The sequence below is a fragment of the Arthrobacter sp. sptzw32 genome, assembly GCF_059089735.1.
In genome coordinates this window covers 167696-282151 of the sequence record NZ_JBNHEZ010000002.1, presented here as the reverse complement: position 1 = coordinate 282151, position 114456 = coordinate 167696, and the positions used below count along the sequence as shown (strand labels likewise).

Below are 114456 nucleotides of genomic sequence, written 5' to 3'. Positions count from 1 at the left end.
GAGGAGCACCTTCTCATCCACGGGTGCCTGGCCGCTGGCCCGCTGGTTGCGGAAGTAGGCGCGCGCCTCGTCCTGCCGCTCTTTCTCGGCGCCGGTGGCGATCCTTGCCCTGACGTGCTGTTCGCCGTAGCCGAAGGCGTCCACGAGGTCCACGGCATGGGGACGGAGCCTTACCAGCAACCGGTTGATGTACCCGCCCACGGTGCGGCCCCGCTGCATGGAAAGGCGGCCGTTCATGAGGTACCAGGACAAGTTCTTTTCGATTAGCGAAAGCCCGAACAGGTCCCGCAGCCAGGTCAGCACGGTCTTCGTGCCGGGATCAGCAACATCGCGCAGCGCATCCGTGAACGCCTCCCACTGAAGCAATTCTGCATGCGCCTGGGCTGCGTCGATGAGTTCATTCTGGTGCCTGTTGAACAGGGCTGCCCCCTTCTCCTGCGACAGCCGTCCCGCCCCCTTGAGAGCCGCAGCCGCCTCGGCCACCATGGTCTGCACGCGGTCGGTGAGGAGCGCGCGCTGGCCCTCCTCGTCGCGGAGGGCAATGGCCGCTTTTTGCACGGAGCCGGTGTCGGCCACGAACTGGGCCACCTGGCGCAGGCCGGTGCGGTGGATGGCCGCTCCGGTCGCCTGGCCGACAACGTAGCGTGCCAGCACCCCGAAGTCCACGCTCCGGAATTCCTTGGCGTAATCACCCAGGAGCCGCTTGGCGACCAGCTGAAGCAACACCGTGTTGTCGCCTTCGAAGGTGGCGTAGACGTCCAGGTCGGCCCGCAGTGATGCAAACCGGTTCTCGATCAGGAACCCGGCGCCGCCGGATGCTTCGCGGCACTCCTGCAGGGTGTCCAGCGCATGCCAGGTGCTGAGCGGCTTCAGTGCGGCAGCCAGGGTCTCCAGGTCCTGGCGGTCTTCGTCCGTATCGTGGGCCCCGGAGAACACGTCGTCGAACTTTTCCAGCAGCTGCTCGTGGGCGAAGCTGGCCGCGTACGTGGTGGCCAGCCTTGTCAGCAGGCGTTTCTGGTGCCGCTGGTAATCCAGGAGCACTTCCTCTTCGGTGTGCGAGGAGGCGTTGAACTGCCGGCGTTCGGTGGCGTATTGGATGGCCGCCTTCAGAGCGACCTTGGATGCGGCAACAGCAGCGCCGTCCAGCGACACCCGGCCCTGCACCAGGGTGCCCAGCATGGTGAAGAAGCGGCGTCCCGGGCTGGCGATGGGGGAGCTGTACCGTCCATCGGCGTCCACGTCGCCGTAGCGGTTGAGCAGGTTGGTCCGCGGGATCCGGAGGTGTCTGAAGTGAAGCCGGCCGTTGTCGATGCCGTTGAGTCCGCCCTTGATGCCGTCATCCTCGCCGCCGATGCCGGGCAGGAAGTCCTTGGTGACCGGGTCACGGAGATCCACGTAGAAGGCGTGCACCCCGTGGTTGACGCCCCGGGTGACCAACTGGGCGAACACCACCGCGGCTAGGCCGTCCGTGGCCGCGTTGCCGATGTAGTCCTTCCAGGCTGCCCGGAAGGGCGTGTGCACGACGAATTCATCAGTGGAAGGGTCGTAGGTCGCGGTGGTGGCGATGCTGGCCACATCAGAGCCATGACCGGTTTCCGTCATGGCAAAGCAGCCAGGAATCTGAAGGTTCATGATGCCCGGAAGCCACTTTGCGTGGTGTTCGGCGGTGCCGAGGTGCATCACCGCGGAACCGAAAAGCCCCCACTGGACGCCGGCCTTGATCTGCAGCGAGGGGTCCGCCACCACCAGTTCCTCAAAGCCTGCGATGTTCCCGCCGTGGTCATCGGAGCCGCCCAGCGACTCGGGAAACGCCCGGTGCACTGCCCTGTTGTCCACGAGGTACTTCAGCTGCCCGAACACGCGGGCACGGTGTTCCGTGTGGGTCAGGCCTTCAATCTTGTGCAGTTCCGGTTGCGCGGCCAGGTTCCTGGCCTGGCGGCGGGTGGCGGCCCACTTGCCCAACAGTTGCTCACCCAGCGCGTCGACGTCGACGGCGGGCTGGGCGGAGGCTGTGCCCGGGGCGGCCGTTGCGGCGGGGCTTTGCCGGTTTCGGGCGGGACGGTCCACTAGTTCAGTCATGTCGATGTCCTTTATTGGTGCTGACAGGTGGGGTGGCGCTGCGGGGGATCATGGGGATCATGGGGATCATGGGGATCAGGCGTCGGGGCCGGACAACTTGGGCAGTTCAGGAGCAATCCCAACGCACAGCCAGGCCGTTATCTGCCGTGCCATCGCTTCCTGCCCGGGTTTCGTTGCGGAGTCCGGGGTACTGAGCCATTGTTCTCCCGCGTTCCGCACCAGCCCGATGGCCGCTTTGGGCCAGTAGCCGATGACGGCCTCCTTGCCATCGCCCAGGTGTGAGCGCATGGGAGTGGCAATCATGTCTGCCACGGCGTCAAAGAAGTGCCCCAAGGCAGCGGACCCGGCGGCCGAGTCCCTGGAACGGTCCTGTTCAGCAGCCGCATGCTGTGTGACGAAGGTGTAGACGTTCGGGCTCGTACTGGCCATCTGCAGGTAGGCAGTCACCATGGCAAGCAGACCTTCGCGTGGTGTGACGGCGCTCTGCGCGGCTTCCTGGATCCGACGCTGCATCTGGCTGAGGACAACTTCGCCTACAGCCTGCTGAAGTCCGGCTTTGTCCCCGAAATAGCGGTAAAAGACGGATTTCGAGGTTCCTGCTGCGGCGGCAATGTCCTCCATGGAAGCGTCGCTGCCAAGGGCGTGCACTGCCCGTCGGGCTGACTTGATCAGCTCCCTGCGCCGCTCCTCCCGGTGGCTCTGCCAGCGGGACGAGCGCCCGTCTTCGGGCGCGATCACAGCGACTGGTGCGGGGCGTTGCCGGGTGTTCACGATACCCAGCGTATCAGGTACGCTGGGTATCGGTAACCGAACGTGACCCGAGGAGATACCCATGTCCATTGTCGGACAGTCCACCACCGGACAAGACGCTGCCGGAACTCCCGCCGCAAGCTCCGCCCCTGCACATCGCCGCGCAGTCATTGTTGGAGGCAACCGCATCCCGTTCGCGCGGTCGGGCGGCGCCTACGCCAAGTCCTCCAACCAGGACATGCTTACAGCCGCCCTGGACGGGCTCATCGCACGGTTTGGTCTGCAGGACGAACGCATCGGGGAAGTGGCTGCCGGGGCGGTCCTGAAGCACTCACGGGATTTCAACCTCACCCGTGAGGCGGTGCTCGGTTCCGCCCTCTCCCCGGACACACCGGCCTACGACCTCCAGCAAGCCTGCGCCACAGGCCTTGAAACGGTGGTAGGCCTGGCCAATAAGATCAAACTGGGCCAGATTGACTCAGCGATCGCAGGCGGGGTGGACTCAGCGTCCGACGCCCCTGTGGTGGTCAGCGAGGGACTGCGCGAAGTGATCCTCGACCTCAACCGGGCCAAGAGCCTTCCGCAGCGGCTGCAGATCCTGAGCCGCCTGCGGCCCAAGGACCTGGCGCCGCTTGCCCCGGGAACCTCCGAGCCCAGGACCGGACTGTCCATGGGGGAGCACCAGGCGCTGACCACAGCCCAATGGAAGATCTCGCGTGAGGCGCAGGATGAAATTGCCCTGAACAGCCACCGGAACCTCGCGGCGGCCTACGAGACAGGCTTCTTTGATGACCTGCTCACCCCTTACCGCGGCCTGACCCGGGACGGAAACCTGCGTCCTGACACCTCCCTGGAAAAGCTCGCAGCCCTCAAACCCGTCTTCGGCAAGAACCTCGGCGCGGACGCCACCATGACGGCTGGAAACTCCACCCCGCTGACCGACGGCGCCTCCACCGTGCTGCTGGCTTCCGAAGAATGGGCCGATGCCCGCGACCTGCCTAAGCTCGCAGCCGTGGTGGATGGGGAAGCAGCTGCGGTGGATTTCGTGCACGGCAAGGACGGACTCCTGATGGCACCGGTGTTCGCCGTGCCCAGGCTGCTCTCCCGCCAGGGCCTCACCCTGGACGACATCGACTTCATCGAAATCCACGAGGCCTTCGCGGCCACAGTCCTCAGCATGCTGGCCGCCTGGGAGGACGAGGAATTCGGCCGGACCCGGCTCGGATTGCCAGGTGCCTTCGGCAAGGTGGACCGGTCAAAGCTGAACATCAATGGGTCCTCACTTGCTGCAGGCCACCCCTTCGCCGCGACCGGCGGCCGAATTGTTGCTTCGCTCGCCAAAACACTGCATGAAAAGGCGCTTACTGACGGGCGCCCCGCCCGCGGCCTCGTCTCGATCTGCGCAGCCGGCGGCCTGGGCGTTGTTGCAATCCTGGAATCACTGTAGGGGGCACGGATGACGGATACATACGCACAACTGGTAAACCAGGGCCTGGGCAGGAACGTAGCCAAAAAGCTCGGGCTTCCCCAGCCGGCAGTCCTGCGCCGGTACGAGCCCGGGGAACCGCTGATCACGGGACCCGTCCTGGTCCAGGGAAGCACGGCAGGCGCTGACACCCTGGCCGCCGAACTGCTCTCCTGGGACCTGGATGTCCGGCGCCACGCCGTTCCGCGGGAAAAACTTGGAGCCATCATCCTGGTACTGGATGACGTGGCCCAGCCGGAAAACCTGGGAAAGCCCGTCCTCTCCGCTGCAGCTTCCCTCCGGGACCTGGCTGCGGGAGGCCGTGTCATTACCGTGTCCCGGCGGGCGTCGGACGCAACCACCCCGGCGGCGGCAGCAGCGCGGCAGGGCGTGGACGGCTTCCTGCGTTCCCTGGCGAAGGAACTGCGGGCCGGCGCCACCGGCAACGGTATTCTGCTGGCACCGGACGTGCAGACCACCAGCCCGGGCGCACTGGCGGCAGTCCGCTTCTTCCTTTCGGGCCGTTCCGCCTTTGTGGACGGCCAGTTCATCACGGTCTCGACAGCCGCGGGAGAACCTCCGCAGGACGTGGGAAAGCCACTGAAGGGCAGGGTCGCCGTCGTCACCGGAGCAGCCCGGGGCATCGGCGCGGCAATCGCCAGGACGCTGCACCGGGACGGCGCCACCCTGGTCCTGGTGGACATCCCGGCAGCCGGCGACCAGTTGGCAGCGGTAGCCAACGAAGTGCGGGGGACTGCGCTCCAGCTGGACATCAGCAGGAACGACGCCGGGCAGAGGATCCTTGGGCACGCAGTCCAGCGGCACGGGCGGCTGGACATCATGGTCCACAACGCCGGCATCACCCGGGACAAGCTCCTGGCCAACATGGATGAAGCCCGCTGGAACTCGGTAATCGACATCAACATTGCGGCCCAGCTCCGGATTAACGAGGCACTCCTTGGGTCCGAACACTTCCGCGCTTCTCCGCGGATCGTCTCCGTCGCCTCCACCAGCGGCATTGCGGGAAACCGGGGACAAACAAACTACGCAGCATCCAAGGGCGGTGTCATGGGCATGGTCCGTGCCACCGCGCCGCTGATCAGTGCCCACGGGGGAAGCATCAATGCCGTGGCGCCCGGCTTTATCGAAACCGAGATGACGGCCCGGGTGCCGCTGGTTCTGCGGGAGATGGGGCGCCGCCTCAACTCGCTGCAGCAGGGCGGACAACCAACCCACGTGGCCGAAACCATCGCCTTCCTTGCCAGCGACGCCGCCGGCGGTATCAACGGTGAAGTACTGCGGGTCTGCGGGCAGTACGTGATGGGAGCATGATGCACGCACAACCGGTGACCCTGGGCGAAATGCCGTCGCTGTCGAAGCTGTACGTAAATGCCGCAGCCCAGGCGGCCCGGCGCAGGTTGCTTGGAACGCATGACGGCTCCGTTCTCCCGGGGGAAGGCCACGAGGTCCGCGGGGTCACGGTAAACGTTGAAAACCTCACTGCCTACCAGCACCTCATCGGCGAAACTGCCAGTGATGTCCTGCCCGCAGGCTTCATCCATGCCCTGGCGTTCCCCCTCGCCATGAGCGTCATGAACCGGGACGACTTTCCGCTCCCGCTGCTGGGCATGATCCACCTTCGAAACAGCGTGGAACACAGAGCGCCGGTGCTGTTCACGGACGCCCTGGACATTACTGCGCACGTCGAAAACTTGCGCGGCCACCGTGCGGGGACTCAAGTCGACGTGGTAACTGAGGTGCGTCTGGCCGGCAAGGAAGACACTTCCTGGCAGGGTACGTCAACCTACCTCGCCAAGGGGGTTTTCCTCCCCGGCATCGACAAACCATCAGCGGCTCCGGCACACACCGGGTTCACGGCCCCGGACCCCACGGGGCTCTGGCAGTTGGGGGTAGACACCGGAAGGGCCTACGCGGCCGTATCCGGGGACTTCAACCCCATCCACCTCAGCGTGCTGTCAGCCAAGGCGCTTGGGATGCGGCGCTCCATCGCCCACGGCATGTACCTTGCGGCCAGGGCGCTCGCCGACGTCGGTGCTGTCCGTGGTGATTCTTTCTCCTGGGACGTGGACTTCGAGGCTCCGGTCTTCCTTCCCTGCCGGGTGGCGCTGGATATCAGTACGGTGCAGGGCGCCGCGGGAAACTGGGAGCGCTCCGACTTTTCAGCGTGGAACCCGCGGTCCGGCCGCAGGCATTTCAGCGGCTCGGTCAAGGCCCTTTAGTCTTCCTTTCCTACGACGGCGTTGCCTCGCCGCCGGGACGGACGGCACGCAGGATCCGGTGAAGGCTGAGGAGGATCGACTCGGACGCGGGGAGGGCGCCCTCTTGCAGCTCCCGGGCGGCGGTGGCTGCCGCGGCGGCGTTTACAGCCGTCGTGGCGGCGGCGAAAAGCACCTCCTGCTCCGCTGTGTCCGCACCGGTGATTGAGGAAAGCAAATTGCCGGCTGCGGTGATCGCGTCGGCAAGCGGTCCGCTGTCCTGCAGCGGAACGGTGTAGGGCACGTCGCTTTCCCAGATGACGTCCGAGAGCACGTCCGTCATGTCCTGGACGTGGAACGTCACCCGCTCCAGTTGTCGAAGGTTGCGGTAGTCGTCGTCGATATCACGGGGGTGGAGCCTGCGCCGGGGGTTGGCGCGCCGGCTGGCGTCAGCTTCTTGAACGAGGTGCCGGACGGAGCGCGCGGCCGATGCGAGCTCCTCGGAGCGGCGCGACCATTCCTCGTGTTCAGGCGGCCACTCTTCCTTCAGCGCTGCACCCATGTCTGTCAACTGCTTGCCCAGGGCAAGGCGTAAGTCATCCAGGCTGGCCGCGGCCGCCTTCAGGTGCAGCGGGGGAAAAACCAGGAAGTTCACGGCGATGCCCACACCCACGCCCACGCCCATCTGCATTAGGTATCCGAAAGAAAATTCGTCTGCATTGTTGCCTCCCACAAGGAGGACCAGCAGGGCCGCCGTCGGAATCCAGTCGCTGCCGGAACCTATGCCCCGAACCCCGCCCAGCAGCACACCTATCCCCATGAACAAGGCCACCGTCAGGGGTGAGGGATCCGCAATGGTCACGAGGATGACAGCGAGGCCTATGCCGACGGCGAGCCCGGCAAGGGCCTGGAAGCCCTGGCGCACTGAGCCTGCGACGTTGTGGTACATCGCCACCAGTGCTCCCAGCGGCGCGTAGTAGGGGTAGTTGGCTGCTGCCCCCGGCATCAGCGGGGCGATCAGGAAGGCCAGGCCCGCGGCCAGGGCGGCCTTCGCCGCCAACTGCAGGCGCTGTGCAGCGAACGCAGCGGACAGTCCTTCCACTGCCTGCTTCAGGTACTGGGTGCCCCAGGCCCACCGGACTGCCGGACGTGCTTGAGATTTGGCCATTCAATTAACCCTAGGGCGCCCGCCAGGGCGGGGACAAAGCCGCTGGTCAGGCCGGGGACCGGGGCATCCGGTGTGGCCGTTTTCAGGACAAGGCTGCCACTGAACGGCGCACGGCGGCGCCAAGTTGGTGGGCTTTGCCCGGCGTTCGTCCGTCCTCAGCCCGCCGGGGAATGTAGCCAAACCCGAGCCCGTAAGCGGGGTCAGCGAACCCCAGGGCCGCATTGGCGCCCTCGTGGCCGAAGGCACGGTGGCTGCCGAAGTTCCGGGAGGGGTGGGGCTTCATGAACACCACGGCAAAGGCGTTGTCCAGCCCGGAGGACCGGTCAAGGCCCCACACCTGCTCCTGGGACATCAGCTCCACTGTTGCGGGGCGCAGGAAGGCCTCTCCGCCGTCGATTCCGGTGGTGGCCGCGGCGTAAAGCCTGGCCAGGCCATCGGCGGATCCCACTCCGCCCGCCGCCGACATGCCGGCGGCCCGCACTGCGCGGATGTTCGGGAGCTCCATGATGGTGCTGACAGCCGCGTTGCTGTTCAGGCCGTCAAGGCTAAGGGGGTCCAGCCAAGGCTCCTGCGGGTCGCCGGTGTAGAGCACGTCCCTGTACCGGGTCTCCAACTCCTGGGGCAGGCCAAGGAAGAAGTCGATGTCCCGGGCGGTCCGGATCCTCCGGTCATAAATTCCCTGAAGCGGTTCTCCGGCGGTCCGGCGGCACAGCTCCTCCATCAGGATCCCGATGGTCAGGGCGTGGTAGCCGAACTGCCGCCCCGGCTGCCAGGACGGCCGTGCGGCGGCCAGGCGGGCGGCAGCACCGGGGGTGGTGAACTCATCCAGCGCGAACCCGCCCTCCACACCTGGAAGCCCGGCCTGGTGTGACAAGGCTTCCCGCACCAGCAACCTGTCCTTGCCATGGACCGCAAACTCGGGCCAGTAGTGGGCCACCGTAGCGTCGAGGTCAAGCAGTCCGTCCTGGACGAGTAGTGCCATCACCATCGCTGCCACTCCCTTGGAGCAGGAGTAGGCGCCGGTTATCGTGTCCGCGTCCATGTCCGGTCCACCCGTGAGTGCCACCACCTGCTTCCCCTGGTGGTAGGCGGCGAGTTGGGCACTGTACTCAGGATCCGCGTCCAGGAATGATTCGAAGAGCTCCAGTACGTTTTCGTAGCCGGGCGTTATGTGGCATTGGGATATCTGCATCCGGCAAGTTTAGCCAGAAAGCGATTTCCGTCAGGAGTGCGCTCCGTGTCCGGGGGCAACTTCTTCCCCTTGCTTTACCGGCCCCGGTGGAGTCCCGTCCCCGAAGGGACGGCCGCCCAAGGCTTCCCGCCCGTGGTCCTCCAGCCATCCGTTCAGGGCAGGGCCGGCCGGGACAATACCGGTGGGATTGATGTCCTCGTGCACGATGTAGTAGTGCTGCTTGATCTGCACGAAGTCTGTGGTGTCGCCGAAGCCGGGAGTCTGGAACAGGTCGCGTGCGTAGCCCCATAGTGCCGGCATCTCGCTCAGTTTTTGCCTGTTGCACTTGAAGTGGCCGTGGTAGACGGCGTCGAAGCGGGCCAGGGTGGTGAACAGCCGGACGTCGGCTTCTGTAATGGTGTCGCCTACCAGGTACCGCTGCCGGGAGAGCCGTTCTTCCAGCCAGTCCATGGCAGACCAGAGCCGGGCGTAGGCGGAGTCGTAGGCTTCCTGCGAGCCGGCGAAGCCGCAACGGTAAACCCCGTTGTTGACTTCAGTGAAAACCCGCTTGTTGACCGCGTCGATTTCCTCGCGAAGATGCTCGGGGTACAGCTGGGGCGCGCCGGGGCGGTGGTATCTCGCCCACTCGGTCGAGAAGTCCAGGGTAATCTGCGGAAAGTTGTTGGTGACAACGGCGCCTGTAGCGACCTCGACAATCGCCGGGACGGTGATGCCGCGCGGGTAGCCGGGGAAGCGCCTGAAGTACGCCTCCTGAAGGCGCTCGATCCGCAGGACCGGGTCAACGCCGTCGGGGTCCAGGTCAAACGTCCAAGACCGTGCGTCGTGTGTGGGGCCGGGCTGGCCGAGGGAAATGGCGTCTTCGAGCCCCAGGAGGCGGCGGACGATAACTGTCCGGTTGGCCCAGGGGCAGGCCCTGGCAGCAATGAGGCGGTAGCGCCCCGGCTCCGCGGGCCAGCCAGGTTCGCCGTTAAGGCCCGGCCTGCCGTCTGAGGTAATCCGATCCTCGATGTAGTTGGTGTCGCGGTTGAACTCCGCTCCGCCGGTGACGTAGGCGCCACGGGTGCTGTGCTCAGAGGTACTGCCGTTTATTGCCTGCTGGGTGCTTTCCGTTTCCTGGCTCATGGATCCACCCTATGCGCCCGCCGGCAGGACTGCGGAGATCGGCTGCCACGCGGCAAGCCAGGACCCCACAATGAAGACCATGAACAGGACGATCCAGACACCAGAGGGGATGGCGGTAGCGCGGTACAGCAGGTAAGCGTCCGAGCTGGCGAGCCGGTCCCTCCGCCGCAGGTGCACGTGGGTGAGCTTGATAAGGTCGCGGACGGCACCCACCAGCAGCACCAGGCCTAGAATGACGGTCACGTGACCCACGAACCGGTCCGGCACCAGGAAAATGAGGGCCGTGTTGGCGGCAATGGCGGCGGCAGTAATCAGGAAACCCGCGGGGTTGCGGAGGAAGAGCAACGTGGCAGCCAGGGCAACGGTGCTGGCCGCTAAAGCTGCCGGACCCCACCCGTTGAAGCCGCACCAAACGAGCGCAGCGCCAACAACGGCAGGCACGGGGTAGCCCCAGAAGCAGGACCACACGGTGGCAAGCCTGCTCCGGCTGTACGTAGTGGTGGCGCCTGAATGGTCGAAACGCAGCCTTATGCCGGATAACCGCTGCCCGCTCGTGACGGCAGCGAAGGCATGGCCCAATTCATGGGTGGCAGTCGACAGCAGGCCAACGTATTTCCATGACCGGCGGGGCACTGACAAGGCGGTAACAATGGCGAGGGCCACCAGCAGCTCAACAAAGGAGATGGCCGGGACATCCGTGTGGCTGAAGGCGGCAAGGATCGTGTTCCAGGGGTTGTCCGGAAGGTTCATTGATTGGTGTCGAGAATCGGGTGGTCATGTGCGGCCATAAGCCCCTACGGTACTAGGGATGGGAAGACGCTGCCGCGGCGCCCTGCGCCGCCCCCGCCCCGTCCAAAGGCAACAGTAAACATAGGAACAGAGGAAACGTGTCATTTCTAAAGGAACGGCTGCAGGCCGACGTCGTCATCCATATGAAGGAGCGCAACAAGACCGCACTGACCACCGTCAGGAACGTCCTGGGCGAGATTGAGACCCGTGAAAAATCGGGAAAGACACCCGTCCAGCTCGATGACGCGCAAGTAACAACCCTGCTCCAGAAGGAAGCCGCGAAGCGGCGGGACACCGCCGGGATTTATGCAGAAGCCGGACAGCCGGACCGTGCGGCGGCGGAAATTGCCGAAGCGGAAGTGATTGAGTCTTACCTGCCCAAGCCGCTGACTTTGGCGGAGGTGGAGGCAATTGTCGATGAGGTCATCGAGGGGCTCCGCGCCGGGGGCCGCGAGCTGACGGCCCGCCAGATGGGCGAAGTCATGAAGCCTGTGACAGCTGAGGTTGCAGGCCGCTTCGACGGCAAGGAAGTCAGCCAGCTGGTGCGGCAGAAGCTCGCTTAAAAGCGAAAGGCACGTCCACCAATTGGCGGGCGTGCCTTTCGCTCAGTTGTGGGAGCGGCTGCAGCAGCCGTACCGTCTGGTTGCCTGATCAGCCTTCGCACTCTGTGCAGTAGGTGTGGCCGTCCTTCTGGCGCGCAATCTGCGAGCGGTGGCGGACCAGGAAGCAGGAGTAGCAGGTGAATTCGTCCTCTGCCTGCGGGATGACCTGCACCACGAGCTCCTCAGCGACAAACTCGCCGCCGGGTACGCCCGCGCCGTCGAGGCCGTCAGCTTCGTCCAGCTCCAGGACAACGCTGCGCGCGTCGGGAGCGTTGGCTGACTGGAGCTGCTCGAGAGAGTTGTCCTGCGATTCCTTGACGTCGGAACGCAGTTCATCGTAATCGGTTGCCAATTTAGGTGCTTCTCTTTTCTTTGGTTCGTCTGTCGCGTATGAAACGTACAGCATCATCCGGGTATTCCCCAATAGCGGGAGTATATTGACTGCCGTTTGGGTAGAGGTTTAAAGGAAGCGGCCTCAAGGTTCATCACCCTACTGTGGCTGCAAGGCAGGGGAGGCCGCGGTGGACGCTGCGGTCTCCGCACTATTCAAAGGGGTACATATGGAGCAGTTGACTGCAGAGTTCGGAGGCGCCGGGCGGGCCGGCACAGGCGTTGGTCCGGTCCTCGATAAGTTTAACTCAGTATCAAGGATAGCCGTCCTGCGCGGTGGTGGTCTCGGTGACCTGATTTTTGCCATTCCCGCCATTGCGGCCTTGAAAGCCGCCTATCCTGAGGCTTCCATCACACTTCTCGGCACCCCGGCGCACAAAGCCCTGATCAGTGCCACCAAGAGCCCAATAGACGAAGTTCAGGTGCTGCCCTTTTCCGAAGGCGTCCGGCCAGGGGATGAGGACGAGGAGGAACTGGACCGGTTCTTCGGGGAGATGCGTGCCCGGCAGTTTGACCTCGCAGTGCAGGTCCATGGCGGCGGACGGTATTCCAACCCATTCCTGCTTCGGTTGGGTGCCAGGCATACAGTGGGTACGCGCACCCCTGACGCGGTAAGCCTGGAACGCACAGTACCGTACCTCTACTACCAGCACGAGCCCCTGCGGGCGCTTGAGGTGGCCGGGTTCGCCGGTGCCTATCCTGTTGATCTTGAGGCGCGCCTGGCGCCCGCCGAAGGGCTGCAGGCTCCTTTCCAAGCGGCCGACGGCGACAGCCAGCCTTTGGTGGTCATGCATCCCGGGGCCACGGATCCGCGCCGCCGCTGGCCAGCTGAGCGGTTCGCTGAGCTCGCCGTAGCCTGTGCCGGTGACGGCTTCCAGGTGGTGGTAGTGGGGGACGGCAGCGAGAAGGACATCGCCGACCGCATCGTCGAACTGGCGGCGTCGGGCGACGTCCGCTCGCTGGCCGGCGAGCTGGACATGGCGGGTTTGGTGGCGGTGCTGGCCGGCGCAGCGGTGGTAGTGGGAAATGACAGCGGCCCGCGGCATCTCGCCCAGGCGCTGGGGGTACCCACAGTTGGAATCTTCTGGGCCGGCAACGTTATTAATGCCGGCGCGTTGGGGCGGAGCCTGCACCGGATCCACGCTTCCTGGGTGACGGCCTGTCCCACCTGCGGCATAGACGTTACCCAGGTTGGCTGGACGGCTCCGCGCTGCCCCCACGACGACTCGGTGGTGGCCGGCATTGAAGTGCGGGATGTGCACGAGGACGTCCGCAGTCTGGCGGCAACCGAGCTGGCCGGGCACCGGGCATGAGCGCTCCTAATGCTGCGGCACGGAACGCCGTGGACGCCTACGACGGAAAACCCGAGCTCCTGGTACTTAGGGCCCTCAAGTTGGGGGACCTGCTCGTCGCAGTACCGGCCTTGAAGGCTCTCCGGCGCACCTTCCCGGAACACCGGCTGCGGTACGCGGCCCAGGGCTGGCTGTCGGAGGCGCTTGGGCTCGTTGGTGGTTATGAACTTTTTCCCACACACGGCCTGGACGAACCACTGGCCATGGAGCCCGGCATCGTGGATGTTGCCGTTAACCTCCATGGCAGCGGACCGGAAAGCCAGGGCCGGATCGAGGCTTTGCAGGCACGGCAAACCATAGGCCACCGGAGCCAGTACCGGGACGGGCCGCCGTGGCACGGCGAGCTGCATGAGAGGGAGCGCTGGACGAAGCTCCTGGAATGGCACGGGATCGAGGCTGATCCTTTGGACATCCAGCTGAACACGCCGCACGTGCCCAGCCCCGTTCCTGGTGCAACCGTGTTGCACGTCGGGGCCGCCTACGGCAGCCGCCTTTGGCCGGCAGAGCGGTTTGCAGCAGTTGCCTCGGCCCTTGACCAGGCCGGGCACAACGTCGTCTTCACCGGTGGCAGCAGCGAAAGGGACCGGGCCCTGGATGTGTGCCGCCGGTCGGGGCTTGCAGAGGACACAGTTCTGGCAGGCAGGCTCGGCCTCGCGGAGTTCGCTGCGACCATCGCCGCGGCCCGTCTGCTGGTTTCGGCGGACACAGGGGCCGCGCATCTGGCTTCTGCATACGGCACCCCGTCGGTGGTGTTGTTCGGGCCTGCACCCCCCGAGATCTGGGGTCCGCCCCCAGGTCCCCACGTTGTCCTGACCCGCGCTGAACTGCGGCGGGGCGATACCTTCGCGGAGCAGCCGGATCCGGCGCTACTGGCAGTCACGGTGCAGGACGTCCTGGCTGCGGTGCGGGGGCTGGGGGTGTTGTAGGCCGGAGATCAGAAGGAGGCCGCGGGAAATGGGGGCTCTTCCCGGGGTTCGAAAGTTCTAAGATTAGCCATGGGCGCTGAGATGGAAATTACCTTGGTGTTGACGATGGCGTTCCTCTGGATCGCAGGATCCCTTGCTGTTTTGTCCGGCATTGACCGGCCGGAAAGAAAGGCCCGGCGGCAGGAGCGGAAAGCCACCCGTGCGGGCAGGCGGCGGGTCCAGTACCGGCCAGCCACAGCTGACTCCCGGCCTCCAAAGCGGATCAAGCATCCGCGGATCCGCAGCCTACGCCCGCACTGACGGGGGCGCAGGCTCAGCCTTTTGGCTGGATTGGCGGGGCGGCAAAATCTTTCGGCGCCGCCCCGCCAACGACAACCGAGTGCGGGTAAGGCTGCCCGCCCCGGACGAGGGCAGTAATGGCCCGCGCAATTTTTCGTCCGCCCTGGGTTGAGGGCTCGATGGGGTTCGCGTAGTCCCCGTCTTCGCTGCAGATGAGCCGAAGGTCGATCAGTGCTGTTCCGCTGGCAAAGGCGGCCCTGGTGATGGAGTCGTTGAAGAGGGCGAGCGCTGCTTTGATGATTTTTTGGTTCGGCTCCGATGGGAGAGTGTCGTAAATGGTGCACACGGCAGTGGGCAGTCCCTGCGCCAGGACGGCAGGCAGCATGGTCCGGTAGTCGGCGTCGAACCTGTCCCTTCCCGCCCCAAGCAAAAGCAGGGCCTCGGCAACTGAGCCCGGCCGCTCCTGCAACAACGGTGCGTAACCCAGGGCGTCGTTTCCGCCAACGCTCACCACCAGATGGGTGGCATCCGTAGGGAGGCCGCGGAGCTGGCGGGCGACGCCGGTGATCACGTCCCCGTCGATGGCCAGGAGTGAACACTTCCAGCCCGGGAGTTCCTGCCGCAGTTGGCTGACGACGTCGGGGCCGCCGTCCACATAGGCGGCGTTGTCGAATATGGAATCGCCCAGAAGGACCACGTGGCCAGTACTCTGTACCTCATCTGCCGCAACGTCCATACGGGTCATGTTCCACCCATGCGTGCCCGTCCGCTACCCATGGGCGGGTCCGTTTCCTTGCGGTATAGTCGCCCCATGCTTTGTACGCGTCAATTTTTATGCCCCCGGCCGTTCACCGGTCGCGAGGGCTTACAGGCGCGCGCCTAGGTCCTGGCGCTGGCACGGTCGGGGGAGAAGAAACCCTTTCCAGCCAAAACCCAAGGACCAACAGTGCCCACTTATCTCACTCCCGCTGAACTTCATCAAGCCCTGACTATCCGGGATCTCACTAACTCCGCTCATCAACCTCACGCGATGCAGGACCTCCTTCAAGGAGTGACCGCAGCGCTCTCCTCTCGCTGGAAAGTGCCCGAGCGTGTGGTTCGCCACAGCCCTCTGGTGAGCGTGGCACACAACTACGATCTGTTGGGGTTCAGCCCCTTGGATGTCACCCGGGACCAGCGGTACTCCCGTTACGTCAGCCCCACCGTTATGCTCCGAAGCCACACTTCCGCTTCCATACCGTCACTCCTGCGGTCGCTGGATCCCGACGCGCAATCGGACGAACTCTGGGTCATACCGGGCCTGGTTTACCGTCGCGATGCCATTGACCACACCCACGTGGGAACGCCTCATCAGGTTGACCTGTGGCGCGTGAAATCGGGCAAACGACTAACCTCGCGCGACCTGCAGGACATGATCGCGTCCTTGGTCCAGGCGGTACTTCCGGGAGCACACTGGCGCGCCTCGCCGGCAGCCCACCCGTACACCACGCGTGGGCTGCAGGTAGACGTCCTGTTGGACGGCCATTGGCTCGAGCTCGCCGAGTGCGGGCTGATGGCACCGCACCTCCTTTCGGAAGCCGGTTTGGATCCTGAGCGGTGGGCGGGGCTGGCCCTGGGCATGGGCCTGGACCGGGCCCTGATGCTTCGCAAAGGCATCCCGGACATCAGGCTGCTGAGGGCGGAGGACGAGCGGATTCAACAGCAGATGTTGGACCTGTCCCGATGGAGGCCGGTGTCGCGGATGCCCGCTATCCGCAGGGATATTTCCGTTGTTGTTCCGGCGGACACCGACGCCGAGTTGCTCGGTGATCAGGTGCGGACAGCACTTGGTGATCAGGCCGAAAACCTGGAATCGGTAGACCTGTTGGCCCTGACCCAGTGCCAGGAGCTCCCCAAGCGAGTCCAGGACCGGCTGCAGATCGGCGATGGGCAGGCCAACGCATTGGTAAGGCTTGTCCTGCGCAGCCTCAGCGGGACGATGACAGACGTCCAGGCTAACCAGATTCGGGACGCGGTCTATCTTGCGGTGCACGAAGGGCCGGTCAAGGAGCTCATCAGCGGCTGAGTCGTCTGGGGCCCCGGCACCCAGTTACGGAGACACAAAGAAGCCCCGGAGAACCAGTGATGTTCCGGGGCTTCTTTCTGTGCGCGGAGGGGGACTTGAACCCCGGTCCCAGCGCGTCGTCCTAAGGGAAAACCGCTAAATTTTCGCACTTCTTCTTACCGTTTTGTCTCACCCAAGATGCCAAAATTCCACTGGCTCAACCACGCCAAATCGTGCTCGTGCATAGAAGGGGCGCGGCCGCATTTGCGGTTAAACAAGCGCACTGTCCGTTTTACTGAAAACTTACGAGCAAATAGGCCTCGCGCCTCGCGCCTAGCGGCCGCGGCACTCGCGAAACTCATGCCTTCACGCTAAAGTCTGCGCGTCGCTCCATGGGACTGTCCGTGCCCGGGGACGGACCTCTTCAGCTCGGCAATCCGCAGCCGCAGGAACACAATGGCCAGGACGAGGGCGTACACCGCCAGGACGGCCATGATGATCGTGAAGACCGCTTATAGAGCACCGAGAACACCAAAGGCCGGACTTAAATTCACTGCTACCGCCAATAGTCGTTGGACCTAGGCTACGCGAGCTGGCAAGTGTGTCCGCGGCGGCGGGCTACACAGTACCAGTGGCCCTTGGCTGACCTGCGTCAGGTGGCACCAACCAGTGTCTAGGCGGCACTTTTATTTTTGAAGCTTTGGATCTCCACGTTCCGGATTACAGCCGGCGGTCGCCGTCGGGCTTTCGAAAGGAACACGAGCATGGTGAGTATTGTGCCCATCCAGGCAAGTGCGGTAAAAAACACCAAGCCGACCGCCACTAAGGGGTGCATGGCGACAGCTTAGGACCGTGCCGCTAAAAGGCCCGGCTGAAACTCCGCATCCTCCGGGCGAAGTTTTGGGTGAGCCACTACGAGCAGCCACTTCATCCGGCGACCGGCGACCGGGCATCGGAATGGCGCGCCCCGTTCGCTGAGCGCGGCCTTACATCCCGTTCATAGCCATTCGCATGGGCTGGACCAATACGAAGCCGGCTTAGGATCGGGTGCGCAAGTCCGTGGGGTATTCGTAGCGGACTCGCCGCCAATGTGTGGGTGTTTAACTGCATCGCTGAACCTAGACGACTGCACCATTATTGAGTTGCATATGCCGGGGTCCCCGGGGGAGGCGCCAGGCCCAGTAGGCGATCATGAGTCCTGCCGTCGCAGCCCCTCCGGCGTATACCCACGGCGAGGACCACGAACCCTCCGGGGCGGGAATAGCGAATGCGACTGCAGCGGTAGCCAGGAGAATTTCAACGCCGACCTGCAGCGGCCTGGCCCGGTACTCCGCGGTGGCCAGTCTGATGAGGGGAATGAGGGGTAGCAGGAACAGGCCAAAGCTGGGGAAGGGGTACATGATGTTCAGCGTGTAGATCGTCATACCCAGCAACAGCAGCCCCAGGAACTTCAGCACCTGAACTGCCGAGAGCGGGCTCTCCCGAGTCCACCGGGTCAACAGCAGCCCCCAAGCCGGGAGTCCGAGCAGCCAGCCCCCAAGCCGGGAGTCCGAGCAGCCAGCCCCAGCCCAGAATCCGACGTTCGTCAGCGCCAGCGGCACGAGCAGGGTGCCGGGAAGCAGGAACGCCACGGCCTGCCGAAGCGAGGGAGCCTTTCTCGTGGGCCCGAAAATGCATGCCCCGATCAACAGGTAAACAGCCGCGTACCAAGGCAGCAGGTGGACTATAGGGTCGGCCAGGTTGAACACCAGCAGTGTCAGTCCGGGGACCATGACGCAAACCGCGGCCAACGTCCACGGAGGGTAGCTAAGACTCATGTGGCAACCGCCATGTCATGAACCGACTCTACTGGCCTCCGACTTCTAAGACCGTTCTGGTCCAGGGCGACGCTCTGCCGGTACTTGAAGATGTAGGTCAAGAAACCCCAGAGCCGGGAGAGACCCAGCTTCAGGTGGGAAAGGGCACGTTCCGGTAAAACGAGAAAATGACGTTGCCCACTAAGAGGGACTGAACTACCTCGCAGGCTCTCTCATAACAATGACAGGTAGGCTGGGCCCCACTCTTCGTTGGGGGAAGAATGGTACGTGTCGTGAAGCTCGCCGCAGCGGGCACTCTGTTGCTGTCCGTGTCCGCATGTGCCGCGCCGAGCATCGAGGAAATGGGCCGTAGCGCCATCCGGGAACAGGCCGTTGAGGGCAAGGGCTGGTTCACCAAGTTCACAGCGGCTACGGATACGGCCGACACGGGCTTGGTCGCTTCGCTACTTGAAGGACCGATCTTCGGTCACTACGCCCACGGCTGGGACTCCGACGGCGACTTCTACACGGAGCACTACTACCGGAAGCATTTGACGACCAGCGGCGGTTGGTGGGGCAAGCAACGCACCGTTAGTGCCTGCGTCCGGTACGAGACAGAGACAGGCACGATAACTGCCACGTCCATTAACTGCCCCGCTGAACCGCCCTTCTCCGATTTCACGGATGAGTGGGTAACTGTGCCGTGAACCTAGGCCTCAATCACCAGCCCAAAGCCTTGGAGACGTCAATCTTAGTGGGGACACAAAGAAGCCCCGGAAAATCAGTGATTTTCCGGGGCTTCCGTTTGTGCGCGGAGGGGGACTTGAACCCCCACCCCCTTTCGAGGACTAGCACCTCAAGCTAGCGCGTCTGCCATTCCGCCACCCGCGCAGGTGGTATTTCGGGAACCGTTCCGCCTTCAGCGTTTCGCGTTTCTCCGAAGCAGCGAGAAAAACTCTAACACGAACTTTCCGGGAACAACGAATCGGGCCAAGTGGGTAGGCTGAGGGCAGCTATTCAGCCCTGCAAACTGCTTGTTCCAGTGAGGAGCCCTCAATGCCTGATGTCCTGCCCGAGGATGAAGTCGTCCGTATCTGCCAGGAACTCATCCGCATTGATACTTCCAACTTCGGTGACGGTTCCGGGCCGGGGGAGCGGGCCGCGGCAGAATACGCTGCCGGACTCATCGAGGAAGTAGGCATGGAGGCCGAGATCTTCGAGTCCGCTCCGGGCCGGGCAAATGTGGTCACCCGGCTGGCCGGCGAAGACCCTTCCGCCAGCGCACTCGTGGTGCACGGCCACCTTGACGTGGTTCCCGCCCTCCGCGACCAGTGGTCGGTGGACCCGTTCGGAGCAGAACTGAAGGATGGCCTCATCTGGGGCCGCGGCGCCGTCGACATGAAAGACATGGACGCCATGATCCTCGCCGTCCTGCGGGGCTTTGCCCGCACGGGCAGGAAGCCCAAGCGGGATATTGTCTTTGCCTTTTTCGCTGACGAGGAAGCCGGGGGCGTATACGGTGCCCGTTACGCCGTGGACAAGCGGCCGGAGCTCTTCGACGGGGCAACCGAGGCCATCTCGGAGGTGGGCGGATTTTCGGCAACCATCGGCGGGCAGCGCACCTATCTGCTCCAGACCGCGGAGAAGGGCATCTCCTGGCTGCGCCTGGTAGCCCACGGCAGGGCCGGCCACGGCTCCCAGATTAACACCGACAACGCGGTTACCCGCCTCGCCGCTGCTGTGACCCGCATCGGCGAATACAACTGGCCGATTGAGCTGACACCCACCACCCGGCAGTTCCTGGACGGCGTGACCGAACTCACGGGGGTGGAGTTCGACGCCGATAATCCCGACCTCCTGCTGAACCAGCTCGGAACCGTGGCCCGGTTTGTCGGTGCAACCCTGCAGAACACCACCAATCCCACGCTCGTCAAGGGCGGCTACAAGCACAACGTCATCCCCGAATCCGCAGAGGCCCTCATTGACTGCCGTACGCTGCCCGGGCAGGAGGAACACGTCCTGGAAAAGGTCAAGGAGCTGGCCGGAACCGGGGTGGACGTCAGTTATGTCCACAACGACGTGTCCCTCGAGGTGCCCTTTGCCGGAAACCTGGTGGACTCCATGATCGACGCCCTGCACTCTGAGGACCCAGGCGCGAAGGTGCTGCCCTACACACTCTCCGGCGGCACGGACAACAAGTCCCTCAGCAGGCTCGGCATTACCGGTTACGGTTTCGCGCCGCTGATGCTGCCGGACGATCTGGACTTCACCGGCATGTTCCACGGCGTGGACGAGCGCGTTCCAGCCGATTCCCTCAAATTCGGCGCCAGGGTGCTCAATACCCTGCTCACGAACTACTGAGAGGCCGGACCATGACCCCGGAAGACGTATTGCCGGACGCCCTTCTGGAACGGATCCGTGCCCGCGCCGCAGGATACGACAGGGACAATGCGTTCTTCCACGAGGACCTGCAGGAACTCACCGAGGCAGGGTACCTGAAGCTTTTCGTCCCCGCGGCCGACGGCGGCAAGGGACTTGGGCTCGAAGCGGCGGCGCAGTGCCAGCGGAGGCTGGCAACGGCTGCGCCTGCCACCGCGTTGGCGGTCAACATGCACCTGGTGTGGACCGGCGTCGCGCATGTCCTTCAGGCACGTGGCGATGATTTCCTCGACTTTGTCCTCAAGGAAGCCGCCCAGGGCGAAGTCTTCGCGTTCGGTAACTCCGAAGCAGGGAACGATTCGGTCCTGTTTGATTCCCGCACGGTGGCAGAGCCGCAGCAAGGCGGCGGCTACACCTTCACGGGAACGAAGATCTTCACCAGCCTGTCGCCCGCGTGGACCAGGCTGGGAATCTTCGGCAAAGACCCGTTGGCCAGAGGCGGTGACGGGGAACTTGTGCATGGCTTCATTTCCAGGGAAACAGCCGGCTACCGCGTCCTGGACGACTGGGACACCCTGGGTATGCGGGCCAGCCAGTCCAGTACGACAGTGCTGGAGGGCGTCCACGTGCCCGGCGACCGCATCTTCCGCAAGCTTCCTGTGGGGCCAAACCGCGATCCTCTGATCTTCGCTATCTTCGCGTGCTTCGAGACGTTGCTGGCCGCCGTCTACACCGGGCTGGGGGAGCGGGCGCTGGCGGTAGGGGTCGAAACTGTGAAGCGCCGGACGTCCTTCAAAAACGGCGGGCGGAGCTACGCCCAGGACCCGGACATCCGCTGGAAGGTGGCGGAAGCCGCAATGGCCATGGACAACTTATATCCGCAGCTGTCCTCGGTAACTTCGGACATCGATGCCCTCGCCGACCATGGCCCGCAGTGGTTTCCGAAGCTCGTGGGCCTGAAGGTCAATGCAACAGAAACGGCCCGCCGCGTTGTTGACCTCGCAATCCGCGTTAGCGGCGGATCAAGCTATTTCAGTGGCTCTGAACTGGAACGGCTTTACCGGGACGTCCTCGCCGGCATGTTCCATCCCTCGGACGACGAATCGGCCCACAACACGGTGGCCACAGCCTGGCTTGGGCCGCTGGAGGAGTAGAGGTTTCAGGCCGGATCTCGTTGGCGACGGTCCGCGGGAGCCTTGACTTCCTAGACGGTCCGCTGGACCTGGATGACGCGCCGGCGGAGCCAGAACCGCCGGCCGCCGCCGACGTACAGCTTGCTGCGCTGCAGCTCCCACTTTCCGTATTCGGAGTGTTCCACCAGCCGCCGCCTGGCCTCGTGCAGTGAATCGACAGGGCTGACCGTCAGTACAAGGTACTCGTACTGCCTGGCATAATCCCGTTCCCGCTGGACCGAGCTGGTGAGAAATTGTTCCTTCATTTGCTCTCCATTTTCGTCCTTTTCCGGCTAACGTGAAGGCATGAGCATCGATCCGCGTGTCGCGCTTCAGTCCTTGACAACCGCTTTGGAAGAACACCTTATAGCAGCTTCGAACCGCCGCGGAGATGGGGACCCCACCGTGGAGGCGGCGTTTTTCGCAGTCGCCGATGCTTTCGAAGTCTACGAGGACGCACTTTACGAGGCCTACAACGAGGTCACGCCGCTCCAAGTCTTTGATGACGAGGACGACGAAGAAGAGGAAGCCGACGTTGATGACGAGGATCTCGAAATTGTCGAGGACCGCAACGTCTGACTAAACGCGCGGACCCGGCGGGCCACAGGCGCGGAGCCGCGGGCCAACCCTAGTAAGGGGCTGAGGCGTCCTCAAGGGCACAAGCGATCTCCGGGGGCAGCGGCGTCAGCTGGGCATCCAGAATCTCCTTCAGCTGCGCCGGCGTGCGCGGGCCTACAATCGCCGTGGCCACACCATGCTGGGACAGCAGCCAGCTCAGCGATACATCCTGCGGGGTCCGGCCCAGTCCTTTTGCCGCCATGCACACAGCCTCAACCGTCCTGGAAGCTCTTCCGTCAAGGTAAGGCTCGACGTAACCCGCTTCGCCGGCAGATGCTCCACGGGAACCGGCAGGAATACTCCCGCGGTACTTACCGGTCAGAACGCCACGGCCCAACGGTGCCCACGCCATCAAACCCAGCCCTGCGTCCTCGATGGCCGGGATCAGCTCTGCTTCGGGCCAGCGCTGCAGGAACGAGTACTCGGCCTGGGCAGCCACAAGGGGAAACCCTGCGACGGCCGCAGCTTTGGCCGCCTGCCAGCCGTTGAAATTCGACACGCCGGCGTACCTGGCCCTGCCGGTCCTGACGGCGTACTCCAACGCAGACAAAGTTTCCTCCAGTGGAACGTTGCCGTCCCAGGCCTGGGCGAACCAAATGTCAACGTAGTCCGTTCCTAGCCTTGCCAGGCTGGCCTCCAGACCGGTGAGCATTGCGTTCCGTGACGTGTCCACACCGCGCCGGCCATCGGGCGTGGTCAATCCGGCTTTGGTGGAAATGGAAATCTCCGTGCGGGCAACCACATCGCCCAGCATGGACCCGATCATTGCCTCCGACCGTCCGCCGGCATAGGACGCAGCGGTATCGACGTGCCGGCCGCCTGCATTCAGGAAGGTTCGCAGCAGCTCCGAGGCGTCCTGTTCGTCGGTATCGCCGGCCCAGGACATGGTGCCAAGGGACAGGGCGGAAACTCGCAATCCACTGTTGCCGACGTAACGCTGCTGCATAGCAGCAAGCTTACGGGCAGAACCGGCACTGCCCATGCCGTAGGGTCTTAGCGTGAACTGGTTTGAGGCGGCCCTGCTGGGCCTTGTGCAGGGACTGACCGAATTTCTACCGATTTCTTCAAGCGCCCATCTGCGGATCGTGGGGCAGTTTCTGCCCAACGCCGCTGACCCTGGTGCAGCCTTCACCGCCATCACCCAGCTGGGCACTGAAACAGCAGTAGTCATTTACTTCTGGCGGGATATTGTCCGGATTGTCAAGGCTTGGGCCGGTTCCCTGGCCGGAAAAGTTTCAAGGCAGGACCCAGACGCTAGGATGGGCTGGCTCGTGATCCTGGGCAGCCTGCCCATCGTGGTCCTGGGTTTGCTGTTCCAGGACCAGATCGAATCAGTGCTCCGCAGCATGTGGATCGTCGCCACCATGCTGATCGTGTTCGGCCTGTTCCTTGCCGTCGCGGACGCAGTAGGCAAGCAGGAACGGGACCTCAGCAAGCTGACGTACAAACACGGCATCCTCTACGGATTCGCCCAGGCCATGGCGCTCATCCCGGGCGTTTCCAGGTCCGGCGGCACCATCACTGCAGGCCTCCTGATGGGCTACACCCGCGAAGCCGCCGCACGGTACTCCTTCCTGCTTGCCATACCCGCGGTGTTCGGCAGCGGGCTCTTCCAGCTCTACAAAACTGTGTCCAGGGAAGGCATCAGCGGCCCCTATGGCTTGCCGGAAACAGCACTGGCCACCGGGATCGCCCTGGTGGTGGGGTACATCATCATCGGCTGGTTCCTGAAGTTTGTCTCCACCCGCAGCTACCGCCTGTTTGTCTGGTACCGGATCTTGCTGGGCCTGGCCCTGTACCTTCTTCTCGGTTTCAATGTCATCAGTGCCTAGCACTAGGCTTGACCTGTGAAATCCTGGATCTCCCGCCCTGTTCCCGACGTGCCCGGCAGCATGCCGGCCGTCCGGTTGTTCGATACCGCAGTGGGCCGGGAGGTTGCCCTGGAAACAGACGGCCAGCCTTCCATGTACGTCTGCGGCATCACACCGTACGACGCCACGCATATGGGCCATGCCGCCAGCTACGTGGCGTTCGACCTCCTCAACCGGGTTTGGCGGGACGGCGGCCATGACGTGTCCTATGTGCAGAACGTCACCGATGTTGATGATCCTCTGCTGGAACGCGCCACGGCCACCGGGGTTGACTGGCGGGACCTGGCGGCGAGCCAGATCGAGCTTTTCCGAACGGACATGGAAGCGCTGAACGTCCTCGCCCCTGACCACTACATCGGCGCCGTCGAATCCATCTCCCTGATCGTGCCTGAGGTGGAACGGCTCGTCAGCCTGGGGCTGGCGTACAAGGTGCAGGGCATCAACGGCGAGCCGGACGGCGACGTTTATTACGACGTCGAAGCGGCGGGCAAGCAATCCTCCTCGCCGGATGCGTGGTCCCTGGGATCGATTTCCGGCCTTTCGGAGAGCGAGATGCTGGAGCTCTTCGCTGAACGCGGTGGTGATCCGGGGAGGTCCGGAAAGCGCCAGGCGCTGGACCCCCTGCTGTGGCGGGTGGAGCGCGAAGGCGAACCGAGCTGGCCCGGCGGAAGCCTGGGGCCCGGCAGGCCGGGCTGGCACATTGAATGTACCGTCATCGCCCAGAAGTACCTGCCAGCGCCCTTCACCGTGCAGGGTGGCGGTTCGGACCTGATCTTCCCGCACCACGAGATGGGTGCCGGCCACGCCTTCTCACTGGCCGGGGTTCCGCTGGCCAGGCACTACGCCCACGCCGGAATGGTGGGACTGGACGGCGAAAAGATGAGCAAATCCAAGGGCAACCTGGTGCTGGTTTCGAAGCTGCGCGCAGCAGGGGAGGACCCGGCAGCCATCCGCCTCGCCATCCTCGCCCACCACTACCGTTCGGACTGGTCCTGGACCGACGAGGGTTTTGAGGCCGCCAAAGCGGCCCTGGCCGAATGGCGCAAGGCACTCAGCCAGGCTCCCGCCGGTTCGGCCCCTGCCCTCATCGCGGAGATGCGCGCCGCGCTGGCTGGAGATCTTGACGCTCCCGCGGCTGTCGCGGCCGTTTCGCGCTGGGCAGGCAAGGCCAACTCCACAGCTGGCCCCGTGAGCGGCGAGGACCAGGTATTGGTGCGTGACGCCGTCGATGCCCTTCTTGGCATCCGCATCTAACGAAGCCGGCCGCCGGGGCCGCTCCAGCGGCCGGCCTTACCGGGCAGCCACAGCGGCGGGGCCCTACGGCCTGTCCTGCCCGCGACGCTTGAGGTAACGCTCAAACTCGCGGGCAATGGACTCCCCTGTCGCTTCCGGAAGATCTGCCGTGTCCTTTGCCTCTTCAAGCTGGCGGACGTAGGCGGCGATCTCGGGATCTTCAGTGGCCAATTCGTCCACGCCCCGCTCCCACGCGTCGGCTTCCTCAGCCAGCTCGTGGGTGTCCAGCGGAACCTGGAGCAGCTCCTCTATCCGGTGCAGGAGGGCAAGTTGCGCTTTGGGCGACGGCGCCTGGGCCACATAGTGCGGAACCGCGGCCCAGAGCGAGACCGTGGGGATGCCTGCCAAGAGCGAGACCTCAGAAAGTACTCCAACAATTCCCACCGGGCCTTCGTACTGAGAAGCTTCCAGGTTCATGCGTTCCCGCAGCGGCGCATCGTCGGAGGACGTGCTCACCGGAATGGGCCTGCTGTGCGGAACATCTGCCAGCAGGGCCCCCACCAGCACCACGTAGTCCACGTTGAGTGCTTCTGCATGCACCAGGAGTTCCGCAGTGTACGCGCGCCATTTATAGGACGGCTCGGTTCCCTGGACAAAAATGACGTCCACGTTTGAACCCGGGGCGCTGGCCTTGTAGATCCTGGTGGAGGGCCACTTGATCTTGCGCTCACCTGCCGCGTTCCTCCGCACTGTGGGGCGGGTGAACTGGAAATCGTAGTACTCGTCGGCGTCTATGGAGGCAACCTTCTTGCCGCCCCACAGCTTGTTAAGGTATCGAAGTGAGTCGCTTGCTGCCTCCCCGGCGTCGTTCCAGCCTTCAAAGGCGGCCAGCATCACTGTGACTCGCTGCCCCTCAGCCACCGGCTGCAGGAACCGCTCACGGGCAGGTCCGGCACCCGGTTCGGTGGTGTCTCCCTCGAAGCTATTCATTTCTTCACCCTACGTCCAAGGAGCGGGGTGTTGCATTGAATGAAGCGCCGAAAAGTGCGGCTTAATCCCGCCGGACGGCAGCAAACCCGCCGTATTCGCCGACGGCGTAGCCACAACCCCCGTCCAGACTGTCCCCGTAGACTGGGGGCATGCGACTGCCAGCCTCCAGTACCCCGCTCAAAGCCGTCCTCTGGGACATGGATGGCACTATCGTGGATACGGAGCCCTACTGGATAGCGGCTGAGCACGCCCTGGTGGAGGCCCATGGGGGCACCTGGTCCCATGAACAGGCCATGCAGCTGGTAGGACAATCCCTGACATTCTCTGCCGGCCTCCTCCAGCAGGCCGGCGTCGATCTGGAGATCCGCCAGATCATCGACACCCTCACCGCTGAAGTGGTGGCCAGCGTCAGGAAGAGTGTGCCGTGGCGTCCGGGTGCCCGGGAGCTCCTGGAAGACCTTCACCTGGCTGGTGTCAGGTGCGCCCTTGTCACCATGTCTGAAGGGCCGCTCGCCCGGGAGGTGGTGGCCAGCCTGCCGCGGCCGTACTTCGAGGTGGTGGTCACGGGGGATACCGTGTCGCAGGGAAAGCCGCACCCCGAGGCCTACCTGAAAGCGGTGGACCTCCTTCAGGAAGAGGACCCGGACCTTGCCATCCACCACTGTGTGGCGCTGGAAGATTCGGAACCGGGCGTGGCGGCGGCAGTGGCGTCCGGGGTGGCAACCATTGCCATTCCCCACATTGTTCCGCTGCCTGAGGACAGCCGGTACACGCTGTGGGAATCCCTGGCGGGACGCTCCCTGGCTGATTTGGAGGACCTGGTGACGGCCCGCGCGGCAGTAGCGTCTGCTGCAGTACCGGCGGGAATTCCGGTGGCTGCCCATGACTGAGGCAGCACCTCCGGCCCGCCGTGAAGGAATTCCCTTGGGCAGGATTGCCGGTGTCCCTGTAGTCCTCGCTTATTCGTGGTTCCTCATCGCCGCCTTCACGGTGATCGTTTACGGACCAGTCCTTGACCGGAGCAACCCGGCCCTGGGTGCCAGCGCCTACGTCGTCGCTTTCGCTTATGCGGTCCTGCTGCTCATCTCGGTCCTGGTGCACGAACTCGCCCACGCCCTGACCGCCAAAATTTACGGGTGGCCAACCCAAAAAATTGTGCTCAACCTTTGGGGCGGGCACACCCAGTTCGAAAGCTTCACCGCCACCCCCGGACGGTCCGTCCTGGTGGCCCTTGCCGGCCCGGCCGCGAATTTCATCCTCGCCGCAGGTGCCTGGCTGCTGCTGAGTGGCGCCGCACTGGGCAGCGTCGCCGAAATCCTCACAAACATCTTCATGTGGGCAAACTTCCTCATCGCCATCTTCAACGTACTGCCGGGTCTTCCGCTGGACGGGGGCAGGCTGGTGGAATCCGCCGTGTGGAAAGCCACCGGCAGCCAGGCCAAGGGAACCGTGGCAGCAGGATGGGGCGGACGCCTGATCGTCGTTGCCATCGGCTACTGGTTTATCCTGCGGCCGCTGCTGGCCGGTGACGCGCCCGACTTCAGCCTGCTCATGATCACTGTCCTGGTGGCCGGATTCCTATGGATGGGCGCCTCGGCTTCCATCCAGCAGGGCACGCTGCGCGGGCGGCTTCACCTGGTAAGCGCCGCAGGGTTGTCAACGCCGGCCACCGGGCTGCCTGCCACCTCCTCAGTCCAGGACGCCCTTCGCCTCGGCGCTCCGGGCACAACAGCGGTGGTGGTCTGCGGCCTTGACGGACGCCCGGAGGCCGTGGTTGATCCTTCCGCCCTGGCATCGGTTCCAGCTGCGGCGGCCGCGGCAACTCCCATTACCGCTGTTTCCTATGCCCTTGCCGCGGGCGCTTACGTGCCGGAGTGGTCCAAAGGACAGGAACTCCTCCACTTCCTCTCCCAGCTCGAAGGGCGGGACTACGCCGTGGTGGACCACAACGGCAGGGTAACCGGGCTGCTCTCCCAGGACGCAGTGCTGTCAGCCATAACCGGCAAGAGCCGGCAACCCGGTAGGGAACCGCAGGGCCGGAACCGGTAGAGTTACCTGCCGGTCGTGCATTGCCGCCGCAGAAGCCACACTGTCCTAAGGGACGTTTCCGCGGGGCACAACAGTTTTACAGGAGCGAGGAAAATCATGAGCAGCGAAACTGCCGTCAACGAAGCCACAGCAGCAGCCCAGTCCGGTGTTGCCGCCAGCGGCTCGCAGCCGGTGGGCGCTGCCCGTCGCCGTGGACCCTTCCGTGAGGGCGAACGTGTCCAATTGACCGATGAGCGGGGACGCATGAACACGGTCACCCTCGAAAGCGGCGGCGCCTTCCATACCCACCGTGGCTTCCTGAACCACGATGAGATCATCGGCAAGCCCGACGGTTCGGTAGTGGTGAACAACGTCGGCCAGCAGTACCAGACCCTGCGCCCCCTGCTCTCGGATTTCGTCCTGTCCATGCCCCGCGGCGCTGCTGTGGTGTACCCAAAGGACGCCGGGCAGATCGTCACCATGGCGGACATCTTTCCCGGCGCCCGGGTAGTGGAAGCGGGCGTCGGCTCCGGCGCACTGTCCATCTCGCTGCTGCGGGCCGTGGGCGACAACGGCTACCTGCACTCCTTCGAACGGCGTGAAGAGTTCGCCGACATCGCCCGCGGAAACGTCGAGACGATCTTTGGCGGCCCGCACCCTGCATGGCAGATTTCCCTGGGGGACTTCCAGGAGGAAGTTGTACGCACTGAGGCCCCCGGTTCGGTAGACCGCGTGGTCCTTGACATGCTCGCACCCTGGGAGTGCCTCGATGCTGTGGCCACGGTCCTTGCGCCGGGCGGCGTGTGGATCAACTACGTGGCAACTGTCACCCAGCTCTCCCGGACGGCGGAGGCCATCCGCGCCGACGGCCGGTTCACGGAGCCCGACGCCTGGGAATCCATGGTGCGCGGCTGGCACCTGGAGGGCCTCGCCGTCCGCCCTGACCACCGCATGGTGGCCCACACCGGCTTCCTGCTGGTCACACGCCGGCTGGCCGACGGCGTCACCGGCATCTCCACCAAGCGGCGCCCATCAAAGACAGACTTCAACGACGAGGACGTCAACGCCTGGACGCCGGGTGCCGTGGGGGAGCGGCTGGTTTCGGACAAGAAGCTTCGGCGCGCCGCCCGCGATGCCATCGCGGGCACGAACGTCAAGGACACACCGGAGGTCACGAACTAGTCCATATTTCGGGAGTCTCCCTCCTTACCTGCCATCTTGGGACTAAGGTCTTAATAGAAGCGCAGGAAGGGGCTGATACATCATGGAGACGCCAAACCAGGACTCCGGACGTACACCGGCAGAGCAGTCTGCCGCCAACGACCTCTCGGTTGCGGACCGCCAGGTCAACATCCTCCGGGACAAGCTCAGGCACATTGACCGCCAATTGGCTGCGGCGACGCAGAACAATTCCAAGCTGGTCACGATGCTCGAAGCCGCGAAGGCCGAGATTCTCCGGCTCAAGAACGCCTTGGACCAGGAAGGACAACCTCCTTACAGCTTCGGCACCATCCTTCAGCTGAACCCGCGCAGGCAGCCCTCCCCGGGCAGCAGCGGTCAGGCGGCCACGGAAGAATCAGCGGACATCTTCAACGCCGGCAGGAAAATGCGTGTTGGCATCAGCCCGCTGGTGAACATCAACCAGCTGGCCGTGGGCCAGGAGGTCCTTCTTAACGAGGCGCTCCTCATCGTGGCCGGACTCGGCTACGAGCGGGCAGGCGAGCTGGCCACCCTGAAGGAGATGCTCGGCTCCGACCGTGTCCTCGTGGTGGGACGTGCCGATGAGGAGCGTGTGGTCCGGCTGTCCGGTGCGCTCCTGGCCGAAAAGCTGCGCGTAGGCGACGCCCTCTCCATCGACTCAAGAACCGGGTACGCACTCGAAAAGGTGCCCCGGTCCGAGGTTGAAAACCTGGTTCTGGAGGAAGTCCCGGATATCACCTATGAGGACATCGGCGGGCTGGGACCTCAGATCGAGCAAATCCGCGACGCCGTCGAACTGCCGTTCCTGCACCCGGACCTCTACCGGGAACATGGCCTGAAGGCGCCCAAGGGCATCCTGCTGTACGGCCCGCCCGGCTGCGGTAAGACCCTCATTGCCAAGGCTGTCGCCAACTCCCTCGCTGCCCGCGCCGCCGAACGTTCCGGAAACGTGGACCTGAAAAGCTACTTCCTGAACATCAAAGGCCCGGAACTGCTGGATAAGTACGTCGGCGAGACAGAGCGCCACATCCGTCTCATCTTCTCCCGCGCCCGTGAAAAGGCGTCGGACGGCAGCCCCGTCGTGGTGTTTTTCGACGAGATGGATTCGCTGTTCCGCACCCGAGGCACCGGAATCTCCTCCGACGTCGAAACAACCATCGTGCCCCAGCTGCTGAGCGAGATTGACGGCGTGGAGCGGCTGGACAACGTCATCGTGATCGGCGCATCCAACCGCGAGGACATGATTGACCCGGCCATCCTTCGCCCCGGCCGGCTGGACGTCAAGGTCAAAATCCACCGCCCGGACGCCGAGGCCGCTGCGGACATCTTCAACAAGTACATCACTACCGATCTGCCGTTCCACGAGTCTGACCTCGCCGAGCACGATGGCGACGTGCAGGCCACGGTGGATGCCATGGTCCAGCGCACGGTGGAAGCCATGTACTCAACGGACAAGTCCAACGAGTTCCTGGAAGTCACCTATGCCAACGGTGACACCGAAATGCTCTACTTCAAGGACTTCAACTCCGGTGCCGTGGTGCAGAACGTGGTGGACCGCGCCAAGAAGTACGCCATCAAGGACCTGCTGACCACGCAGCAAAAGGGGCTGCGGATCGAGCACCTGCTCAGGGCAGTGGTGGATGAATTCCGCGAACATGAGGACATGCCCAACACCACAAACCCGGACGACTGGGCCAGGATCTCCGGCAAGAAGGGCGAACGGATCACCTACATCCGCACCATCGTCCAGGGCAAGGCCGGCCAGGAGCCCGGAAAGTCCATTGAAACAATGCCGACCACAGGGCAGTATCTGTGACGGCTGCGCCGGAGCCGGCCGCCGGGGGCGCCCTCCCCGCGGGCGGGGCCATGCGGGTGATGGGAGCAGAAACCGAGTACGGCATCCATGCACCGTCCGCCCCGACGGCCAACGCCACAATGATGAGCGCACGGGTGGTCCAGGCATACGCCCAGGTGACCCGCCAGCGCGCGGCGGGCGGAGCGGAAACGCGGTGGGACTATACGGACGAGGAGCCCCTCCATGACGCGAGGGGCTGGACCGTGGACCGGAGCTCTGCCCACCCCAGCCAGCTGACTGACCAGCCGCCAGTGCTGGACGCGGAGGCAGTCGCGCTGGCCTATGGCAGGGAGGAACTGGAGCTCGACGGGCAGGACGAGTCCGGCACTCTCCTGATGAACATGGTGTTGGGCAATGGTGCCAGGCTGTACGTTGACCACGCCCATCCGGAGTATTCAAGCCCCGAGGTGACAAATCCCCGGGACGCCGTCACGTGGGACGCCGCCGGTGACCTCGTTGCCCTGGCCACCGTCCGTCGCCTGGCAGCGGACCCGGACCTGCCGCCGGTGAATCTCTACAAGAACAACACGGACAACAAATCGGTGTCCTACGGGTCCCATGAGAACTACCTCATGCCCCGCTCGGTTCCGTTCGGAGACATTGTCCGCGGGCTGACGCCCTTTTTCATCAGCCGCCAGATCCTCTGCGGGTCCGGCAGGGTGGGAATTGGCCAGGACGCTTCCACTCCCGGCTACCAGATCAGCCAGCGCGCCGACTTCTTCGAAGCCGAAGTGGGCCTGGAAACCACCATCCGGCGCCCCATCATCAACACCAGGGACGAGCCGCACTCGACGGCAGATAAGTACCGGCGCCTGCACGTCATCATTGGCGACGCCAACCTCAGCCAGGTCTCCAACTACCTCAAGTTCGGAACTACGGCGATGGTCCTCAGCCTGATCGAAGCGGGGCTTGCCCCGAAAATCGAGGTCTACGAGCCGGTTGCCGCCCTGCAGGCAGTGAGCCACGATACGTCCCTCACCGCGACGATGCGGCTGCTGGACGGCCGGCGGGTGACGGCCTTGGACCTCCAGTGGATCTACCACGAAGCGGCGGCAAAGCTGGCGCAGGACACCGGTGTTGGCGATGCCGTCGACGGGGACGGACACACCCATCACGTCCTGGAGCGCTGGGCCACTGTCCTCACGCAACTGGACAACGACAGGGCCGCGGCGGCCAGTTCGGTGGAGTGGCTGGCCAAGCTTTCACTCCTTGAGGGTTACCGGGACCGCGACTCGCTGGAGTGGAATGATGCCCGGCTTGGCCTTATTGACCTGCAGTGGGCTGACATCAGGCCGGAGAAGGGCCTGTACTACAGGTTCCTCGCCAGGAACCGGATGGACAGGATTGTCGACGACGCCGCCATCGCCGCTGCCGTGGGCGAGCCACCGGCGGACACCCGTGCGTTCTTCCGGGGAAAGTGCATCAGCACCTTCGGCAAGGACGTGGTGGGGGCCAGCTGGGACTCCGTGATCTTCGACGTCCCCGGATACGGAAGGCTTCAACGGGTGCCCACCAGGGAACCGCTCCGGGGAACCAAAGCCCTGACCGGAGCGTTGTTCCAGCGCTACCGGGAAGCAGGCCCGTTCCTCGCGGAACTGCTGGGACACAATACCGCTCCGCCTGCGGCGTAAACCGCGCCGGACGGCCTGCATCGTGGCAGGATGGGCATATCGGAGGATCCGCCGGATCCGGCGGCAGGAAAGGGAGAGGTAACAATGGCAGGCCAGGAGCAGCAGCAGCCGCAATCGCGCGACAGCCAGGTCGACGAGGACATTCCCGAGGCCCCGCCCGCGCCGCCCGAAGCGCAGGCATCAGCATCAACCGAAGGCGTGGACGACCTCCTCGACGAGATCGACGGAGTGCTCGAATCGAACGCCGAGGAGTTCGTGCGCGCATTCGTACAAAAAGGCGGTCAGTAACCCGGACCCGGCAGGTGGCGGAAGCCGCGGACGGCCGGAATCTGTACCGACGTTGAAGAATTACGTTCAAGGAGTGCATGAGTGCAGGAATCAACCGCCCACCAGGTAGCCGCCAACGCCACCTCGTCCTTTACGGAACATCTGCAGCGGGACCGGCCCGAACTCCTGCCCTACAACAGGGGAGTCCAGGCCGGTGTGCCAGGGGGCGCACCGCTGCAGGTTCCGCATGCCACCACCATTGTGGCCATGAGCTACGCCGGCGGTGTGCTGATGGCCGGGGACCGGCGGGCCACCATGGGCAACGTGATTGCCAGCAGGCACATCGAAAAAGTCTTCCCCGCTGACCGGTACTCGGTACTGGGCATCGCCGGCACTGCGGGGATAGCGATTGACCTCACCCGCCTGTTCCAGGTGGAACTGGAACACTACGAAAAAATCGAAGGCACCCTCCTCAGCCTGGAAGGCAAAGCCAACAGGCTCGGAGCGATGATCCGCGGCAACCTCCCCCTCGCCATGCAGGGACTCGCCGTCGTGCCGCTCTTCGCCGGGTTCGACACCAGCGCCGGGGTGGGAAGGCTTTTCTCCTACGACGTCACCGGCGGCAGGTACGAGGAACACGAACACCATACAGTCGGCTCCGGGTCCGTTTTCGCCCGGGGAGCCCTGAAGAAGCTGTGGCGGCCAAACCTGAGTGAGGCGGAAGCAGTCTCTGTCGCCGTCGAGGCGCTCTATGACGCGGCCGACGACGATTCGGCCACCGGAGGACCGGACACGGTCCGGCGGTTGTGGCCAGTCATCTACACCGTGGACCGCGCCGGGGCACGGCGGGTGGCTGAGAACGTGCTGGCTGCGGCTGCCACTGATGTCATCGAGGCCCGCACCAGCGCCGGACGGGAGGCCTGAGATGACGCAGCAGTTTTACGTATCGCCCGAACAGCTGATGAAGGACCGCGCGGATTTCGCACGGAAAGGGATAGCCCGGGGCAGGTCCGTTGCCGTCATCAGTTGCGCCGACGGCATTGCGCTCGTGGCCGAGAACCCATCGCCATCCCTGCATAAAATCGGCGAAATTTACGACAAAATCGCGTTCGCCGCCGTCGGAAAATACAACGAATTCGAAAGCCTTCGGCAGGCAGGCGTCCGGTACGCCGACGTCCGGGGTTACTCCTATGACCGCGAGGATGTCACGGCCCGTGGCCTCGCCAGCGTCTACGCACAAAGCCTCGGCGCTGTTTTCACTGCCGAGCAGAAGCCGTTCGAGGTTGAACTCGCAGTAGCCGAGGTAGGCCCCACCCAGGCGGAGGACCACCTTTACCGCCTTACCTTCGACGGTTCAATCGCCGACGAACACCAGTTTGTAGTGATGGGCGGGCAGGCAGACAAGGTGTCCGCGGCCATCGAGGAAGGCTGGCGCAGTTCGTTGAGCTTTGCCGACGCCCTGCGCCTGGCCATGGGCGCGCTGGTTCCGGCCGCCGAATTTGGTGAGCAGCCGAAGGCACTGCCCGCGAAGGCTGTGGAAGTGGCCGTCCTGGACAGGTCGTCGGAGAACTCGCGGGGCTCGCGGCGCGCCTTCCGCCGGCTTGACGACGCAGATATCACTGCACTGCTGGCCTAGGAGGAGAGATGGACAAGAGAATCTTCGGCATCGAAACGGAATTCGGAATCTCCTATTCCAGCCCCGACTCGAGGCCTCTTGCCCCGGAGGAGGTGGCCCGCTATCTCTTCCGGAAGGTGGTCAGCTGGGGCCGTTCATCCAACGTTTTCCTCACGAACGGCTCCAGGCTGTACCTCGACGTGGGATCCCATCCCGAGTACGCCACGGCCGAGTGCGACGACCTTGCGCAATTGATCGCCCACGACCGTGCCGGAGAGCTGATCCTCGACGACCTCGTGGACGAGGCGCAGGCACGCCTGGCAGCTGAAGGTTTCAACGGCACCGTCTACCTGTTCAAGAACAACACGGACTCCGCCGGGAACTCCTACGGCAGCCACGAAAACTACCTCATTCCCCGCAGGGGCGAGTTTTCCCGGCTGGCCGAAATCCTGATCCCCTTCCTGGTCACCAGGCAACTCGTCGCCGGCGCGGGAAAGATCCTGAAGACCCCCCACGGGGCAACCTTCGCTTTTTCCCAGCGTGCAGACCACATCTGGGAAGGGGTTTCTTCAGCCACCACCCGGTCCCGTCCCATCATCAACACCCGTGATGAGCCGCACGCGGATGCCGAGTTTTATCGCCGCCTCCATGTGATCGTTGGCGACTCCAACATGTCTGAAGCCACCGCCCTGATGAAGGTGGGCACAGTGGACCTGGTGCTGAGAATGATCGAGGCCGGGGTCATCATGCGGGACATGCGGATGGAAAATCCCATCCGCAGCATCCGCGAAATCTCCCACGACCTCAGCGGCCGTGCACTGGTCCGGCTCGCCAACGGGCGCCAGCTCACCGCTTTGGAGATCCAGCAGGAGTACCTGACAAAAGTAACAGCGTTCGTCAGGGAAAACGGCGCCCATAACCCCCACGTTCCTGTGATCCTCGACCTTTGGGAGCGAACGCTGAAGGCGATCGAAAGCGGCGACACCCGAAGCATCGACACGGAGATTGACTGGGCCATCAAAAAGAAGCTGATGGACAACTACCGGGAACGGCACGGACTTGGCCTGGACGCACCCCGGATAGCCCAGCTCGACCTGACCTACCACGACATCTCCCGCAGCCGCGGGCTCTTCTACCTGCTGCAGTCCCGGGGGGCGGCACGGCGCATTGTGGACGACACTGTAGTCAAGGATGCAGTTGACGCGCCGCCCCAAACCACCCGCGCTAAGCTTCGTGGTGACTTTGTCCGGCGGGCGCAGGAGTTGGGCCGAGATTACACCGTGGACTGGGTTCACCTGAAACTGAACGACCGCGCCCACCAGACCATCCTTTGCAAGGACCCGTTTCGCAGCGTCGATGATCGAGTGGATGCCCTTCTCGACTCTATGGGCTGACACCCAGCTTCAGGGGCTATTCTGGATAAAGCCCCTTTTGAGGGCCTGCCGCGGTGCCGCCCGCCGAGTTGCGGATCACCGCCTCCACCTTGCCCCGACGAAAGTTCTTTCACGTGCGCCGACTATTAGCACTCCTTCTTCCCGCTTTGCTGCTGTTGACCGCCTGCGGTGGTTCAACTGCGGAGCCGGAACCCACCAGCAAGTCCGCTGGTGAGACTGCGAAGTTCGACTCTCTCAAACTGACCGACAACGGGGACAAAAAAGCTCCCGGCGTGGAATTCGCCAAGCCGCTCGAAGTCACTGAACCCACCATCAAGGTGGTCACCGAGGGCGACGGCGACACCGTGAAGGCGAACCAGATCGCCAACATCTCCATCCTTGCCCTGAACGGCGCGGATGGCTCGACGCTGGAGGACACGTTCCCCAGTGAGCCCGAGCCGCTGGAACTCAACGAGGAGTTGAAGACCGGCAGCGAAGTGATCTACAACGCCTTTGTTGGCGCCAAGGTCGGCTCCAGCCTTGCCCTCGCCGTGCCCGGGCAGCAGAGTGCAGCCGCCCCCAGCCCCTCCGACGGCGCCAGCCCGAGCCCGTCACCCGCAGCGCAGCCCACGCAGCTCCTGATCATCAAGGTCCTCTCCGCTTCTGACGTAACCCCTGTCCTGGAGAAGCCCGAAGGTGAGACAGTCACCCCGCCGGCCGGCCTGCCTACAGTCACCGAGAAGGACGGCATCCCCGAGATTAACGTCGAAGGTGTTGCCGCGCCTGCTGCGCTTATCTCCCAGGACCTAATCAAGGGCAAGGGCGCCACCGTTAAGGAATCTGACACCCTGACGGTGAACTACGTTGGCGTCACCCTTGCGGGTGGCACGAAATTTGACTCAAGCTTCGACCGCGGCGAACCGGCAAGCTTCCCGCTTACCGGCGTTATCAAGGGCTGGACGCAGGGCCTCGCGGGCAAAACCGTAGGCTCGCGCGTCCTTCTGGTGATCCCCAAGGACCTGGCCTACGGCGACGCCGGCCAGGGCGAGGCCAAGGGCGACCTCGTCTTCGTAGTGGACATCCTCGGAGCCAAGTAGCAACAATGGCAACAGGCCCGGCCCTCGCCGCGGCATCCACCAGCAGCACATTATCTGCCAAACACCAAGGAGCTACCATGTCTTTTGGACAGCGCGATTTTGACCGCCAGAAGCCCGAAATCGATTTCCCCGAGGGCGATGTCCCCACGGAACTCGTCATCACGGACCTCATCGAAGGTGACGGCCGCGAAGCCAAGGCCGGAGACACCGTCTCCACCCACTACGTGGGCGTAGCCTGGTCCACCGGCGAGGAATTCGACGCCTCCTGGGGCCGTGGCGCACCCCTGGACTTCCGCGTGGGAGTCGGACAGGTCATCCAGGGCTGGGACCAGGGCCTCCTGGGCATGAAGGTAGGCGGCCGCCGCCGCCTCGAAATTCCCTCCGAGCTGGCCTACGGCTCCCGTGGCGCCGGTGGCGCAATTGCACCCAACGAAGCCCTGATCTTCGTGGTTGACCTCGTGGGCGTTCGCTAACCAGGAACCGGCAAGCCGTCAGGAGCGCGGCAGCAACAGGACCATCACATCCTGCTGCTGCCGCGCTTCCTGCGTTCCGGCACGGAGTTTAGTAACGTAACGAGGGTGTCCGCATCCCGTACTGAACGCCTCCTGAACCTCCTGATCGCCCTGCTCAACACGAGGTACGGCCTGCGCCGCAGTGAACTGCGTGACACGATCTACCGGGACACCCCGGGCAATGAGGCCTCCTTCGGACGGATGTTTGAACGCGACAAAAGCGATCTCCGCAAGTTCGGGTTCGAGGTCGAAACACTGACCGACCTTGGCTGGAGCGAAGACGATCCCGCCACCACCCGCTACCGCATCGGCAAGGAATCCAACCGCCTGCCGGAAGTCCAACTGGGACCGGGGGAGTGGACAGTACTCCTCCTGGCCTCCCAACTCTGGGAGCGGGCAGCGCTGGGCACGGCCGCCCAAAGCGCGCTGCGCAAGCTACAGGCGTCCGGCGCGATGGCGGACGTCCAGCTTCCCGCCGGTGTCCAGCCCAGAATCAAACCCGCGGGGCAGGCCTTCGACGACCTCGTTGCGGCAATGCATGCCAAACACCCCGTCACGTTCACCTACCTTGCGGGCAGCACCGGAACAGAGGAACAGCGGACCGTTGAGCCCTGGGGCCTGGGAAGCCGGTTCGGGAACTGGTACCTCGCCGGTTACGACCGCGCCCGGAAAGCCCCCCGCCATTTCCGGCTCTCCCGCTTCACCAGCGCGGTGACCACGCTCGAACGGGTGCAATTTGCGCCACCGCTCGGGTTCAACATCCGGCAGGAACTGGACCGCCTGCCGGAACTGCCGCTGCGCCCCGCCGTCGTGGACGTCCGGGAAGGGCGGCTGCTGGCACTGCGACGCCGCAGTACCGCGCCGGAGTCTGCAAGGGAAACCATCCAGGACAGCCCTCGCGTCGATCAACCCGAAGCCGGGTACGAAAGGATCAGCCTGCAGTACAGGGACCCGGAGGCCCTGGCGGAAGAGCTTGCTTCCTACGGCCCTGACGCCCTGGCCGTGGCTCCCGCCGAACTTGCCGAAGCCGTCCGGCGAAGACTTCACGCCGCCGCGGGGTTCAGCGCAGCCCCCGTTCCTCAGTTCCAGTTCGCCAGTGTGCCCGCCCGTTCCGTCCGGGCGCGCACTTCCGAGGACCAGCTCAAACGGATGCTTCAATTGGTCCCCTTCCTGGTGCACAACCAGGGCCTGCACATCCAGGACGTCGCCCGGCACTTCGGCATCAGCAGGAAGGAACTGGAGGATGATCTGCAAATCCTCATATGTTCAGGGCTGCCGGAGGGATACCCGGACGACCTGCTGGACATTCAGTGGGAGGATGACCACGTTTATATAACCCAGGACCTGGACCTGACCCAGCCCGTACGCTTCACCGTGGAGGAAGCCTGCGCCCTCCTGACCGGGCTGGAGACACTGAACGGGCTGCCGGAGGTAGCTGAGGACGGTGCCCTGCAATCAGTAACCCTCAAGCTCCTGGCGGCGGCCGGTGAGGAAGGGCTGCGGGCAGCCTCCCTTGCCGGGCCGGAAGTGGCACCGGCTGATGCGGCGACGCACGCCATCATCCGGCAGGCCATCGAGTCGGGTTCCCAACTGCGCCTTCAGTACCTGGCTCCGCAGCGGGACAGCGTGTCGGAACGGGATGTGGACCCGCTGCGCCTCTACTCGCTGGACAGCACCTGGTACTTCGAGGCCTATTGCCATTCGGTGGAGGGGCTGAGGAACTTCCGCCTGGACCGCATACAGGACGTTCAACCGAACGGGCGGCCCGTTCCAGCAGGGACCACGCCGGCCACGGGGGTTCCGGCAAAACTTTTCACCGCCAAGGAGGACGACACCCTCGTCACCGTCCAGCTCACCCGGCAGGGGAGGGGCCTGGCGGACGACTACTACGCGGAACGCACAGCAGAACTTGACGACGGCGGGCTGGTGGCTGAGATACGGTTCGGGAATACAGCGTGGCTACCGATGTTCGTGGCCCAGCACGGCGGTTCCGCCCGTATCGTGGCTCCGGCGGAGCTTGCCGACGCTGCCCGGGCGTGGCTGGCGGCGTCGCTGGCCAGATACGGCGGCTAGACTTCAAAACATGCCTTGGTGGTCCTGGATTCTCATATGGGTGGCGCTCGTTGCGCTGTCACTGCTCCTCTATGTCTTTTTGGGCATCCGGCTGTTCCGCCAGTTCATGGCCACCCTCCGGGATCTGGGGGCGGCAGGCGAGAAGCTGGGGCACCTTGGCCCCATGGAGCAGCCGGCCATGGGCGCGGACCCGGCAAGGCCGCAGCCCGGTTCGGCAGTTTTTGCCTCGCCGACCGTCATGCGACATGATTACGAGGCATCCAAGTCATCCCGACGGGAAGAACGCCGCCTCAAACGGGTGCAGCGCAAGACGGACCGGGGCCAGCCACAGGCGCTCGGCGATCTGGACTTCACCTGGAAGTAAAATGTACTTAGACGAAAGGAATTCCCGTGGGAAGACTCTTTGATGGCCCCTGGCCCATCGTAATCATCATTGTTGTTGCTTTGCTTCTTTTTGCCGCGCCCAAACTTCCGGCCATGGCGCGCAGCCTTGGACAGTCCATGCGGATCATCAAATCCGAAGTCAAGGAAATGAAGAACGACGGCAAGACCGACTCCACTGACGCCTCAGGCCCCGTGGAAGGCACCATCGTCAACCACCCCAAGGCGCAGCACGGCGAGCCAACCGACGGCACTGACGTTCCGCCGTCGAACCGCGCCTGACCCCCAGTGGCACTGTCGAGGGCCCGTAAAGCCAACCCCGAAGGGCGGATGGCTCTTTGGGACCACCTCAAGGAGCTGAAGAACCGGCTGATCAAGTCGGCCATCGGCGTCGTCATTGGCGGCATTGGAGGATGGATACTTTACGATCCGCTGCTGAAGGCGCTGGCCGAGCCGGTCAACCGCATCTCGGCACAAACCGGCGGGCTCGCCGCAATCAACTTCGGGAGCATCGCCTCCCCGTTCGATTTCAAGCTTCAGATGTCACTGCTGATAGGGGCGGTCATCTCGAGCCCCATCTGGATCTACCAGTTGTGGGCGTTCATTACCCCGGGCCTTACCTCCAAGGAACGCCGCTACACCCTGGGCTACATGGCTGCAGCTGTCCCCCTGTTCCTTGCCGGCATCTGGATGGGCTGGCTGGTGGTGCCGCAGGTGGTCCATGCCCTGACACAGTTCACGCCGGAGGGCTCGTCCAGCGTCATTGATGCCCGCACATATATTGAGTTCGTCACGCGCATGGTCCTTGTGCTGGGAATTGCGTTCCTGGTTCCGGTGGTGCTGGTGGGCATCAACATGGCCGGCGTTATCTCCGGCCAAACCATCCTCAAGGCCTGGCGCATCACCGTGTTCCTGGTGTTTGTCCTGGCAGCCATCGCTGCCCCCGGTGCTGACGCCATTTCCATGTTCATGCTGGCCGGCCCGCTGCTGGTGCTCTTCTTCGCAGCCATCGGTGTCTGCCTGATGAACGACAAGCGCAGGGCCCGCCGTGAGGCCAAACGGATGGCCGAGACCGAGGCCACAGCCGACGTCGCCACCCCGGGCAGTGAGCTGAAGAACCTCTAAGCGCCCATTAGGCTTGGGGTATGTCCTCCAACGACGGTTCGTTCCAGCCCAGGCAGTTTCCTACCGGTCCGGGCGAGCCCGAAGAGCTTTCACCGGCGGAGAAGTACCGCCTCAGCGCCGAGCAGCGGGCCGAGGCAGCCACCTACCTCGGCGCTTTCTCCCGCACCCTCGAGTTTGAACTCGATGATTTTCAGCGCCAGGCCTGCCGTTCGCTGCAGGAGGGCAGGGGAGTGCTGGTTGCGGCGCCTACCGGGGCCGGCAAAACGATTGTCGGCGAATTCGCCATCTACCTTGCCCTCGAACGGGGCCTGAAGGCTTTTTACACCACACCCATCAAGGCACTGAGCAACCAGAAGTTCACCGAGCTCAGCGACAAGTACGGCTCCGACAGCGTGGGCCTCCTGACCGGTGACACCAGCATCAACGGTGACGCTCCAGTGGTGGTGATGACCACTGAAGTCCTCCGCAACATGCTCTACGCCGATTCAGCAACCCTGGGCGACCTGGGCTACGTGGTCATGGACGAGGTGCACTACCTTGCCGACCGCTTCCGCGGTGCCGTCTGGGAAGAAGTCATCATCCATCTCCCCAGCGAAGTGCAGGTGGCCTCCCTCAGCGCCACGGTCTCCAATGCCGAGGAGTTCGGTGCGTGGCTTGATACGGTGCGCGGCGACACGGACATCATTGTGTCCGAGCACCGGCCCGTGCCGCTGTGGCAGCACGTCATGGTGGGCCGCCAGATCATGGACCTTTTTGCCGGCGAGACAACCTTCGACGAGATAGCTCCGCCCGTGGATGCTGACGAAGCGCAGCCGGACTCCCGCAAGGACACTGCCGCGAGCCGTGGTTTTGATGTAAACCCCGATCTCCTCACGGTTGCCCGCAGCGAAAGCATGCAAAGCTTCCGTGCCAGGTCTGCCCCCGGCCGCGGCCAACGCGGCAGGCGAGGGAACGACCGTCCAGGCAGGGGCGGCGACGAACGCGGCGTCCGCCCGGCGAGCCGGCCGCAGGTCATCGCAAGCCTGGACCGCATGGACCTCCTCCCGGCCATTACCTTCATCTTCTCCCGGGCCGGCTGTGATGCTGCCGTTGCCCAATGCGTCGGATCGGGCCTGTGGCTCACCACCGAAAAAGAGCAGCGGATCATCGCGGAGCGCGTGGACGAGGCCGGCCGCGACATCCCCCCGGACGACCTCGAAGTTCTGGGCTTCTGGACCTGGCGTGATGGCCTGCTGCGCGGCTTCGCCGCCCACCACGCCGGCATGCTGCCCACCTTCAAGGAAGTGGTGGAGAAGCTCTTCGCGGACGGACTGGTGAAGGCCGTCTTCGCCACCGAAACCCTCGCCCTGGGCGTCAACATGCCTGCCCGCTCCGTTGTGCTCGAAAAGCTGGACAAATTCAACGGCGAAGCGCACGTGGACATCACCGCAGGGGAATACACGCAGCTGACCGGGCGCGCCGGGCGGCGGGGCATCGACGTCGAAGGCCACGCCGTGGTGCTCTGGCAGCCTGGTACAGACCCGACGGCGGTGGCCGGCCTGGCTTCACGGCGCACTTATCCCTTGAACTCAAGTTTCCGGCCCACCTACAACATGAGCATCAACCTCCTGGCCCAGTTCGGGCGGGCCAGGGCGCGCGAAATCCTGGAATCCTCTTTCGCGCAGTTCCAGGCGGACCGCTCGGTGGTGGGCCTGGCAAAGCAGGTCCGCAGCCGCGAGGAATCGCTGGCGGGCTATGCGAAATCGATGACCTGCCATCTCGGCGACTTCACAGAGTACGCGCGGTTGCGCCGGGAACTGTCCGACGCCGAAAACGTCACTTCCCGGACCAAGTCACGCGCCCGGAAGTCACTTAGCGATGATTCATTGGCGCGCCTGCTCCCGGGAGACGTGGTGAATGTCCCCGGCGGGCGGGCCCCCGGACCGGCGATTGTGCTGAGCTCGGACCACAGCAGCCGCGAGCCCCGGCCCGCCGTGCTGACGCTGGACAACCAGCTGCGCCGGATCGGGACCGACGATCTCGAAGGTCCCATTGCTCCGGTGACGCGCATCCGAATACCCAAGTCCTTCAATGCGAAGGTGCCCAAATCGCGGCGCGACCTGGCATCATCAGCACGGAACGCGCTGCGGGAGAACCGCCCGCCGGCCCCAGGCAACAACCGCAACAACGACTTCGGCCTCGCCACCGCCCTGCCGAACCAGGAAAAGCGCATCGCTGACCTGCGACGCGCCCTCCGCGCGCACCCGTGCCACGGATGCAGCGAACGGGAGGACCACGCCCGCTGGTCAGAACGCTGGTGGAAGCTCCGGCGGGAGACGGACGGGCTGGTCCGGCAGATCCAAGGCCGCACCAACACCATTGCCAAGACTTTTGACCGGGTCTGCGACGTCCTTTCCTCCTACGGATACCTGGAGCCGACACCGGACGGCAGGCTGAACATCAGCCCTGACGGACAGAGGCTGAGGCGGATTTACGGGGAAAAGGACCTTCTGATTTCCCAGTCCCTCCGTCTTGGCGCCTTCGACGACCTTGACGCCGTGGAAGTCGCCGCCCTGGCCAGTGTCCTGGTGTACCAGGCCAAGCGCGAGGACCGCGGCATGCGGCCGAGGATGCCAAGTATCTCACTGGAGACCTCGGTGGACACCGTTGTCCGGGAGTGGTCCGCCCTGGAAGATACGGAAGAGGAAAACAAACTTCCGTTGACCGGCGAACCGGAACTGGGCCTGGTATGGCCCATCTACAAGTGGGCCCGCGGCCGGCACCTGCAGGACGTCCTGAGTGGAACGGACCTTGCCGCCGGCGACTTTGTCCGCTGGGTGAAGCAGGTGGTTGACCTGCTGGACCAACTGGCGAAGATTCCCGGCCTGGACCCGCGCCTCGCACGCCTTTGTTCCGACGCCATCGCACTGATCCGCCGCGGCGTTGTAGCCTACTCGTCCGTCCTCTGACCCCCCACCGCCTGCTGTTGCCGGCCGTCCTACTTCCAGGAGTTTCGCTTTCCTATGCCCCGTCCCGAAGACCAGCCCGGATCCCGCCCCAAGACCAAGCCTGTCCTTTACCGCAACGGCTCGGTGTATACGGCCGCTGACCCCTTTGCGTCGGCCATGCTGGTGGATGGTGACACGGTGGCGTGGGTTGGATCGGAACAGGCAGCATCTTCGATCGCTGACAGTTCAATGGAGGTCATTGACCTCCGCGGAGCCCTGGTTGCCCCCGGCTTCGTAGACTCCCACATGCATCTGACAGAGACAGGAATTGCCTTGGAGTCTCTGTCACTGCAGGACGTGAGGTCGGCCAGGGAGCTCCTTGACGCTGTGGCTGCTGCGCCCGGTGACGGCCCGGTCCTGGGGCATGGCTGGGACGACACCACCTGGACGGACGGCACCCTCCCCACGGCTGAGCAACTGGAAAGGGCCGCAGGGGGCCGCCCTGTCTACCTCTCCCGCGTTGACGTCCATTCGGCCCTGGTCTCGGCGTCCCTGGCTGCAGCGGCCGGCCTCCGCGGGCTTGATGGTTTCGACGGCGGCCCAAGGGTACGGCTGGCGGCGCACGCAGCAGCCCGGCAGGCAACTCGGCGGCTCCCGGCCGAGGTGCTCGCAAGGCACCAGGGCCGTGCCCTCGCCGAGGCCGCAGCCAATGGCTACGTGGCAGTGGCGGAGATTGGCGCTCCACACATCGGCGGTGCCCTTGATCTTCAACTTGCGGGGAACTGGAACAGCAACGGCGGCACAGCCACGCCGGAAGTCCTGACTTACTGGGGCGAACTGGCTTCATCGGAAGAACACGCCCGCAGCATTCTTGACCAGCTGGGTGTCAGCGTCCGGGGACTGGCCGGCGACCTGAACATCGACGGTTCCATAGGGTCACGGACAGCAGCCCTGCGGTCCGGCTACAGCGACGCCCCCAACGAGTCCGGCAGCCTCTACCTGAGCGTCGGGGAGGCAGCGGCCCATCTTGCTGCTTGTTCCCTGGCCGGGATCCAGGGTGGTTTCCACGTCATTGGCGACGCCGGGCTGGATGCAGCTTTGGAAGCGTTGGACCTGGCAGCGGCCGAGGTTGGGGAGCAGAGGATTCGGGCGGCAGGCCACCGGTTTGAGCACGTGGAGATGGTGGAACCGGCCGCTGTTGCCACATTGGCCCGATACTCCGTTACAGTCAGTGCCCAACCCGCATTTGACGCTGCCTGGGGCGGTCCAGGCGGGCTCTACGAGACACGCCTGGGGGAGCGGAGCAGATCCATGAATCCCTTTGCCAGCCTGTTTTCTGCAGGGGTTCCAGTCTGTTTTGGCAGCGACAGCCCCGTAACGACGCTGCGCCCCTGGTCCAGCGTCAGGGCCTGCCTTGAGCACCACAACGAGGCTGAACGGATTTCGGCACGGGCCGCTTTCCTGGGCCACACCCGGGCAGGCTGGAGGGCCGCCAAGTACCACAACCCCATGGCGGGCCAGCTTGTCCCCGGAGCGCCGGCCAGTTTCGCGGTCTGGGAAGTCGAGGAGTTGATGGTGCAGGTGGCCGACGGAAGGGTCCAGTCGTGGAGCACCGATCCCCGGGCCCGGACACCCTTGCTGCCGGCACTGGACACCGGCTCGGATCCCGTGTGCCTGCAGACTGTCAGGGACGGCGTGGAACTGCACACGAGCCCTGCGCTGCGTTCCTGACCCCTCCAGTCTCCGCCCTATAATGGGTAGCTGCGCCTGCCAGCGAATTCGCTCGCCCGCGGGTGCACCGACCGTTCCCTTCAGGAAGGCCTTCTGTGCGCGTCCTTACCATCATCCCCACCTACAACGAGCTGGAATCTCTGCCTATTACGCTGCAGCGGCTCCGCGCAGCCGTCCCGGCTTCGGACGTGCTGGTGGTGGATGACAACAGCCCTGACGGCACTGGCCGGCTCGCCGATGGCATCGCTGCCGAGGACTCGCAGGTGCATGTACTGCACCGCAAGGGCAAGGAAGGCTTGGGGGCTGCCTACATCGCCGGCTTTAAGTGGGGCCTTGATGCCGGCTATGACGTCCTGGTGGAGATGGACGCTGACGGTTCCCATCAGCCCGAACAGCTTCCCCAGCTCCTTGAGGCCATCGACCAGGGCGCCGACCTCGCCATGGGATCCCGCTGGGTTCCCGGCGGAAGCGTCGTGAACTGGCCGCTGTACCGGCAGGCCATCTCAAGGGTGGGAAGCACCTACGCCCGCCTGATGCTGGGCCTGAAGATCAAAGACGTAACCGGCGGATACCGCGCGTTCCGCAGGACCACGTTGGAAAAGCTCAACCTGGACCAGGTGGACTCGGTGGGCTACGGCTTCCAGGTGGACCTTGCCTGGCGGGTGGCCCGCATGGGTCTCCGGATCGAGGAACGGCCCATTACCTTTGTGGAGCGGGAACTTGGAGCCTCCAAAATGAGCGGCAACATCGTGGTTGAAGCCATGATCAACGTCACCAAATGGGGACTCCAGGCCCGTTGGAACACCCTTACGCGGAAGAAGTTGCCGGCACAGCGGTAAGCGCGCACCCGCTTGCCGCCAAGAAGCAGAGTGGCAAACAGCAAGGGCCGTCTCCCACAATGTGGGGACGGCCCTTGCTTTCAATTCAAGGTACTATGCGGAGCGGCGCTCTCCACGGCGTTCGCGCAGGATGGTCAGCCGGTCCTCGAGGATCTGCTCCAACTCGGGGAGGGAGCGGCGTTCCAGCAGCATGTCCCAGTGCGTGCGGACGGCTTTGTCATTGCTGGTGTCCGGGCGTTCGCCGTCGACCAGGAGCGCTTCCTTGCCGGTCTTGGAAACCCAAACCGGGGGAATCTCCGCCTCGGAGGAGAACGTCACGAAAACCTGCTCGCCGTCCTCGCACCGGTACTCGACGCGCTGACGCGGAGCCGGCTCAACTCCGGACTCGGTCTCCATGCTCTGCGCGCCAAGGCGCATGCCCCGCAGGCTGCGATCGCTCATGTTTTCTCCCTCTGGTCGGTTCGCGGAGTAAAAACCCGCGCTAGCCGGCGGCTGAAAAACACCGCCGGACTACTGTGTGCTCTGTGCTGCATCTTATGATTCAACGCATTGCGAAGCTTGGTTGTTCCAGCGGATCTGCTCCTGCCGGACAAATACCCAATTATACGGGTGCGGGCCATGGCAACCAAAACCAAGGGGGACCGGCATCCGCTGCCGGCCCCTCGCCGTGCCTTTCCTGCTCCTAATGCTTGGAGGGTTTGGCTCCCACTTCGTCGAACAGCCCGGCTGCGGCAGGATCCGGGTTTGTTCCGCCCAGTGCGTTGCCGATCCCCTTAAGGGCCTCGCCGACTTCGCTGGGGATGATCCACAACTTGTTGGAGGATCCTTCCGCAAGCTTCGGAAGGGTCTGCAGGTATTGGTATGCCAGCAGTTTCTGGTCCGGGTTGCCCTTGTGGATGGCGTCGAAAACCTTCTGGATTGCCTGAGCCTCGCCGTCGGCCCGCAGGATCGCGGCCTTGGCGTCGCCTTCCGCCGCCAGGATGGACGCCTGGCGCTGGCCTTCGGCGGTCAGGATGGCTGACTGCTTGGTACCTTCGGCAGTAAGGATTGCGGCGCGGCGGTCCCGCTCCGCGCGCATCTGCTTCTCCATGGAGTCCTGGATGGAGTGCGGCGGATCGATGGCCTTGAGCTCGACGCGGGAGACACGGATGCCCCAGCGCCCGGTGGCCTCGTCCAGCACCCCGCGCAACTGCCCGTTGATCTGGTCACGGGAGGTCAACGCTTCTTCGAGGTTCAGGCCGCCCACAACGTTGCGGAGAGTGGTGGTTGTCAGCTGTTCCACTGCCTGGATGTAGTTGGCGATCTCGTACGTTGCGGCCCTCGGGTCCGTGACCTGGAAATAGACAACGGTGTCGATGGAGACCACCAGGTTATCCTCGGTGATCACCGGCTGCGGAGGGAACGAAACAACCTGTTCGCGCAGATCCAGCAACGGCAGGAGCCGGTCCACGAACGGAATCAGGATGGTCAGCCCTGGGTTGAGCGTCCGCTGGTACTTGCCCAGCCGTTCAACCACGCCTGCACGGGCCTGCGGAATGATCCGCACCGCCCGGACCAGAACGATTATCACAAACACGATCAGGACCACCAGCACAATAGCCAATGCAGTTCCTCCTGCGTTATCCATACATCTCCTTGTTCCCCATGTGTTCAGGCTGTATCAGGACGGGCTTGCTGTTTCCGGCGGCACGGCCACCAGCGCCGTGGCTCCATCGATGGCGGATACCACTACTTTTTGGCCGGCGGGTAGGACACCGCCTGCGGAACGTGCGGTCCAAATGTCTCCGCCGATTTTAACGAGGCCGCCCTCGGACGTGACCGGCTCCATCACAGTGGCCGTCTCACCGATGAGACGGTCGACATTCGTGCGCTGCTCGGAGGGGCCGTTTTTCAGATGGGCCAGTGCGACGGGCCGGACGAAGGCAATCATGAGCAGGGACACCACACAAAAAACGACGATCTGCAGCCAGAGGTCAGCGCCCGCGAAGTCTGCTGCCAGCGCCGCGAGGGTTCCGCCGCCGAGCATAATGAAAAACAGGTCAAGGGTGATCATCTCGATCACTGCAAACGCCAGGAAGGCGGTGAGCCATAATGCCCACCAGTTTTCCCCGAGCCATTCGAACAATGTTTCCCCTTTCCGACGGGGAGCCGAACGGGGTCACCGCCAGTGACTGTCCTCTTAATATTAGTGCGGCCTGGCCAGCGGTGGGCGGGCTTCCACCGGTGGTGGGGGGATAGTGGCCAAGTCGTTACTCCGCAGCCGGTTTGCTGCCTCTAAAGACTGTCAGTCGGAACTTCGCTTCTGCTGCAATCGGCTCGGACATGCCTGCCAGCCGTTCAGCGAGGTGCCCCTGATCAAGGTGGTGGCCAGCCGGCCCCATGAAGGCCAGGTCAGCAGCCTGCCGCCGTGTCAGCGCCAGGGGTACGTCGACGTCAATGCTTTTTTCGGGGTGGAAGTGGCTTCCCATCGTTTCGGTCAGCCTGGCTTCCTTGCCTTCCTCGATGCCGAGCATCCCGGTTATTGCAGCGATGGCGGCGAGATGGCCACTCCGGGGCGTGACCACCACCAGGCGGCCTGTGGGCCGGAGGACGCGGGCAAACTCGGCCGCATTGCGCGGGGCAAAAATGACCGTAATGGCATCTACTGACGCGTCTGCCAGCGGCAGCGGCTGCCAGACGTCCGAAACCAGGTTCCAAGCCTCGGGGTTGAGCCGGGCCGCCCGGCGGAGGGCGAATTTGGAGATATCCAGGCCAAGCGCAGCCACTTTGCCGCGGTAATGGGCTGCCGCTTCATCAAGAACGGACCTTAGGTAGTGACCGGTTCCCGTTCCTGCATCAAGGACAGCGCCGCGTTCCCCGGGCAGGCAGGGTACGACGGCGGCGGCCACCGCAGCTGCCAGCGGCCGGTAGTGCCCCGCATCCAGGAAGTCGCAGCGCGCCTGGACCATGTCAGCAGAATCAGCCTCGAAGGCAGTGCCCTTTCCCACCAGCAGGTTGAAATAGCCTTGCCGCGCGGCGTCGTAACTATGGCCTAAAGGACAAACCAGCCGGCCCTGCCCGGCTGGACCTGCGGCCAAGAGTTCCAGCAGGTTCCGGCACACCGGGCACAGTAGAGGAAGGTCCGTGGTGGAGGGCATGGAACCATCCTAGGGCTGCCGCAGCCGATTCCTGCGGCACTCGGGGCGCCGGCGTCAGCGGATGCTGATACCGGCAGGACCGGCGTCGAAACCGAGGCCCTGCTGCGCCTTGCCGATGCCCGGCTCGGCCCAATGGGCGGCGTATTCGGCGTTGCTGCTCAGGGACCGGAGCTGTGCGCGGTCAAGGTACAGCACGCCGTTCAGGTGGTCGGTTTCGTGCTGCACAATCCTGGCCTGCCAGCCGGAAAACTCCCGCTCCACGGCGCTTCCCTCCGGTGTCTGGAACTCAAGAAGCACCTTTTCGTGCCGGGCCACCACGGCCTGGAGTCCGTTGAGTGAAAGGCAACCCTCGTAAAAGGACGCGAGGCCGGAACCCAGCGGTGTGTAGCGGGGGTTCAGGACGGCGAGGAAGTCCAGAGGGTTCCGGTGACGGAGGGCAGCAGCGTCGGGATCGACGTCGTACTGGTCTTCCATGACGGCCAGCTGCAGCGGTATCCCGAGTTGGGGCGCTGCCAGCCCAACACCGGGAGCCTCGTGCATTACCTCGCGCATCAGCGATATCAGGCGCCCGAGCTGGTCATCGGACAACTGCCCGTCAAAGGCGGCAGCGCGCTGCCGGAGTGCGGGATGGCCTGCCTGCACGATCGGCGGGAGGGAACCGGCCGCAAGCATCCGCTCCACAGCTTCACGGAGCTGCTCTGCGGTGTGTGTGGTCTCGGGCAAGCTTTGGCTCATGGGGAAAGCCTAACCGCCGGCCGGCAGACCGTCCTTTCGCTCGGCTGGTGTCCATGCCGTGCTGACCCGAGCAGGCAACGGGCTTACTGTCAGCCAGGACAGCTACAACTGCTGCTTCAGGTAACCGGGCCGGCTCCACATAGGCTGCCTGTCCAGCTGCTGCATCGTGAAGCGCCTCGCCACCCAACGGTTGACAGCGGGAGTGGCGGCAGCGGCGCTCATCCCCAGGTTCCGCAGGTCCAGCAACGGCCTGGGCAGCGGCCGTCCCAGCATCATGTTGATCTCAGACTGCCGCTTGGCCGCCGCGGCGGCCCGCCAGCGTCGAACCTGGAATTCCCGGAGCCGCCATTCCACGTCCTGGTGGCGGATTCCGTGTGCCAACGCTGCCTGAATAATGGGGGAGAGGTCCTGGGCATCCAGCCAGCCGAGGTTCATGCCCTGGCCACCAATGGGACTGATCTCGTGCGCGGCATCGCCGAGCAGGAACACTCTGCCGGCCAGCATGCTCCGGGCCACGGTGGACCGGACGCTGAACGCGCTCACCATGGTGTTGGTGCCCGCGTCCGGAAGAATCCCGGTCCGGCGCAGGACCAGTTGTGCCAGATCCTCCGGCGCGGTGGTACGGGCGGGGCTTTCCAGCCGGACAACCCACCGGCGCACTGTGCCCGGCAGCGGAAAGGACTCAACGATTCCGCCCGGTTCGAGGAACAGGACCGCCCGCTCGCCGTAGAGCCCGGAGTCCCGGAAGTCGCCCATGAGGTAGTGGTCCGGGTAGTCCTTCCTGCTTACCGGCATCCCGAGGAGATTGCGCATCGGCGACCGGGCGCCGTCGGCCGCCACCACGAGGGACGCGGTGAAGGACGCCGCTCCTCCCTTGGCGCCGTCCGCGGGTTCGCCCACCACGGTGACTGATCCGGCGTCGTCCGTGATCTCCCTGACGCGCACACCCCTGACCAGGGCGCCGGAGTCGAGTTGGTGGACGCGCTCCTCCAGGAGCTGCTCGGTCCTGTACTGGGGCAGGGCCAGGACGAAAGGATAAGTTTCCGACGCCCCGGCAAACGGCATGACGCCCACCGTTTTCCCGCCACTGACAGCCATGCCCTCCCGGATCCGCACCCCGTTGCGGACCGCGGAAGCGGCAATCTCCACTTCCTGCAGTGCCTCCAGCGCAGGTGGGTGGATGCCGATGGCCCGTGAGTGCAGGTTCCTGGCCTGCCGCTGTTCAAGTACTCGAACACGGACACCCTCCTGCAGCAGCAGGGCGGCCAGGTACAAACCCACCGGACCGCCACCGACGATTAGGACATCCGTTGACCGTGCCACTTCATGTCCTGCGCAGGGCGAGAACCTGATGGAACGTGGTGGTGGCTTCGACCAGCCAGCCCGGGGGAGCGAGGGCGGTAAGTTCGGAAAGGGTATAGCTCCTGCGAATGGATGTCAGGCCGTCCGCCCGAATGAAGGAATGCGGGAACGGCAGGGCTGCGGCGGAAAAAAGGGCATACGCCGCAGGGCTGCGCCTCAGGTCATTGTGCAGCGCTTTGCTGATGCAGAGGGCAGCCGAGTCGGCGAGCAGCTGCTGCAGTTCGGCCTCCGACAGGTGGTGCAGGACGTGGTTCGAAATGACGAAGTCGAACCGCCTGCCCTCGCGGACCAGATCAGCGCTGTGCGCCTGCCGGAACTCGACGCCGGGAAGGAGCGGACGTCCCCTCGCATATGCCGCCGCTCGCGGATCAGGGTCTATGCCGGTGACCTTCAGCGGAAGTCCGTCCCTGCCCGCCCAGCGCGCCAGCTGATAGGGGAGGTCCCCTCCGCCGCAGCCGATGTCCAGCAGGGTGGCCGGAGCCGTGCAGCGGGCCAGATGAGGACGAAGCTCCCGGACGTACAGCCTTCGCCATCCGGACAGCGCGCGGTTAATCACCGCGAACTGGCGGTAGGTGTTCTGCAGGCGCCCGACATCGCAATCAGGAGCATCCATCAATTCCACGGCATCGACGGCGCGCTGCCGCATCAGCAGGTCCAAGGCGCTCAGGAGACAGGTACTTCCGCGGCGGCGTGCCCGGCGGCCTGGTCCACCAGTGCCGTCGCGGGAGCCTGCCGCAGCTTGGTGAACAGGGCGGTTTCCACCGTAAGTCCCGGGCCGAATGCCATGGAGCAGATCCGTTCATCCCCGTCCTGCGGATCCTGCTCCAAGATGTGTTTGAGGACAAAAAGCACCGTGGCGCTGCTCATGTTTCCGTAGTTCCGCAACGTCTCCCGCGCCGGGACCAGCTGTTCGTCAGTGAGTTCCAGCCGGGACTGGACTTTGTCCAGGATGCTCCGCCCGCCGGGGTGGATGGCCCAGTGCCGGATGGACGTGTAGGGGAGTGCCTCCAGCTCCGGGTCGCGGGCGAGGAGGGGCTGCAGGGCACCGACGATGTGGTCGTCAATGATGTGCGGCACGTAATTTCCCAATACCATTTCGAAGCCGTGGTCGCCGATGTTCCACGCCATCGAGTCCTCGCCGACCGGTGTGAGCACCGTTTCGAAATGGTCAAGCTGGAGCAGGGACTTATCCTCGGCACCGCTGCGTGCAGTGACGACGGCGGCGGCGGCACCATCGGCGAAAAGGGCTGAGCCCATGATGGTGTCCGGATCGTTGGAGGTACGCACGTGCAGGGAGCAAAGCTCTGCGCACACCACCAGGACAACTGCCTGCGGGTCGGCTTCGCAGAACAGCTTGGCAGCCCGAAGTGCGGGAAAAGCTGCATAGCAGCCCATGAATCCCAGGTGGTAGCGCTGCACGGCCGGATCCAAACCTAGTTCGCGGACGATCTTGTAGTCCGGGCCAGGGTTAAAGAACCCCGTACAGGACACGGTCACGAGATGAGTTATGTCAAGTAAGTCAATTTCGGGGGCTGCGTCCACCGCAGCACGGGCGGCTTGGACGAAGAGCTTGGTCGCCTCGCGGCCGAAGATGTCATTACGGACCTTCGTGCTGGGGTTCAGCAGCAGGCCGGTGTCAGGGTCAAAGAACTGGGGATCGTCCGAGCGGAAATCCGTGGTCAGTTCCTCCACGGCGGAATAGCGGGTATCAATGGCGGCAGAGTCGAAACAGGTGCTGACCAGCCGCGAGCCAAGCCTGGACAATCCGGGCTGGGCCGCAAACACGTCACGTGCTTCTGTTTGGATCAGCATCGTTTTTGGAACTGCAGTTTCAAGTGATCGCACGTAGACCGTCATTGACTCATTCTTAACGAGCGCCCGCAATAAGACAATGACCTGCGGAGACATCCCGTCGTGGCATGGTTTGTTCCGTATCCTCGAGGGCCAATTCCTGCCCCTTCCGACTCCGTTCCAAAACGCCGATAATCTACATTATGTCAAGTAGCGCTAAGAAGGGCTCCCCGATGCTGCGCCCTCTTGCGGGCCTTGGTAGCGGGCGCTGCTGCGTCTGCTTGAGGCTGGCTCCTGGGACCACGGCGCCGGAACGCGGGCGACCGGCCGCTCCTTCCGAAAACTCCCAGCTGAGCGGACAGGGCCGGCAAGTGAAACGGAGCCGGATCAGCGGCAGCTATCACACTGGTTCTGCCTATCCCGGCAGCACTCCCCTGACGGGTGCGCTGCGGACGGCTGCAACAACAGCGGACCGCACGAGTGACCGTTCCATCTGGTCTCTCCCGGCGTTCAGCCCGGCGCCGGCAGATTAGCGCCGCGGTCCTATGCCGGCGCCCAGGACTGCTCCAACGCCCAGTCCGACGGCAAAGCCGATAAACGGGCTGTCAAAGACAGCCAGGCCCACGGTGATCCCGACGGCGGCGCCTACGAGGCAGCAGATCCACAGCGCTTTATTCATTGGACCTGATGCTACCGGGAGGAATGCCGGGAGTACCGCTCTGGCACTGATGAGTATCCATACAGGTACTTTGCAGCGGAAAACTCGAGTATCAGCTACGCAGGCGCGGCAGCGGGGGCGCTCATAGTCTTCTTCACACGGTGACACTCCAGGGAATGCTGGGCCGGGGCCACGCATTTAGGCAGGTCAAACCCCGATCCGCCCTCCTTCCGTTGTCATCTCCGTGACCCTGTAAAGACACCTGCAGGCAAGATTCCCGCTTAAGGTAATCATGACGAAACCAGCTCCTCCGCACTCCACCGGCAGGGCCCCCGTCTTTTTCGATGCCACCGGTCACCGCTGGCAAAGAATCCTGTGCCTCCTGCTGGCCGGCGTGCTGTTGGTGGTCCTCTCAGCGGTCGGGATCCTCCCGGCCGCAACCGCGCCGTTGCGGCCGGGGCAACAAAACCAGGGCTCGGACTACCCCCGGAACTTGCTTGCCCTCCAGGACCTGGAAAACATCCCGAGGATCGGTTACCAGGAGCGCACCTCGGTCTACCACCGCATAGCCCTGGTGCAACACAGGGACGGCAAAACGCTGCTCAAGGACCCCTTCAGCGACACCGTCTGGCGGGAAGCCACGCCGTCGGAAATTACACTGATCGGTGACAGTCCCTACGTCATGGAAGCCTACGGCGAGCCGATGGCCAAGACCATCATGCTGACCTTCGACGACGGGCCCGACCCGCGCTTCACGCCCGAGATCCTGGATCTGCTGTCCAAGGAGGGAGTCCCGGCAACCTTCTTCCCCGTGGGTGACAACATCGTCAAGTACCCGGACCTCTTCAAGCGGACCATCCGCGAAGGGCACATGATCGGCAACCACACCATGTCCCACATAGATTTCTGGGCACATGACGATGCCTTCAACCGCCAGCAGATAATTGGGGCGGACCGTGTGATGCGGGCGATGGACCACTACGATACAAGGCTGTTCCGGATCCCCACCGGCAACCCGGAAAACAACGCCCTTGCCCTGCTGCAGGCCCAGCAACTGGGGTATCTGCACATCAACATGGACATTGATACCCGCGATTGGGAGTACGCGCCGGGAGTGCCTATTCAGGCCCCGGAACTGGACGGTCAAGGCCACATCGTTTTGATGCACGATGCCGGCGGTGACCGCACCGCAACTGTCAACATGCTGAAGGAATTCATCCCGCGCGCCAAAGCGCAGGGCTACACCTTCACCACAGTCCAGCCACTTTTGCCCGCGGACCTTGTACCCCAGCGCTCTGCCCCTGCCACGTTGGAGGACAACGTCACCCTCGCAGCGGTGACCACCTACCTGGTCACCCCTAACGTCCTGCTGAACTGGCTGTTCTGGTTCGGCATCGGGTCCCTGACCATCCTCACATTCCTATTCGTTGTCCTGGCCCTGATTAATAACGCACGGCAAAAGAGGCGCCGCTGGGACAACATCAAGGAAACGGAATGGCCGTTCGTCAGTGTGGTGCTGCCTGTCTTCAATGAAGAACCGGTGGTGACCAAAACCCTTGATGCCCTCCGGGCCAGCGACTATCCATTAATGGAAGTCGTGGCGGTGAACGACGGCTCAACAGACGGGACGCTGGCGGTTCTGACGGAGTATGCCAAGACGTGGCCCCAACTTCGTGTCATCAACCAGCCCAACGGCGGGAAGTCAGTGGCGAGTAACCACGGCATCAATGAGTCCTGGGGAGAAATCATCATCACGCTCGATGGGGACACGTTGTTCGAGCCCCAAACCATCAAAATGTTTGCGCGGCACTTCATGGCTCCCCGAAACGGCAAGGAGGTGGGGGCTGTCGCCGGGCACGTCAAAGTGGGCAACCGGCGGAACCTCATCACTGCCTGGCAGAGCCTGGAATACCTTTCCGGGATTTGTGTGACGCGTATGGCTGAGGGCCTTATGGGGGCAATCTCGATCGTGCCCGGGGCCTGCGCCGCCTGGCGGCGGGAAGCGCTGCTGAAGGCTGGCGGTTACTCCCATGACACCCTTGCAGAGGACGCAGACCTCACTCTTTCCCTGCAGCGCCTGGGGTACAGCATCGTCCAGGAGAACGAAGCTGTTGCCTGGACCGAGGCGCCGCTGACGGTACGCGGTTTGTTCAAGCAGCGGCTTCGCTGGACCTACGGCAACATCCAGACCCTGTACAAGCACCGTGGCATGCTTTTCAACCCCAAGTTCGGAGCGCTCGGCTTGCTCACCATGCCGTACGCACTGATCTCCGTGCTTGTGCCGCTGATCTTTATGCCACTGACCGTCATCGTGGCCATCAGCAGCCTGGCCCGTGGAGAATGGCAGGCAATCGCGCTTTTCTCTGCCTTTGTTGCCGCAACCCATATGCTCATCTCCATCGTGGCGGTATTGATGGTGCGTGAGAGTCTCCTGCACCTGCTCATGGTGCCCATCTACCGGCTCATCTACGAACCTCTGCGCGCGTACGTGGTTTTCGGATCCGCCATCCAGGCCCTGCGGGGCTCCGCCGTGGGATGGTACAAACCCGAACGCACCAACAGCGTGACCGTGTCCGCCCTGCCGCCCAATTCCGCCCTTCCAGAGACGTTCGGGCCGCTCTCCCCCAGTTCCGCCTGAACCGGCACCGGGTTGGCTGTAGCTCAAAAGTTTCGCCTGGAATATAGTGAGCAACCTGTTATCCACGCTTCAGACGACCAGGAAGGTGGCATCGGAACATGCCTTCACTGACCTGGTTGGGCAGAAGCCTGGCCGTGCTTGCCGCCCTGCTGCCCCTTGCCGCCTGCGGCCCCGGGCAGCAGGGCGGCAATAGTCCGGGGGTGGAAGTCAACCGCGCAGAGCCGAACCCCAGGTGGTTCGGCGGATACCTCGACGTAACACTGGTTCCTCCCCTGCGCCTGCAGGACTCGCCCCCACAAGGACCCGTCACTGCCGTGTTGTCCTTTATCACCTCCCATCCGGACCGGCCCTGCGAACCCTCCTGGGGAGGCTCCTATGACCTTGAACAGGCAAAGGGCAAACTGGACCTCGACGCGCAGGTGGAGGCCTTCAGAAAGGCCGGCAACGACGTCGCTGTCTCCTTCGGCGGGCAGCTCGGCACGGAGCTGGCGGTTGCCTGTGCTGACAGCGGCGCCCTGGTTGATGCCTACTCAGCGGTCATCGCCAGATACGGGCTGGACACAGTGGACCTCGACGTCGAGGGAAACGGCGCCGGCGATCCTGCCGCAGCCCAGCGGCGTGCAGCTGCCATGACCCGCCTTCAATCGGAGCGCCCGGCTGACAAGCCGTTGAAGGTGTGGCTGACCCTTCCCGTCTCCGCGGACGGTCTTACTGCCGCGGCCAAAGTCTCCGTGGAAACGATGCTCGAGGAAGGAGTTGAACTTGCCGGCGTAAACATCATGACCATGAACTTCGGGCCGCTCAAGCAGGGGCAAACCATGCTCACTGCATCAGTCAGCGCAGCTGAGGGAACCCACAGGACCCTGAAAACACTCTACGAGCAGGCGGGCACACCGCTGGACGATGCAGCCCTTTGGAACAGGATCGGGCTCACGCCGATGATTGGCCGCAATGACGTGCAAGGCCAGGTGTTTTCCCAGGAGGACGCCGAAGGGCTGAACGCTTTCGCGTTGGAGCGGGGTGTCGGACGCATGTCCATGTGGTCGCTGAACCGCGACACCGGCTGCGACCCGGGCAAGCAGGGGCAGACATCCGGCGCAGTTTCCAATAACTGCAGCGGCCTTGACCAGGAGCCAGGCATGTTCGGGAAGGTGCTGGGGCACGCCTTCACTGACGCCGGGCCCGCGGGAGCCCAATAACTATGCGCTGGAAGGCGGTGCTGGCAGGCGGCGTGCTTTCTTCAGTCCTCACAGCGGCAGCCTGCGGGGGCCCTCCTCCCCTTGAGCCAGGTGAGGAAGTTGTGCCCAAGGTGTTCGTCACCGGCTATTCCTGGTACGACAACACTCCGGAAGGCTCACCCATCATCAGCCATCCGGTACTGCACAAAACGGCCGGTGGAACCGGAACCTACGAAGACCCGGTGACCATCGCCGTCGGTCACTCCCGCGAGACGGGCGAAAGCGTCCTCGACATCCCCGCCGGCACCCGGATCTACCTGCCCGATGTACGGCGGTATTTCATTGTGGAAGATACCTGCGGGGACGGCCCAACTCCCCAGGATGGTCCGTGCCACTCAGGGTCGGAGGACTATGACGGCGCGTCCCTCTGGATCGACATGTGGGTGGGCGGCGAGGGCGAAAGCGCTCCCTTCGTCCACCGCTGCATAACCGAAGCAACCGGCGTGCAGCCGGCCGTCCTCAACCCTGGCGAAAACTATGCCGTGGCCCCCGGGAAGGGCGTCCTTCACGATGGCAAATGCGACACCGGTTACGGCAGCGAGCTGGTCAGCCGGTAAAGCTGCCACCGATGTCAGTAACGAATGCAACGAAATCAGCCTCCGGATTCTCCGGGTGCCCGTTGTCCTGCGGCCATCTGGCTGACGAGTCCCAGCGTGTTGCCCTCGCTGTCCCGGATGAACGCCATCCACTCGTCCGTACCAGCAGGACCAAGCACTCCGTCCGCGTGGGTGTAAATCACGCGGGGCGCGTCCACCACGTCCACTCCCCTGGCTGCCAACTGCTCCACAGAGGCCCGGACATCCGGAACCTGGAGGTACAGAAGAGCCCTTGGGGCGCCTGGTTCCAGCATCAGCCGCACGCCCTCGAGGTCGAAGAAGACCAGGCCGGGCGGGTCGAACACTGCGCTGGGCTGTACCCCAAGCAATTCGGCGTAGAACGCAGATGCCCTCCCGAGGTCTTCCGCATACTGGGCCACCTGCAACAATCGCATGGTTCCGCCTCCCCTTTCCGGTTTGTCTATCCTGCTCAATCACGGAGGTAAGGACAAGGGGCGCACGGGCACAACCGCCGTTGCTAGGCTCGAAGGTATGACACCTCAGATTCAGCGGCCCATCCGCTCGTCTACAGGGCGGCAGGCAGCCGCCGCTGCCACCGCCGATGCTGTGCTGATAATGGTGTTTGCAGCCGTTGGCCGTGACGCGCACCAGCGCGGCGAGGTCTTTTCCGGTGTCCTGCTGACTGCTTGGCCGTTTTTGGCAGGGGCGGCCCTCGGATGGCTGGCCGTGAGGGCGTGGCGGAATCCGCTGTCCGTACGCCGGACCGGGGTGGCGGTCTGGTTGGGTGCCCTGGTGGGCGGCATGGTGCTCCGCCTGCTGACCGGCCAGACGGTAGTGCTGCCCTTTATCATCGTGGCGTTGCTGAGCCTGGGGCTCCTGCTGGTGGGATGGCGACTGGCGTGGGCCGGTGCAAAGCGGCTGAGGAGAGCCTGAAGAACTTCGCCTGAAGTGGCCGCGGGTCCGGCCGGCAGCGCGGCCCCATGTAATAGGCTGGCAGCACTCAAAAGCTTGCCGGGCTCTGCTACGGCGCAACAGATCCGGAAGGATTCATCTCGTGATCACCGCATTCGTTCTGATCAAGACTGACGCTGCCCGCATACCTGAAACAGCCGAGGAGATCTCAGCGATAGACGGGATCAGCGAGGTATATTCCGTCACCGGGGAGTGGGATTTGATTGCGGTGGCAAGGGTGCCCCGGCACGAGGACCTGGCGGACGTTATTGCAGACCGACTGTCCAAGGTGCCCGCGGTGGTGCACACGACAACGCACATAGCGTTCCGTGCCTACTCGCAGCACGACCTCGACGCAGCTTTCGCCCTGGGCTTCGAGCAGTAGCCGGATTCACCTGAGGGTCAGGGAAACCCATTTTTCCAGGACGGCCGCAGCAGCACCCGACCCGACCGATTCAGATGCCCGGCTGAAGGCCCGTTGCATACGCTCAAGGAACGGACCGTCCGCACTGGTGTCGAAAGCCACGAGCCCCGCTGCAGCATTGAGGAGAACGGCGTCGCGGGCCGCCCCTTCCTTGCCTGCGAGGACTTCCCGTACGACGACGGCGTTGGCCTGGGCGTCGCCGCCGCGCAGCTGCTCGACGGTTGCCGGTTTGATGCCTAGGTCCGCGGGCGAGAGCGTCAGCTCAGACACAGCGCCGTCGCGTATTTCCCACACGGTTGAAGGACCCGTGGTGGTCAGCTCATCGAGCCCGTCATTGCCGCGGAATACCAGGCCCCGGCTTCCCCGCTGGGCCAGGACGCCCGCTACCAGCGGCGCCATCCTCGCGTTGGCAACCCCTACCGCGGACGCTTGGACTTTGGCAGGGTTGGTCAGCGGGCCAAGGAAATTGAAGGCCGTCGGGATGGCCAGTTCCTTCCGCGGGACTGCGGTGTGCCGGAAGGACGGGTGGAAGACCTGCGCAAAGCAGAATGTAATGCCCGCCTCCTCCGCATTGCGCGCCACCTGTTCGATGGACAGGTCGAGGCGGACGCCCAAGGCTTCCAGCACATCAGCAGAACCGGACGACGACGACGCCGCACGGTTGCCGTGCTTGACCACCTTTGCTCCTGCTCCGGCAGCCACCAGCGCCGCCATGGTGGAGATGTTGACAGTGTTCAACTGGTCCCCGCCGGTTCCGACAATGTCCAGCTTCTCGCCGGAAATGGAGACGGGGTTGGCGTGGGCAAGCATGGCTTCCACCAGGCCAGCGAGTTCCTCAACGGTTTCTCCCTTGGCACTGAGGGCAACCAGGAATCCTGCGATCTGTGCGGGTGTCGCCTCCCCGGACATGATGGTATCCATGGCCCAGGCGGTGCTGTCCGCCGTGAGGTCATTTCCTTTGATCAGTGCCGAGATCAGCCGCGGCCAGGTGTTGCCTGCCGATGCTGCGGATGCCTGTGAAGTCACCTGCTGATGCTATCGAGGGATGGCCGGGGCTGACCAATGTGAACGGGCGGCGGAACCTTTTTCGTACGATTTCGCGTCTTTGTAGAAAAAGTCCCCCGAAAAGGCGGTTTGCGTTGGGCAGCACGGACTTTTGCAGACATAATGTCTATGTGACATCTGCGACCCATGCCCCCAGTTCCCCGGCGCACCCCACGCTGAACCGCCCCAATATGGTTTCCGTTGGAACCGTCGTGTGGCTCTCCAGCGAGTTGATGTTCTTCGCCGGTCTCTTCGCCATGTACTTCACCCTGCGCTCCACCAGCGGGGAAATGTGGGCGGCTGAGACGGCCAAGCTCAACTTCCCCTTTGCGCTCGCCAACACGATCGTCCTCGTGGCAAGTTCCTTCACGTGCCAGATGGGTGTCTTCGCCGCTGAGCGGCTGCAGCCGCGCCGTACCGGCGGGGTCTTCCAGTTCGCCCGCTGGGGCATGAATGAATGGTTCACCCTGACCTTCCTTATGGGGGCCTTCTTCGTCGCAGGCCAGGCAACGGAGTACGCGATGCTGGTTTCTGAGCACGTCTCGCTCTCCTCCAACGCCTACGGGTCAGCGTTCTACATGACCACGGGGTTCCACGGCCTCCACGTGATCGGTGGCCTGGTGGCCTTCCTGCTGATCATGGGCCGCTCCTTTGCCGCGAAGAAGTTCGGGCACTTTGAAGCAACGTCCGCGATTGTCACCTCGTACTACTGGCACTTTGTGGATGTGGTGTGGATCGGCCTCTTCCTGGTCATCTACGTACTCAAGTAGCCAGCTTTGATTCTTTTTCTACAAGAGGCAGAATTTCAGGTATCGGCTCCAGGAGCCGGCGCAGGATCGAATAAAGGAACCACCACGTGAAGGCACTCTCGCAAAAGCGGCGTCACCCACTGGCAGCAATCGCGCTGCTTCTGATGGGGCTCCTCATCACTGGTGGGCTGTACGCCGTGGCCACCACCGTCAATGAGGCCAAAGCCTCCAGCACCACTTTCAGTGCACATGACGCAGAAGAAGGCGGCAAGCTGTTCGCCGCCAACTGCGCCACCTGCCACGGCATGGGTGCCAGCGGTTCACCGGATGGCCCGTCCCTCGTTGGCGTGGGCGCCGCATCCGTTGATTTCCAGGTCGGAACGGGCCGCATGCCCATGCAGATGAACGGCCCGCAGGCGCTGGAGAAGCCCGTTCAGTTCAACGACGAGCAGATCCACCAGCTGGCAGCCTATGTTGCATCCCTTGGTGCCGGCCCGGCAATCCCTGAAGAAGGCCTGCTTGACGAAAAGGGCGATGCAGCGGCAGGCGGGGAACTGTTCCGCACCAACTGCGCCATGTGCCACAACGCTGCTGCCGCAGGCGGCGCCCTGACCCGCGGTAAGTTCGCACCCGCCCTGGAAGACACCTCAGGCAAGCACATCTACGAGGCCATGGTCACCGGCCCGCAGAACATGCCGGTCTTCAGCGACTCCAACATCACGCCCGAAGGCAAGCGCGACATCATCACATTCCTCAAGCAGATCGAAACCACCGGCTCCCCCGGCGGCGCTGAGCTGGGTTCACTTGGCCCCGTGGCCGAAGGACTCTTCGTTTGGGTTGCAGGCCTCGGTGTCATCATCGCCTTCACCATCTGGCTGACTTCCCGGACGTCCTAGGACCTCCGCGGACCACTGAACAACTTCTGCTGATCCGTCAGCAGTTTGATATTGGAAAACTAACCCGGCACCCGCCGGGACGAGAGAAGGATGAGGCGAATTATGGGCAACCATAGTGACGGCAGTCCGAACCACTCGGGCACCGTAGCTACGGCTGGTCAGAATGAGGTGGAGAAGTTCCAGGACCCTGGACTTCCTCCGCACCGTTTGCGCCTGGCTGACACGGACCCGAAGGCCGCAAAGCGGGCAGAACGGCAGGTCGCCTTACTATTTGGCATCTCTGTTGTTGGAACGCTGATCTTCCTGGTGGCGTACTTCGCCATTGATCTGGGTGGCTCAGAATCAACCATTGCCAACATCCGGCTCCAGAACATGCTGCTGGGCCTGGGCACCGCCTTCGCGATGCTCGGCATCGGTACCGGCATCGTGCACTGGGCCAAAGCCCTGATGCCGGATCACGAGGTCTCCGAATCGCGCCACGCGATCCGCTACGAAGAAGACCGCCAGGCGGCCGTCCGTATCGTGGATGACATCGTGGAAGAGACGGGCATCAAGCGCCGTCCGCTGATCCGGAACACCCTCTTGGGAGCAGTTGCCCTCGCGCCGCTGCCGGCGGTTGCTATTTTCGGCGACCTCGGACCCCGCCCGGACAACAAGCTCGCCCACACCATGTGGGCCCCTCAGGAAGGCAAGCTCAAGCGTCTTGCCCGTGACCCCGACGGAACGCCCATCAAGGCCTCCGACGTGACAATCGGCTCGGCCTTCCACGTCATCCCCGAGGGCTTGAACGAACTTCACGAGGGCAAGCTCAACGAGAAGGCCAAAGCCGTTGTGCTGCTCATGCGCCTGGATCCCGAGTCGCTCAACCCCTCAGAGGGCCGCGAAGACTGGGGCTATAACGGCATCGTTGCGTATTCCAAGATCTGCACCCACGTCGGTTGCCCGGTTGCTCTCTACGAGCAGCAGACGCACCACCTGCTGTGCCCGTGCCACCAGTCCACTTTTGACCTCACGCAAGAGTGCAAAGTGATCTTCGGCCCCGCCAGCCGCCCTCTCCCCCAGCTGCCTATCGCAGTTGATGACGAGGGCTACCTGGTCGCCACCAGCGACTTCAAAGAACCTGTAGGACCAAGTTACTGGGAGCGTGATATGCATGAGCGCAGCATCAACAGCTGAGCCCGCTTTCGTCGCCAAAACCAAGACAGGCCGGTTCACCGACTTCGTCGATACGCGTGTTGGCGGTTCCGGAATCCTTCGCGAATTCGGCCGCAAAGTCTTCCCCGACCACTGGTCCTTCATGTTCGGCGAAGTGGCACTCTACTCGTTCGTCATCCTGCTGCTTTCCGGCACCTTCCTGACGTTCTTCTTCGATCCGTCCATGGCGGAAACCCACTACGACGGTTCCTACGTCCCCCTCAAGGGCGTCGAAATGTCGGTGGCCTACAACTCGTCGCTGGACATCTCCTTTGATGTCCGCGGCGGCCTCTTCATGCGCCAGGTCCACCACTGGGCAGCACTGCTGTTCGTTGCGTCCATCGCCGTGCACATGCTCAGGGTCTTCTTCACCGGAGCCTTCCGCAGGCCGCGCGAAATGAACTGGGTAGTGGGCAGCGTCCTGCTGATCCTGGCCATGGCTGCAGGCTTCACCGGCTACTCCCTCCCCGATGACCTGCTGTCCGGCAACGGCCTGCGCATCATCGACGGCGTGATCAAGTCCATCCCGATTGTCGGAACGTACATCTCCTTCTTCCTCTTTGGCGGGGAGTTCCCGGGTACTGCCATCATCGGCCGCCTGTACATGCTGCACATCCTGCTGGTGCCGGCGCTGATCCTGCTGATGATCGTCCTCCACCTCTTCATGGTGGTCGTCCACAAGCACACCCAGTACCCCGGCCCCGGACGCAACGACAACAACGTTGTCGGCTACCCGCTTGGCCCGGTCTATGCCGCGAAGGCCGGTGGATTCTTCTTCATCGTCTTTGGTGTCCTCGCCCTGATGGCCGGTTTCTTCACGATCAACCCGATCTGGAACTACGGTCCGTACGACCCCTCCCCCGTGTCCGCCGGAACCCAGCCCGACTGGTACATCGGCTTTGTTGACGGCGCCCTGCGCCTGATGCCGGGCACCCTGGGTAACTGGCAGGTTGAGCAGGTGTGGTTCGGCCACGTCTTCAGCTTCAACGTGCTGCTGCCCGCCCTTGTGCCGGCCGGCATCCTGTTCACGATTATGTTCATGTACCCGTGGATTGAGCGTTGGATCACCAAGGACGACCGTGAGCACCACGTACTTGACCGCCCCCGCAACGCCCCGACCCGCACCGCGATCGGCATGGCAGGGTTCGTCTGGTACTGCGTCATGTGGGCAGCAGCAGGCTCCGACCTCATCGCCACCCACTTCGGTGTTTCGCTCAACGATGTCACCTACTGGCTGCGGACGCTGTTCATCATCGGCCCGTTTATTGCCTTCTTCGTCACCAAGCGCGTAGCCCTGGCACTCCAGCGCAAGGACCGCGAGATCGCCCTCCACGGCCGCGAGACCGGGCGTATTGTCCGCCTCCCGCACGGCGAGTTCATCGAAGTCCATGCACCGCTGGATGAGTACAAGCGCTACAAGCTGGTGGGCTTCGAGTCACCGAACGTTCTTCCGGCAGTGCCGAACGAACACGGTGTGGTAACCCGCAAGGAGAAGCGCCGGGCGCTGCTCTCCAAGTGGTTCTTCGAGGACCGCGTTGCCCCGGCCACCCCCGCAGAGCTGGAAGCCGCCCACGGCCACGGCCACGCGGCAGTGGAAGCTCCCGAGGCAGCGAAGAGCCTGAGCCACTAGGCACTCTGCCCGTATCAACATGAAAGGCCCGGTCCAACAGGACCGGGCCTTTTGTGTTCCTGCTCGCCCGCCGGGCCTGACCGGCTGGCAGAAACAAAGGAACAGGGGCGCTGCAGGGCTTGGTTGGTCAGTGGTTACGGGACCGGCGCGCGCCCGGCCGCTGCAGCGGGACCCACAACTTGTACCGGTCCGCGCGGTAATACGAAACGGAATAGTCCACCATGGTGCGTGCAACAAAAGCATGCCGCTGGATCTTGAGCAGCGGTGAGGCTACTTCGACGTTGAGCAGCCGTGCCGTGGACGGAGACGCTGCGGTGGCCTCAATCATGTCCTCGCCCCATTCCATCACCAGGCCGTACTGTTCGCTTAGCACGTTGTACAGCGAGGTGGGCGGCTCTCCGTCCAGCAGACCAGGAACACGGTGGGCAGGGATGAAGTTTTCGTCCACGCTCATCGGTTCACCATCTGCCAGGAGCAGGCGCCGGAAGCGGACCAGAGGAGTACCCTCGTCCAGCTGGAGCTCGCGGGCTAGAAATGCACTGGCACCAATCTGTTCAAAGCTGAGTACTTTGGCTGCGGGAACCATGCCGCGGCGCTGCATCTCCTCGCTGTAGGAAGTCAGCTTCACCTGCAGGTCCAGCTTCGGCCTGCGAACGAAAGTGCCGAGACCCACTACTCGTTCAATGACCTCTTCACCGACCAGCGCGTCAATAGCCTGCCGCACAGTCATCCTGGCAAGCCCAAAGCGCTCCGCGAGGTCACGCTCCGAGGGCAGCGCAGAACCCGGCCGGCACGACTCGGCAATGTAGGTGCGCAGGATCTCGCGCAGCTGGACGTAGATGGCAGTGCCGCTGCTTCTGTCGATTTCACCGGCAATCGCCCCGGCGCTAGCTGCCACGGTGGGTCTCCCCTGGGTTCGAGTTCACTCTGCAATTTTAGGGCAGGTCTAGACCAGCTGATGCCCCGGGCCGCGCCTATTCGGGGATGGTGCTCTAGGCCCGCTATATTGGACAGGAAAATTTCGAAACCCGACGGATGGGGCCGTCATAAAGAAGGAGTCCCGTTGCCAACACACAAGGCTGTGGTAACAGCCACGATCGGGCTGCACGCGCGCCCGGCAGCTGTATTTGTCAGGGCGGTGGCCGCTACCGGGCTTCCTGTGACCATCACGAAGCCGGGAACCGGGGGCGTGGATGCCCGATCTCTCCTTCACGTGATGACTGCCGACTTTCCCCATGGCTGTGAAGTGGAGCTGGGAATTGATGATTCACTGCTCAGTGGCGCCCTGAGCGAGGAAAGGGCCAAGGAGGCCCTCCGGACGCTTGGCGAGCTGCTGGAGTCCCAGGGAGCAGAATAGGCGCACTTGCCGGTGTCTAGCGGCCGCTGTTAGGTGCCGGAGGACCAGCGCAACGACAAGAACAACGACGACGGGCCCCACCAAAAGGTGGGGCCCGTCGTCGTTGTTCTTGTGCCTAGTGGGCGTGGTCGCCGCGGCTGTATTCGTAAACCCAGCCGATGAGTGCCACAACTGCCAGGCCGGCAGCGATGTAGACGATCCAGAAGCCTACCGCCAGGCCCAGGAAGCCTGTGGCGCAGGCCAGGCCGAGCACCAGCGGCCACCAGCTCCAGGGGCTGAAGTGCCCCTGTTCGCCGGCGCCCTCGTGGATTTCAGCGTCGCTGCGGTCCTCGGGACGCATACCGACGCGCTTCCCGGTGAATCCGAGGTAGCCGCCGATCATGCCGGCAAGGCCGCCCACCAGGAGGATTCCGAGAATACCGACCCATTCACCCCAGTCGGTAAGGAAGCCGTAGATTACCGAGACCGGTACAAAGAAGAAGACTCCGGAACCAAAGATCCAAGATTCAATTTTCACTGTGCAGTGTCCTTCTGGTCGGCGTTACCGAGCATGGAGGCTGCGGGAGCCGGTGACTCGACGGTGTGGACCTGTCGAAGCTCGGGGTGGTGCAGGTCCAGGGCAGGGCGCTCGGACCGGATCCGGGGAAGCGACGTGAAGTTGTGCCGCGGCGGCGGGCAGGACGTGGCCCACTCGAGCGAGGCACCGAAGCCCCAGGGGTCGTCCACCTGCACCTTTTCGGCGCTGCGCCAGGTGATGTAAACGTTCCAGAAAAACGGAATCAGGGACGCTCCGAGGACAAACGAGGCCACCGTGGAGAACTGATTCATCCAGGTGAAGTTGTCCTCCACCAGGTAGTCGGCGTACCGGCGGGGCATACCCTCAACACCGAGCCAGTGCTGGATGAGGAAGGTGCCGTGGAAGCCCAGGAAGAGGAGCCAGAAGTGAATCTTGCCCAGGCGCTCGTTAAGCATCTTGCCGGTGAACTTGGGCCACCAGAAGTAGAAGCCGGCGAACATCGCGAACACCACGGTGCCGAACACCACGTAGTGGAAGTGCGCCACCACGAAGTAGGAGTCGGAGACGTGGAAGTCCAGCGGCGGGGAGGCCAGGATGATGCCGGTGAGGCCGCCGAAAAGGAACGTGATCAGGAACCCGAGGCTCCACAGCATCGGGGTTTCGAACGTCAGCGAACCGCGCCACATGGTGCCGATCCAGTTGAAGAACTTCACACCGGTGGGAACCGCGATGAGCATGGTCATGAACGCGAAGAACGGCAGCAGCACCGCGCCGGTGACGTACATGTGGTGCGCCCACACCGTCACGGACAGGGCTGCGATGGCGATCGTAGCGTAGACCAGGCCCTTGTAACCGAAGATCGGTTTGCGGCTGAACACCGGGAAGATCTCGGACACAATGCCGAAGAACGGCAGCGCGATGATGTACACCTCGGGGTGGCCGAAGAACCAGAACAGGTGCTGCCACAGGACGGCACCGCCGTTTTCCGGGTCGAAGATGTGGGCACCGAAGCGGCGGTCCGCACCGAGGGCGAACAGTGCTGCGGCCAGCGGCGGGAACGCCATGAGCACCAGGATGGCGGTGACCAAGGTGTTCCAGGTGAATATCGGCATCCGCCACATGGTCATGCCCGGGGCGCGCATGCAAATGATGGTGGTGATGAAGTTGACCGCACCCAGGATGGTTCCGAAGCCGGACAGTGCCAGGCCGAAGACCCACAGGTCCCCGCCGATGCCGGGGCTGAACGTGGTGTTGGACAGCGGCGCGTAGGCGAACCAGCCGAAGGAGGCAGCACCCTGGGGGGTGATGAAGCCGGACACGGCGATGGTGGAGCCGAAGAGGAAAAACCAGAATGCCAGCGCGTTCAGCCGGGGGAAGGCAACGTCAGGCGCGCCGATCTGGAGCGGCATGATCACGTTGGCGAAACCCGCAAACAGCGGGGTGGCAAACATCAGCAGCATCACGGTGCCGTGCATCGTGAAGAGCTGGTTGTACTGCTCCTTGGTCTGCAGGATCTGCATCCCGGGTTCAAACAGTTCGGCGCGGATCAGCAGGGCCATCACGCCGCCAAGGCAGAAGAACATAAACGAAGCAATCAGGTACATGTACCCGATGGTTTTGTGGTCGGTGGAAGTGATCCAGTTGACGACGATGCGTCCCTTGGATTTGGGAACCACTGGAGCTGTGAGGACTCCGGTGGGTGCGGATTGAGTGTACGTAGCCACGTCGCTCCCCTTACTTAATTTCGTTCAGGTTCGGGTTGCGGTCGTACTCCACACCGAGGAGGCCCGTGTTGCCGGCAGCCTTAAGCTCATCCAGGTGTGCCTGGAATTCAGCTTCTGAAACCACCTTGACGCGGAACAGCATTTCCGAGTGGTATTCGCCGCAGAGCTCGGCGCACTTGCCGTCGTAGGTGCCCTCTTTAGTGGGGGTAAACCGGATGTAGTTGGTCTTGCCCGGGATCATGTCGCGCTTCTGAAGGAAGGCGGGAACCCAGAAGGAGTGGATCACGTCGCGTGAGTTGAGTTCCAGGTCAACGGACTTGTTGACGGGCAAGTACAGCGTAGGCAGCTGTTCCTTGTCGATCGCGTTGCCGGTCAGGTGCGCCTGGACGCCTGCCTCGTAGACGTCTTCTTCAATGACGTCGCCGGCCTTGTAGTTGAAGTCCCAGGCCCACTGCTTGCCACGGACATCGACAACGACGTCGGCAGGCTGTGACCGGTCATCAATGGCCTGCTGATCACGGTCGGTGAAGTAGAAGAACACCAGGACCATAAAGAGCGGAATGGTCAGGTAGAACACTTCCAGGGGAAGGTTGAAACTCGTCTGGCGCGGGAAGCCCACGGTGCCCTTGCGGCGCCTGTAGGCCACGAGGCACCAGACGATCAGGCCCCAGGTAATGATGCCCACGGCCAAGGCGGCGATCCATGAGTTGACCCAGAGGTCCATGATGCGGTCGCTGTTGCTGGTGGTGCCACGTTCTGTGGGCAGCCACCCTTTCTCTACCTCTGGCGAACATCCGGTCAAAACCAACGCGCCGGCAATTGCCAAGCCTGAGATCGTGGTGATCGTTTTGCGTCGGCTGCCGGTTCGGTTCTGCGAACTCACAGACGGCCCTTCCTACTTGTTGCTGTTGTCCGGGCAGCCATCGGCGCCGCGGGCACACTGAAAGTTTTACTACTCGGTGTAGAGCTTACCGCTCCCCCGGGCGTTTCGCCCACATGTCGGCGCCGTGCCTCCAACCGTGGTGAACGGCTGGAGGCACGGCGCCGGCATCGGGCGAAATAACCGGCTTAGTGGAAGGAGTCTCCACAGGCGCAGGAGCCGCCGGCGTTCGGGTTGTCAATGGTGAAACCCTGCTTCGAGATGGTGTCCTCGAAGTCGATGCTGGCACCACTGAGGTACGGAACGCTCATCTTGTCTACAACAACTTCGACGCCGTCGTAGTCACGGACAGCATCTCCGTCCAGGAGCCGCTCATCGAAGTAGAGCTGGTAGATCAGCCCTGAGCAGCCGCCAGGCTGCACGGCAACCCGGAGCCGAAGATCGGTGCGGCCTTCCTGCTCGAGAAGGCTGCGGACCTTGCCTGCTGCGACGTCGGTGAGGTTGACCTCATGAACGGGCAGTTCCTCACTGGGCGCGCTGGTGGTCTGGGTGCTGTTCTCATTGGTTGCGGTGCTCATTGGCCTACCTTCTTAGGATGGTCTGGCGGCTCCGCGGGAGCGGTGCCTGCCCCTACGGATACGGTATGGGCTATAGCTACATGCTACGCGGGGCGCACCCGTAGCTCTAACTCCTGACGTAACCACGGGAAGCCCTTCCTTGTTCCCGGGGAGCCGCACCGGGTGTCCGGGAGGCGGACCGCGGGAAGGGCCTGGGGCTCCTACAGTCCGGCGTTCAAACGGGACAGCAACAGCGCTTCGGCGAGGATGGCTTTTCGGAAGTCACCAAGGTGCAGCGACTCGTTCGCGCTGTGCGCCCTGGAGTCCGGGTCCTCGACACCCGTAACGAGGATCTGTACGTCCGGGTACAGCTCCGTGAGGTCGGCGATAAAAGGGATGGAACCACCAATACCCGTCTCCACCGCCTGGACGCCCCAGGCCTCCCCCAAGGCCCACATCGCGAGCCCGGCAGCGGCCGAAGAAGTATCCGTCTGGAACGGGTTGCCGCTCTCCCCCGGTGTGAAGGTCACCCTTGCGCCGAAGGGAGCGTGCGCTTCGACATGCCGCCGTACGGCCTCCATCGCTTCCTCGGGAAGCTGCCCCGGCGCCAGCCGGAGGCTGAATTTGGCCCGCGCCCTCGGCAGCAGCGTGTTTGAGGCTACGTCCACGGCAGGTGCGTCGAAACCAATAATGGACAGCGCCGGCTTGGTCCAAAGCCGGGAGGCGATGCTGCCCGAACCGGCGAGGCGGACGCCGTCGAGCACTGACGCGTCCGCGCGGTAGTCGGCCTCCGGAAACTCCACCGCCGCATTGTCGAAGGCGACCAGCCCCTGGATGGCAACATTCCCGTCGTCGTCATGGAGGGTGGCGATCAGGCGGGACAGGAGGGTGGGGGCGTCCAGGACAGGCCCGCCGAACATCCCTGAATGGACCGCGTGCTCCAGGACCTGGACTTCGATGGTCCCGTCCACCAGTCCGCGGAGGCTTGTTGTCAGCGCCGGAACGCCCACCTTCCAGTTGCTGGAGTCGGCAACGACGATGACGTCAGCACGAAGCAGTTCCCGGTGTGCCTCCAGGAATGGCCTGAACGTGGGAGAACCCGCTTCTTCCTCGCCTTCGAAGAAGAAGGTCACACCAAGGCCCAGGCCGTCGCCCAGTACCTCGGAGGCGGCGGCGTAAGCAGCGATGTGGGCCATGATGCCGGCCTTGTCATCGGCCGCCCCGCGACCGTAGAGACGGCCGTCCTTTTCAACGGCGGTGAAAGGTGCCGTCTCCCACAGCCCCTCGTCTCCCGCGGGCTGGACGTCGTGGTGTGCGTACAGCAGGATGGTCGGCTTGCCTTCCGCGGCCGGCCGACGGGCGACGACGGCGGGGCCGCCGGGCGTGCCGTCCGGCTTGTCGCAGGCCAGGATCTGCACTTCCTCAAGTCCGGTCGCGCGCAGGAGTTCTGCTACGGCTTCGGCGCTGCGTTCGAGCGGCGACCGGTCAAAGCTTGGCCAGGCGATGCCGGGTATCGCAACCAGTTCCTTGAGGCGGGCAAGGGTGGCGGTAAACGAGCGGTCGATGGCCGCCCGAAGGTTTGCCGTGCCGGGGTTGGGGTTCAGGCCCAAAGGTGTGGGGCCATCAATGTTGTCGGGGGTGGCCGTTGCAGGTGAAGTCATGGAAAAAACATTACGCTCGTCACATTCTGCTTACGGGAGCCCTCGCCGGGGTCAAGAGGGCCGAGCCGCCCCGCAAGGTATTCTGGTCTGGTGTTCGGACGTAAAAAGGAAGCGCCTACGGCGCAGGAAATATCAGACCAGCAGGCAGCGGAAGTTGCCGCCCGGCAGAACGGCATAGCCGGTAAGGGAGCCCCCACCCCAACACGGAAGGCCCAGGAGGCTGCGCGCAAGCGCCCGTTGGTTCCGGAGGACCGCAAAGCGTCAAAGGCCGCCGAGCGCCAGGTGATCCAGGACCAGCGGCTTAAAATGCGCCAGGCGCTGGACACGGGGGACGAAAAGTTCCTGCCGCTGCGCGACAAGGGCCCCCAGAAGCGCTTTACCCGTGACTATGTGGATGCCCGGTTCAGCCTCGGGGAATACCTGATGTTCGGCGCCCTGGTATTTGTCCTGGTGTCCCTGGTGGTGCCGGCGTCCAGTGACCTGATGATTTATGTTCTGGGCGGTTTCTGGGTGATGTTCCTGGCCGTCTTCGTTGACGTCTTTATCCTGTCCCGCAAGCTCCGCAAGCGGTTGACCGAAAAGTTCGGCGAGGTGGAACGCGGCACCGTCTGGTACGGCTCCATGCGCTCCCTGCAGTTCCGGAAGCTGCGGCTGCCCAAGCCCCAGGTTAAGCGCGGACAGTACCCGGCCTGACCTTCCTCCTGCGTCCCCCTACAACAGACAAAGAAACCCCGGCAGACTTTCCGCCGGGGTTTCCTTGCAACTGGGCAGGGTTGGGAATGCCGGTCTGTGGTGCCGCCACAGCCACAGAAGCGGATCTGCGCCCTACAGGCGCCGGTTCTTCGCCAGCTGCCGGTTGATGCGGGCCGCCCAGAACGGTCCTTCGTAGAGGAAGGCCGTGTAGCCCTGGACCAGCGTTGCTCCGGCATCCAGCCGGTCCTGGACGTCCTGTGCCGTTTCCACGCCGCCCACGGCCACCAGGGTCAGGGCGTCGCCGGTGACCTGCTTGAGCCTTCGAAGCACTTCAAGGGAGCGGTGTTTGAGTGGAGCGCCCGAAAGCCCGCCCGCGCCGCATTTTTCCACCTGTTCGGCCGGGGAAGCCAGGCCCGTCCGGGCGATGGTGGTGTTCGTGGCGATAATGCCGTCCAGTTTGAGGTCGAGGGCAAGCCGGGCGACGTCGTCGATGTCCTCGTCGCTCAGGTCCGGGGCGATCTTCACCAGCAGCGGAACGTGGCGGCCTGCTGCCCGGTCGACTTCCCGGCCGACGACGGTCAGCAGCGGCCGGAGGCTTTCCACGTCCTGCAGGAGACGAAGGCCGGGGGTGTTGGGGGAGCTGACGTTGACCACGAGGTAGTCCGCGGCGGGCGCAAGGCTGCGTGCGCTTACCAGGTAGTCCTCAACGGCATCTTCGAGTTCAACCGACTTCGTCTTGCCGATGTTGACGCCGATGATCGGGCGCACCGACGGGTGCCTGCGCTGAAGCCCCGCGCGGGCTGCCTTGAGGCGCGGGGCAACGGCGGTGGCGCCGTCGTTATTAAATCCCATCCTGTTAATAACGGCCCGGTCCTGTACCAGGCGGAAGAGCCGCGGCTTTTCATTGCCCGGCTGGGCCTGCCCGGTGATGGTGCCCACCTCTATATGCCCGAACCCGAGCTGGCTCAGTGCTTCTATGCCGTGGCCTTCCTTATCGAAACCTGCGGCAAGGCCGAACGGCGAGGGAAAAGTCAGGCCGAAAGCCGCTGTTTGCAGCGACGGTGCGGGCGCCGTCAATTTCTCCAGGGCGCGGCCTGCACCGGAGCGATGCGCCAGCCTGATGGCCTTGAAGCCGATTTTGTGGGCGCGCTCGGCGTCCATCCATGAAAAGGCCAGGCGGAAGAATGTGGGATAAACGCGCATGCCTCCAGTCTTCCGCCTCGGCTGGCCCAGACCAAAATGGGTGAAGACCAAAACTGCGCCGACTGTTCCAGCAGCGGAATAGCATAAAGCCATGGAATGGCAGCGGGACATCCTGGGTGAGGGGTTCGAGTCCCATGCCTTCGCCGCCGCAGGAGCTGACGGTGTGGAGCGTACCGCCACCCTGGTCCGGTTCCGCCCTGCCGCGGTCGAAGTGCTCCCCCCGCCCGGGCACCGCAGGGCAGTTCTCTTCCTGCACGGCTGGAGTGACTATTTCTTCAACGTGGACTTTGCGCGCTTCTGGTCCTCGGCCGGCTACGACTTCTTTGCCCTGGACATGCATAACCACGGCCGGAGCCTGCGCCCCCAATTTCCGGGCGGCTACGTTTCGAACCTCGCGGACTATGATGCCGAAATAGACATGGCCTGCCACCTCATCCGCCAGGAAGGTGTTACCCGGCCGCTGACCCTGGTGGGGCATTCAACGGGAGGGCTGGTGGCGGCGCTGTGGGCCAGCGGGCATCCCGGAGCAGTGTCGCAACTTATCCTGAACAGTCCGTGGCTGGAGATGCACGGAAGCGCCCTGGTTCGGCGCGCTGCCTCAGGAATGGTGGGACCGGTGGCCCGGTTCCGGCCGGAGGCTGTTTTGAGGCTTCCCGAGCGGGGTTTTTACTGGCGCACTATCAGCAGTTCGGCGGACGGGGAATGGGTGCTGGATGAACGGTATCGCCCGCCTATAGCGTTCCCGGTGCGTGCGGGGTGGCTCAGCGCCGTGCTGGCCGGGCACGCCAAGGTGGCCCGCGGCCTCAATATCGAAGTTCCCATCCTGGTGCTCCTGTCCCGGGGAAGCGCGAACGGCCTCTTCTGGTCCGAAGAGATGCGGCGCACGGACGCCGTCCTTGACGTCAACGTCATTGCTGCCCGTGCCCTCACCCTCGGGCGCACAGTGACGGTCGAACGTATCGAGGGTGCACTGCACGATGTGTTCCTCTCCCCCGCCGCCGTGCGCGCGGACGCCTATGCGCGGCTGGCGCGCTGGCTGCGTGCGTACGGGGACCAGGCGGACGGGTACCCGGCGGACGAAAACCCGGCAACGGGAGACATGCCGCAGCAGCCGTGACGGCGTGACGTGCCTGCCGGGCTATCCTGGTGGCCGGCTACGCGGCCGGGCCTTCCCCGTCAGCAGGTTTCGCCGCATCCACTGCCCCGCCATACCGGCGGTCGCGCCGGGCGTACTCTTCCACCGCGGCCCACAGCGTCCGGCGGTCGACGTCGGGCCACAGGGTGTCCATAAACACGAACTCGGCGTAGGCGGACTGCCAGAGCAGGAAGTTGGACAGCCGCTGCTCCCCGGAGCTGCGCAGGAAGAGGTCCACGTCCGGGAGGTCCGGCTCGTCAAGGTATTTCTGGATGGTGCGTTCGGTGATGGCGCCGGGCTTGAGCTTTCCGGCGGCCACCTCGGCGGCGATGGCCGACACGGCGTCCGTGATTTCGGCGCGACCGCCGTAATTAACACACATGGTCAACGTGCAGGTGCTGTTGCCGGCGGTGAAATTTTCAGCCTCTTCGAGTTCGCGGATGACCGAGCCCCAGAGCCGGGGCCGGCGGCCGGCCCACCTGACGCGCACGCCCCATTCATCAAGCTGGTTCCGCTGCCTCCGCAGCACGTCCTTGTTAAAACCCATGAGGAACCGCACTTCCTCCGGGGAGCGCCGCCAGTTTTCGGTGGAAAAGGCATAGACACTGACGTACTCAATGCCCAGCTCGATAGCCCCTGCCATGACGTCCAGCAGGGCGGGCTCGCCGGCCTTGTGGCCTTCGATCCGCGGCAGCCCGCGCTGGTTGGCCCACCGGCCGTTGCCGTCCATCACGATGGCAACATGCCGGGGTATGAACTCGGCCGGAATCGAAGGTGCCAGCGCCCCGGAGGGGTGCGGGTAGGGGGCAACCACCGGGTGGCTCCGCTTTGGGGGTGCGTTGTTCTTTTTTCCCAGGGCCACTGTCAGCTGCGCTCCACATGTTTGAGGGACTTCAATACTCGTTCAAGATGCCATTGCAAGTAGGCGGCCACCAAACCGGCCGCTTCCCTGCGGTGCACGGGCATGGAGCCGTCGGCGGTACCCCAGTCTCCCGTCAGCAGCGCTGCGAGCAGGACTACTGTTTCCGGCGCCGGTGCCGGTGACCCCGGCGGCCTGCATCCGCCGCAGACCATGCCGCCCACGGGAGCGGAAAAGGCGCTGTGTGGACCCGGCAGGCCGCAGCGGGCGCAGTCGGTGAAGCTCGGCGCCCAACCGCCGGTAGCGAGTGCCCGCAGGAGGTATGAATCCAGGATCAGCCCGGCTGCATGTTCGTTCCGGCTCAGTGACGCCAGGGCGCCGACCAGCAGGTTGTACTGCGCGGTGCCGGACTCACCGTCCACGTCTGTCAGTTTTTCCGCGGTCTCCGTCATTGCGGCAGCGACCGTGTAGCGGCCGTAGTCCGCGGCAATGCTTCCACCGTAGGCACCCTTGGCCACCGCCTGGGTCACTATGTCCAGGGTCTTTCCGGACACAAGCTGCAGGTCCGCCACCATAAAGGGCTCAAGGCGGGCGCCGAAGCGGCTGCTGGTGCGCCGGACTCCTTTCGCAACCGCCCGGACCTGGCCGTGATGCTTGGTCAGCAGCGTGATGATGCGGTCCGCCTCACCCAGCTTGTGGGTACGGAGCACGACGGCGTCGTCCCGGTACGCGCGGGAAGCGAAAGAGTGTTGGGCCACGCCTTTATCTTCCCATCTTTGGGGATACTGCCCTTCCGGCGTTCCCGGGTGGAGCGCACGTGTGGCGCCGGGAAGTCCCGACGGCACACGTGCGCCGGCAGGTCAGGCCTGGGCGTCCCGGATGGCGCGGTTCACGGCAGAAATAACTGCCTTCAGGGAAGACATGCTGGTGTTGGCGTCGATGCCGACGCCCCACAACACGCGCTCTCCCACCGCGCACTCCACGTACGCGGCCGCCATCGCGTTGCCGCCTTCGGAAAGGGCGTGCTCGCTGTAATCCAGCACGCGAACATCCACGCCGTCCTCGCGGAGGATGCTCAGCAGTGCGGCGATGGGGCCGTTGCCAGTGCCGGTCCGGCGGACCTGGACACCGTCCACGGTGAGGGATGCGTGAAGGGTCATGCCGCCGTCGCTATCCGTCTCGGTGCTGACGGAGCCGAGGGAGTAACGGCCCCATTGTCCGTCCGTCTTGCCGGAGGGCAGGTACTCGTCCTGGAAGACCTGCCACAGCTGGGCTCCGCTGACTTCGCCGCCTACCGTGTCAGTACGCTTCTGGATGACGCCGGAGAATTCAATCTGCGCCCGGCGCGGCAGGTCCAGGCTGTGTTCGTTTTTGAGCAGGTAGGCAACTCCGCCCTTACCGGACTGCGAGTTGACCCGGATAACCGCTTCGTAGCTGCGGCCGAGGTCCTTGGGATCAACCGGCAGGTACGGTACCTGCCAGGTGAAGTCGGAAACATCCTTGCCTGCGGCCGCCGCGTCCCGCTCGAGGGCCTCGAAGCCTTTCTTGATGGCGTCCTGGTGCGAGCCAGAGAACGCCGTGAACACAAGGTCGCCGCCATAGGGTGAGCGTTCGGCCACGGGCAGCTGGTTGCAGTACTCGACGGTCCGGCGGATGTCGTCGATGTTTGAAAAGTCGATCATGGGGTCGATGCCCTGCACAAAAAGGTTCAGCCCCAGGGTGACCAGGTCAACGTTGCCGGTCCGCTCACCGTTGCCGAAAAGGCAGCCCTCGATCCGGTCGGCTCCGGCCATGTAGCCCAGCTCGGCAGCGGCAACACCCGTTCCGCGGTCATTGTGGGGGTGCAGGGACAGGATGATGCCTTCACGGGGGTGCAGGTGGCGGCTCATCCACTCAATTGAGTCTGCGTAAACGTTGGGAGTGGCCATTTCCACCGTGGCGGGGAGGTTGATGATGACCTGGCGGTCCGCGGAAGCCTCGAAGACGTCCGCGACGGCGTTGCAGACCCGTGCTGCGTATTCGAGTTCAGTGCCTGTGAAGGACTCCGGAGAGTACTCATAGGTCACGTGGGTGTCCACGAGGGTTTCTTCGTACTTCTTGCACAGCCGTGCGCCCTGGAGCGCGATGTCCAGGATTCCATCCTCATCCTGGTTGAAGACCACGCGGCGCTGCAGCACTGAAGTGGAGTTGTAGAGGTGCACGATGGCCTGCTTGGCGCCTACCAGGGACTCGTACGTGCGCTCAATCAGGTGCTCGCGTGCCTGGGTCAGGACCTGGATGGTGACGTCGTCCGGAATGTGGTTGCCCTCGATGAGCTGGCGGACAAAGTCGAAGTCCGTCTGGGATGCGGACGGGAAACCCACCTCGATCTCCTTGTAGCCCATGCGGACCAGCAGATCGAACATCTTCATCTTGCGCGCCGGGCTCATGGGATCAATCAGCGCCTGGTTGCCGTCACGAAGGTCCACAGCGCACCAGCGCGGGGCCTTGGTGATCACTTTGTCCGGCCACGTGCGGTCCGGCAGCTCAACTTTGATCTGGTCCTGGAACGGCGTGTAGCGGTGGGCGGGCATTCCGGAGGGCTTCTGTGCGTTTCGCATTACTATCGGGCCTTTTCTATGGTTCTTCTGTGAAAGGGTGGCCGGGCAACACAAACTCCGCAGCGAGGGTGGGCCTTGCGCTAGATCGCGTCTGAGGCCTCGCCGCGGCAGCTAAGAAGGAGAAGCTCTGCACGCACCATTTGAGAGTAACACGGGTGCGTAAGATGAAAGGGCACTGCCCGTCCGTTACGTCCACCATGCAGACGCCGACCGGTATACCGCCGGCCGCGGCCAGCATAAAAAGGAGCTCTCGTGCCCATTTCGGGGATCGACCTGTCCACCTTCGATAACACCGTCCGGCCGCAGGATGACCTCTACCAGCACGTGAACGGCGCGTGGTTGAAGACTACCGAAATTCCCGATGACCGGCCCCTTGAAGGCACCTTCACGGCACTGCGCGATGGTTCTGAGATTGCCGTGCGGGACATCATCGAGGAAGCAGCGGCCAAGGGCGGGGCCGCCAGCGGCATTGAGCAGAAGGTGGGCGACCTCTACAACAGCTTCATGGATGAAGCTGCCATTGAAGCCAAGGGCCTGGAACCGATCCGCCAGCGGCTGGCGGACGTCTTTGCCACCACCTCCGTGGCGGACCTGGTTGCCCTGGCAGGCAGGCTGTTCCGGGCCGATGTCGGCGGACTTTTCTACATCTACCCCGCGCCCGACGCCGGCAACCCCGACCGCGTCCTTCTCTACACCGGCCAGGGCGGCCTCGGACTGCCCGATGAATCCTACTACCGGGAAGAGAAGTTCGCCCCGATAGTGGCTGCCTACGGGGCACACGTCAGGACGATGCTTGACCTCGCCGGTGTTCCGGATGCTGACGGTGCTGCCGCACGGGTAGTAGCACTGGAGACCAAACTGGCGTCCCACCATTGGGACAACGTCACGCTCCGTAACCCGCAGAAGACCTACAACCTGAAGTCCGCGGACGAGGCATCCGCCCTGTTCCCGCTGCTTTCCGCTTGGTTCAACGCCGCAGGCATCGACGAGGAGAAGCGGGAGGAGATCGTCATGAGCACTCCCCCGTTCTTCGAGGGCGCCGCCGGCCTTCTCCAGTCCGAGCCCCTGGCCCACTGGCAGGAATGGCTGGCCATGAGGGTTATCAGCGCCGCGGCCCCCTACCTCTCCTCGGCATTCGTTGACGCCAACTTCGCCTTCTACGGGACCACCATCAGCGGCACCCCGCGGAACAAGGACCGCTGGAAGCGCGGCGTGGCCGTCGTGGAGGGCGGCCTCGGCGAAGCGGTGGGACAGATCTACGTTGCCCGGCACTTCCCCGAGACACACAAGGCGCGCATGGACACGCTCGTCGCCAACCTGATCGAGGCGTACCGCCGCAGCATCACCGGCGTTACCTGGATGGGCGAGGACACCAAGGCCGAAGCGTTACGGAAGCTGGAGGGGTTCCGGGCGAAAATCGGGTACCCGGAGGAATGGATTGACTACTCCGCCGTAGAGATTGACCCGGCGGATCTTCTGGGCAACGTGGAAAGGGCACACAACGCCGATGTCGACCGGCACCTTGACGAGGTGGGCAAGCCGGTGGACCGCAACAAGTGGCTGATGACTCCGCAGACGGTCAACGCCTACTACCACCCCATGATGAACGAAATCGTCTTCCCGGCGGCGATCCTCCAGCCTCCGTTCTTCACGGCGGACGCCGATGATGCCGTGAACTACGGCGGCATCGGGGCAGTCATCGGGCACGAAATCGGCCACGGCTTTGATGACCAGGGCTCGCAGTTCGACGGCGGCGGCGCCCTGCGGAACTGGTGGACCAACGAGGACCGCCAGGCATTCGAAAAGCTCACCGCAAAGCTGGTGGCCCAATACGATGCGCTCTCCCCGTACGCTGCGCCGGGACACAACGTCAACGGACGCCTCACGCTCGGCGAAAACATCGGCGACCTTGCCGGCCTTGCCATCGCCTACAAGGCCTACCTGATCAGCCTCGACGGCAAGGAACCGGAGGTCCTTGACGGCCTCACCGGGCAGCAGCGCTTCTTCGCATCCTGGGCAGCGGGCTGGCGGCAGGTGATCCGGAGCGAGGAAGCCATCCGCCGGCTGGCAACGGACCCGCACTCGCCCAATGAGTTCCGGACCAATGCGATCGCGAAGAACCTGGACGCCTTCCATGAAGCCTTTGACGTCACGGACCAGGACGGCATGTGGATGCCGCCGAAGGAGCGGGTCAGCATCTGGTGACAAACAAAACCGGGGCCTGCCGTTGGATGTTCCACGGCGGGCCCCGGTTGCGTTTAACGCTCAGCTGCGATGCCGGCTAACTGTTCACGATGAGGTATGGGTTGGCCTGCTGGCAGAGGGTGTCGCCGGCTGTCTGGTTGACGATGTCGTCCGGCAGCGCCACAGGGCTCCCGTACGTGGCACCCGAGGTGAAGTCGGTGCCCAGGTAGACCTGGACTCCCGAAACCGCCGGAGCGGGCAGCACCTGCGCGGCCGGCATCCCCAGCAGCGCGGCCACGTCAACAGCCACGTCCTCGAACCCTGCGCCGAAGTACACAGCGGACTGTGCCGCGGCGGTGGCCTCAAACTGGGCTGACTGCGTGAACCCGCCGCCTATGAGGGCCTGCACAATTTCCTGTGCCCGCCCTGGCACGCCACTGCCGTTGGCCACGGTGACGGGCTGGAGTGCCTTGTCGTAGGGAGGCTGCGGAGGAGCAGTTTCAGTGGGAGCGGCCGTGGGCGGTGCCGGGGCTTCGCTGGGCGCCGGTGTGGCAGGCGCTGTGGGGTCGGTCAGGTCGATGTCCTGCCGCATAGCGGCGAACAACTGGGAGCCGGCCGGTTCGGCAATCTGCAGCCTGTTCGGGTCCAGATCGGCGGGGGCGGTGGGAACCGCAGCGAAGGCAACCTTGCTGATGTCGATGTCCTTGAGCCTGTTACCAATGGAAAGCAGGCTGGGCACTGAGGCCAGCCCCTCGTCCACCGTCAGGTTCTGGGTGACCACATCGGCGATCCTGAGCATCTTGCCGGGGTCGGACAGAGTGCCTTCATCCTTGATCTTCCGGGTAAGCGAAGAGAGGAACCCCTGCTGGGCTTTGATGCGTCCCAGGTCGCCGCCGTCGGCAAATGCGTGCCGGGTCCGCAGGTATGCGAGGGCCATCTCGCCCTCAACCGCGGACGTGCCCTTGGGAAGCCGGAGCCCGGAGTCGGGGTCAAACACGGCGTCGCTGATGCACACCTGCACGCCGCCCACCGCATTGGACAGTTCCTTCACCGCGTTAAAGTCCGCCATCATGAAGTGGTCCACTTCCAGGCCGGTCAGTTGGTTGACGGTATCAACGGCGCAGCCGATGCCGGCCTCATTCATCGCTTCGTTGATCATCACACCGCTGCGGGCGGGAAAAGTCTGTTTGGACTCCGCATCCGTGCATTCAGGAATGTCCACCAGCAGGTCCCGCGGGAAACTGATGACGCTGACCCGCTTGTTGTCTTCGGAAATGTCCATCAGCATCATGACATCCGATTTCCCGTGGCCCTTGGAATCGTCCGCCGAGCCGTACCCGGCATTCTTGCCATCGCGGGTATCAGAGCCGAGAATCAGGATCTGCATCCGCCCGGTCGCACCGCTCACCGCTCCGTTGCCGCCGCCGGCGTTCAACGGAGCCTTGGAGATGTTGCTCTGGAGACGCACAAACCAGAATCCGGCGAAAGCTATGGCGGCGATGAGTGCCACTGACAGCACGCCTGTGATGATTTTCAGCCACAGCGGCATCCCGCGTACAGAGCCAAGGTGGCGGGCGGCTCCATCGGTGCCTTCATCCGCGTGGCGGGACACCGGTCCCCCTGCTGATACGTCAGCTCCGTTTTCGCGCTTGTCGCGGCCTCGCCCCACGTGGTGAACCTTCCTCTAGATTCTGAATCCGGTCCATTTTAGTGGCCCAGGCTGGGAAATCCCCGGGCGGCCCGGCGGACGAACGTATTAAAGCGTCAGAAGCCGAGCTTTACCAGCTGTTTCGGATCCCGCTGCCAGTCCTTGGCCACCTTCACGTGCAGGTCCAGGTAGATGCGGGTTCCCAGCAGCGCCTCAATGCCCTTGCGCGCGTTCGTGCCCACTTCACGCAGTCGGCTGCCGCCTTTGCCGATGATGATGGCCTTCTGGGACGGGCGTTCAACGTAAAGATTTACGCGGACATCCAACAGGGGGCTGTCCTCAGGACGGTCTTCCCGCGGCACGATTTCTTCAACAACTACAGCAAGGGAATGCGGCAGTTCATCACGGACGCCCTCAAGCGCGGCTTCCCTGATCAGCTCCGCAACCATCACGGCCTCCGGCTCGTCGGTGAGCTCCCCATCCGGGTAAAGCGGGGGCGACGGCGGCATGTGGCTGATCAGTACGTCAGCTACGGTCTTGACCTGGAAACCGTCGGCGGCGGACACCGGAACAATGTCCTTCCAACCTTCTTCTCCCAGCACTTCCCGCCCGAGCGCGGCAACAGCAAGCAGCTGCTCGGTAAGCGCCTGCCGGTCCACCAGATCAGCCTTGGTGACGATGGCGATGACAGGCTGGCGGCCAACAGCGGCAAGCTGGGCGGCGATGTACCTGTCGCCTGGCCCGATCTTTTCGTTGGCGGGCAGGCAGAACCCGATGGCGTCCACTTCCGCAAGCGTGTCCGCCACGAGGTCGTTCAGGCGTTTCCCCAGCAGTGTGCGGGGCCGGTGCAGGCCCGGCGTGTCCACAAGGATCAGCTGCGCGTCCTCGCGGTGGACGATCCCGCGGATGGTGTGGCGGGTAGTCTGCGGCTTGGCGGAGGTAATGGCCACCTTCCTGCCCACCAGCGCGTTGGTCAGCGTCGATTTACCGGCGTTGGGACGGCCCACCAGTACGGAAAACCCGGCGCGGAAGCCGCCGAAATCATCTGCGTCGGCGGCCTTATTTTTCTTGCTCACGTGGAACTCCCTGCTGGGTTGCTTCCGCCTCCTGGAGGAGGTCTTCAAGGTCAGTGTCTACTTTTGGAACCTGGGACGCAATGATGTGGCTGACCCGGTTCCGGCGCCCTTCGAGCCTGTCGGCGCGCAGCGACACGCCGTCAACTTCGACGCTGCTGCCGACGATGGGCACCCGGCCCAGCGCCTTGGCGAGCAGGCCGCCCACGGTGTCCACCTCGTCGTCGTCGAGCTCAATGTCAAAAAGCTCACCGAGGTCATCGATGCTCATCCGGGCGCTCACGCGGTAGGTGCCGTCACCAAGTTCCACGGCCTCAGCGCTTTCGGTATCGTATTCGTCCACAATTTCACCGACGATCTCCTCGATCAGGTCCTCGAGGGTGACAAGCCCGGCGGTACCGCCGTACTCGTCGATGACGATGGCCACGTGCGTGGATTCCTTCTGCAGCTCGCGCAGCAGGTCGCTGACCTGCTTTGATTCGGGCACATACCGCACCTCCCGGACCAGCGAATCCACCAGGGGCGGCTCCTCGTTCGGGCCCAACCCGTGCAGGACGGCGGCGACATCCTTGAGGTAGACGATGCCCAGGATGTGGTCGGTGTCCTCGCCGATCACGGGAATCCGGGAGTACCCCGACCGCAGGAAGAGCGACATGGCACGCCGGAGGCTGGAACCTGCTTCGATGCTGAGGATGTCCGTGCGGGGAACCATGACGGCGCGGACCAGGGTGTCGCCGAAATCAAAGACCGACTGGATCATCTCGGCCTCCGTGTCCTCGATCATGTCCGACTCAGTGGCCCGTTCCACGAGCTCACGGAATTCCTGCTCGCTGAAGAATGCATCATCACCAACGGGCGCACCAGGAGCCACGGCGCTTCCCAGTGCCACGAGCCACGCCGGGATGGGCCCCAGCACCCAGGTCAGGAAACGGATCATCGGTGCCGTGAAACGCACGACGGCGGCCGAGTGCAGACGCCCAAGCTGGCGGGGAGAGACACCCACGATGACGAATCCCAGGAGTGCCATGATGCCGGTTGCGGCCAGTCCGGCCAGCCAAATATTGTCCAGCAGGCTGTACAGCAGGACAGCCACGGCAACGGCGGACGCCGATTCGAACCAGATGCGCCAAAAACGCAACGCGCGGATGTGCGCCACGGGCTGTGCCAGGATCCGGCGCATGGCAGTGCCGCGGCTCTTAAGGAGCGCCTCTTCAGCGTCGTGGCGCGGAAGGAAATTGAAGGCGGCCTCAGCCGCGGTCAGTACAGCCGCAACGGCCAGGAAAGCCAGGGCCATTGCGACCAGGAGCAGGGGGGTCACTGAATGGTCTCGGCGGGCGCTTCTTTGCCGGTGAAGCCGGACAGGAGCTCGCGCTGGAGGCCAAACATTTCCGCCTTCTCCTCAGGCTCGGCGTGGTCGTAGCCGAGCAGGTGCAGGATGCCGTGCGTGGTCAGCAGCAGCATCTCGTCCTGCAGCGAGTGACCGGCGTTCCGGGCCTGAACCTCAGCAACCTGCGGGCACACAGCAATATCCCCCAGCATGCCCTGCGGCGTGGGCCGGTCCGGGGTGCCCGGAGTCAGCTCGTCCATGGGCACGGACAGCACGTCAGTGGACCCGGGCTCGTCCATCAGCTCGATGTGCAGCTTCTCCATCGCGGGTTCGTCCACCAGGAGGATGGACAGTTCGGCCTGCGGGTGAATGTAAAGCTGCTCGAAGATGTACCGGGATAAGGCCACGAGCTCCGATTCGTCCACCTGGACGCCGGACTCGTTGTTCACCTCGATGCTCACGCGTGCTCCCCACGTTTTTCCCGGTTTGCCGAATGCTTGACCCGGTTCCGCTGGACGTCATCCCAGACGCTGTAGGCGTTCACGATATCTCCCACCAGGCGGTGCCGGACGACGTCGGCCGCGTCCAGGACCGAAAAGTTCACATCTTCGATGCCCTGCAGGATCTCTTCGACGATGCGCAGCCCGGACCGGGTACCGAAGGGCAGGTCCACCTGCGTAACGTCGCCGGTGACCACCATCTTGGAGCCGAAGCCAAGCCTGGTGAGGAACATCTTCATCTGCTCGGGCGTGGTGTTCTGCGCCTCGTCCAGGATGATGAAGGCATCGTTGAGGGTGCGGCCGCGCATATAGGCCAGCGGCGCCACTTCGATGGTGCCTGCTGCCATGAGCCGCGGTATGGATTCCGGATCCATCATGTCGTGCAGGGCGTCGTACAGCGGGCGCAGGTAGGGATCAATCTTGTCGCTCAAGGTACCGGGAAGGAACCCAAGCCGCTCCCCCGCCTCGACTGCCGGGCGGGTCAGGATGATCCGGCTGACTTCCTTCTGCTGCAGTGCCTGCACCGCTTTGGCCATGGCCAGGTAGGTCTTGCCCGTTCCGGCGGGGCCGATTCCGAAGATGACAGTATTGGCGTCGATGGCGTCAACGTAGTTTTTCTGGTTCAGCGTCTTCGGCCGGATGGTCTTTCCGCGGCTGGACAGGATGTCGTGGGTCAGCACATCCACAGGGTTCTGCATGGACTGCGTGCGCAGGAGTGCGACGAGCTGCTGCAGCACGGCCGGGCTGATGACAGTACCGCGGGCAACGAGTCCGCGGACCTCGTGCAGGAGCCGCATGATCCGCGGGACATCCGCCGCCGGGCCGCTGATGGAAAGCTCGTTTCCCCTGACGTGGAAATTGACGTCGGGGAACTGCTCCTCGATGAACCGCAGCGCCTCGTCGTGGCTGCCCAGCGATTGAACCATCTGGTCGGAATTGTCGAAGAGGACCACTTCGGTACGGACGCCGGGAAGTGTGTGGGGAAATTCGCCCGCTGCGCCCTCGCCGGTGACAAGCCTGCGCTTTCCGTTAGCTGATTCAGTCATAGTGCTGGCCCGCAGGCCTGTGATCCCCTCGATGTCGAAACAGTAGCTGTCAGCTGGTATGCGGCGGATGTTGCCGTTGCCTCCAGCAGTACCTTCCATCCTACGCCAGCAGGCACTCCTGGCCCCATATCGCATCCGGGCTTCCGGTGCTTTCCGGAACGGGCACAGCACTTGTTCCCGTTATTAGGTATCAACTTCATATCGGCCTCATATCGTTCCCGTTGCAGTTGGCCGGCCCGGCGCATCCCGGCGCATCTGCTCCCCGGGGCTGTGCAATGCTGGAAATCCAGCCCGCTGCTGGAACACCATGGCCGACCGGGGATCGGCCTATCCGACCAGGAAAGGACAGGGCAATCAAGGTGCCGGAAACCGCAGCGCCCCGCCGCGCCCGTGACCTCTTCAGCGGCGCCCGTTCAACGGTCTTCGCCGGTCTCCTGCTCGTGGTCCCTGCCCTGACGGGCTGCATCGCCGAACCGGGGCCAGCGCCCACCGGCCTCCTGTCCTCCAGCCCGGGAACCACATCCAGTGCCCCATCCACCAGCGCTCCCCTGGAGACTACACAGTCCTCCAACAAAGCACCCGTCTACTGGATCGGCCGCAGCAACAGCAGCGTCTTCCTCTATCGGGAATTCCGGGAGGTTCCCGGTCAGGAGAATCCGGTGACGGCCGCCCTCCGCGCCATGATGTCCGAAAAACCGCTGGATCCCGACTTCTTTACGCCGTGGCAGAATCCCCGCGAGCTTGCTACGTCGATCTCCGGCAAGGACGTCATCACCGTGGATGTGTCGGAGGATGCCTTTAACAGCAATCTTGACGCCGATATGGCAGCCCGGGCGGTTCAGCAGCTGGTTTATACCGCGACCGCGGCGGCGGCGAGTTCGGGGTTAATTGATTCCGGGCAGCAGATCCGCGTCCGGATTCTTGTGGACGGCCACACCGACTACGTCGCCTTCAACCATGTGCAGCTGGGCTCGCCGATGGCCCGGACGGCGGGGCTGGTGGCTCCCGTATGGGTCATCGACCCCCAGGAGAACGTGGAGATGGCGAACGGCAGTGTCAAGATCACCGGCCGGAGCACCGTTCCGGGGGGCAAGCTGCGCTGGCAGATCCTGCGGTCCGAGAATAATGGAAACAAGACCCCCTTCCTGACCGGTGAGACAACAGCAGCTGCGGACCCGGCCCAGGCAGGCGTATTCACCCTGGCCCTTAACCTGCCGGAGGGGGACTTCGAGCTGCGCGTGGCCCAGACCTCCAGCCCGGAAGGCCAAGAGGACGGCAGCGAAGACACCCGGAGCTTCAAGGTCCGTTAGCCCCTGCCGTTGTTCCCGGCTCAGAATGCCGGCGCCGCCCAGCGGCCCAGGACGTCGCTGGCAAGGACGACGGCGGCGGGTCCGGCAGTTGACGAACGCAGCACATGGTGCCCCAGGAGAGCCGTGACGGCGCCCCGGCCGCACAACCTCGTCACTTCCCGCTGGCTGATGCCGCCCTCCGGCCCCACGATCAGGAGTACTTCCCGCACCCCGTCCGCGGCCCCGGTTTCGAGCCACGTCGCCAGGACTGCCCGGAAGGGGCGCAAAGCATCTTCGTGCAGGATAACGGCAAGGCCGGCTTCCTCCACTGCGTTGGCAAGGCCGGCAGTGTCCACGGCAGCCCGCACCTCGGGGATCCAGGCGCGGCGTGCCTGTTTCGCGGCGGCGGCAACAACCGACTGCCACTTGGCGTGCGCCTTGGCCGCACGGTCGCCTTTCCAGCGCACGATGGACCGCTCGGACTGCCAGGGGACGACGGCGTCGATGCCAAGTTCGGTGGCCGTTTCAATGGCAAGCTCATCCCGGTCGCCCTTGGCCAACGCCTGGACCAGCACCAGCCGGATGTCCGGCCGGTGCTCAACAACCACTGAGTCACAAGCCACTTCGAGCATGGAAGGCGAAGCAGCTGTGACCTTGCCGTTCATCCGGGTCCCGGCGCCGTCCACAATGTCCACCGGCTCACCCGGTGCCAGCCGCTTAACGGTGACCGCGTGCCGCGCCTCGGGTCCTTCCAGGACAAAAGTCCCTGCCGGCACCATCCGGTCCAGTGACCCGGGCGCGGTGAAAAAGACGGGGTTGCTCACCGCTACAGGTTACCGAGCCGGTCCCGGAGCTTGGCGAACATGCCGCCGCCGGCAGCAAGTTTGCCATCGGTGATCTGCTCGCCGCGAAGTTTGGCCAACTGCCGCAGCAGGTCCTCCTGCTGCGCATCGAGCTTGGCGGGAGTCTCCACCTGGAGATGGACCTTCAGGTCGCCGCGGCCGTACCCGCGCAGATGGGTGACGCCCAGTCCGCGCAGGGTGATGATTTCGCCGGACTGGGTGCCGGCCTTCACGTCAATCTCCTGGGGCCCGTCGAAGGTTTCCAGGGTTACGTCGGTGCCCAGGGCAGCCGCCGTCATGGGAATGTTCAGGGTGGCGTGCAGGTCATCGCCTTCCCGGACATAGGTGGCATCGTTGTTGACGCGGATTTCCACGTACAGGTCACCGGCAGGACCGCCGGCGGGACCGGCTTCGCCCTGGCCGGACAGCTGGATGCGTGTCCCTGTGGCGACGCCGGCAGGAACCTTGATGGTCAGGGAACGGCGGCTGCGGATCCGGCCCTGCCCGCTGCACTCGTTGCAGGGGTCCTTGATAACAGTTCCAAAACCTTCGCAGGTGCCGCAGGGCGCGGCGGTCATGACCTGGCCCAGGATTGAGCGGACAGCCCTCTGGACCTGGCCGCTGCCGCCGCAGATATCGCAGCGCTCAGGATGGGTTCCGGGCCGGCAGCAGGAGCCCTCACAGGTGGGGCAGAGTACTGCCGTGTCCACTTCGAGCTTCTTGTTGACCCCAAATACGGCGTCGCGGAGCTCGATCCTGACGCTGATGAGCGCATCCTGCCCGCGCCGGACCCTTGAGGCAGGGCCCGTGGTGCCACCGGCGCCGAAGAAGGTGTCGAAGATGTCCTGGAAAGCGAAGCCCTGGCCCGCGTAGGCCCCGCCGCCGAATCCGTTGTCCGTGCCGTTCTCGTTGCCGGTGGTGTCGTAGACCCGGCGCTTCTGGGGATCCGAGAGAACCTCGTAGGCGTGGGTTACTGCCTTGAAGCGGTCCGCAACATCTTCACCGGGATTCACATCCGGGTGAAGGGTTCGGGCCAGCTTGCGGTAGGCCTTCTTGATCTCTTCCCCGGTGGCATCCGGTGCGACTCCAAGGACTTCGTAGTGGCTGCTCAAAGTTCGTATCTCTTCCTTGTTGTTCTGCCTGCAGTCGTGCTGCATACACTGCTGTGCGCCCTGAGGCGCTGTACTGCGGTCAGGGTCCCAGGATCCGTGACAGGTAACGGGCCACAGCCCTCACTGCCGCCATGGTGGTGGGGTAATCCATCCTGGTGGGACCCAGCACGCCGATTTTGGCGACACTGTCCGGGCCGTAGCCCGTGGCCACGACGGATGCCTCCGCCAGGCCGTCGTAGGGGTTTTCACGCCCGATGCTCACGGCAACTCCGCGGTGGTCCTGCGCCATCTCGCTCAGCAGGCGCAGCATCACCACCTGCTCCTCGAGCGCCTCCAGCACAGGTCCGATGCTGAGCGGAAAGTCAACGTTGGACCGCGCAAGGTTTGCTGTGCCGGCCATCACCATCCGGTCTTCGCGGCTGCTGTGGGCCAGGGCCTCCAGCCCGTGCGCAAGTGCCTGGGCTGCCTGGCGTTGACCGGGGGCAACCCCGGACACCACTGCGGGCAGGGACTGCCCGAGCTGCGCCAGGGGAGTTCCGGCGAGCGATCCGAGGAAGCGGCCGCGCAAAGCAGCGATGGCATCATCCGCGAGGTCCTGCCCGACGTCGATGACCCGCTGTTCAACCTTGCCGCTGTCCGCGATCAGTACCACCAGCACCTTCCGCGGGGCAAGGAGAACGAATTCGATGTGGCGGACCAGTGCCCGGTTGAGGTGTGGGTACTGGACCACCGCCACCTGGTTTGTCAGCTGGGACAGGAGCCGGACGGTGCGTTCCAGCACGTCGTCAAGGTCGTCCGCGCCTTCGAGCAGTGACTGGATGGCACGCCGCTCAGCCTGGGACAAAGGCTTTACTGCGGAAATCTGGTCGACGAAGAGCCGATAGCCCTTGTCGGTGGGGATCCGGCCTGCGCTGGTGTGCGGTGCGGTGATCAGTCCTTCGTCCTCAAGCGCTGCCATGTCGTTGCGGATGGTGGCGCTGGAGACACCGAGATGGTGCCGCTCCACCAGGGCCTTGGACCCGACGGGCTCACGGGAGTGGACGTAGTCCTCCACTATGGCCCGCAATACTTCCAGTTTGCGCGGCTCGCTCACACTCCACCTCCATCCAGGTTCAGGGCAGACGTTCTGCCCGCACCGTATCTCTCCAGGGGTTAGCACTCGACATGCCCAAGTGCTAACAGTCTATTATGACTCGCCCCGTTGTTAGCATTGGTACCGCTCCGGGGCGAAATTCCGGGCCACCATCCAGCACGAGGCGGAGTGATTCCATGCATTACCAGAACTGGGGAGCCCAGGACCTGTCCGCACCTGCCCGGACGCAACTGCCTGAAGTACCTGTGGAGCGGGGCATGGTGCTGGAGGATGTCCAGTCCGGCTGGGTGGGCGCGGTAACCCGGGTAGAGAAATCGGGTGGGATGCATGTGGTGGCCCTGGAAGACCGCCGCGGCAAGTCCCGGTCCTTCCGGCTGGGTTTCGGGTTCCTCCTTGAAGGGCAGGCAATCCGGCTGATGCCCCCGTCCCCGCGGCCGGCCGCCGGCTCCGGGGCAGCGGCCGGCAGGACGGCGTCGGGTTCTGTCCGGGTGGCTGGGCAGCGGGCCCAGGTTGCCAAGGCGAGCCGCATCTGGGTGGAGGGAAAGCACGACGCCGAGCTCGTCGAGAAGGTGTGGGGCGATGACCTTCGGGTGGAGGGCATCGTCGTCGAACCCCTCCACGGCATTGATGACCTCGCTGCCGCTGTGGCCGATTTCAAGCCGGGCCCGGCCAGGCGCCTGGGGGTGCTCGTGGACCACCTGGTGCCCGACTCAAAGGAGTCGCGCATTGCCGAATCCGTGATGTCCTCTCCCGGCGCTGCAGGCAATGTGCTGATTGTGGGGCACCCCTACGTTGACGTGTGGCAGGCAATCCGCCCGGCTGTGCTGGGAATCGAGAAATGGCCGGTGGTGCCGCGCGGGCAGGACTGGAAAACCGGCATCCTGTCCGCCTTCGGCTGGCCTCACGAGACCAAAGAGGACATCGGCCTCGGGTGGCAGAAGCTGCTGGGCGCCGTCCGCAGCTACGCCGATCTGGAGGCGTCGCTGCTGGGGAGGGTGGAGGAAGTCATCGATTTCCTCACCGTCCCCTGAGCCCGCCGCGGGACGGGCTGTCGCGCTGCCGGAAGGCGGATAGGGTCGGGCATCGGCGTTGCACCCAGTATTCTTGGTACTGCGGTGCCTGCCGATCGCAGGACCGTCAGCAGGCATGGCATTCTTAGTCAGCACCATTGCACTCCAGAAGGAACAGACTGTGGCAGAAAATGCACGCGATCACAGGGACAGCCCAATGGGCCAGGCCCGTTCGGAGTACCACGGCGTTCCGGCGAATGCCCTGCCCCTGACAGCCAGCGAAGACCGCCAGTGGGCCACGCTGGCCCACTTCGGCGGCATCTTGGGCTGCGTTCCTTCGCTCCTGATCTACCTGATCTTCCGTGACCGCGGCCCGTTCACTGCGCAGGAGTCAAAGGAGGCGCTGAACTTCAGCCTGCCGCCCACCATCGCCGCAGTGGTTGCCAACATCCTGGTCTTCGTGCCGGTGATCGGCAACATTTTTGCCGTTATCGCCACCCTGATCTGGATTGGTCTGACCTGCTTTTCGGTGGCTGCCGGAATCCATGTCAACCGCGGCCAGCCGCACCGCTACCCGTACAACCTGCGCTGGATCAAATAACGCAACCGGGCTCTGCGCCAGAGTAAAAGCCATAGCATCTGCGTCCGTCAGGCATGATGGGGAAATGCGCAGCGTCGAGTTGACCTTCGGGGAATCCACGGATTCTTGCATCAGGACTGATTGGGCCACGCTCTCGGAAGCCGGCCTGCCGAGCCTCGCCTCGCACACCTCCCCCAGCAACAGGCCACACATCACACTGGCCGCAGGCAACCTGCCCGATGTTGGGCCGGACATCAATGACCTGTGGAGCGGGCTGCCGTTCAGTATCAGGTTTTCAGGCCTGGTGATCTTTCCTGCCGGGGCCGGCAAATACGTTCTGGCGCGCCTGGTGGTGCCGGCGGCGGATCTACTCCAACTTCACGCCCGGCTGCATCAGCGGTGTACCGGCGCCTACGAAAACACCCTTCCGAATGCCTGGACGCCGCACGTCACCCTTGCCCGCAGGATCCCCGGGCACCGGCTCGGGGCGGCCCTGGATGCCCTGGCGGCCAGGACTGAGGGTCAGTGCGTCGAGGCCCGTCTTTGGGACAGTTCCACCCGTACCATCACGTCCCTGGGCGGCCGTCCTGCGGATTAGGCGTTCGTACTGTCGGGAGTGAGGGCACAGCGGACTTCCGCGAAGGAACCATCGGGGTTGAAGCCCAGAAGTACGTGGGTTTTCCTGAGCCAGCGGCTGAACATGACGCTGGACCCCGCGTAAAGCACTAAAGCCGCAACAACAACGAGGAGAGCGGTGGCCGCTGCAGTCCTGTAGGAGTCGAAGCTGGGGTGGCCGGCCGCGATGTCTCCCCGGAGCAGAGGGTAGAGCAGCCCGGTTAAGTAGAGAGATCCTGCCAAAAGCGGTCCACCGAACGCAATCCCTATCCAGGCCCCCACGCGCTTACGCCTTTGCGCGTACCGTCTGAACTGGCTTTCCCATTCCTCCCGGTCCGGCACGAGCAAAATTGCCCTCTTGCTTCCCACGTCCTCCCCCAGACTCTTCGTTGCTGTGCACATCATAGGCTTAACCCCGGACTGCGGGAGGCCGCGCATCAGCCAGGCAGTACGCGGCGGACCACCGCGTCGGCCAGCAGCCTGCCCTTGAGGGTGAGGACGAGGCGTCCCCGGAAGGCTGCGGCCGGCTCCACCAGGCCGTCAGCGATCAGGCCCGCGACCTGGTGGCGGCCTTCGGCACCGAGGGCAGAAACCTCCAGGCCGGCCTGCAGGCGGGCCTCGAGCATCACCCGTTCCACGTTCCGCGTTTCCGGGTCAAGCGTTTCCCTGCCGGCGGCAGGCGAAAGACCCTGCGCCAGACGGCCTGCATACGCGGCGGGATGCTTGACGTTCCACCAGCGGACTCCGCCCACGTGCGAATGCGCGCCGGGTCCGATCCCCCACCAGTCATCACCGCGCCAGTAGGCCAGGTTGTGCCGGCAGGCCTGCTCCGGGGTGCGGGCCCAGTTGCTGACCTCGTACCAGCCGAGGCCGGCTTCGGTGATCAGCTGGTCGGCGAGCTCATACTTGTCGGCGTGGTCGTCGTCGTCGATTCCCGGTACCTCACCGCGGCGGATCTGGGCAGCGAGCTTGGTGCCGTCCTCCACGATCAGCGCGTAGGCGCTGATGTGGTCGGGCCCGTAGGACAGTGCTGTCTCCAGGGAGCACCTCCAGTCCGCCAGCGACTCCCCCGGCGTTCCGTAGATCAGGTCCAGGCTGACGGCGAGCCCGGCCTCGCGGGCCCACTGGACCACCTGCGGGACCCTGGCGGGCGAGTGCGTGCGGTCCAGCACCTTGAGGACGTGCGGAACGGCGGACTGCATGCCGAAGGAGATCCGGGTGAAGCCGGCCTCCTTGAGGATGGCGAGGGATTCCGGCGTGACCGAATCGGGGTTCGCCTCCGTGGTGACCTCGGCGTCGTCTTCAATTCCCCAGTGGTCTATGGCGCGGCGGAGGATCAGGGCAAGATCCTCTGCGGGGAGCAGGGTGGGCGTGCCCCCTCCGAAGAACACCGTGCTCAGCTTCCGGGGAGGCAGGCCGGATTGGGCCAGCACCCGGGCCGCCATCGACACCTCAGAGGCGGCCGTGCCCGCATACGCATCCTGGGAGGCGCCGCCGCCGAGTTCCGTGGCGGTATAGGTGTTGAAGTCGCAGTATCCGCAGCGCACAGCGCAGAACGGGATGTGCACGTACAGGCCGAACGCCCGCTCCGCCGAACCGTCCGCTGCCTGGGCAGGCAGCAGGCCGTCCGACGGCGCGGGGTCGCCGAGGGGAAGGGTGCTAGGCATTGCAGGGGCCTCCGGTGTTGCCGGACGCGGTGTTCACTACTTTTTGGCCTTGTCCTTGGACTCGTCGGTGGTCAGCGCGGCGATGAATGCTTCCTGGGGGACCTCGACCCGGCCCACCATCTTCATGCGCTTCTTGCCTTCTTTCTGCTTTTCCAGCAGTTTGCGCTTGCGCGAGATGTCACCGCCGTAGCACTTGGCCAGCACGTCCTTGCGGATAGCGCGGATGCTTTCGCGCGCGATGATCCTTGAGCCGATGGCGGCCTGGATGGGCACCTCAAACTGCTGGCGCGGAATGAGTTCGCGCAGCTTGGTGGTCATCATGACGCCGTAGGCGTACGCCTTGTCGCGGTGTGTGATGGCGGAGAAGGCATCCACCTGCTCGCCCTGGAGCATGATGTCCACCTTCACGAGGTCGGCCACCTGGTCACCGTCGGCCTTCCAGTCAAGCGAACCATAGCCCCGGGTCTTGGACTTGAGGATGTCGAAGAAGTCGAACACGATCTCGGCCAGCGGCAGCCGGTACCGGATCTCAACCCTGTCCTCGGACAGGTAGTCCATGCCGCCCATCACGCCGCGCCGGCTCTGGCACAGCTCCATGATGGCGCCGACGAACTCGTTCGGCGCCAGGATGGTGGCGGACACCATTGGCTCCCGGACTTCGGAAATTTTGCCGGAGGGGTATTCGCTGGGGTTGGTAACGTGGATAACCTTCTTGTCCTCCAGCGTTACCTCATATTCCACGTTCGGAGCTGTGGAGATCAGGTCCAGGTTGTACTCGCGTTCGAGCCGCTCGCGCGTGATTTCAAGGTGGAGCAGTCCAAGGAAACCCACGCGGAAGCCGAAGCCCAGGGCTGCGGAGGTTTCCGGCTCGTATACCAGGGCGGCATCGTTAAGCATCAGCTTCTCGAGTGCGTCGCGCAGCACCGGGTAATCCGTGCCGTCCAGCGGATACAGACCGGAGAAGACCATGGGCTTGGCATCGGCGTAGCCGGGGAGCGAATCGGCAGCCGGCTTCGCAAGGTTGGTGACGGTGTCGCCCACCTTGGACAGGCGGACATCTTTTACGCCGGTGATAAGGTAACCCACTTCGCCGACGCCCAGACCCTTCGACGGGGTTGGTTCCGGGGAGCTAACCCCGATCTCCAGGAGTTCGTGGGTGGCCCGGGTGGACATCATCTGGATGCGTTCACGGGGGTGCAGCATCCCGTCCACCACGCGGACGTAAGTGACGACACCGCGGTAGGTGTCATATACCGAGTCGAAGATCATGGCGCGGGCGGGAGCATTTGCGTCTCCCACCGGGGCTGGAAGATCACGGACGATCTTATCGAGCAGCGCTTCGACGCCCATCCCGGTCTTTCCGGAAACACGCAGGACATCCTCCGGGTCGCCGCCGATGAGGCTGGCCAGCTCCGCCGCGTACTTTTCAGGCTGGGCGGCCGGAAGGTCAATCTTGTTCAGGACCGGGATGATCGTGAGGTTGTTTTCCATGGCCAGGTAGAGGTTGGCGAGGGTTTGCGCCTCGATGCCCTGCGCCGCGTCGACCAGGAGGATGGCTCCTTCGCAGGCCGCTAGAGAGCGGGAAACCTCGTACGTGAAGTCCACGTGGCCCGGAGTGTCGATCATGTTCAGCGCGTAGCTGCTTCCCTCCAGTTCCCACGGCATCCGGACCGCCTGGGACTTGATGGTGATGCCGCGCTCACGTTCGATGTCCATGCGGTCCAGGTACTGGGCCTTCATGTCGCGGGGCTTCACGACGCCGGTCAACTGCAGCATGCGGTCGGCCAGCGTGGACTTGCCGTGGTCAATATGCGCGATGATGCAGAAGTTCCGAATGATGGCCGGATCTGTCGCGGCGGGCACCGGGGCGGTGCGGGCCATGGGAGACACGCAGGGTCCTTACTGTTGGCATTCACGCGGCCGCCGCCAGGACGCACCGAGGGCACCCTGCGGACTCTCCGCACATCTGGAACCTCAAGTGTCCCACGTCCCGGCCTTTGGCACTGCATCATCGGCGCCGTGATGTTCCCTGCCCGCCGCGGCGGCCGGCGCTAGGGTTGCTGAATGGCTATCGACTTCCGCTCCCTGGCAAACGCCGTCAAAGCCGGATTGCGTGTCCTGCAGAAGACGGGAAGGACCGCACCGGCGGGCCCGGCCCGCCGCGCTCCCTCGCCTGCCACCTCCGGGAACGGTGAATATGTGGGCGACTTTCGGGGCCGGTTCTCCGTCCGGTACGCACCGGACCCGAACGGTGAACCGGATCCGGGTGAGGTGGTGTGGGCCTGGGTGCCTTACGAAGAGGATCACACGCGCGGTAAGGACCGCCCTGTGCTGCTGGTGGGCCGCAGCGGAAGGCACCTTCTCGGGCTTATGCTCACCAGCAGGGACCGGGTCCGCGGCGCGGGGGCATCGGCAAACTATATCGATATTGGGGCTGGCGCCTGGGACAGGCAGGGCCGGCCCAGCGAAGCCCGGCTCGACCGCATCGTCCGGCTCCCGCCGGAGAGCATCCGGCGGGAAGGCGCTGTACTGGACCGAGCTCAGTTTGAAATAGTGGCAGAAGGGCTCCGCCGGCGACACGGCTGCGACTAGCTTCGCGAATGGCCAGCCCTGCTCCTGACCTGCTATTCTTTATAGCTGTGTGTCCGTGCAGGTCGACGGCCACTGATGGTTGGCCGCCATAGGTATCCCCACGCCGCTCAGTCAATGGCCAATCTGAAAGCCCTCTAGACCATTTCCGCATTAAAAAGAGAGTTCACACGTGGCGAATATCAAGTCCCAGAAGAAGCGCATCCTCACCAACGAGAAGGCACGCCTGCGCAACAACGCAGTCAAGTCCGAGCTGAAGACGGCCATCCGCGCCGTCAACACCGCCGTTGAGTCCACGGACAAGGATGCAGCTGCTGCTGCCCTGGTTGCTGCCAGCCGCAAGCTGGACAAGGCTGTCAGCAAGGGTGTTCTGCACAAGAACAACGCAGCGAACCGCAAGTCGGCGATCTCCAAGAAGGTCAACGCACTGTAAGGTTTCCAGTTCCCTGAACTGATGGTTGTGGCCGGTACCGGTTGGTACCGGCCACACATCTTTAACCGCCCGTACCCGGCCTTGCGTCCTGGCGCAGGCCTACCGGCAGTCCCACCTGTGCGGCCACCGGCTGGAGGTGGTACCCACTACCGGCCCTGGACGGACATGGCGATCACCGTGACCGCATGTTCCACGGCGTAGACCGGATCGCGGGACAGCCCCTTGACCTGGGCGTCGGCTTCGGCAGTGGCCTGGATGGAGCGGACCAGTCCTTCCGGCGTCCACCGCCGGACCTCCCGCTGGGCCTGTTCGACCAGCCAGGGCTGCATTCCGAGGTCTGCAGCTATTTGGGCCGAAGAGCCGGAAGCGCCGGCCACGCGGGCCACCGTCCTCAGCTTTGCCGCCAGCGCGGCAACCAGCGGAACGGGATCGGCTCCCGTTGCAAGGGCATGGCGGAGAGTGGACAATGCCAGCGGGCCGTTTCCTGCCATGGCAGCATCGGCGACCTTGAAGGCCGTAGCCTCGATCCGTCCGCCGTAGTAGCGGTCGACGATGTCCGTGGTTACTGTCGTGCCGGCATCCGCGATCAACTGGCTGCACGCTGCTGCCAGTTCCGAGAGATTCGCCCCGACGGCGTTCACCAGGGCCTGCACCGCCTCCTGTTCAATCCTCCGCCCGGACGTCTTGAACTCCGAGGCGACGAAGGCCACCTTGTCCGCGTCCTTCTTAAGCGGCTGGCAGTCCACAACCGGCCAGCCGCCCTTCTTGATGGCGTCCAGCAACTTCTTGCCCCGCACTCCCCCGCCATGCCTCAATACCAGGACGGCGTCCGGCTCCGGGTGGCCGATGTAGGCAAGGGCGTCGGCCAGGAAGGCGTCGTTCATCGATTCGACAGCCTCAACTTCGATGAGCTTGCTTTCGCCAAACAGCGACGGGCTGACCTGCATCAGCAAGGACCCGGCCTCGTAGGATGTGGCGTTGATGCGGCTGACCTCAACGTCGGGAGCGGCTGCCCGCACCTCTGCACGAACCCTGTCCATTGCTCTGATGCCAAGGTACTCTTCAGGCCCGCTCACCAGGACGACGGCGGCCGGCGTTACGTCCCGCCAGGTGGGCCCTGCCAATGCCGGCGAACGGGTTGCACGTTTCTGCGCAGCGGCCATCGGAGCTTCCTTCCGGAAAGTTTTGTGGAGTATCCCAGCCTGCCATGTCCCGTGGCCCGAACCAAGCCCGGGCCACGCTTCTGCGGCACCCGCGCAGCGGACCGCCGCAGCGGTTCCCGGCTGCGGCTCTTTAGCACCCCGGCCGCGTACCGTTCCAGCATTTCCAGCAGGGATACAACGCGCCGGTGCGCGTCCGCCACAGACCGAATGAGCCGGTGCGGCCGGGCCGCCGCCCAGACGGCCACGATCGTCAGCATCGAAAGGAACAGCATGGTCAAGACGCCGGACACACCCTCGGGCCAGGGAAGGGCTGCGCCCGGAAGTTGGGAGGTGAACCTGGCTGTCGCCGCCACGCCCGCGCTGAACGCACCCGCCAACGCGATCAGGACGGTTCCTGCCCACGGGGCCAGCACCACCAAAGGCACGGCAGCCGTTCCCAGCAGTGTCACGGGCGCCACGAGCGGCGACGCGATAACGTTGGCCAGCAGCGAGTAGGTGGAAAATTGGGGCTGCAGCACCACAATCACTGGTCCGCAGAGCAATTGCGCGGACAACGGAACAGCCACTGCAGCCGCGGCCCAGCGCGGAACGGGCTCCGGAGTCCACTCCACGATGCGTTGGCCGAGGACGATGATTCCCAGGGTTGCCAGGACGGACAGGAGGAACCCGAAACTCGTTCCCAACCCGGGGTCGATCAGCAGGAGGCCGATCACGGCAAGGCTCAGGAAGCTCAGGCCACGCCCCGACCTGCCACCGGCCAGGGACAGTACCGCTACGGCTCCCATGAGCGCTGCCCGCAGGACACTTGCATCGGGGCCAACAAGCAGCACGAACAGCCCGAGGCCTGCCACTGCCAGCACGGCCGCAGGCAACCGGGGTAAGCGGAGCCGCCGGCACACCAGCAGCAGCGCCCCGAGAACCAGGCTGCAGTTGGCTCCGCTGACAGCTGTTAGGTGGGTCATGCCCACGCTTTTCATTGCAGCGTCCAGGCCTTCATCGAGTGCTGTGGTATCCCCGGTAACCATTCCCGGAAGCAGGCCGCGCGGATCCGGGGCGAGGAAAGAGGCGGCGGAAACGAACCGTTCCCTCAATTCCCTGGCAGCTCCCGGCAGGATGGGCGGGCCAACCTGCAGCCCCGGTCGCGAGGACGCTGTGAGGATGCCGGCCTCCTCCCGTCCGGGATCGGCGGGGCGGAGCGTTCCGGTAGTCCGGACCAGTTGGCCGGGCACCACTGCGTCCCAGCCGCCCCCGCCCACCACCACCAACTGGGCCCGCGCCCGCAGCACAACGCCGCCGGTACTGATGTCCCGGGTCCAAACCGGCACCGACCAGCGGGCAGGTGGACCAGCCTGGTTGGTGGCAGTCAAGGCGCGGGGCGCTCCTGCCACTTCCACAACCGCCACCACAGACTTTCCGGACAAGACGGCGGCTGCGAGGGGACCTTCGTGGCGCTGAGTGGCGGCCACCGCTGAATGGGCAGCCGTTGTTCCCGCAAGGAGGAGGGCTACCGCCGTGGTGGTTGAGAAGCTGCGCCGGCCCTGATTCCCGCCTTCCCGGTAAACTGACGAACCGCCCCGGGATTTGGCGGCATGGCCCAGCAGCAGGCCCGCCACCACGAGCAGTGCACAGCAGAAGCCGCCCAGTGCCATCGGGGGCAGCCAAAGCCCGGCAGCGGAGGCAGCCCAAACGAGCGCCGCCGGCAGCGCCAGCCGGAGGTCTGTGCGGCGGCGGAACACCTCACCGCCGGTGTCTGCCTCCTGCAGTGCTTTCCGGTTGCCCTCCCGTAACCGGGCCCACCGGGAAATCCAGAACGTGGGGAGGCTTTCGCCGGCGCCACCGGCCAGGCGCAGCCACCCCTGCCGCGGTTGCCCCGGCGTGCCGGCCCGGAACCCCTTCGAGGCCCTGGCCTGCCGCCGACCGAAGGCATCAGCGTGCCGCGCATCATGCCCGCCGGCCGCGTGCCCGCGGACTGCTGACTCCACGTAGTGGCTCCAGGGACTCGCCCCGGTTCCCCCTGTCCCGTTACCCATGGCACGGTGCCGTAGCCCTCATCATTAAATCTTGCCTTCGTCTCATATGGTCACCAGGGGCAGCAATGCTTCAAGCATCCTTGGACCGACACCATCAATGGCGTCAAGGTCCTCGACCGCCTTGAACGGACCGTGCTCCTTGCGCCAATCCACGATTCGCTGCGCCAGAACAGGGCCGACTTTGGGCAGGCCATCCAGCTCATCCACTCCGGCGGTATTGAGATTGACCTTCGATCCAGCCGGCGCTCCGGCGCTCCCGGCCGGAACATCCCCGGCCGCCGGCTCCCCCGGTTCCGCGGGACCGGCCGGCAGAGGTTCGCCGTGCAGCGGGACGTGGATTTTTTGCCCGTCTTCCACCACCACGGCGAGGTTAAGGCGGTTGAGGTCGGCTCCAGGGGCCGGCCCTCCGGCTGCGGCTATGGCTTCGTAGAGGCGGCTGCCGGCGGGCAGTTCCACCACTCCGGGCTGCAGTACTGATCCCGCTACGTGAACCACCACTGTGCTTTCCGGTGCGCTTTCCTGCGGGGCTGGCTCGGGACCGGCCCGGCTGCCGCCACCGCCGTCCTCGCCCGGGGAGCTGTCCCCGGCCGCCGGTGCGGCGGTTCCGGAAGCGACGCCGCCGAGCGGCAGAACCTCCGGCCGGCCGGCCCCGGCCTGCCACCAGAACCAGGCACCGGCGGCAACTGCAAGGACACCCAGGAGCACAGCCAGCCGAAAGTTGAGGCGCCAGCGGACGGCAGGGCCAATGTCAGTGAGCTCCCTGGCTTCAGGCTCTTCTCCGGGCAGGGCACGGCCACCTAATGCCCCGCCAGCTCCTCCCGGGCCCCGGTATTCAAAGGAGGGCCCGCCGTCGTCACCGGCCAGCAGCCCCGGGGAGTCGCCACCCAGGGTGGCGTTCAGCCGCCTCCTGACGCGGTGAGCCTGTTCCTCCGCTGCTCCGGCATTTCGGCGTGACATACCTCCAACCTAGGGACAGGCCGCGCCAGGGAGACAGGGCAGGCGGAGGCTATGTGGAAAGCACGTGCTCAGCCGGCGTCGACGGCGGCAGGGTTGTCGCCCACGATGACGGCGAGAACGCCCAGCCCGGCATGTGCGGCAAGTACGGCAGGGAGGGAACTGATTTGGGCGGGAGGGCACTGCGGCAACGCGGCTTCAAGCCTTTTGGCAAGCCCCTCAGCCTCCGCCTGGTTGCCGAAATGGTGGACGGCAAGACGGACGTCCGCAGCAGTGCGGGCAGAAGCGTCCGCGGCCACCATCTCCTCCAGCCGGGCAACTGCCCGGCTGGCCGACCGAACCTTCTCCAGCGGTACGATCTTTCCGCCGTCCACCCCCAGAATGGGCTTGATGGCGAGCATGGTGCCCCACAGCAACGCGGCTGCACCGATCCGGCCTCCGCGGCGAAGCTGCTCCAGGCTCGGGACATAAAAATAAACCTTGGTGCGTGCCGCCTGGCTGGTGGCAGCAGCGGCCGCTGCCACCGCATCGGCGCCTTCCCCGGCAACGCGGGCAGCTTCCTGGACGGCCATCCCCAGGGCCATACCTACCGTTCCGGAATCGACCACTTCCACCGGGATGCCCACCTTGCCGGCGGCAAGGCGGGCAGCATCTGCCGTGCCGGACAGGCCAGCGGAGATATGGACGGACACTATCGACTCAAAGCCCCTGCGCTGAGCCGCCGCGTAAGCCTGCTCGAACTGTCCCGGCGATGGACGGGAGGTCTTCACGGAAGTCCCGCTGGCCAGTGCCAGCGCGATGGTTTCCGAGATGTCGTCTTCGCCTTCACCGTAGATCTCATCCCCCACCATCACGGGCATGGGAATGATAGTGAGGCGTCCATCACCCGTCAGTCCGGCGGCCCAGTCAGCCGGCAGCGCGGCGGCAGAGTCGGTCACCACGGCAGTACGCACGACGGCGTCCGCCCGGGTTGCAGAGGCCTCCTGCCGGCGGCGGGCCAGCAGGCGCGCCCGGATCCGGGGCCAGGCGGCGGCGTCGCTGTTGGGCAAAGGGCCCTCCTGAGTCACGGCAGGCCGCCGGGGCTTTCAGGCGGCCTGGTCCGGCTTACGCCGGGACGATGTTGACCAGTTTAGGGGCGCGGACGATTACGGTGCGGATGCCGCGGCCGTCGAGGGCGCGCTGGACGTTCTCCGATGCCAGCGCCAGTTCACGCAGCTGGTTCTCGGAGACACCGGGCGAGACCTCGAGCCTGTCCCTGACCTTGCCCTGGACCTGGACGACGGCGGTAACGGTGTCCTGCACCAGCAGGGACTCGTCGTGCGCCGGCCAGCCCGCATTTGCCACCGAGGCGGGGTGACCCAGGACGTTCCACATGTCCTCTGCGGTGTACGGGGCGAAGAGGCTGAGGATCACCGCAACTGCCTCGGCAGCTTCCCGCACTGCAGGGTCAGAACCTCCGGCGCCGGCATCTATGGATTTGCGCGTTGCGTTGACCAGCTCCATCAGCTTGGCCACCACCACGTTGAACTTGTTGCTGTCCAGCAGGGCGGCGGCGTCCGCAATGGTGCGGTGCGTAACCGACCGCAGCGCACGGTCCCCGGCGCCGGGGTCGGAACCGGGCTCGCTGGTGACGTCCTGCGCCAGCCGCCACGCCCGGGCCAGGAACTTCGCAGAGCCGGAGGGTGAAACATCGGCCCAGTCGACGTCGTCCTCGGGAGGCGAGGCGAAGATCATGGTGAGACGGACGGCGTCGACGCCGTACTTGTCCAGTTGCTCACCGAGGTCAACGCCGTTGCCAAGGGACTTGCTCATGGCCTTGCCGCCGTTCAGGACCTGGCCCTGGTTCAGCAGGGCGCTGAACGGCTCGTCGGCGTCGATCATGCCCAGGTCGTGGATCACCTTGGTGAAGAACCGGGCGTAGAGCAGGTGCAGGATGGCGTGCTCCACGCCGCCCACGTATTGCCCTACCGGCATCCAGTCGTTGATCTTGGCCGGATCGAAGGGACCCTCCGTGTAGTCCGGGGACACAAAGCGCAGGAAGTACCAGGACGAATCCACGAAGGTGTCCATGGTGTCGGTATCGCGTTTGGCGGGGCCGTGGCAGCTGGGGCACTCGACATTAACCCAGGCCTCGGCGGCAGCCAGCGGCGATGTGCCCTTCGGCGACAGGTCCTCGCCGCGCAGGTCTGCCGGCAGGGTGACGGGCAGATGCTCATCAGGGACGGGAACCTCGCCGCAGGACGGGCAGTGGATGATCGGGATGGGGGTTCCCCAGAACCGCTGCCGGCTGAGCAGCCAGTCGCGCAGCCGGAAGTTGACGAACTTCTCTCCGGTGCCCTGCCGTTCAAGGATGGCTATTGCCGCCGGGATGGCCTCGGCCTTGGGCAGTCCGTCCAGCTCACCGGAGTTGATGAGGGTGCCTTCGCCTGCGGTGGCGGTGCCGGACACTGCAGGGTCTTCCTCGCCGGTGTCCAGGACGGCCCGTACCGGGAGGCCGAACTTCCGGGCAAAGTCGAGGTCGCGCTGGTCGTGGGCCGGCACGGCCATGATGGCGCCGGTGCCGTAGTCGGCCAGGACGTAGTCGGCTGCCCACACCGGCAGCTTCTCCCCGTTCAGCGGGTTGACGGCATACCGGCCGGTGAAAACGCCGGTCTTTTCACGCTCGGTGGATTGCCGTTCGATTTCGGTAAGCGCCTTGACCTGCTCACGGTAGTCGTCCAGGGCGGCGGCGTGCTCGTCCGTTACCAGTTCGACGGCGAGGGGCGCGTCCGCTGCGACGACGAAGAAGGTTGCGCCGTACAGGGTGTCCGGGCGGGTAGTGAAAACTGTGACGTCCTTGGCGGGCTTGCCGCCGACGGCCCCGATCACGAAACTGACGTGCGCTCCTTCGGAGCGGCCGATCCAGTTCCGTTGCATGGCAAGCACCCGCTCGGGCCAGTGGCCCCGCAGCTCATCCATGTCATCGAGCAGCCGGTCAGCGTAATCGGTGATCTTGAAGTACCACTGGTTCAGCGACTTCTTGGTGACGGTGGTGCCGCAGCGTTCGCAGGCGCCATTGACAACCTGCTCGTTGGCGAGCACGGTCTGGTCCTTGGGGCACCAGTTGACCGGGGAATTCTTGCGGTACGCCAGGCCGCGCTCGTAGAAGCGCTTGAACAGCCACTGGGTCCAGCGGTAATACTCCGGGTCCGAGGTGTGCAGCCGGCGCGACCAGTCGGCGGAGATGGCGTACCGCTTGAAGGACGCCGCCTGGGTGTCGATGTTGGCGTAAGTCCACTCACTGGGGTGGGCGTTGCGTTTGATGGCCGCGTTTTCGGCGGGCAGGCCAAACGAGTCCCAGCCGATCGGATGCAGGACGTCGTAACCCTGCTGGCGGAGGTAGCGGGCGACAACGTCGCCCATGGCAAACGCTTCGGCGTGCCCCATGTGAAGGTCGCCGGACGGGTACGGGAACATGTCCAGCACGTAGCGCCGCTCCCGGGACCCGTCGTCGACAGGGGTGAAGACCTTAAGGTCATCCCATACCTGCGGCCACTTGGCCTCCATGGCGGCAAAACTGTACGTGCCCTCCTCGGACACCTCCGCCGACACTGCTGCTGTTCCGGTCTCTGTTTCCGGCTGAACGCCCACTGCTGCCCTCTTCTGTTCTGTTATGGCATCTGTACTGCCATAACGGCCTGATCCTCCTGCGTGCGGCCCGGAAACAGGCCCGGACACACAAAAGCCCCTCGCCATGGAGGGGCTGCCGCACGGTTATCCGCTGTTTCGGATGCCGGGCGGCTAACTAAGCAGGAGGATCGCACGCATAAAACCACTTTAGCGCACGAAGGGGCCAGGCCGGTGAGCGGCTGCGCTGTACCGTTGGCGCCGTGCCTCACTACACTGGAACCGGGCAATCGGGGTATGTTCCGGCAGGTGACTCATGGCTGATGACTTGGCTGACAACTTGGGCGATGACGCTGGTGCCGCCTTCAGTGCCAGTCACCCTGCCGGCGGCCTCTTCCCGCCGCTTGGCGGACCTTCCACGCCGACCCGGGAGGACGCCGGCGGCAAGGCCGCCGCGTTGTCCGAGCTGAAATCTGCGGGGTTTCCCGTTCCCTCCGGTTTCGTCGTGACACAACGGGCTTTGACTGCCCGTTTGGAAGATAATCAGGGCCTCTGGGACCGGCAGTTGCTGGCCGCTGCCCGGGCCGCCGGTCCCGGCCCGTACGCGGTTCGCTCCTCGGCGGCGGCTGAAGACCTGCCCGGCGCTTCCTACGCCGGGATGTATGAAAGTTACCTCAACGTGCCGGCGGCGGATCTTCCCGTTGCAGTCATCCGCTGTTTCGGGTCGGCGGATGCCGGACGTGTCCGGGCGTACCAGGAATCGCTCCGCCAGCAGCCGGCCGCCGCCCCGGATGTCCCGCCGAACGCTGCTGCGGACGCTGGAGCCGCCCGCACCGGCGCCGGAAACATGGCGGTCCTCGTTCAACAGATGGTGGACGCCGCGGCCGCCGGTGTCGCCTTCACTGCGAATCCCTTGACCGGCGCACGGGACGAGACCGTGATCTTGGCCGTCAGGGGTCTCGGAGAAGATCTGGTGGGAGGATCCGAGCATGGCGAAGAATGGTGGGCCCGCGGCGGGCTGGTCACCCGCAGGAGTGGTGCGCCGGAGTCAGGATCCGCGCTGACGAGGGAAAGCGCGACGAAGGTTGCCGCTTTGGCCGGGCGGGTCGCCCGGCACTTCGGCTGCCCGCAGGACGTGGAGTGGGCTATGGACCGTTCCGGCCGCGTCCAGGTCCTGCAGGCGCGGCCGATGACAGCCGTCCCCGTGCCGGTGATGTGGGACGCCCCGGGGAAGGGCGCCTGGCTGCGGAACTTCCGGCTCGGGGAATGGCTGCCTGAACCGGTCACACCGCTTTTTATGGACTGGATCATTCCCTGCATGGACACCGCCTACAACGACGCCGTCTTCCGCTCGGCGGGCCTTCGGGTCCCGATGGGCAGCGCCGCGGTCAACGGCTGGTACTACGTGGCCCCGCCGACACCCCGGGCCCTCCCCCACCTCATTTTTGGCGGCACGCCCCGCTCGCTGCCCTACTTTTTCAACTCCGTTATCCGCCCGATGGTGGATCCGGCCGGCGCAGACCGCACGGTACTCCGGGACCTTGAGCTGGAATGGCGAAACCAACACCTCCCGGCGTACCGGGCGCTGGCTGACGGCTACCGGGATGTCCCGCTTCCGGGAACGCTGAACGGTCTGATCAGCCTCGTTGAACAAGTAGCACGCGCCGCAGGGCAATATCTGTGGTTCTTCGCCGCAACCGGCGGGGCGGCCTGGAAGATGGAGCTGGTGCTGGCCGGGTTTTGGCGCCGGCACCTTGCTCCCGCCGTTGCCGCCCGGCAGGAGCAGGGACTGCACGACGGCCTCAGCTACCAGGTGCTGCTGGGCGGCCTGGCCCCGGCGCTGCCGGCGAGGCCGGGCCATGCTGTCTACAGCCTCGACTGGTACCACCCGACGGCAGGCGAAGAACATGGTCCATCTGCACCCTCCGGCAACGGCTCCGCCCGTGCCGCTGCCGCAGCTGACGCGCGGCGCGCCGCCGAGGAGACCTGCCGTTCCATACTTCAGGGTTCGCGCCGCCTGCGCCGGTTCGACATGTTGCTGGAGGTTGCCCAGCACTATGCCCTGCTCCGGGAGGAACAAGCCCGCGACTTCACCCTGGGCTGGCCGCTGCTGCGCCGTTGTGCCGCGGAAATCGGGACCCGGCTGGAGCAGGCGGGTGTCATCACCAGCCAAGACGATATCTATTTCCTGACCAGGCCGGACCTGCGGCCCGATGCGCCACCGCAGCAGGAAGCCGTCGCGCGGCGCCGCGAGGAATGGCTCCGCCATCGGAAACTGGCCGCTCCACTGGTGCTGGGCAAGCTGCCGCTGCTCGGCAACACTTTTGACCGGATGGCCAACACGGCCCGCAGCAGTCCAAACCCTCCGCAGGGCACGCTGGTGGGTCACCCGGCGAGCCCCGGCCGGGCCAAGGGCCGCGTCCGGGTAGTCAAGGACCCCGGTGACTTTTCCGGATTCCAGCCAGGCGAGGTGCTCGTAGCGGGAGCAACGGCCCCGGCATGGACTCCTCTGTTCGCCCACGCTGCCGCCGTCGTAACAGACAGCGGCAACCTCGCAGCCCACGCCTCGCTGGTAGCCCGTGAGTACGGCATCCCGGCGGTAGTAGGAACAGGAACAGCCACGCAGGTCCTGTTCACCGGCCAATTGGTAACAGTAGACGGCAACGCAGGCACAGTAGAACTCCACGGGGACTGAGCCCGCCCTAACTCCGCGAGGAAGGCGGCCCCTGCGGAATTCCAGGGGCCGCCTCGGGGTAGGTCGTGACGGACCTAGTGCACGTCCTCGTCAACCCAGTCCATCGACTTCGTCACTGCCTTCTTCCAGAGCCGCATCTGGCGGTCCTGTTCGGCCTGGTCCAGCTGGGGTTCCCAGCGCTTGTCTTCGGACCAGTTGGAGGACAGTTCGCCGAGGTCTTTCCAGAAGCCGACGGCGAGGCCGGCAGCGTAGGCAGCGCCCAGGGCCGTGGTCTCCACGACCTTGGGCCGGATCACGGGAACACCAAGGATGTCTGCCTGGAACTGCATCAGCGCGTCGTTGGCCACCATGCCGCCGTCGACCTTCAACTCCGAGAGCGGAACGCCGGAGTCTGCGTTCACGGCATCGAGCACTTCGCGCGTCTGGAACGCCGTGGCTTCCAGCGCGGCCCGGGCAATGTGGCTCTTGTTGACGAAGCGGGTGAGGCCCACAATCGCGCCGCGGGCGTCGGAACGCCAGTAGGGTGCGAAGAGCCCCGAGAAGGCCGGGACAATGTAAACGCCGCCGTTGTCCTTTACGGAGGCTGCCAGGGTTTCCACCTCCGGGGCGCTGCTGATCATTCCCAGGTTGTCCCGCAGCCACTGAATCAGGGAACCGGTGACGGCGATGGAGCCTTCCAGTGCGTAGTGGGGCGCCGCGTCGCCGAGCTTGTAGCCCACCGTGGTCAGCAGCCCGTTCTTGGAGTGGACAATTTCCTCGCCCGTGTTGAAGATCAGGAAGCAGCCGGTGCCGTAGGTGTTTTTGGCTTCACCGGTCTGGAAGGCGGCCTGGCCGAAGGTGGCTGCCTGCTGGTCGCCGAGGATGCCTGCGACCGGGACCTCACGGAGGAGCTGGGAGGTGTGGACCGTGCCGTAGACCTCCGAGGAGGATTTGATCTGCGGCATCATGCTCAGCGGAACCCCGAAAATGCCCAGGATTTCCTCGTCCCACTGCAGGGTGTCCAGGTCCATGAACAGCGTCCGCGAGGCATTGGTGACGTCAGTGACGTGGACGCCGCCGTCCACCCCGCCGGTGAGGTTCCACAGGACCCAGGCATCGGTGTTGCCGAACACCAGGTCACCTGATTCGGCCCTCTGGCGGGCACCTTCGACGTTATCCAGGATCCATTTGATCTTGGTGCCGGAGAAGTAGGTGGCCAGCGGAAGGCCCACCTTCTGCTTGAAGCGGTCGGCTCCGCCGTCCCGTGACAGTTCGTCCACAATGTCCTGGGTGCGGGTGTCCTGCCACACGATGGCGTTATACACGGCCTCGCCTGTGGTCTTGTCCCACACCACAGCGGTTTCGCGCTGGTTGGTGATACCGACGGCGGCAATATCGTGTCGCGTCAGGCTCGCCTTGGAGAGGGCCGAGGCGATGACCTCGCGGGTATTGTTCCAAATTTCGGCGGGATTGTGCTCCACCCACCCCGCCTTGGGGAAGATCTGTTCGTGCTCCATTTGGCCGGAGGAAACGATGCTGCCGCTGTGGTCGAAAACGATCGCGCGGGTGCTGGTGGTTCCCTGGTCGATGGCGATTACATACTGGCTCATGATGACGTCCTTGTCTCTAGCGGTGTTTTGTGGGATGGCTCAGGTCAGTGGTCAAGCTGCTGCTGTGGCGATGATCGGCACGACGCGGGCAACCAGGCCGCCCAGGGCGCCGCCGACCAGCGGACCAACGATGGGGATCCAGGAATAGCCCCAGTCGCTGGAACCCTTGCCCCGGATGGGCAGCACGGCGTGGGCGATCCGGGGGCCCAGGTCGCGGGCGGGATTGATGGCGTAGCCGGTGGGGCCGCCGAGGGAGACACCGATGCCCACGACGAGCAGTGCGACGGCGAGCGGGCCGAGGCCGGACGGCGTACCGCCGAAGGTGAGGATGACGAAGACCAGGACGAAGGTACCGATGATCTCAGTCACCAAATTCCAGGAACTGGAACGGATGGCCGGACCCGTGGAAAACACGCCCAGCTTGCTTGCCGGTTCCTCTTCGGCGTCGAAGTGCTGCTTGTAGGCGAGCCAGCAGACCACGGCCCCGAGGAAGGCGCCCAGCAGTTCTCCGCCAAAGTAAGTCAGCGTTGAGGCGAAATCGACGGCGACATCCGGTGCGTACTCTTCAGCGCCATTGGCCAACAGGCCCAGCGTCACAGCCGGGTTCAGGTGTGCCCCCGACTTCGCGGCCACATAGACACCCGCGAATACTGCAACACCCCATCCCCAGGTCACCATCAGGAACCCGCCGCTGTTGCCTTTGGTTCCCCTCAGGGCAACGTTGGCGACGACACCGCAACCCAGCAGGGTCAGCATCGCCGTTCCGAAGACTTCGGAAAGGAAAACAATTCCAAGAGACATCTTTGACTCCTCTATTTTCTGTTGTCAGTCCTTCGCGGGTTGAAGGACCGTGATGCCGGGACGTGTCCCGGCCGGCCAGCCTGTCCTATGCGACCAGGCTGTGTGTTTCCACGCGGTGGAACCGCTCCAGCACATCCTGCGCGTGCCGGATCTCGGCTGCCCGTGCCGCAGGATCCCACTTCAATGGATTGGCGAGTACGTCCGCCACCTCGTTAAGCAGTTCCCCCGTCACCAGGCCGCGGAAGGCCAGGGAAGTACGGCGGATCAGGACGTCCGCCAAGTGCCCCACCTGTTCATGGTCAGCCATGAACTCCAATTCCCGGACACTCAGTTCCCGTGTAGAACGCAGCAGGCGGTCCGGCCCGCCGTCGAGGTACGCCATCACGGATTCCGCCCGCGTCCCGTACCGGGTCAGCAACCCGGCGGTGCGGTCCGCGTCACGGGCCGCCGTCATGTGGGCCTTGATCCACTTCTGCACGCCGGCCTCGTCAGCGGGAAAGTCTGCTCCGCCGCCGATGGGTAGGTGGGCCGTTGAGGTTTTCCGCTGCATGCCGAGTTCGGCGAGGACGTCGTTGGTGAGGTGTTCGGCCAGCGCCCGGAACGTAGTCCACTTGCCGCCTACGAGGCTCAGGACGACGGCGCCCGCACCGGCGGTGCTGCTGCCTGTTTCCCGGCGCTCGATCCGGTAGTCCCGGGAAACGAACCCGGGCTGCGTCTCGTCATGCCGGGGCAGCGGCCGCACCCCGGAGAAGGTGTAGACAACTTGTTCGCGCGTAACCCCGATGGAGGGAAAGACGTGGCCGATAAGGTCGAAGAAGTACTCGATTTCCTCGTCCGTGCAGACGGCATCCTGGCTTAGGTCGGCGTCCACGTCCGTAGTCCCGACAAGGACGCGGTCATCCATGGGATAGATGAGGACGATCCGGCCGTCGGTGTGCTCAAAGAAGATCTCACGTCCCCCGCAGGCGGCCAGGAGTTCGGGATGGTCGAGCACGACATGCGAGCCCTTGGTGCCGCCCATGAAGGCGGAAGCTGTGCCCATGGCTTCATTGGTACGGTCCACCCACGCCCCCGTGGTGTTGACGATGACGTCAGCAGTAAAGTCGAACTCCTCCCCGGTCAGCTCATCCCGCAGCCGCACGGTGCTGCCTCTGCCCGTGCCCCGGTTAGGTTCGCCGGTCATGGATCTCAGTGACAGGTAGTTGCTGGCGCGCGCTGCGCTGCCCTGGGTGCCGGGGCCGGCTGCGCGCCCGGCCTTCTCACCGTCCTGCAGGACATCGAGCGTGAGCCGCTCAGGGTTGTGCACGGAAGCATCGAAGTAGGTGGCCGTGTACTTGACGTCCGGACGCAGGCGGGGCAGTTCCTGGAGGGCACGTTCACGGCCGCGGAACTCGTGGCGCGGCACGGAACCGCCGTCGCGGGAAAACGAGTCATACAGGCTGAGGCCGAGTTTGATGAGGAAGGCGCCGCGCTCCGCAGGCTTTCCCTGCTTATGGGTGAGGAACCGGAACGGCGCCGCCAGCACGCCCGTAAAAGTACTGAAGATGGGGATGGTGGTCTGCAGCGGCTTGACGTAGTGCGGTGCAATCCGCAACAGCCGGTTGCGCTCCACCACTGACTCCCGGACCAGCCGGAACTCCCCGTTTTCGAGATAACGGATACCGCCGTGGATCATATGCGAGGATGCGCCGCTTGCCCCCTGGCAGAAGTCGCCGCGTTCCACCAGCGCAACGTCTACACCCTGCAGGGCCAGATCCCGGAAGGTTCCGACGCCGTTGATTCCACCTCCCACCACCAGCACTTTCGCATGCGGACGGAGGCGCAGGTTGTGCACCGATGGGCGTTCCGCTCCCGGCTTTGGTGCTGCGGCGCGGGTGGATGAATCCTTGGGTCCCAAAACGACTCCCTTGGGCGTTGTCTGACGTGGGCACGGCTAAGTGATTGACCGTTCTCGTCTATTCTTTGGAGTAATGGAAAATGGAGTCAAGCTATATGCACAAACGTGCAGAACGGAGTCACCATGGACCCATCCAGGCACGCTGACGCCCTTCGGGCTGCACAAATGTATTACCTGCAGGACCTCACCATGGACGCGATCGCCCGCGAATTGCGGACGTCCCGCTCCACGGTTTCACGGCTGTTGTCCTCGGCCCGGGATTCGGGCCTGGTGCAGGTTCAGATCCGGAACCCCCTGGACACCGGTCCGGAGCTGGAAGGCCTGATCCGCCGTCGGTACGGAGTCGACGCCCATGTTGTCCCGGTCGTGGAAACACTGAATGAGGCCGAGACCCTGGACCGGGTGGCCATGCAGGCGGCCCGCACCATCGGTCCACTGGTGGACTCCAATGCCATCATCGGGGTCGCGTGGGGATCCACCCTCAGCGCCGTGAGCAGGCACCTGACAAGGAAGATCACCCATGACAGTGTGGTGGTGCAACTGAATGGCGCGGGAAATATGCACACAACAGGCATCACCTACGCGAGTGACATCATGCGCCGCTTCGGCAGTGCCTACGGGGCGCGGGTGGAACAGTTCCCGGTTCCTGCGTTTTTCGACCACGCCGGTACCAAGACTGCAATGTGGAATGAACGCAGCGTGCAGCGCATCCTTGAACTCCAGGCGAAGATGAGCATCGCGATCTTCGGCGTCGGATCCGTGGACGCGGACTACCCCAGCCACGTCTACGCCGGCGGGTACCTGGACGAGGCCGACCTCCGCACCCTGGCCATCTCCGACGTTGTAGGGGACGTTGCAACCGTATTCTTCCGCGCCGACGGCTCCTCGGACGGGATCGTGCTCAACGAAAGGTCCACCGGGCCGGCCCTCGCCGCACTTCGCCAGGTCCGGCGCAGGATCTGCGTGGTTTCCGGTGTCTCCAAGATCAACGGGCTGAAAGGCGCACTTGCGGCGCGCCTGGCTACGGACCTGATCCTCGACGAAGCCACTGCACGCCGCCTGGTGGGCCTGGAGGGCCTTGCTGTGGCGAGTAGGTAGAGTCATGGCTATGAGGATCTCCCCGCGGCTGAGCCTGAACAACGGCGTGCTGATCGACCAGCTGGGCTACGGCCTGTACAAGGTGCCGCCATCCGAAGCGGCGGGACTTGTTGCCATGGCCCTCGCTTCCGGGTACCGCCACTTCGACACCGCAGCCATGTACGGCAACGAGTCCGGCGTGGCGCGGGGCATCAGCTCCCAGCTCGGAACGCAGCCGGGCAGCGGCGGCTCCGGCGAACTTTTCCCGGCGCCCGCCCGGGAGGACATTTTTGTTACCACCAAGGTGTGGAACGACCGCCACGGCTACGATGCAACTCTGCGTGCGTTTGATACCTCGA

At 64.4% G+C, this 114456-nt stretch carries 105 protein-coding genes and 1 tRNA gene (2 of these 106 only partly in view); 53 read left to right on the top strand and 53 right to left on the bottom strand.

Annotation, left to right across the window (positions count from 1 at the left end):
- Both AC5RVN_RS04840 and AC5RVN_RS04835 read right to left on the bottom strand, forming a co-directional pair.
- Positions 1-2079, bottom strand: partial view of an acyl-CoA dehydrogenase family protein gene (locus tag AC5RVN_RS04840; RefSeq protein WP_494137229.1) — the 5' portion only. Its footprint begins 30 nt before the window's first position; 2079 of the gene's 2109 nt are visible here — the first part of the coding sequence; it begins with the start codon at positions 2077-2079; its stop codon lies off the left edge, out of view.
- 75 nt (positions 2080-2154) lie between these two features.
- Positions 2155-2913 (bottom strand): TetR/AcrR family transcriptional regulator, encoded by a 759-nt coding sequence (locus AC5RVN_RS04835; protein ID WP_494137228.1) that lies wholly within the window; start codon positions 2911-2913, stop codon positions 2155-2157.
- Here AC5RVN_RS04835 and AC5RVN_RS04830 point away from each other — a divergent pair.
- From AC5RVN_RS04830 to AC5RVN_RS04820, 3 genes are read left to right on the top strand one after another with little or no spacing between them, the layout of a single operon-like run.
- Positions 2912-4276, top strand: a complete 1365-nt coding sequence (locus tag AC5RVN_RS04830) for an acetyl-CoA C-acetyltransferase (protein WP_494137227.1) — start codon at positions 2912-2914, stop codon at positions 4274-4276. The two genes, AC5RVN_RS04835 and AC5RVN_RS04830, sit on opposite strands and share 2 nt — an antisense overlap.
- 9 nt (positions 4277-4285) lie before the next feature.
- Positions 4286-5626 carry a 3-oxoacyl-ACP reductase gene (locus AC5RVN_RS04825; RefSeq protein ID WP_494137226.1) on the top strand — a complete coding sequence of 447 codons (1341 nt, stop codon included), beginning with the start codon at positions 4286-4288 and terminating at the stop codon, positions 5624-5626.
- On the top strand, positions 5623-6534 hold the full coding sequence (locus AC5RVN_RS04820) for a MaoC family dehydratase (protein ID WP_494039677.1): 912 nt from the start codon (positions 5623-5625) through the stop codon (positions 6532-6534). The genes AC5RVN_RS04825 and AC5RVN_RS04820 overlap by 4 nt, the downstream gene beginning before the upstream one ends.
- 10 nt (positions 6535-6544) lie before the next feature.
- Here the strand turns inward: AC5RVN_RS04820 and AC5RVN_RS04815 are convergent, their stop codons facing one another.
- The 4 genes from AC5RVN_RS04815 to AC5RVN_RS04800 all read right to left on the bottom strand — a co-directional run bounded on the left by AC5RVN_RS04815 (position 6545) and on the right by AC5RVN_RS04800 (position 10742).
- Complete coding sequence (locus tag AC5RVN_RS04815; protein WP_494040135.1) at positions 6545-7612, bottom strand: FUSC family protein; 1068 nt, start codon at positions 7610-7612, stop codon at positions 6545-6547.
- 148 nt (positions 7613-7760) lie between these two features.
- Complete coding sequence (locus tag AC5RVN_RS04810) at positions 7761-8870, bottom strand: serine hydrolase domain-containing protein (RefSeq protein ID WP_494039678.1); 1110 nt, start codon at positions 8868-8870, stop codon at positions 7761-7763.
- A 30-nt stretch (positions 8871-8900) separates the two neighbouring features.
- A complete protein-coding gene (locus AC5RVN_RS04805) occupies positions 8901-9992 on the bottom strand; it encodes a glutathione S-transferase family protein (RefSeq protein WP_494039679.1) in 1092 nt (363 codons plus the stop codon).
- A gap of 9 nt (positions 9993-10001) precedes the next feature.
- Positions 10002-10742, bottom strand: a complete 741-nt coding sequence (locus tag AC5RVN_RS04800; protein WP_494039680.1) for a M50 family metallopeptidase — start codon at positions 10740-10742, stop codon at positions 10002-10004.
- Positions 10743-10879: 137 nt separating this feature from the next.
- Here AC5RVN_RS04800 and AC5RVN_RS04795 point away from each other — a divergent pair, with 137 nt between their 5' ends.
- Entirely contained in the window at positions 10880-11344 is a 465-nt protein-coding gene (locus tag AC5RVN_RS04795; protein WP_494137225.1) for a GatB/YqeY domain-containing protein, read from the top strand.
- Between the two features lie 88 nt (positions 11345-11432).
- On the opposite strand, the gene AC5RVN_RS04790 is transcribed toward AC5RVN_RS04795, so the two are convergent.
- The gene (locus tag AC5RVN_RS04790) at positions 11433-11735 is read right to left on the bottom strand and encodes a DUF4193 domain-containing protein (protein WP_104043953.1); all 303 of its coding nucleotides are present in this window, start codon (positions 11733-11735) and stop codon (positions 11433-11435) included.
- Between the two features lie 208 nt (positions 11736-11943).
- Between AC5RVN_RS04790 and AC5RVN_RS04785 the strand changes: the two genes are divergently transcribed.
- Positions 11944-13086 carry a glycosyltransferase family 9 protein gene (locus tag AC5RVN_RS04785; protein ID WP_494137224.1) on the top strand — a complete coding sequence of 381 codons (1143 nt, stop codon included), beginning with the start codon at positions 11944-11946 and terminating at the stop codon, positions 13084-13086.
- A complete protein-coding gene (locus AC5RVN_RS04780; protein WP_494039683.1) occupies positions 13083-14051 on the top strand; it encodes a glycosyltransferase family 9 protein in 969 nt (322 codons plus the stop codon). The genes AC5RVN_RS04785 and AC5RVN_RS04780 overlap by 4 nt, the downstream gene beginning before the upstream one ends.
- A gap of 313 nt (positions 14052-14364) precedes the next feature.
- On the opposite strand, the gene AC5RVN_RS04775 is transcribed toward AC5RVN_RS04780, so the two are convergent.
- Positions 14365-15075, bottom strand: a complete 711-nt coding sequence (locus AC5RVN_RS04775) for an SGNH/GDSL hydrolase family protein (RefSeq protein ID WP_494137223.1) — start codon at positions 15073-15075, stop codon at positions 14365-14367.
- 201 nt (positions 15076-15276) lie between these two features.
- On the opposite strand from AC5RVN_RS04775, the gene srmL reads away from it, so the two are divergent.
- Positions 15277-16395: a PheS-related mystery ligase SrmL gene (gene srmL, locus AC5RVN_RS04770; RefSeq protein WP_494137222.1), complete on the top strand. Its 1119-nt coding sequence runs from the start codon at positions 15277-15279 to the stop codon at positions 16393-16395.
- A 1097-nt stretch (positions 16396-17492) separates the two neighbouring features.
- Here srmL and AC5RVN_RS04765 read toward each other — a convergent pair.
- The gene (locus AC5RVN_RS04765; protein WP_494137221.1) at positions 17493-18191 is read right to left on the bottom strand and encodes a hypothetical protein; all 699 of its coding nucleotides are present in this window, start codon (positions 18189-18191) and stop codon (positions 17493-17495) included.
- Positions 18192-18463: 272 nt separating this feature from the next.
- On the opposite strand from AC5RVN_RS04765, the gene AC5RVN_RS04760 reads away from it, so the two are divergent.
- Entirely contained in the window at positions 18464-18877 is a 414-nt protein-coding gene (locus AC5RVN_RS04760) for a hypothetical protein (RefSeq protein ID WP_494137220.1), read from the top strand.
- A gap of 101 nt (positions 18878-18978) precedes the next feature.
- On the opposite strand, the gene AC5RVN_RS04755 is transcribed toward AC5RVN_RS04760, so the two are convergent.
- Positions 18979-19061, bottom strand: a tRNA-Leu gene (locus tag AC5RVN_RS04755).
- Positions 19062-19226: 165 nt separating this feature from the next.
- Between AC5RVN_RS04755 and AC5RVN_RS04750 the strand changes: the two genes are divergently transcribed.
- Together AC5RVN_RS04750 and AC5RVN_RS04745 are read left to right on the top strand one after the other, a co-directional pair.
- Entirely contained in the window at positions 19227-20531 is a 1305-nt protein-coding gene (locus AC5RVN_RS04750) for a M20/M25/M40 family metallo-hydrolase (protein WP_494039688.1), read from the top strand.
- A gap of 11 nt (positions 20532-20542) precedes the next feature.
- Entirely contained in the window at positions 20543-21703 is a 1161-nt protein-coding gene (locus AC5RVN_RS04745; RefSeq protein WP_494137219.1) for an acyl-CoA dehydrogenase family protein, read from the top strand.
- A gap of 50 nt (positions 21704-21753) precedes the next feature.
- Here AC5RVN_RS04745 and AC5RVN_RS04740 read toward each other — a convergent pair whose 3' ends face one another.
- A complete protein-coding gene (locus tag AC5RVN_RS04740) occupies positions 21754-21987 on the bottom strand; it encodes a DUF5703 family protein (protein WP_494039690.1) in 234 nt (77 codons plus the stop codon).
- Between the two features lie 40 nt (positions 21988-22027).
- Between AC5RVN_RS04740 and AC5RVN_RS04735 the strand changes: the two genes are divergently transcribed.
- Positions 22028-22300: a hypothetical protein gene (locus tag AC5RVN_RS04735; protein ID WP_494137218.1), complete on the top strand. Its 273-nt coding sequence runs from the start codon at positions 22028-22030 to the stop codon at positions 22298-22300.
- A 49-nt stretch (positions 22301-22349) separates the two neighbouring features.
- Here the strand turns inward: AC5RVN_RS04735 and AC5RVN_RS04730 are convergent, their stop codons facing one another.
- Complete coding sequence (locus AC5RVN_RS04730; RefSeq protein WP_494137217.1) at positions 22350-23285, bottom strand: aldo/keto reductase; 936 nt, start codon at positions 23283-23285, stop codon at positions 22350-22352.
- A 52-nt stretch (positions 23286-23337) separates the two neighbouring features.
- Here AC5RVN_RS04730 and AC5RVN_RS04725 point away from each other — a divergent pair, with 52 nt between their 5' ends.
- Together AC5RVN_RS04725 and mshC are read left to right on the top strand one after the other, a co-directional pair.
- The gene (locus AC5RVN_RS04725; protein WP_494039693.1) at positions 23338-24171 is read left to right on the top strand and encodes an undecaprenyl-diphosphate phosphatase; all 834 of its coding nucleotides are present in this window, start codon (positions 23338-23340) and stop codon (positions 24169-24171) included.
- A 15-nt stretch (positions 24172-24186) separates the two neighbouring features.
- A complete protein-coding gene (gene mshC, locus AC5RVN_RS04720; protein WP_494137216.1) occupies positions 24187-25464 on the top strand; it encodes a cysteine--1-D-myo-inosityl 2-amino-2-deoxy-alpha-D-glucopyranoside ligase in 1278 nt (425 codons plus the stop codon).
- 63 nt (positions 25465-25527) lie between these two features.
- Here mshC and AC5RVN_RS04715 read toward each other — a convergent pair whose 3' ends face one another.
- Positions 25528-26433 carry a PAC2 family protein gene (locus AC5RVN_RS04715; RefSeq protein ID WP_494039695.1) on the bottom strand — a complete coding sequence of 302 codons (906 nt, stop codon included), beginning with the start codon at positions 26431-26433 and terminating at the stop codon, positions 25528-25530.
- A gap of 149 nt (positions 26434-26582) precedes the next feature.
- Here AC5RVN_RS04715 and AC5RVN_RS04710 point away from each other — a divergent pair, with 149 nt between their 5' ends.
- The 18 genes from AC5RVN_RS04710 to AC5RVN_RS04625 all read left to right on the top strand — a co-directional run bounded on the left by AC5RVN_RS04710 (position 26583) and on the right by AC5RVN_RS04625 (position 47087).
- On the top strand, positions 26583-27323 hold the full coding sequence (locus AC5RVN_RS04710; protein ID WP_494137215.1) for an HAD family hydrolase: 741 nt from the start codon (positions 26583-26585) through the stop codon (positions 27321-27323).
- A complete protein-coding gene (locus tag AC5RVN_RS04705) occupies positions 27316-28482 on the top strand; it encodes a site-2 protease family protein (RefSeq protein ID WP_494137214.1) in 1167 nt (388 codons plus the stop codon). The genes AC5RVN_RS04710 and AC5RVN_RS04705 overlap by 8 nt, the downstream gene beginning before the upstream one ends.
- Before the next feature lie 96 nt (positions 28483-28578).
- Positions 28579-29643 (top strand): tRNA (adenine-N1)-methyltransferase, encoded by a 1065-nt coding sequence (locus AC5RVN_RS04700; protein ID WP_494039698.1) that lies wholly within the window; start codon positions 28579-28581, stop codon positions 29641-29643.
- Between the two features lie 82 nt (positions 29644-29725).
- Positions 29726-31477 (top strand): proteasome ATPase, encoded by a 1752-nt coding sequence (arc, locus tag AC5RVN_RS04695; protein ID WP_494039699.1) that lies wholly within the window; start codon positions 29726-29728, stop codon positions 31475-31477.
- Complete coding sequence (dop, locus tag AC5RVN_RS04690) at positions 31474-33147, top strand: depupylase/deamidase Dop (protein WP_494039700.1); 1674 nt, start codon at positions 31474-31476, stop codon at positions 33145-33147. Before arc ends, dop begins: the two co-directional genes overlap by 4 nt.
- Before the next feature lie 84 nt (positions 33148-33231).
- Positions 33232-33435, top strand: a complete 204-nt coding sequence (locus AC5RVN_RS04685) for a ubiquitin-like protein Pup (RefSeq protein WP_015937113.1) — start codon at positions 33232-33234, stop codon at positions 33433-33435.
- 81 nt (positions 33436-33516) lie between these two features.
- Positions 33517-34338 (top strand): proteasome subunit beta, encoded by an 822-nt coding sequence (gene prcB / locus AC5RVN_RS04680; RefSeq protein WP_494137213.1) that lies wholly within the window; start codon positions 33517-33519, stop codon positions 34336-34338.
- A gap of 1 nt (position 34339) precedes the next feature.
- Positions 34340-35050: a proteasome subunit alpha gene (gene prcA / locus AC5RVN_RS04675; protein ID WP_494137212.1), complete on the top strand. Its 711-nt coding sequence runs from the start codon at positions 34340-34342 to the stop codon at positions 35048-35050.
- An 8-nt stretch (positions 35051-35058) separates the two neighbouring features.
- Positions 35059-36423: a Pup--protein ligase gene (gene pafA / locus AC5RVN_RS04670; protein ID WP_494039703.1), complete on the top strand. Its 1365-nt coding sequence runs from the start codon at positions 35059-35061 to the stop codon at positions 36421-36423.
- Between the two features lie 113 nt (positions 36424-36536).
- Positions 36537-37499, top strand: coding sequence for an FKBP-type peptidyl-prolyl cis-trans isomerase (locus AC5RVN_RS04665; protein ID WP_494137211.1), 963 nt, complete (start codon positions 36537-36539; stop codon positions 37497-37499).
- A 77-nt stretch (positions 37500-37576) separates the two neighbouring features.
- The gene (locus tag AC5RVN_RS04660) at positions 37577-37972 is read left to right on the top strand and encodes an FKBP-type peptidyl-prolyl cis-trans isomerase (RefSeq protein ID WP_104997974.1); all 396 of its coding nucleotides are present in this window, start codon (positions 37577-37579) and stop codon (positions 37970-37972) included.
- 105 nt (positions 37973-38077) lie between these two features.
- Positions 38078-40084, top strand: coding sequence for a helix-turn-helix transcriptional regulator (locus tag AC5RVN_RS04655; RefSeq protein ID WP_494137210.1), 2007 nt, complete (start codon positions 38078-38080; stop codon positions 40082-40084).
- A gap of 10 nt (positions 40085-40094) precedes the next feature.
- Entirely contained in the window at positions 40095-40448 is a 354-nt protein-coding gene (locus tag AC5RVN_RS04650) for a hypothetical protein (RefSeq protein ID WP_494039706.1), read from the top strand.
- 26 nt (positions 40449-40474) lie between these two features.
- Positions 40475-40747: a Sec-independent protein translocase subunit TatA gene (gene tatA, locus AC5RVN_RS04645; RefSeq protein WP_494039707.1), complete on the top strand. Its 273-nt coding sequence runs from the start codon at positions 40475-40477 to the stop codon at positions 40745-40747.
- A gap of 48 nt (positions 40748-40795) precedes the next feature.
- Positions 40796-41590 carry a twin-arginine translocase subunit TatC gene (gene tatC, locus AC5RVN_RS04640; protein ID WP_494039708.1) on the top strand — a complete coding sequence of 265 codons (795 nt, stop codon included), beginning with the start codon at positions 40796-40798 and terminating at the stop codon, positions 41588-41590.
- 20 nt (positions 41591-41610) lie between these two features.
- Positions 41611-44538, top strand: coding sequence for a DEAD/DEAH box helicase (locus tag AC5RVN_RS04635; RefSeq protein ID WP_494137209.1), 2928 nt, complete (start codon positions 41611-41613; stop codon positions 44536-44538).
- A gap of 54 nt (positions 44539-44592) precedes the next feature.
- Positions 44593-46248 (top strand): amidohydrolase, encoded by a 1656-nt coding sequence (locus AC5RVN_RS04630; protein ID WP_494137208.1) that lies wholly within the window; start codon positions 44593-44595, stop codon positions 46246-46248.
- Between the two features lie 95 nt (positions 46249-46343).
- The gene (locus tag AC5RVN_RS04625) at positions 46344-47087 is read left to right on the top strand and encodes a polyprenol monophosphomannose synthase (RefSeq protein ID WP_494039711.1); all 744 of its coding nucleotides are present in this window, start codon (positions 46344-46346) and stop codon (positions 47085-47087) included.
- A 93-nt stretch (positions 47088-47180) separates the two neighbouring features.
- On the opposite strand, the gene AC5RVN_RS04620 is transcribed toward AC5RVN_RS04625, so the two are convergent.
- The 9 genes from AC5RVN_RS04620 to AC5RVN_RS04580 all read right to left on the bottom strand — a co-directional run bounded on the left by AC5RVN_RS04620 (position 47181) and on the right by AC5RVN_RS04580 (position 54791).
- Complete coding sequence (locus AC5RVN_RS04620) at positions 47181-47528, bottom strand: RNA polymerase-binding protein RbpA (RefSeq protein ID WP_013600997.1); 348 nt, start codon at positions 47526-47528, stop codon at positions 47181-47183.
- A gap of 241 nt (positions 47529-47769) precedes the next feature.
- Positions 47770-48714, bottom strand: coding sequence for an SPFH domain-containing protein (locus tag AC5RVN_RS04615; protein ID WP_494137207.1), 945 nt, complete (start codon positions 48712-48714; stop codon positions 47770-47772).
- A gap of 33 nt (positions 48715-48747) precedes the next feature.
- Positions 48748-49212, bottom strand: coding sequence for an NfeD family protein (locus AC5RVN_RS04610; RefSeq protein ID WP_494137206.1), 465 nt, complete (start codon positions 49210-49212; stop codon positions 48748-48750).
- Positions 49213-49336: 124 nt separating this feature from the next.
- Positions 49337-50224, bottom strand: a complete 888-nt coding sequence (locus tag AC5RVN_RS04605) for a methyltransferase domain-containing protein (RefSeq protein WP_494137205.1) — start codon at positions 50222-50224, stop codon at positions 49337-49339.
- A 54-nt stretch (positions 50225-50278) separates the two neighbouring features.
- Positions 50279-50959 (bottom strand): peptide deformylase, encoded by a 681-nt coding sequence (locus AC5RVN_RS04600; protein ID WP_494137204.1) that lies wholly within the window; start codon positions 50957-50959, stop codon positions 50279-50281.
- 102 nt (positions 50960-51061) lie between these two features.
- Positions 51062-52282 (bottom strand): FAD-dependent oxidoreductase, encoded by a 1221-nt coding sequence (locus AC5RVN_RS04595; protein ID WP_494137203.1) that lies wholly within the window; start codon positions 52280-52282, stop codon positions 51062-51064.
- 1 nt (position 52283) lies between these two features.
- Positions 52284-52967, bottom strand: coding sequence for a class I SAM-dependent methyltransferase (locus tag AC5RVN_RS04590; RefSeq protein ID WP_494137425.1), 684 nt, complete (start codon positions 52965-52967; stop codon positions 52284-52286).
- Between the two features lie 17 nt (positions 52968-52984).
- Entirely contained in the window at positions 52985-54178 is a 1194-nt protein-coding gene (locus tag AC5RVN_RS04585) for a type III polyketide synthase (protein ID WP_494137202.1), read from the bottom strand.
- Positions 54179-54641: 463 nt separating this feature from the next.
- Positions 54642-54791 (bottom strand): hypothetical protein, encoded by a 150-nt coding sequence (locus tag AC5RVN_RS04580; protein WP_494137201.1) that lies wholly within the window; start codon positions 54789-54791, stop codon positions 54642-54644.
- Between the two features lie 271 nt (positions 54792-55062).
- On the opposite strand from AC5RVN_RS04580, the gene AC5RVN_RS04575 reads away from it, so the two are divergent.
- From AC5RVN_RS04575 to AC5RVN_RS04565, 3 genes are all read left to right on the top strand, one after another.
- Positions 55063-57408: a bifunctional polysaccharide deacetylase/glycosyltransferase family 2 protein gene (locus tag AC5RVN_RS04575; RefSeq protein ID WP_494137200.1), complete on the top strand. Its 2346-nt coding sequence runs from the start codon at positions 55063-55065 to the stop codon at positions 57406-57408.
- 98 nt (positions 57409-57506) lie between these two features.
- Positions 57507-58607, top strand: a complete 1101-nt coding sequence (locus AC5RVN_RS04570; protein WP_494137199.1) for a chitinase — start codon at positions 57507-57509, stop codon at positions 58605-58607.
- Between the two features lie 101 nt (positions 58608-58708).
- The gene (locus AC5RVN_RS04565; RefSeq protein ID WP_494039722.1) at positions 58709-59203 is read left to right on the top strand and encodes a hypothetical protein; all 495 of its coding nucleotides are present in this window, start codon (positions 58709-58711) and stop codon (positions 59201-59203) included.
- 35 nt (positions 59204-59238) lie between these two features.
- Here the strand turns inward: AC5RVN_RS04565 and AC5RVN_RS04560 are convergent, their stop codons facing one another.
- Positions 59239-59637 carry a VOC family protein gene (locus AC5RVN_RS04560; RefSeq protein ID WP_494137198.1) on the bottom strand — a complete coding sequence of 133 codons (399 nt, stop codon included), beginning with the start codon at positions 59635-59637 and terminating at the stop codon, positions 59239-59241.
- Positions 59638-59734: 97 nt separating this feature from the next.
- Here AC5RVN_RS04560 and AC5RVN_RS04555 point away from each other — a divergent pair, with 97 nt between their 5' ends.
- The gene (locus tag AC5RVN_RS04555) at positions 59735-60136 is read left to right on the top strand and encodes a DUF3054 domain-containing protein (protein WP_494137197.1); all 402 of its coding nucleotides are present in this window, start codon (positions 59735-59737) and stop codon (positions 60134-60136) included.
- Positions 60137-60257: 121 nt separating this feature from the next.
- Positions 60258-60539 carry an Lrp/AsnC family transcriptional regulator gene (locus AC5RVN_RS04550; protein WP_494039725.1) on the top strand — a complete coding sequence of 94 codons (282 nt, stop codon included), beginning with the start codon at positions 60258-60260 and terminating at the stop codon, positions 60537-60539.
- A gap of 6 nt (positions 60540-60545) precedes the next feature.
- On the opposite strand, the gene trpD is transcribed toward AC5RVN_RS04550, so the two are convergent.
- Positions 60546-61604: an anthranilate phosphoribosyltransferase gene (gene trpD, locus AC5RVN_RS04545; RefSeq protein ID WP_494137196.1), complete on the bottom strand. Its 1059-nt coding sequence runs from the start codon at positions 61602-61604 to the stop codon at positions 60546-60548.
- A 149-nt stretch (positions 61605-61753) separates the two neighbouring features.
- On the opposite strand from trpD, the gene ctaE reads away from it, so the two are divergent.
- The 4 genes from ctaE (at position 61754) to qcrB (ending at position 66091) form a co-directional block, all read left to right on the top strand.
- A complete protein-coding gene (gene ctaE, locus AC5RVN_RS04540) occupies positions 61754-62392 on the top strand; it encodes an aa3-type cytochrome oxidase subunit III (protein WP_494039727.1) in 639 nt (212 codons plus the stop codon).
- An 86-nt stretch (positions 62393-62478) separates the two neighbouring features.
- Positions 62479-63267 (top strand): cytochrome bc1 complex diheme cytochrome c subunit, encoded by a 789-nt coding sequence (gene qcrC / locus AC5RVN_RS04535; protein ID WP_494137195.1) that lies wholly within the window; start codon positions 62479-62481, stop codon positions 63265-63267.
- 102 nt (positions 63268-63369) lie between these two features.
- Positions 63370-64443 carry a cytochrome bc1 complex Rieske iron-sulfur subunit gene (gene qcrA, locus AC5RVN_RS04530; RefSeq protein WP_494039729.1) on the top strand — a complete coding sequence of 358 codons (1074 nt, stop codon included), beginning with the start codon at positions 63370-63372 and terminating at the stop codon, positions 64441-64443.
- Entirely contained in the window at positions 64421-66091 is a 1671-nt protein-coding gene (gene qcrB, locus AC5RVN_RS04525; protein WP_494039730.1) for a cytochrome bc1 complex cytochrome b subunit, read from the top strand. Before qcrA ends, qcrB begins: the two co-directional genes overlap by 23 nt.
- 127 nt (positions 66092-66218) lie before the next feature.
- On the opposite strand, the gene AC5RVN_RS04520 is transcribed toward qcrB, so the two are convergent.
- Positions 66219-66989: a GntR family transcriptional regulator gene (locus AC5RVN_RS04520; protein ID WP_494039731.1), complete on the bottom strand. Its 771-nt coding sequence runs from the start codon at positions 66987-66989 to the stop codon at positions 66219-66221.
- Positions 66990-67154: 165 nt separating this feature from the next.
- Here AC5RVN_RS04520 and AC5RVN_RS04515 point away from each other — a divergent pair, with 165 nt between their 5' ends.
- Positions 67155-67448 carry an HPr family phosphocarrier protein gene (locus tag AC5RVN_RS04515; RefSeq protein WP_494137194.1) on the top strand — a complete coding sequence of 98 codons (294 nt, stop codon included), beginning with the start codon at positions 67155-67157 and terminating at the stop codon, positions 67446-67448.
- A gap of 115 nt (positions 67449-67563) precedes the next feature.
- Here AC5RVN_RS04515 and AC5RVN_RS04510 read toward each other — a convergent pair whose 3' ends face one another.
- The 5 genes from AC5RVN_RS04510 to AC5RVN_RS04490 all read right to left on the bottom strand — a co-directional run bounded on the left by AC5RVN_RS04510 (position 67564) and on the right by AC5RVN_RS04490 (position 72787).
- Positions 67564-67965 carry a cytochrome c oxidase subunit 4 gene (locus AC5RVN_RS04510; protein ID WP_494039733.1) on the bottom strand — a complete coding sequence of 134 codons (402 nt, stop codon included), beginning with the start codon at positions 67963-67965 and terminating at the stop codon, positions 67564-67566.
- On the bottom strand, positions 67962-69689 hold the full coding sequence (ctaD, locus tag AC5RVN_RS04505; RefSeq protein WP_494137193.1) for an aa3-type cytochrome oxidase subunit I: 1728 nt from the start codon (positions 69687-69689) through the stop codon (positions 67962-67964). The genes AC5RVN_RS04510 and ctaD overlap by 4 nt, the downstream gene beginning before the upstream one ends.
- A gap of 10 nt (positions 69690-69699) precedes the next feature.
- Entirely contained in the window at positions 69700-70572 is an 873-nt protein-coding gene (gene ctaC / locus AC5RVN_RS04500) for an aa3-type cytochrome oxidase subunit II (protein WP_494104814.1), read from the bottom strand.
- Between the two features lie 185 nt (positions 70573-70757).
- Positions 70758-71147, bottom strand: coding sequence for a HesB/IscA family protein (locus AC5RVN_RS04495; protein ID WP_387554394.1), 390 nt, complete (start codon positions 71145-71147; stop codon positions 70758-70760).
- Positions 71148-71347: 200 nt separating this feature from the next.
- Positions 71348-72787 (bottom strand): dipeptidase, encoded by a 1440-nt coding sequence (locus AC5RVN_RS04490; protein ID WP_494137192.1) that lies wholly within the window; start codon positions 72785-72787, stop codon positions 71348-71350.
- Positions 72788-72877: 90 nt separating this feature from the next.
- Between AC5RVN_RS04490 and AC5RVN_RS04485 the strand changes: the two genes are divergently transcribed.
- Positions 72878-73480, top strand: a complete 603-nt coding sequence (locus AC5RVN_RS04485) for a DUF3043 domain-containing protein (RefSeq protein ID WP_494137191.1) — start codon at positions 72878-72880, stop codon at positions 73478-73480.
- 132 nt (positions 73481-73612) lie between these two features.
- On the opposite strand, the gene AC5RVN_RS04480 is transcribed toward AC5RVN_RS04485, so the two are convergent.
- Complete coding sequence (locus tag AC5RVN_RS04480; protein ID WP_494137190.1) at positions 73613-74683, bottom strand: quinone-dependent dihydroorotate dehydrogenase; 1071 nt, start codon at positions 74681-74683, stop codon at positions 73613-73615.
- A gap of 91 nt (positions 74684-74774) precedes the next feature.
- Here AC5RVN_RS04480 and AC5RVN_RS04475 point away from each other — a divergent pair, with 91 nt between their 5' ends.
- On the top strand, positions 74775-75800 hold the full coding sequence (locus AC5RVN_RS04475) for an alpha/beta hydrolase (protein WP_494137189.1): 1026 nt from the start codon (positions 74775-74777) through the stop codon (positions 75798-75800).
- Between the two features lie 37 nt (positions 75801-75837).
- Here the strand turns inward: AC5RVN_RS04475 and AC5RVN_RS04470 are convergent, their stop codons facing one another.
- The 3 genes from AC5RVN_RS04470 to leuA all read right to left on the bottom strand — a co-directional run bounded on the left by AC5RVN_RS04470 (position 75838) and on the right by leuA (position 79277).
- Positions 75838-76680, bottom strand: coding sequence for an isoprenyl transferase (locus AC5RVN_RS04470; protein WP_494039740.1), 843 nt, complete (start codon positions 76678-76680; stop codon positions 75838-75840).
- A 2-nt stretch (positions 76681-76682) separates the two neighbouring features.
- Entirely contained in the window at positions 76683-77435 is a 753-nt protein-coding gene (gene recO, locus AC5RVN_RS04465) for a DNA repair protein RecO (RefSeq protein ID WP_494104819.1), read from the bottom strand.
- A 102-nt stretch (positions 77436-77537) separates the two neighbouring features.
- Positions 77538-79277: a 2-isopropylmalate synthase gene (gene leuA, locus AC5RVN_RS04460; RefSeq protein ID WP_494137188.1), complete on the bottom strand. Its 1740-nt coding sequence runs from the start codon at positions 79275-79277 to the stop codon at positions 77538-77540.
- 252 nt (positions 79278-79529) lie between these two features.
- Here leuA and AC5RVN_RS04455 point away from each other — a divergent pair, with 252 nt between their 5' ends.
- The gene (locus AC5RVN_RS04455; RefSeq protein ID WP_494137187.1) at positions 79530-81482 is read left to right on the top strand and encodes a M13 family metallopeptidase; all 1953 of its coding nucleotides are present in this window, start codon (positions 79530-79532) and stop codon (positions 81480-81482) included.
- A gap of 76 nt (positions 81483-81558) precedes the next feature.
- On the opposite strand, the gene AC5RVN_RS04450 is transcribed toward AC5RVN_RS04455, so the two are convergent.
- The 5 genes from AC5RVN_RS04450 to AC5RVN_RS04430 form a co-directional block, all read right to left on the bottom strand.
- Positions 81559-83010 (bottom strand): LCP family protein, encoded by a 1452-nt coding sequence (locus AC5RVN_RS04450; RefSeq protein WP_494137424.1) that lies wholly within the window; start codon positions 83008-83010, stop codon positions 81559-81561.
- Between the two features lie 215 nt (positions 83011-83225).
- Positions 83226-84185 carry a GTPase Era gene (era, locus tag AC5RVN_RS04445; RefSeq protein WP_494137186.1) on the bottom strand — a complete coding sequence of 320 codons (960 nt, stop codon included), beginning with the start codon at positions 84183-84185 and terminating at the stop codon, positions 83226-83228.
- Positions 84169-85500: a hemolysin family protein gene (locus tag AC5RVN_RS04440; RefSeq protein ID WP_494104821.1), complete on the bottom strand. Its 1332-nt coding sequence runs from the start codon at positions 85498-85500 to the stop codon at positions 84169-84171. Before AC5RVN_RS04440 ends, era begins: the two co-directional genes overlap by 17 nt.
- Positions 85497-85970: an rRNA maturation RNase YbeY gene (ybeY, locus tag AC5RVN_RS04435; RefSeq protein ID WP_494137185.1), complete on the bottom strand. Its 474-nt coding sequence runs from the start codon at positions 85968-85970 to the stop codon at positions 85497-85499. The genes AC5RVN_RS04440 and ybeY overlap by 4 nt, the downstream gene beginning before the upstream one ends.
- Complete coding sequence (locus tag AC5RVN_RS04430; RefSeq protein WP_494039748.1) at positions 85967-87055, bottom strand: PhoH family protein; 1089 nt, start codon at positions 87053-87055, stop codon at positions 85967-85969. The genes ybeY and AC5RVN_RS04430 overlap by 4 nt, the downstream gene beginning before the upstream one ends.
- A gap of 359 nt (positions 87056-87414) precedes the next feature.
- On the opposite strand from AC5RVN_RS04430, the gene AC5RVN_RS04425 reads away from it, so the two are divergent.
- Positions 87415-88365, top strand: a complete 951-nt coding sequence (locus AC5RVN_RS04425) for a GerMN domain-containing protein (RefSeq protein ID WP_494039749.1) — start codon at positions 87415-87417, stop codon at positions 88363-88365.
- 20 nt (positions 88366-88385) lie between these two features.
- Here AC5RVN_RS04425 and AC5RVN_RS04420 read toward each other — a convergent pair whose 3' ends face one another.
- From AC5RVN_RS04420 to hrcA, 3 genes are all read right to left on the bottom strand, one after another.
- A complete protein-coding gene (locus tag AC5RVN_RS04420; protein ID WP_494137184.1) occupies positions 88386-89168 on the bottom strand; it encodes a 16S rRNA (uracil(1498)-N(3))-methyltransferase in 783 nt (260 codons plus the stop codon).
- Positions 89169-89170: 2 nt separating this feature from the next.
- Positions 89171-90298, bottom strand: coding sequence for a molecular chaperone DnaJ (dnaJ, locus tag AC5RVN_RS04415; RefSeq protein WP_494039751.1), 1128 nt, complete (start codon positions 90296-90298; stop codon positions 89171-89173).
- Between the two features lie 79 nt (positions 90299-90377).
- A complete protein-coding gene (hrcA, locus tag AC5RVN_RS04410) occupies positions 90378-91391 on the bottom strand; it encodes a heat-inducible transcriptional repressor HrcA (protein WP_494137183.1) in 1014 nt (337 codons plus the stop codon).
- Positions 91392-91567: 176 nt separating this feature from the next.
- On the opposite strand from hrcA, the gene AC5RVN_RS04405 reads away from it, so the two are divergent.
- From AC5RVN_RS04405 to AC5RVN_RS04395, 3 genes are all read left to right on the top strand, one after another.
- Complete coding sequence (locus AC5RVN_RS04405; protein WP_494039753.1) at positions 91568-92422, top strand: DUF3097 domain-containing protein; 855 nt, start codon at positions 91568-91570, stop codon at positions 92420-92422.
- A gap of 160 nt (positions 92423-92582) precedes the next feature.
- Positions 92583-93002 (top strand): DUF4870 domain-containing protein, encoded by a 420-nt coding sequence (locus AC5RVN_RS04400; RefSeq protein ID WP_494137182.1) that lies wholly within the window; start codon positions 92583-92585, stop codon positions 93000-93002.
- 64 nt (positions 93003-93066) lie between these two features.
- A complete protein-coding gene (locus AC5RVN_RS04395) occupies positions 93067-93579 on the top strand; it encodes a 2'-5' RNA ligase family protein (RefSeq protein ID WP_494137181.1) in 513 nt (170 codons plus the stop codon).
- Here the strand turns inward: AC5RVN_RS04395 and AC5RVN_RS04390 are convergent.
- The 3 genes from AC5RVN_RS04390 to lepA all read right to left on the bottom strand — a co-directional run bounded on the left by AC5RVN_RS04390 (position 93576) and on the right by lepA (position 97153).
- Positions 93576-93878: a hypothetical protein gene (locus tag AC5RVN_RS04390; RefSeq protein WP_494137180.1), complete on the bottom strand. Its 303-nt coding sequence runs from the start codon at positions 93876-93878 to the stop codon at positions 93576-93578. The two genes, AC5RVN_RS04395 and AC5RVN_RS04390, sit on opposite strands and share 4 nt — an antisense overlap.
- 155 nt (positions 93879-94033) lie before the next feature.
- Entirely contained in the window at positions 94034-95263 is a 1230-nt protein-coding gene (gene hemW / locus AC5RVN_RS04385; protein ID WP_494137179.1) for a radical SAM family heme chaperone HemW, read from the bottom strand.
- A gap of 36 nt (positions 95264-95299) precedes the next feature.
- Positions 95300-97153 carry a translation elongation factor 4 gene (gene lepA, locus AC5RVN_RS04380; protein WP_494039758.1) on the bottom strand — a complete coding sequence of 618 codons (1854 nt, stop codon included), beginning with the start codon at positions 97151-97153 and terminating at the stop codon, positions 95300-95302.
- Between the two features lie 174 nt (positions 97154-97327).
- Between lepA and AC5RVN_RS04375 the strand changes: the two genes are divergently transcribed.
- Together AC5RVN_RS04375 and rpsT are read left to right on the top strand one after the other, a co-directional pair.
- Positions 97328-97855, top strand: coding sequence for a type II toxin-antitoxin system PemK/MazF family toxin (locus tag AC5RVN_RS04375; RefSeq protein ID WP_494137178.1), 528 nt, complete (start codon positions 97328-97330; stop codon positions 97853-97855).
- Between the two features lie 169 nt (positions 97856-98024).
- Positions 98025-98285, top strand: a complete 261-nt coding sequence (gene rpsT / locus AC5RVN_RS04370; protein ID WP_011692086.1) for a 30S ribosomal protein S20 — start codon at positions 98025-98027, stop codon at positions 98283-98285.
- Between the two features lie 146 nt (positions 98286-98431).
- Here the strand turns inward: rpsT and holA are convergent, their stop codons facing one another.
- The 5 genes from holA to leuS all read right to left on the bottom strand — a co-directional run bounded on the left by holA (position 98432) and on the right by leuS (position 106062).
- The gene (holA, locus tag AC5RVN_RS04365) at positions 98432-99448 is read right to left on the bottom strand and encodes a DNA polymerase III subunit delta (protein ID WP_494137177.1); all 1017 of its coding nucleotides are present in this window, start codon (positions 99446-99448) and stop codon (positions 98432-98434) included.
- Positions 99382-101430, bottom strand: coding sequence for a ComEC/Rec2 family competence protein (locus AC5RVN_RS04360; RefSeq protein WP_494137176.1), 2049 nt, complete (start codon positions 101428-101430; stop codon positions 99382-99384). Before AC5RVN_RS04360 ends, holA begins: the two co-directional genes overlap by 67 nt.
- Before the next feature lie 90 nt (positions 101431-101520).
- On the bottom strand, positions 101521-102435 hold the full coding sequence (locus AC5RVN_RS04355) for a ComEA family DNA-binding protein (protein ID WP_494137175.1): 915 nt from the start codon (positions 102433-102435) through the stop codon (positions 101521-101523).
- Positions 102436-102503: 68 nt separating this feature from the next.
- Positions 102504-103481: a DegV family protein gene (locus tag AC5RVN_RS04350; RefSeq protein ID WP_494137174.1), complete on the bottom strand. Its 978-nt coding sequence runs from the start codon at positions 103479-103481 to the stop codon at positions 102504-102506.
- Positions 103482-103536: 55 nt separating this feature from the next.
- A complete protein-coding gene (gene leuS / locus AC5RVN_RS04345; RefSeq protein WP_494137173.1) occupies positions 103537-106062 on the bottom strand; it encodes a leucine--tRNA ligase in 2526 nt (841 codons plus the stop codon).
- A 292-nt stretch (positions 106063-106354) separates the two neighbouring features.
- Here leuS and AC5RVN_RS04340 point away from each other — a divergent pair, with 292 nt between their 5' ends.
- Positions 106355-108733, top strand: coding sequence for a PEP/pyruvate-binding domain-containing protein (locus AC5RVN_RS04340; RefSeq protein WP_494137172.1), 2379 nt, complete (start codon positions 106355-106357; stop codon positions 108731-108733).
- A gap of 74 nt (positions 108734-108807) precedes the next feature.
- On the opposite strand, the gene glpK is transcribed toward AC5RVN_RS04340, so the two are convergent.
- The 3 genes from glpK to AC5RVN_RS04325 form a co-directional block, all read right to left on the bottom strand.
- Positions 108808-110322 (bottom strand): glycerol kinase GlpK, encoded by a 1515-nt coding sequence (gene glpK, locus AC5RVN_RS04335; RefSeq protein ID WP_494039766.1) that lies wholly within the window; start codon positions 110320-110322, stop codon positions 108808-108810.
- A gap of 51 nt (positions 110323-110373) precedes the next feature.
- Complete coding sequence (locus AC5RVN_RS04330) at positions 110374-111123, bottom strand: MIP/aquaporin family protein (protein WP_494039767.1); 750 nt, start codon at positions 111121-111123, stop codon at positions 110374-110376.
- Positions 111124-111208: 85 nt separating this feature from the next.
- The gene (locus AC5RVN_RS04325) at positions 111209-113020 is read right to left on the bottom strand and encodes a glycerol-3-phosphate dehydrogenase/oxidase (RefSeq protein ID WP_494137171.1); all 1812 of its coding nucleotides are present in this window, start codon (positions 113018-113020) and stop codon (positions 111209-111211) included.
- Between the two features lie 123 nt (positions 113021-113143).
- Here AC5RVN_RS04325 and AC5RVN_RS04320 point away from each other — a divergent pair, with 123 nt between their 5' ends.
- Positions 113144-114118 (top strand): sugar-binding transcriptional regulator, encoded by a 975-nt coding sequence (locus tag AC5RVN_RS04320; RefSeq protein ID WP_494137170.1) that lies wholly within the window; start codon positions 113144-113146, stop codon positions 114116-114118.
- Positions 114119-114128: 10 nt separating this feature from the next.
- On the top strand, positions 114129-114456 hold the start of the coding sequence (locus AC5RVN_RS04315) for an aldo/keto reductase (RefSeq protein ID WP_494137169.1). The gene runs 542 nt beyond the window's last position; 328 of the gene's 870 nt are visible here — the first part of the coding sequence; its start codon is at positions 114129-114131; the stop codon falls past the right edge of the window.

Excerpts from the sequence above, each read along its gene's own strand:
- AC5RVN_RS04575 (WP_494137200.1), top strand. The coding sequence starts at position 55,063 with ATGACGAAACCAGCTCCTCCGCACTCCACCGGCAGGGCCCCCGTCTTT.
- AC5RVN_RS04580 (WP_494137201.1), bottom strand. The coding sequence starts at position 54,791 with ATGAATAAAGCGCTGTGGATCTGCTGCCTCGTAGGCGCCGCCGTCGGG.
- AC5RVN_RS04375 (WP_494137178.1), top strand. The coding sequence starts at position 97,328 with ATGGCTATCGACTTCCGCTCCCTGGCAAACGCCGTCAAAGCCGGATTG.
- AC5RVN_RS04650 (WP_494039706.1), top strand. The coding sequence starts at position 40,095 with ATGCCTTGGTGGTCCTGGATTCTCATATGGGTGGCGCTCGTTGCGCTG.
- AC5RVN_RS04780 (WP_494039683.1), top strand. The coding sequence starts at position 13,083 with ATGAGCGCTCCTAATGCTGCGGCACGGAACGCCGTGGACGCCTACGAC.
- AC5RVN_RS04430 (WP_494039748.1), bottom strand. The coding sequence starts at position 87,055 with ATGACTGAATCAGCTAACGGAAAGCGCAGGCTTGTCACCGGCGAGGGC.
- AC5RVN_RS04320 (WP_494137170.1), top strand. The coding sequence starts at position 113,144 with ATGGACCCATCCAGGCACGCTGACGCCCTTCGGGCTGCACAAATGTAT.
- tatC (WP_494039708.1), top strand. The coding sequence starts at position 40,796 with ATGGCTCTTTGGGACCACCTCAAGGAGCTGAAGAACCGGCTGATCAAG.
- AC5RVN_RS04405 (WP_494039753.1), top strand. The coding sequence starts at position 91,568 with ATGCATTACCAGAACTGGGGAGCCCAGGACCTGTCCGCACCTGCCCGG.
- AC5RVN_RS04775 (WP_494137223.1), bottom strand. The coding sequence starts at position 15,075 with ATGACCCGTATGGACGTTGCGGCAGATGAGGTACAGAGTACTGGCCAC.
- AC5RVN_RS04820 (WP_494039677.1), top strand. The coding sequence starts at position 5,623 with ATGATGCACGCACAACCGGTGACCCTGGGCGAAATGCCGTCGCTGTCG.
- AC5RVN_RS04615 (WP_494137207.1), bottom strand. The coding sequence starts at position 48,714 with ATGGATAACGCAGGAGGAACTGCATTGGCTATTGTGCTGGTGGTCCTG.
- AC5RVN_RS04740 (WP_494039690.1), bottom strand. The coding sequence starts at position 21,987 with ATGAAGGAACAATTTCTCACCAGCTCGGTCCAGCGGGAACGGGATTAT.
- AC5RVN_RS04330 (WP_494039767.1), bottom strand. The coding sequence starts at position 111,123 with ATGTCTCTTGGAATTGTTTTCCTTTCCGAAGTCTTCGGAACGGCGATG.
- prcA (WP_494137212.1), top strand. The coding sequence starts at position 34,340 with ATGACGCAGCAGTTTTACGTATCGCCCGAACAGCTGATGAAGGACCGC.
- AC5RVN_RS04730 (WP_494137217.1), bottom strand. The coding sequence starts at position 23,285 with ATGCAGCAGCGTTACGTCGGCAACAGTGGATTGCGAGTTTCCGCCCTG.
- pafA (WP_494039703.1), top strand. The coding sequence starts at position 35,059 with ATGGACAAGAGAATCTTCGGCATCGAAACGGAATTCGGAATCTCCTAT.
- AC5RVN_RS04620 (WP_013600997.1), bottom strand. The coding sequence starts at position 47,528 with ATGAGCGATCGCAGCCTGCGGGGCATGCGCCTTGGCGCGCAGAGCATG.
- leuA (WP_494137188.1), bottom strand. The coding sequence starts at position 79,277 with ATGCGAAACGCACAGAAGCCCTCCGGAATGCCCGCCCACCGCTACACG.
- AC5RVN_RS04765 (WP_494137221.1), bottom strand. The coding sequence starts at position 18,191 with ATGAGTCTTAGCTACCCTCCGTGGACGTTGGCCGCGGTTTGCGTCATG.
- AC5RVN_RS04635 (WP_494137209.1), top strand. The coding sequence starts at position 41,611 with ATGTCCTCCAACGACGGTTCGTTCCAGCCCAGGCAGTTTCCTACCGGT.
- qcrA (WP_494039729.1), top strand. The coding sequence starts at position 63,370 with ATGGGCAACCATAGTGACGGCAGTCCGAACCACTCGGGCACCGTAGCT.
- AC5RVN_RS04560 (WP_494137198.1), bottom strand. The coding sequence starts at position 59,637 with ATGCGATTGTTGCAGGTGGCCCAGTATGCGGAAGACCTCGGGAGGGCA.
- AC5RVN_RS04785 (WP_494137224.1), top strand. The coding sequence starts at position 11,944 with ATGGAGCAGTTGACTGCAGAGTTCGGAGGCGCCGGGCGGGCCGGCACA.
- AC5RVN_RS04495 (WP_387554394.1), bottom strand. The coding sequence starts at position 71,147 with ATGAGCACCGCAACCAATGAGAACAGCACCCAGACCACCAGCGCGCCC.
- AC5RVN_RS04810 (WP_494039678.1), bottom strand. The coding sequence starts at position 8,870 with ATGCAGATATCCCAATGCCACATAACGCCCGGCTACGAAAACGTACTG.
- AC5RVN_RS04830 (WP_494137227.1), top strand. The coding sequence starts at position 2,912 with ATGTCCATTGTCGGACAGTCCACCACCGGACAAGACGCTGCCGGAACT.
- hemW (WP_494137179.1), bottom strand. The coding sequence starts at position 95,263 with ATGCCTAGCACCCTTCCCCTCGGCGACCCCGCGCCGTCGGACGGCCTG.
- AC5RVN_RS04570 (WP_494137199.1), top strand. The coding sequence starts at position 57,507 with ATGCCTTCACTGACCTGGTTGGGCAGAAGCCTGGCCGTGCTTGCCGCC.
- AC5RVN_RS04355 (WP_494137175.1), bottom strand. The coding sequence starts at position 102,435 with ATGTCACGCCGAAATGCCGGAGCAGCGGAGGAACAGGCTCACCGCGTC.
- AC5RVN_RS04745 (WP_494137219.1), top strand. The coding sequence starts at position 20,543 with ATGACCCCGGAAGACGTATTGCCGGACGCCCTTCTGGAACGGATCCGT.
- AC5RVN_RS04590 (WP_494137425.1), bottom strand. The coding sequence starts at position 52,967 with ATGCGGCAGCGCGCCGTCGATGCCGTGGAATTGATGGATGCTCCTGAT.
- AC5RVN_RS04710 (WP_494137215.1), top strand. The coding sequence starts at position 26,583 with ATGCGACTGCCAGCCTCCAGTACCCCGCTCAAAGCCGTCCTCTGGGAC.
- AC5RVN_RS04450 (WP_494137424.1), bottom strand. The coding sequence starts at position 83,010 with ATGCCGCTGTGGCTGAAAATCATCACAGGCGTGCTGTCAGTGGCACTC.
- glpK (WP_494039766.1), bottom strand. The coding sequence starts at position 110,322 with ATGAGCCAGTATGTAATCGCCATCGACCAGGGAACCACCAGCACCCGC.
- AC5RVN_RS04475 (WP_494137189.1), top strand. The coding sequence starts at position 74,775 with ATGGAATGGCAGCGGGACATCCTGGGTGAGGGGTTCGAGTCCCATGCC.
- AC5RVN_RS04340 (WP_494137172.1), top strand. The coding sequence starts at position 106,355 with ATGGCTGATGACTTGGCTGACAACTTGGGCGATGACGCTGGTGCCGCC.
- AC5RVN_RS04800 (WP_494039680.1), bottom strand. The coding sequence starts at position 10,742 with ATGAACCTTCCGGACAACCCCTGGAACACGATCCTTGCCGCCTTCAGC.
- AC5RVN_RS04750 (WP_494039688.1), top strand. The coding sequence starts at position 19,227 with ATGCCTGATGTCCTGCCCGAGGATGAAGTCGTCCGTATCTGCCAGGAA.
- AC5RVN_RS04700 (WP_494039698.1), top strand. The coding sequence starts at position 28,579 with ATGAGCAGCGAAACTGCCGTCAACGAAGCCACAGCAGCAGCCCAGTCC.
- AC5RVN_RS04630 (WP_494137208.1), top strand. The coding sequence starts at position 44,593 with ATGCCCCGTCCCGAAGACCAGCCCGGATCCCGCCCCAAGACCAAGCCT.
- AC5RVN_RS04600 (WP_494137204.1), bottom strand. The coding sequence starts at position 50,959 with ATGAGCCAAAGCTTGCCCGAGACCACACACACCGCAGAGCAGCTCCGT.
- AC5RVN_RS04660 (WP_104997974.1), top strand. The coding sequence starts at position 37,577 with ATGTCTTTTGGACAGCGCGATTTTGACCGCCAGAAGCCCGAAATCGAT.
- arc (WP_494039699.1), top strand. The coding sequence starts at position 29,726 with ATGGAGACGCCAAACCAGGACTCCGGACGTACACCGGCAGAGCAGTCT.
- AC5RVN_RS04805 (WP_494039679.1), bottom strand. The coding sequence starts at position 9,992 with ATGAGCCAGGAAACGGAAAGCACCCAGCAGGCAATAAACGGCAGTACC.
- AC5RVN_RS04480 (WP_494137190.1), bottom strand. The coding sequence starts at position 74,683 with ATGCGCGTTTATCCCACATTCTTCCGCCTGGCCTTTTCATGGATGGAC.
- AC5RVN_RS04705 (WP_494137214.1), top strand. The coding sequence starts at position 27,316 with ATGACTGAGGCAGCACCTCCGGCCCGCCGTGAAGGAATTCCCTTGGGC.
- AC5RVN_RS04735 (WP_494137218.1), top strand. The coding sequence starts at position 22,028 with ATGAGCATCGATCCGCGTGTCGCGCTTCAGTCCTTGACAACCGCTTTG.
- AC5RVN_RS04685 (WP_015937113.1), top strand. The coding sequence starts at position 33,232 with ATGGCAGGCCAGGAGCAGCAGCAGCCGCAATCGCGCGACAGCCAGGTC.
- AC5RVN_RS04715 (WP_494039695.1), bottom strand. The coding sequence starts at position 26,433 with ATGAATAGCTTCGAGGGAGACACCACCGAACCGGGTGCCGGACCTGCC.
- AC5RVN_RS04835 (WP_494137228.1), bottom strand. The coding sequence starts at position 2,913 with ATGGGTATCTCCTCGGGTCACGTTCGGTTACCGATACCCAGCGTACCT.
- holA (WP_494137177.1), bottom strand. The coding sequence starts at position 99,448 with ATGGCCGCTGCGCAGAAACGTGCAACCCGTTCGCCGGCATTGGCAGGG.
- AC5RVN_RS04825 (WP_494137226.1), top strand. The coding sequence starts at position 4,286 with ATGACGGATACATACGCACAACTGGTAAACCAGGGCCTGGGCAGGAAC.
- qcrB (WP_494039730.1), top strand. The coding sequence starts at position 64,421 with ATGAGCGCAGCATCAACAGCTGAGCCCGCTTTCGTCGCCAAAACCAAG.
- AC5RVN_RS04395 (WP_494137181.1), top strand. The coding sequence starts at position 93,067 with ATGCGCAGCGTCGAGTTGACCTTCGGGGAATCCACGGATTCTTGCATC.
- AC5RVN_RS04605 (WP_494137205.1), bottom strand. The coding sequence starts at position 50,224 with ATGCCCTCCACCACGGACCTTCCTCTACTGTGCCCGGTGTGCCGGAAC.
- AC5RVN_RS04490 (WP_494137192.1), bottom strand. The coding sequence starts at position 72,787 with ATGACTTCACCTGCAACGGCCACCCCCGACAACATTGATGGCCCCACA.
- AC5RVN_RS04585 (WP_494137202.1), bottom strand. The coding sequence starts at position 54,178 with ATGACGGTCTACGTGCGATCACTTGAAACTGCAGTTCCAAAAACGATG.
- AC5RVN_RS04555 (WP_494137197.1), top strand. The coding sequence starts at position 59,735 with ATGACACCTCAGATTCAGCGGCCCATCCGCTCGTCTACAGGGCGGCAG.